This is a genomic window from uncultured Roseibium sp. (genome assembly GCF_963675095.2).
Taxonomy (GTDB): Bacteria; Pseudomonadota; Alphaproteobacteria; order Rhizobiales; family Stappiaceae; genus Roseibium.
This window is the reverse complement of record NZ_CAXXSJ010000015.1, coordinates 57,672-147,665: the sequence shown is the minus strand read 5'-3', so window position 1 is coordinate 147,665 and position 89,994 is coordinate 57,672. Positions and strand designations below refer to the sequence as shown.

Annotated in this window: 92 protein-coding genes and 2 pseudogenes (1 of these 94 cut by a window edge); 50 read left to right on the top strand and 44 right to left on the bottom strand. The window is 59.8% G+C overall.

Annotated elements, in window-relative coordinates:
* The 10 genes and pseudogenes from ABIN98_RS06420 to ABIN98_RS06375 all read left to right on the top strand — a co-directional run.
* Positions 1-304 (top strand): septum formation initiator family protein (locus ABIN98_RS06420; protein WP_346908437.1); only part of this gene is annotated, 304 nt, incomplete at its 5' end.
* A 173-nt stretch (positions 305-477) separates the two neighbouring features.
* On the top strand, positions 478-1,530 hold the full coding sequence (gene pdhA, locus ABIN98_RS06415; protein ID WP_346908436.1) for a pyruvate dehydrogenase (acetyl-transferring) E1 component subunit alpha: 1,053 nt from the start codon (positions 478-480) through the stop codon (positions 1,528-1,530).
* A 13-nt stretch (positions 1,531-1,543) separates the two neighbouring features.
* A pseudogene (locus ABIN98_RS06410) lies at positions 1,544-2,924 on the top strand (pyruvate dehydrogenase complex E1 component subunit beta).
* 18 nt (positions 2,925-2,942) lie between these two features.
* The gene (locus tag ABIN98_RS06405) at positions 2,943-4,280 is read left to right on the top strand and encodes a pyruvate dehydrogenase complex dihydrolipoamide acetyltransferase (RefSeq protein ID WP_346908434.1); all 1,338 of its coding nucleotides are present in this window, start codon (positions 2,943-2,945) and stop codon (positions 4,278-4,280) included.
* Between the two features lie 74 nt (positions 4,281-4,354).
* The gene (gene lpdA, locus ABIN98_RS06400; RefSeq protein WP_346908433.1) at positions 4,355-5,797 is read left to right on the top strand and encodes a dihydrolipoyl dehydrogenase; all 1,443 of its coding nucleotides are present in this window, start codon (positions 4,355-4,357) and stop codon (positions 5,795-5,797) included.
* Positions 5,798-5,914: 117 nt separating this feature from the next.
* A complete protein-coding gene (locus ABIN98_RS06395) occupies positions 5,915-6,163 on the top strand; it encodes a GlsB/YeaQ/YmgE family stress response membrane protein (RefSeq protein ID WP_346908431.1) in 249 nt (82 codons plus the stop codon).
* Positions 6,164-6,199: 36 nt separating this feature from the next.
* A complete protein-coding gene (locus ABIN98_RS06390) occupies positions 6,200-6,439 on the top strand; it encodes a GlsB/YeaQ/YmgE family stress response membrane protein (protein ID WP_346908429.1) in 240 nt (79 codons plus the stop codon).
* A 42-nt stretch (positions 6,440-6,481) separates the two neighbouring features.
* Positions 6,482-6,916, top strand: coding sequence for a thioesterase family protein (locus ABIN98_RS06385; protein WP_346908427.1), 435 nt, complete (start codon positions 6,482-6,484; stop codon positions 6,914-6,916).
* Between the two features lie 54 nt (positions 6,917-6,970).
* A complete protein-coding gene (gene lipA, locus ABIN98_RS06380) occupies positions 6,971-7,945 on the top strand; it encodes a lipoyl synthase (protein ID WP_346908425.1) in 975 nt (324 codons plus the stop codon).
* A gap of 22 nt (positions 7,946-7,967) precedes the next feature.
* Entirely contained in the window at positions 7,968-8,420 is a 453-nt protein-coding gene (locus tag ABIN98_RS06375; RefSeq protein ID WP_346908424.1) for a type II toxin-antitoxin system RatA family toxin, read from the top strand.
* 24 nt (positions 8,421-8,444) lie between these two features.
* On the opposite strand, the gene ABIN98_RS06370 is transcribed toward ABIN98_RS06375, so the two are convergent.
* From ABIN98_RS06370 to ABIN98_RS06350, 5 genes are all read right to left on the bottom strand, one after another.
* On the bottom strand, positions 8,445-8,843 hold the full coding sequence (locus tag ABIN98_RS06370) for a hypothetical protein (RefSeq protein WP_346908422.1): 399 nt from the start codon (positions 8,841-8,843) through the stop codon (positions 8,445-8,447).
* A gap of 153 nt (positions 8,844-8,996) precedes the next feature.
* Positions 8,997-9,479 carry a hypothetical protein gene (locus tag ABIN98_RS06365; RefSeq protein WP_346908421.1) on the bottom strand — a complete coding sequence of 161 codons (483 nt, stop codon included), beginning with the start codon at positions 9,477-9,479 and terminating at the stop codon, positions 8,997-8,999.
* Between the two features lie 216 nt (positions 9,480-9,695).
* The gene (locus tag ABIN98_RS06360) at positions 9,696-10,124 is read right to left on the bottom strand and encodes a hypothetical protein (protein ID WP_346908419.1); all 429 of its coding nucleotides are present in this window, start codon (positions 10,122-10,124) and stop codon (positions 9,696-9,698) included.
* 121 nt (positions 10,125-10,245) lie between these two features.
* Positions 10,246-10,755: a CinA family protein gene (locus tag ABIN98_RS06355; RefSeq protein WP_346908417.1), complete on the bottom strand. Its 510-nt coding sequence runs from the start codon at positions 10,753-10,755 to the stop codon at positions 10,246-10,248.
* Positions 10,752-11,996, bottom strand: a complete 1,245-nt coding sequence (locus ABIN98_RS06350; protein ID WP_346908415.1) for a bifunctional 2-C-methyl-D-erythritol 4-phosphate cytidylyltransferase/2-C-methyl-D-erythritol 2,4-cyclodiphosphate synthase — start codon at positions 11,994-11,996, stop codon at positions 10,752-10,754. Before ABIN98_RS06350 ends, ABIN98_RS06355 begins: the two co-directional genes overlap by 4 nt.
* Before the next feature lie 195 nt (positions 11,997-12,191).
* On the opposite strand from ABIN98_RS06350, the gene dusB reads away from it, so the two are divergent.
* From dusB to hflX, 9 genes are all read left to right on the top strand, one after another.
* Complete coding sequence (dusB, locus tag ABIN98_RS06345; RefSeq protein WP_346908413.1) at positions 12,192-13,178, top strand: tRNA dihydrouridine synthase DusB; 987 nt, start codon at positions 12,192-12,194, stop codon at positions 13,176-13,178.
* Positions 13,175-14,329: a nitrogen regulation protein NR(II) gene (locus ABIN98_RS06340; RefSeq protein WP_346908411.1), complete on the top strand. Its 1,155-nt coding sequence runs from the start codon at positions 13,175-13,177 to the stop codon at positions 14,327-14,329. Before dusB ends, ABIN98_RS06340 begins: the two co-directional genes overlap by 4 nt.
* A 2-nt stretch (positions 14,330-14,331) precedes the next feature.
* Complete coding sequence (ntrC, locus tag ABIN98_RS06335) at positions 14,332-15,771, top strand: nitrogen regulation protein NR(I) (RefSeq protein WP_346908409.1); 1,440 nt, start codon at positions 14,332-14,334, stop codon at positions 15,769-15,771.
* Between the two features lie 164 nt (positions 15,772-15,935).
* Positions 15,936-18,191, top strand: a complete 2,256-nt coding sequence (locus ABIN98_RS06330; protein WP_346908407.1) for a PAS domain-containing sensor histidine kinase — start codon at positions 15,936-15,938, stop codon at positions 18,189-18,191.
* Positions 18,181-19,548 carry a sigma-54 dependent transcriptional regulator gene (locus ABIN98_RS06325; RefSeq protein ID WP_346908405.1) on the top strand — a complete coding sequence of 456 codons (1,368 nt, stop codon included), beginning with the start codon at positions 18,181-18,183 and terminating at the stop codon, positions 19,546-19,548. Before ABIN98_RS06330 ends, ABIN98_RS06325 begins: the two co-directional genes overlap by 11 nt.
* Before the next feature lie 51 nt (positions 19,549-19,599).
* On the top strand, positions 19,600-20,976 hold the full coding sequence (gene trkA, locus ABIN98_RS06320) for a Trk system potassium transporter TrkA (RefSeq protein ID WP_346908404.1): 1,377 nt from the start codon (positions 19,600-19,602) through the stop codon (positions 20,974-20,976).
* A 179-nt stretch (positions 20,977-21,155) separates the two neighbouring features.
* Entirely contained in the window at positions 21,156-22,019 is an 864-nt protein-coding gene (locus tag ABIN98_RS06315; protein WP_346908402.1) for a D-amino-acid transaminase, read from the top strand.
* 205 nt (positions 22,020-22,224) lie between these two features.
* Complete coding sequence (gene hfq, locus ABIN98_RS06310) at positions 22,225-22,485, top strand: RNA chaperone Hfq (protein ID WP_346908448.1); 261 nt, start codon at positions 22,225-22,227, stop codon at positions 22,483-22,485.
* Positions 22,486-23,871, top strand: a complete 1,386-nt coding sequence (hflX, locus tag ABIN98_RS06305; protein ID WP_394701450.1) for a GTPase HflX — start codon at positions 22,486-22,488, stop codon at positions 23,869-23,871.
* Between the two features lie 6 nt (positions 23,872-23,877).
* Here the strand turns inward: hflX and mazG are convergent, their stop codons facing one another.
* The 12 genes from mazG to ABIN98_RS06245 all read right to left on the bottom strand — a co-directional run bounded on the left by mazG (position 23,878) and on the right by ABIN98_RS06245 (position 34,976).
* Entirely contained in the window at positions 23,878-24,699 is an 822-nt protein-coding gene (gene mazG, locus ABIN98_RS06300; protein ID WP_346908398.1) for a nucleoside triphosphate pyrophosphohydrolase, read from the bottom strand.
* Between the two features lie 104 nt (positions 24,700-24,803).
* A complete protein-coding gene (locus ABIN98_RS06295; RefSeq protein ID WP_346908396.1) occupies positions 24,804-25,958 on the bottom strand; it encodes an ABC transporter permease in 1,155 nt (384 codons plus the stop codon).
* Positions 25,955-26,878 carry an ABC transporter permease gene (locus tag ABIN98_RS06290; RefSeq protein WP_394701449.1) on the bottom strand — a complete coding sequence of 308 codons (924 nt, stop codon included), beginning with the start codon at positions 26,876-26,878 and terminating at the stop codon, positions 25,955-25,957. The genes ABIN98_RS06295 and ABIN98_RS06290 overlap by 4 nt, the downstream gene beginning before the upstream one ends.
* Positions 26,871-27,686, bottom strand: coding sequence for an ABC transporter ATP-binding protein (locus ABIN98_RS06285; protein WP_346908394.1), 816 nt, complete (start codon positions 27,684-27,686; stop codon positions 26,871-26,873). Before ABIN98_RS06285 ends, ABIN98_RS06290 begins: the two co-directional genes overlap by 8 nt.
* 121 nt (positions 27,687-27,807) lie before the next feature.
* Positions 27,808-29,265 (bottom strand): dihydropyrimidinase, encoded by a 1,458-nt coding sequence (hydA, locus tag ABIN98_RS06280; protein WP_346908393.1) that lies wholly within the window; start codon positions 29,263-29,265, stop codon positions 27,808-27,810.
* A gap of 158 nt (positions 29,266-29,423) precedes the next feature.
* Positions 29,424-29,711, bottom strand: a complete 288-nt coding sequence (locus ABIN98_RS06275) for a GIY-YIG nuclease family protein (RefSeq protein WP_346908391.1) — start codon at positions 29,709-29,711, stop codon at positions 29,424-29,426.
* 109 nt (positions 29,712-29,820) lie between these two features.
* Entirely contained in the window at positions 29,821-30,129 is a 309-nt protein-coding gene (locus tag ABIN98_RS06270; protein WP_346908389.1) for a hypothetical protein, read from the bottom strand.
* A 25-nt stretch (positions 30,130-30,154) separates the two neighbouring features.
* Positions 30,155-30,517 (bottom strand): contact-dependent growth inhibition system immunity protein, encoded by a 363-nt coding sequence (locus tag ABIN98_RS06265; RefSeq protein ID WP_346908388.1) that lies wholly within the window; start codon positions 30,515-30,517, stop codon positions 30,155-30,157.
* Between the two features lie 32 nt (positions 30,518-30,549).
* The gene (locus ABIN98_RS06260) at positions 30,550-31,806 is read right to left on the bottom strand and encodes a Zn-dependent hydrolase (RefSeq protein WP_346908386.1); all 1,257 of its coding nucleotides are present in this window, start codon (positions 31,804-31,806) and stop codon (positions 30,550-30,552) included.
* Between the two features lie 2 nt (positions 31,807-31,808).
* Entirely contained in the window at positions 31,809-32,102 is a 294-nt protein-coding gene (locus ABIN98_RS06255; protein ID WP_346908384.1) for a cupin domain-containing protein, read from the bottom strand.
* A 12-nt stretch (positions 32,103-32,114) separates the two neighbouring features.
* Positions 32,115-33,611: a CoA-acylating methylmalonate-semialdehyde dehydrogenase gene (locus ABIN98_RS06250; protein WP_346908382.1), complete on the bottom strand. Its 1,497-nt coding sequence runs from the start codon at positions 33,609-33,611 to the stop codon at positions 32,115-32,117.
* A gap of 21 nt (positions 33,612-33,632) precedes the next feature.
* Positions 33,633-34,976, bottom strand: a complete 1,344-nt coding sequence (locus tag ABIN98_RS06245; protein ID WP_346908381.1) for an aspartate aminotransferase family protein — start codon at positions 34,974-34,976, stop codon at positions 33,633-33,635.
* A 422-nt stretch (positions 34,977-35,398) separates the two neighbouring features.
* Between ABIN98_RS06245 and ABIN98_RS06240 the strand changes: the two genes are divergently transcribed.
* From ABIN98_RS06240 to arfB, 3 genes are read left to right on the top strand one after another with little or no spacing between them, the layout of a single operon-like run.
* The gene (locus ABIN98_RS06240; RefSeq protein WP_346908379.1) at positions 35,399-36,046 is read left to right on the top strand and encodes a TetR/AcrR family transcriptional regulator; all 648 of its coding nucleotides are present in this window, start codon (positions 35,399-35,401) and stop codon (positions 36,044-36,046) included.
* Positions 36,043-36,708 (top strand): TetR family transcriptional regulator C-terminal domain-containing protein, encoded by a 666-nt coding sequence (locus tag ABIN98_RS06235; RefSeq protein ID WP_346908377.1) that lies wholly within the window; start codon positions 36,043-36,045, stop codon positions 36,706-36,708. The genes ABIN98_RS06240 and ABIN98_RS06235 overlap by 4 nt, the downstream gene beginning before the upstream one ends.
* Positions 36,705-37,163 carry an alternative ribosome rescue aminoacyl-tRNA hydrolase ArfB gene (gene arfB, locus ABIN98_RS06230; protein ID WP_346908375.1) on the top strand — a complete coding sequence of 153 codons (459 nt, stop codon included), beginning with the start codon at positions 36,705-36,707 and terminating at the stop codon, positions 37,161-37,163. Before ABIN98_RS06235 ends, arfB begins: the two co-directional genes overlap by 4 nt.
* A 36-nt stretch (positions 37,164-37,199) precedes the next feature.
* Here the strand turns inward: arfB and ABIN98_RS06225 are convergent, their stop codons facing one another.
* Positions 37,200-37,541, bottom strand: a complete 342-nt coding sequence (locus ABIN98_RS06225) for a hypothetical protein (protein ID WP_346908373.1) — start codon at positions 37,539-37,541, stop codon at positions 37,200-37,202.
* Positions 37,542-37,859: 318 nt separating this feature from the next.
* Between ABIN98_RS06225 and ABIN98_RS06220 the strand changes: the two genes are divergently transcribed.
* On the top strand, positions 37,860-38,390 hold the full coding sequence (locus ABIN98_RS06220; RefSeq protein ID WP_346908371.1) for a Crp/Fnr family transcriptional regulator: 531 nt from the start codon (positions 37,860-37,862) through the stop codon (positions 38,388-38,390).
* A gap of 30 nt (positions 38,391-38,420) precedes the next feature.
* Here ABIN98_RS06220 and ABIN98_RS06215 read toward each other — a convergent pair whose 3' ends face one another.
* Positions 38,421-39,446: a patatin-like phospholipase family protein gene (locus tag ABIN98_RS06215; protein ID WP_346908369.1), complete on the bottom strand. Its 1,026-nt coding sequence runs from the start codon at positions 39,444-39,446 to the stop codon at positions 38,421-38,423.
* A 208-nt stretch (positions 39,447-39,654) separates the two neighbouring features.
* Positions 39,655-40,044: a helix-turn-helix domain-containing protein gene (locus tag ABIN98_RS06210; RefSeq protein WP_346908367.1), complete on the bottom strand. Its 390-nt coding sequence runs from the start codon at positions 40,042-40,044 to the stop codon at positions 39,655-39,657.
* 63 nt (positions 40,045-40,107) lie between these two features.
* Between ABIN98_RS06210 and ABIN98_RS06205 the strand changes: the two genes are divergently transcribed.
* Complete coding sequence (locus tag ABIN98_RS06205; RefSeq protein ID WP_346908365.1) at positions 40,108-40,701, top strand: NAD(P)H-dependent oxidoreductase; 594 nt, start codon at positions 40,108-40,110, stop codon at positions 40,699-40,701.
* Between the two features lie 4 nt (positions 40,702-40,705).
* Here ABIN98_RS06205 and ABIN98_RS06200 read toward each other — a convergent pair whose 3' ends face one another.
* From ABIN98_RS06200 to ABIN98_RS06190, 3 genes are read right to left on the bottom strand one after another with little or no spacing between them, the layout of a single operon-like run.
* The gene (locus ABIN98_RS06200; protein WP_346908363.1) at positions 40,706-41,305 is read right to left on the bottom strand and encodes a regulatory protein RecX; all 600 of its coding nucleotides are present in this window, start codon (positions 41,303-41,305) and stop codon (positions 40,706-40,708) included.
* Positions 41,306-41,337: 32 nt separating this feature from the next.
* Positions 41,338-42,906, bottom strand: coding sequence for a DHA2 family efflux MFS transporter permease subunit (locus ABIN98_RS06195; protein WP_346908361.1), 1,569 nt, complete (start codon positions 42,904-42,906; stop codon positions 41,338-41,340).
* 12 nt (positions 42,907-42,918) lie between these two features.
* Entirely contained in the window at positions 42,919-44,112 is a 1,194-nt protein-coding gene (locus ABIN98_RS06190; RefSeq protein ID WP_346908359.1) for an HlyD family secretion protein, read from the bottom strand.
* A 236-nt stretch (positions 44,113-44,348) separates the two neighbouring features.
* On the opposite strand from ABIN98_RS06190, the gene ABIN98_RS06185 reads away from it, so the two are divergent.
* Positions 44,349-45,008: a TetR/AcrR family transcriptional regulator gene (locus ABIN98_RS06185; RefSeq protein ID WP_346908357.1), complete on the top strand. Its 660-nt coding sequence runs from the start codon at positions 44,349-44,351 to the stop codon at positions 45,006-45,008.
* Between the two features lie 28 nt (positions 45,009-45,036).
* Here the strand turns inward: ABIN98_RS06185 and ABIN98_RS06180 are convergent, their stop codons facing one another.
* The 20 genes from ABIN98_RS06180 to ABIN98_RS06085 form a co-directional block, all read right to left on the bottom strand.
* On the bottom strand, positions 45,037-45,843 hold the full coding sequence (locus tag ABIN98_RS06180) for an MBL fold metallo-hydrolase (RefSeq protein WP_346908355.1): 807 nt from the start codon (positions 45,841-45,843) through the stop codon (positions 45,037-45,039).
* On the bottom strand, positions 45,840-46,643 hold the full coding sequence (locus ABIN98_RS06175; protein ID WP_346908445.1) for a TatD family hydrolase: 804 nt from the start codon (positions 46,641-46,643) through the stop codon (positions 45,840-45,842). Before ABIN98_RS06175 ends, ABIN98_RS06180 begins: the two co-directional genes overlap by 4 nt.
* 146 nt (positions 46,644-46,789) lie before the next feature.
* Positions 46,790-47,170, bottom strand: a complete 381-nt coding sequence (locus tag ABIN98_RS06170; RefSeq protein WP_346908353.1) for a carboxymuconolactone decarboxylase family protein — start codon at positions 47,168-47,170, stop codon at positions 46,790-46,792.
* Positions 47,171-47,377: 207 nt separating this feature from the next.
* A complete protein-coding gene (locus ABIN98_RS06165; protein WP_346908351.1) occupies positions 47,378-47,842 on the bottom strand; it encodes a DUF3624 family protein in 465 nt (154 codons plus the stop codon).
* A 103-nt stretch (positions 47,843-47,945) separates the two neighbouring features.
* Positions 47,946-50,051, bottom strand: coding sequence for a molybdopterin cofactor-binding domain-containing protein (locus ABIN98_RS06160; RefSeq protein WP_346908349.1), 2,106 nt, complete (start codon positions 50,049-50,051; stop codon positions 47,946-47,948).
* The gene (locus tag ABIN98_RS06155; RefSeq protein WP_394701448.1) at positions 50,048-50,527 is read right to left on the bottom strand and encodes a (2Fe-2S)-binding protein; all 480 of its coding nucleotides are present in this window, start codon (positions 50,525-50,527) and stop codon (positions 50,048-50,050) included. The genes ABIN98_RS06160 and ABIN98_RS06155 overlap by 4 nt, the downstream gene beginning before the upstream one ends.
* A 40-nt stretch (positions 50,528-50,567) precedes the next feature.
* A complete protein-coding gene (locus tag ABIN98_RS06150) occupies positions 50,568-51,458 on the bottom strand; it encodes a 2-oxo acid dehydrogenase subunit E2 (protein WP_346908347.1) in 891 nt (296 codons plus the stop codon).
* A gap of 13 nt (positions 51,459-51,471) precedes the next feature.
* Entirely contained in the window at positions 51,472-52,935 is a 1,464-nt protein-coding gene (locus ABIN98_RS06145; protein ID WP_346908345.1) for an NAD-dependent succinate-semialdehyde dehydrogenase, read from the bottom strand.
* Positions 52,936-52,970: 35 nt separating this feature from the next.
* Positions 52,971-54,008 (bottom strand): biotin/lipoyl-containing protein, encoded by a 1,038-nt coding sequence (locus ABIN98_RS06140; RefSeq protein WP_346908343.1) that lies wholly within the window; start codon positions 54,006-54,008, stop codon positions 52,971-52,973.
* Positions 54,008-54,991, bottom strand: coding sequence for an alpha-ketoacid dehydrogenase subunit beta (locus tag ABIN98_RS06135; RefSeq protein WP_346908341.1), 984 nt, complete (start codon positions 54,989-54,991; stop codon positions 54,008-54,010). The genes ABIN98_RS06140 and ABIN98_RS06135 overlap by 1 nt, the downstream gene beginning before the upstream one ends.
* Positions 54,991-56,010 (bottom strand): thiamine pyrophosphate-dependent dehydrogenase E1 component subunit alpha, encoded by a 1,020-nt coding sequence (locus tag ABIN98_RS06130; protein WP_346908339.1) that lies wholly within the window; start codon positions 56,008-56,010, stop codon positions 54,991-54,993. The genes ABIN98_RS06135 and ABIN98_RS06130 overlap by 1 nt, the downstream gene beginning before the upstream one ends.
* A 67-nt stretch (positions 56,011-56,077) precedes the next feature.
* Entirely contained in the window at positions 56,078-57,376 is a 1,299-nt protein-coding gene (locus ABIN98_RS06125; RefSeq protein WP_346908337.1) for a Xaa-Pro peptidase family protein, read from the bottom strand.
* A gap of 127 nt (positions 57,377-57,503) precedes the next feature.
* The gene (locus tag ABIN98_RS06120; RefSeq protein ID WP_346908336.1) at positions 57,504-57,950 is read right to left on the bottom strand and encodes a DMT family transporter; all 447 of its coding nucleotides are present in this window, start codon (positions 57,948-57,950) and stop codon (positions 57,504-57,506) included.
* Positions 57,951-57,957: 7 nt separating this feature from the next.
* Complete coding sequence (locus tag ABIN98_RS06115; RefSeq protein WP_346908334.1) at positions 57,958-58,740, bottom strand: glutathione S-transferase family protein; 783 nt, start codon at positions 58,738-58,740, stop codon at positions 57,958-57,960.
* 4 nt (positions 58,741-58,744) lie between these two features.
* The gene (locus ABIN98_RS06110) at positions 58,745-59,776 is read right to left on the bottom strand and encodes a branched-chain amino acid ABC transporter permease (protein ID WP_346908332.1); all 1,032 of its coding nucleotides are present in this window, start codon (positions 59,774-59,776) and stop codon (positions 58,745-58,747) included.
* The gene (locus ABIN98_RS06105; RefSeq protein WP_346908331.1) at positions 59,776-60,654 is read right to left on the bottom strand and encodes a branched-chain amino acid ABC transporter permease; all 879 of its coding nucleotides are present in this window, start codon (positions 60,652-60,654) and stop codon (positions 59,776-59,778) included. The genes ABIN98_RS06110 and ABIN98_RS06105 overlap by 1 nt, the downstream gene beginning before the upstream one ends.
* The gene (locus tag ABIN98_RS06100; RefSeq protein ID WP_346908329.1) at positions 60,654-61,382 is read right to left on the bottom strand and encodes an ABC transporter ATP-binding protein; all 729 of its coding nucleotides are present in this window, start codon (positions 61,380-61,382) and stop codon (positions 60,654-60,656) included. The genes ABIN98_RS06105 and ABIN98_RS06100 overlap by 1 nt, the downstream gene beginning before the upstream one ends.
* Positions 61,382-62,125 (bottom strand): ABC transporter ATP-binding protein, encoded by a 744-nt coding sequence (locus ABIN98_RS06095; RefSeq protein ID WP_346908327.1) that lies wholly within the window; start codon positions 62,123-62,125, stop codon positions 61,382-61,384. Before ABIN98_RS06095 ends, ABIN98_RS06100 begins: the two co-directional genes overlap by 1 nt.
* A 66-nt stretch (positions 62,126-62,191) precedes the next feature.
* On the bottom strand, positions 62,192-63,463 hold the full coding sequence (locus ABIN98_RS06090; protein WP_346908325.1) for an amino acid ABC transporter substrate-binding protein: 1,272 nt from the start codon (positions 63,461-63,463) through the stop codon (positions 62,192-62,194).
* Between the two features lie 115 nt (positions 63,464-63,578).
* Positions 63,579-64,544, bottom strand: a complete 966-nt coding sequence (locus ABIN98_RS06085; protein ID WP_346908324.1) for an NAD(P)-dependent oxidoreductase — start codon at positions 64,542-64,544, stop codon at positions 63,579-63,581.
* Between the two features lie 424 nt (positions 64,545-64,968).
* Between ABIN98_RS06085 and ABIN98_RS06080 the strand changes: the two genes are divergently transcribed.
* Both ABIN98_RS06080 and ABIN98_RS06075 read left to right on the top strand, forming a co-directional pair.
* Positions 64,969-66,003, top strand: a complete 1,035-nt coding sequence (locus ABIN98_RS06080; RefSeq protein WP_346908322.1) for a LacI family DNA-binding transcriptional regulator — start codon at positions 64,969-64,971, stop codon at positions 66,001-66,003.
* Between the two features lie 132 nt (positions 66,004-66,135).
* A complete protein-coding gene (locus ABIN98_RS06075; RefSeq protein ID WP_346908321.1) occupies positions 66,136-67,101 on the top strand; it encodes an amidohydrolase family protein in 966 nt (321 codons plus the stop codon).
* Positions 67,102-67,183: 82 nt separating this feature from the next.
* Here the strand turns inward: ABIN98_RS06075 and ABIN98_RS06070 are convergent, their stop codons facing one another.
* Entirely contained in the window at positions 67,184-68,143 is a 960-nt protein-coding gene (locus ABIN98_RS06070) for a sugar ABC transporter substrate-binding protein (protein ID WP_346908319.1), read from the bottom strand.
* A 300-nt stretch (positions 68,144-68,443) separates the two neighbouring features.
* Between ABIN98_RS06070 and ABIN98_RS06065 the strand changes: the two genes are divergently transcribed.
* From ABIN98_RS06065 to ABIN98_RS05955, 23 genes and pseudogenes are all read left to right on the top strand, one after another.
* Positions 68,444-70,750 (top strand): xanthine dehydrogenase family protein molybdopterin-binding subunit, encoded by a 2,307-nt coding sequence (locus ABIN98_RS06065; protein ID WP_346908317.1) that lies wholly within the window; start codon positions 68,444-68,446, stop codon positions 70,748-70,750.
* A 63-nt stretch (positions 70,751-70,813) separates the two neighbouring features.
* Complete coding sequence (locus tag ABIN98_RS06060; protein ID WP_346908315.1) at positions 70,814-71,707, top strand: dioxygenase; 894 nt, start codon at positions 70,814-70,816, stop codon at positions 71,705-71,707.
* A gap of 411 nt (positions 71,708-72,118) precedes the next feature.
* Positions 72,119-72,958: a cyclase family protein gene (locus ABIN98_RS06055; RefSeq protein WP_209011951.1), complete on the top strand. Its 840-nt coding sequence runs from the start codon at positions 72,119-72,121 to the stop codon at positions 72,956-72,958.
* 62 nt (positions 72,959-73,020) lie between these two features.
* A complete protein-coding gene (locus ABIN98_RS06050; RefSeq protein ID WP_346908313.1) occupies positions 73,021-73,365 on the top strand; it encodes a cupin domain-containing protein in 345 nt (114 codons plus the stop codon).
* A gap of 3 nt (positions 73,366-73,368) precedes the next feature.
* Positions 73,369-74,169, top strand: a complete 801-nt coding sequence (locus ABIN98_RS06045) for an SDR family oxidoreductase (RefSeq protein ID WP_346908311.1) — start codon at positions 73,369-73,371, stop codon at positions 74,167-74,169.
* 3 nt (positions 74,170-74,172) lie between these two features.
* Positions 74,173-75,099 carry a 3-hydroxyacyl-CoA dehydrogenase family protein gene (locus ABIN98_RS06040; protein ID WP_346908309.1) on the top strand — a complete coding sequence of 309 codons (927 nt, stop codon included), beginning with the start codon at positions 74,173-74,175 and terminating at the stop codon, positions 75,097-75,099.
* A gap of 41 nt (positions 75,100-75,140) precedes the next feature.
* The gene (locus tag ABIN98_RS06035) at positions 75,141-76,427 is read left to right on the top strand and encodes an ABC transporter substrate-binding protein (protein ID WP_346908307.1); all 1,287 of its coding nucleotides are present in this window, start codon (positions 75,141-75,143) and stop codon (positions 76,425-76,427) included.
* 68 nt (positions 76,428-76,495) lie between these two features.
* Complete coding sequence (locus tag ABIN98_RS06030) at positions 76,496-77,221, top strand: ABC transporter ATP-binding protein (protein WP_346908305.1); 726 nt, start codon at positions 76,496-76,498, stop codon at positions 77,219-77,221.
* Positions 77,214-77,918 (top strand): ABC transporter ATP-binding protein, encoded by a 705-nt coding sequence (locus tag ABIN98_RS06025; protein ID WP_346908303.1) that lies wholly within the window; start codon positions 77,214-77,216, stop codon positions 77,916-77,918. The genes ABIN98_RS06030 and ABIN98_RS06025 overlap by 8 nt, the downstream gene beginning before the upstream one ends.
* A gap of 7 nt (positions 77,919-77,925) precedes the next feature.
* On the top strand, positions 77,926-78,792 hold the full coding sequence (locus tag ABIN98_RS06020; RefSeq protein ID WP_346908301.1) for a branched-chain amino acid ABC transporter permease: 867 nt from the start codon (positions 77,926-77,928) through the stop codon (positions 78,790-78,792).
* Entirely contained in the window at positions 78,789-79,808 is a 1,020-nt protein-coding gene (locus ABIN98_RS06015; RefSeq protein ID WP_346908299.1) for a branched-chain amino acid ABC transporter permease, read from the top strand. The genes ABIN98_RS06020 and ABIN98_RS06015 overlap by 4 nt, the downstream gene beginning before the upstream one ends.
* Before the next feature lie 10 nt (positions 79,809-79,818).
* Complete coding sequence (locus tag ABIN98_RS06010; RefSeq protein ID WP_346908297.1) at positions 79,819-80,754, top strand: 3-keto-5-aminohexanoate cleavage protein; 936 nt, start codon at positions 79,819-79,821, stop codon at positions 80,752-80,754.
* Between the two features lie 88 nt (positions 80,755-80,842).
* A complete protein-coding gene (locus ABIN98_RS06005) occupies positions 80,843-81,619 on the top strand; it encodes an IclR family transcriptional regulator (RefSeq protein WP_346908295.1) in 777 nt (258 codons plus the stop codon).
* A gap of 257 nt (positions 81,620-81,876) precedes the next feature.
* Positions 81,877-82,878, top strand: coding sequence for a TRAP transporter substrate-binding protein (locus tag ABIN98_RS06000; RefSeq protein WP_346908293.1), 1,002 nt, complete (start codon positions 81,877-81,879; stop codon positions 82,876-82,878).
* 69 nt (positions 82,879-82,947) lie between these two features.
* A pseudogene (locus ABIN98_RS05995) lies at positions 82,948-83,184 on the top strand (hypothetical protein); the annotation flags it as partial.
* A 76-nt stretch (positions 83,185-83,260) separates the two neighbouring features.
* The gene (locus ABIN98_RS05990; protein ID WP_346908289.1) at positions 83,261-83,443 is read left to right on the top strand and encodes a hypothetical protein; all 183 of its coding nucleotides are present in this window, start codon (positions 83,261-83,263) and stop codon (positions 83,441-83,443) included.
* 5 nt (positions 83,444-83,448) lie between these two features.
* Positions 83,449-84,750: a TRAP transporter large permease gene (locus tag ABIN98_RS05985; RefSeq protein WP_346908287.1), complete on the top strand. Its 1,302-nt coding sequence runs from the start codon at positions 83,449-83,451 to the stop codon at positions 84,748-84,750.
* Between the two features lie 12 nt (positions 84,751-84,762).
* A complete protein-coding gene (locus tag ABIN98_RS05980; protein WP_346908285.1) occupies positions 84,763-85,716 on the top strand; it encodes a D-2-hydroxyacid dehydrogenase in 954 nt (317 codons plus the stop codon).
* 15 nt (positions 85,717-85,731) lie between these two features.
* Positions 85,732-86,925: a M24 family metallopeptidase gene (locus ABIN98_RS05975; protein WP_346908283.1), complete on the top strand. Its 1,194-nt coding sequence runs from the start codon at positions 85,732-85,734 to the stop codon at positions 86,923-86,925.
* Between the two features lie 12 nt (positions 86,926-86,937).
* The gene (locus ABIN98_RS05970; RefSeq protein WP_346908281.1) at positions 86,938-87,906 is read left to right on the top strand and encodes an amidohydrolase family protein; all 969 of its coding nucleotides are present in this window, start codon (positions 86,938-86,940) and stop codon (positions 87,904-87,906) included.
* A 203-nt stretch (positions 87,907-88,109) separates the two neighbouring features.
* Positions 88,110-88,916: an alpha/beta hydrolase gene (locus tag ABIN98_RS05965; RefSeq protein WP_346908279.1), complete on the top strand. Its 807-nt coding sequence runs from the start codon at positions 88,110-88,112 to the stop codon at positions 88,914-88,916.
* A 17-nt stretch (positions 88,917-88,933) separates the two neighbouring features.
* On the top strand, positions 88,934-89,482 hold the full coding sequence (locus ABIN98_RS05960) for a YbhB/YbcL family Raf kinase inhibitor-like protein (protein ID WP_346908277.1): 549 nt from the start codon (positions 88,934-88,936) through the stop codon (positions 89,480-89,482).
* A 126-nt stretch (positions 89,483-89,608) separates the two neighbouring features.
* A protein-coding gene (locus ABIN98_RS05955) for a glutathione S-transferase family protein (RefSeq protein ID WP_346908275.1) crosses the window boundary here: on the top strand, positions 89,609-89,994 show its start. It continues 421 nt past the right edge of the window; 386 of the gene's 807 nt are visible here — the first part of the coding sequence; the start codon lies at positions 89,609-89,611; its stop codon lies beyond the right edge, outside the window.

Here is an 89,994-nt window from a genome sequence, read left to right as displayed (position 1 = left end):
TCGCCGTTTGATCATTCCGGTCGTGGCCCTGTCGGTCCTGACCTATTTCGGTTTTCATGCTCTCAACGGCGAGTTGGGACTGGTTGGCCGCGCGCGGATCGAACATCAGATCGGCGATCTGGAGAAGCAACTGGAGGTTCTGGTTGCCGAGCGAAGGGTACTTGTCGCAAAGGTCAGCCTGTTGCGTCCGGAAAGTCTGAATCCGGATATGGTTGACGAACGGGCCCGTCTCAATCTTAATCTGGTACATGGTGACGAGCTGGTGATATTGCGGCCCGGGAACAGCTATCAGAAAATGAACTGATATCCTGTTAAACAAAAACAATAAACTAGAATTCAGTTAATCGAAAAATACTACATTAATACAATAAGATAACTGAAACTCTCGCATCCGCTTCACTGTCTTGGAACGCCTGGGGGGACAGGCTATTCTCCGCATGCCTGTCTTAAGGTAAACGTCTCGCCGAGAAGAGGGATATGGCTGTTACGAAAAAGTCATCTGCCGGCACCAGCGCAAAAAGCGCCGGCCGGTCCCGCGGAGCCGCTAAAACGGCCGCTCCTGCGATCGCCGATTTCGACAAGGATCAGGAACTCCACGCCTACCGGGAAATGCTCCTGATCAGGAGGTTCGAGGAAAAAGCCGGGCAATTGTACGGCATGGGCCTCATAGGTGGGTTCTGTCACCTTTATATTGGTCAGGAGGCGGTCGTCGTCGGCCTGCAGATGGCCAAGAAGGACGGCGACCAGATGGTCACCGGCTATCGGGATCACGGTCACATGCTTGCCATGGACCTCGACCCGAAGGGCGTGATGGCCGAGCTTACCGGACGCCGCGGCGGCCTGTCGAAAGGCAAGGGCGGCTCCATGCACATGTTCTCCAAGGAAAAACACTTCTATGGCGGCCACGGCATCGTCGGCGCCCAGGTGTCCCTCGGGACCGGCATCGGCTTTGCCAACAAGTATCGGGAAAACGGCAATGTCGCGATGGCCTTCTTCGGTGACGGCGCATCCAACCAGGGTCAGGTCTACGAGAGCTTCAACATGGCGGAGCTCTGGAAGCTGCCGGTGATCTACGTGATCGAAAACAACAAATACGGCATGGGCACCAGTGTATCCCGCGCGTCCGCCACCACAGACCTGTCCCAGCGTGGCTCGTCGTTCGGCATTCCGGGCGAACAGGTTGACGGCATGGACGTCCGCGCGGTCAAGGCCGCCGGTGAAAAGGCGCTGGAATGGTGCCGGTCCGGCAAGGGCCCCTACATTCTGGAAATGATCACCTACCGCTACCGTGGTCACTCCATGTCCGATCCAGCGAAATACCGCTCCAAGGACGAAGTTCAGAAAATGCGGACCGAGCACGATCCGATCGAACAGGTCCGTGTGCGCCTGGTCGAAAACAAGTGGGCGACGGAAGACGAGCTGAAGGCAATCGATAAGGACGTCCGCGCGGTTGTCGCGGAAGCCGCCGAATTTGCCCAGACCGATCCGGAGCCGGATCCGTCCGAACTCTACACCGACATTCTGCGTTAAGCCGGGGGAAATCATGCCGATCGACATTTTGATGCCGGCTCTTTCGCCGACAATGGAAGAGGGCAAACTCGCCAAGTGGCTCAAGGCCGAAGGCGACACCGTCTCCGCCGGCGACGTGATCGCCGAAATCGAGACCGACAAGGCAACCATGGAAGTGGAAGCCGTTGACGAGGGCACTCTTGGCAAGATCCTGGTTCCGGAAGGAACCGACGCGGTCAAGGTCAACGAGAAAATCGCCATTCTGCTGGGCGAGGGCGAGGACGCCAACGCGCTCGATGCCGCTGCCAGTGCACCTGCAGCCGCTGCGCCGTCTGCTCCGGCAGAAGCGCCGGCCCCGGCAGCTCCCGTGGCTGCAGCTCCGGTGGCGTCCAAGCCTGCCGATGATCCGGAAATTCCGGCCGGAACGGCCATGAAATCCTCCACCGTGCGTGAAGCCCCTGCGCGACGCCATGGCGGAAGAAATGCGCCGCGACCCGGACGTCTTCGTCATGGGCGAGGAAGTCGCCGAATACCAGGGCGCCTACAAGATCACGCAAGGCCTGCTCGATGAGTTCAGCGCCAAACGGGTGATCGACACGCCGATCACCGAACACGGTTTTGCCGGTCTCGGCGTCGGCGCGGCCATGGCAGGCCTGAAGCCCATCGTGGAATTCATGACCTTCAACTTCGCCATGCAGGCGATCGACCAGATCATCAACTCCGCCGCCAAGACGCTTTACATGTCCGGCGGCCAGATGGGCGCGCCGATCGTGTTCCGCGGTCCCAACGGCGCCGCGGCCCGCGTGGGCGCCCAGCACTCCCAGGACTATGCCTCCTGGTATGCCCATGTGCCGGGCCTGAAGGTCATTCAGCCCTATTCGGCAGCAGATGCTAAAGGCTTGCTCAAGGCGGCGATCCGCGATCCGAACCCGGTCATCTTCCTGGAAAACGAGATCCTCTACGGCCATTCCTTCGAGATCCCGGACATGGACGATTTCGTCCTGCCGATCGGCAAGGCCAAGGTCGAGCGGGAAGGGACGGACGTGACCCTGGTTTCCTGGGGGATCGGCATGACCTACACAATGAAGGCCGTCGACGAATTGGCCGCCATGGGCATTTCAGCTGAAGTGATCAACCTGCGCACCATTCGCCCGCTGGACATCGATACGGTGATTGCGTCGGTGCAGAAGACCGGTCGGGTTGTCACCATCGAGGAAGCCTTCCCGATGTGTTCTGTCTCTTCCGAAATCGCCTATCAGGTGCAGGAAAAGGCCTTCGACTATCTCGATGCCCCGGTCCTTCGGGTCACCGGTAAGGACGTTCCGATGCCCTATGCCGCCAACCTGGAAAAGCTGGCGCTGCCGAATGTCCAGGAAGTCATCGACGCGGTCAAAGCCGTCACCTACACGGCCTAAGGCGAGAGGGAGGCAGTTATGCCAATCAACATTACGATGCCGGCGCTCTCTCCGACCATGGAAGAGGGCAATCTGGCCAAGTGGCTGGTCAAAGAAGGCGATCAGGTTTCCGCAGGCGACGTGATCGCAGAGATCGAAACCGACAAGGCGACCATGGAAGTGGAAGCCGTCGATGAAGGCACCGTCGGCAAGATCCTGATCCCCGCCGGAACCGCAGGCGTAAAGGTCAACGCACTGATCGCCGTCCTTCTGGAAGACGGCGAGGATGCCAGCGCCATTGGTTCTGCCGGATCGGCTCCCGCACCTGCGGCAGCCCCGGCCGAAGCAAAACCGGCACCGGCCTCCGAAGCTCCCGCACCCGCTGCCCCAGCGGCTGCGCCGGCTCCTGCAACTCCGAAGACTGCCGACGGCGGAAGGGTGTTCTCTTCCCCGCTGGCCCGCCGGCTTGCGCAGCAGAACGGCCTGGACCTGAAGGCGATCTCCGGAACCGGCCCGCATGGCCGCGTCGTCAAGCGTGACATCGAGGCCGCACTTTCCGCCGGAACCGGGAAGGCGGCACCTGCCGCCTCTGCTGCTCCGGCTGCTGCCGCCGCCGCACCGGCCATGGCAACGGGCCCGTCCACCGATCAGGTACTGAAGCTGTTCGAGGAAGGCTCCTACGAGCTGGTTCCCCACGACGGTATGCGCAAGACCATTGCCCGCCGCCTGGTGGAATCCAAGCAGACGATCCCGCATTTCTATGTCTCGGTCGACTGTGAGCTTGATGCGCTGCTTGCCCTGCGCGGCCAGATCAACGGGTCCGCTCCGAAAGACAAGGACGGCAATCCGCTCTACAAGGTCTCCGTCAACGACATGACCATCAAGGCCCTGGCGCTCGCCCTGCGCGACGTGCCGAATGCCAATGTGTCCTGGACCGACGATGCCATGGTGAAGCACAAGCATGCCGATGTGGGCGTTGCCGTGTCGATCCCCGGCGGATTGATCACGCCGATCATCCGCAGCGCCGAACTGAAGCCGCTGTCGGTCATTTCCAACGAAATGAAAGACTATGGAAAGCGGGCCAAGGATCGCAAGCTGAAGCCGGAAGAGTACCAGGGCGGTACCACCGCGGTCTCCAACATGGGCATGATGGGAGTGAAGGATTTCGCCGCCGTCGTAAACCCGCCGCACGCCACGATCCTGGCGGTCGGGGCCGGAGAAAAGCGGGCGGTCGTCAAGAACGATGAACTCGCGATCGCAACGGTCATGACCGTGACGCTCTCCACCGACCACCGCTGCGTCGATGGCGCGCTTGGTGCGGAACTGCTGGCAGCCTTCAAGGGCTACATCGAAACCCCGATGGGCATGCTCGTCTGAGCACCGATAGAGTGCGGCGCGGTCGGAACTGACCGCCGCGCCGTCTCCCCAGATCAAAATTCAAGGGAAGAACGATGGCCGATACCAATTACGACGTCATCATCATCGGCTCCGGACCCGGCGGCTACGTGGCCGCGATCCGGGCTTCGCAGCTCGGCCTCAAGACAGCAATCGTGGAGCGCGAACATCTGGGCGGCATCTGCCTGAACTGGGGCTGTATCCCGACCAAGGCGCTGCTCCGCTCGGCCGAGATCTACCACTACATGCAGCACGCCAAGGACTACGGTCTGAGCGCGGACAATGTCTCCTTCGACCCGGCGGCCGTGGTTAAGCGCTCACGAGGCGTTTCCGGGCAGCTCAACGGCGGCGTCGGCTTCCTCATGAAGAAGAACAAGGTTGACGTGATCTGGGGTGAGGCCAAGATCACTAAGGCCGGAGAAGTGACCGTCTCCAAAGTCGCCAAGAAGGCCATGGAGCCACAACACCCGGTGCCGAAAGGCGTCAAGGGCGAGGGCATCTACAAGGCCAAGCACGTCATCGTTGCGACCGGTGCCCGTCCGCGGGTCATTCCGGGCATGGAACCGGACGGCAAGGACATCTGGACTTATTTCGAGGCCATGGTGCCGCCGGCGATGCCGAAGTCCCTGATCGTCATGGGCTCCGGCGCCATCGGTATCGAGTTCGCGTCTTTCTACAAGACCATGGGCGCCGATGTGACCGTCATCGAAATAATGCCGACCATCATGCCGGTGGAAGATCCTGAAATCTCCGGCCTTGCCAAAAAGCAGATGGAAAAGCAGGGTCTGAAGTTCCTGACCGATGCCAAGGTCTCCAAGGTGGTCAAAGGCAGTGGCAAGGTAACCGCAACGGTCGAAACCAAGGACGGCAAGACCCAGGAAATTTCCGCCGAGAAGATGATCTCCGCCGTCGGTGTCGTCGGCAACATCGAGAACATCGGCCTTGAAGCGCTCGGCGTAAAGACGGACCGCGGCTGCGTGGTCATCGACGGCTATGGCCGCACCAACGTTCCCGGCATTTACGCCATCGGCGACGTCGCCGGTCCGCCCATGCTGGCGCACAAGGCAGAGCATGAGGGCGTCATCTGCGTGGAAAAGATCGCCGGCAAGGATGTCCATGCCATGGACAAGTCGATGATCCCGGGCTGCACCTACTGCAATCCGCAGGTCGCCTCGGTGGGGCTCACTGAACCCAAGGCCAAGGAAGCCGGTTACAAGGTCAAGGTCGGCCGCTTCCCGTTCATGGGCAACGGCAAGGCGATTGCGCTCGGCGAACCGGAAGGCCTGATCAAGACGATCTTCGACGAAAAGACCGGCCAGCTTCTCGGTGCGCACATGGTCGGCGCGGAAGTGACCGAACTCATTCAGGGCTTCGTGGTCGCCATGAACCTGGAAACCACCGAAGAAGACCTGATGCACACCGTGTTCCCCCATCCGACCCTGTCGGAAATGATGAAGGAAAGCGTGCTCGACGCCTACGGCCGCGTTCTGAACATCTGATCGTGGCACCCCGGCAAATCTGACGGTCGCCTGAGCCCGGTTTCAAAAAAGGGATCTGGCGGTTTGTCATGAACTGCTGCTAGGCTCTCCTCATTTCCCGATTTCAGGAGAAATGTCATGGATGCAAAAAACATTTTGATTTGGTGTGTTATCGGTCTCGTCGCAGGCTGGCTTGCCAGTTTCTTCGTCGGTGGCGGAGGCCTCGTCCGTTATCTCTTGACCGGCCTGATCGGCGCCTTCGTAGGCGGCTTCCTGGTCAAGGCAACGGGCATAAATATCAACCTCGGCAATGCCTGGGTGAACGAAATCGTCGTCGCTGCCATCGGTGCAATCATCGTGGTGGTGATCGCCAGGATCCTGGCCTGATAAGGCAAAGGCCCGATAACATAGGGATAGTCGTCGATGGGTTTTATCCTCTGGATCATCATCGGCGTGGTGGCCGGAGCCATCGCGCACCGGGTCCTCAACAGCCGTGGCGGCTTTATCGGAAGCCTGGTCGTTGGCCTGGTCGGAGCCTTGCTCGGCGGCGAACTCGCCCATATGTTCCGCCTGAACGTAACCGGCGGACCGCTGGACCAACTGGTCGTCGCCACGTTGGGAGCGATCCTGTTCCTGTTTTTGTGGAAGAAGCTCTTCGGCTGATGATCTGTTTTGATAGAGAATGATACGACGCAGGACCACCAGTTGACCAACACGTCAGACCTTGAAGCCTATCCGGCCAGATCCACAGACAAGCTGCGTTACTGCGATACCGACCGGCAGGGCCACGTCAACAATGCCGTCTTTGCCACCTTCATGGAAACCGGCCGGGTGGAAATCCTTTTCGGTAAGGATGGCGGATACGCCGACGAAGGCGCCGCCTTCGTCATCGCCCGGCTGGAATTGGATTTTCTGGGTGAAGTTCGCTGGCCGGGTACGGTGGAAATCGGGACAGCGGTTCTGGAAACCGGCCGCAGTTCGGTCACGTTGGAACAACTGGTCTGCCAAAACGGCCAACCGGTTGCACGATCAAAGACCGTTATCGTGCAAATGAACGAGACGACCCGCAAATCCCAGCCGTTGTCCGACAAAGCCGTCGAACAATTCAAAAACTACAGGAAGCAGGTCGTTTCCGCATAGCAGCTTTGCGGTGAGCCACTTGACCTTTTCCCGTAATAGCGACACTTAAGACCCATGGTTACGATCGTCGACACCCTTTCGAAAACCGCCGACACACGCGATGATCGGCCACGCCACCCGGAAAAGGCCCACAGGCCCGACAACCCGGTGCAGCGCAAGCCGAAATGGATTCGCGTCAAGGCGCCGACGTCACCGGTCTACCGCGAAACCCAGGACCTGGTGCGGAAGAACAATCTCGTCACCGTATGCGAGGAAGCCGGTTGTCCGAATATCGGCGAATGCTGGTCGAAGAAACACGCCAGTTTCATGATCCTGGGCGATACCTGCACGCGCGCCTGTGCCTTCTGTAACGTCCGCACCGGCATGCCCGGACCGGTGGATACGAAGGAACCCGCTGGCATTGCCGACGCGGTCGCCCGCATGGGGCTCGAACACGTGGTGATCACATCCGTCGACCGGGACGATCTCGACGACGGCGGCGCGCGCCATTTCGCCGATGTGATCCAGGCGATCCGCGACGTCTCGCCGAAGACGACCGTTGAAGTTCTGACGCCGGATTTCCTGCGTAAGGACGGCGCGCTCGAGATTGTCGTCGAGGCGAAGCCCGACGTTTTCAACCACAATCTGGAAACGGTACCGTCAAAATACCTGACCGTGCGCCCCGGTGCCCGCTACTTCCATTCGATCCGCCTGCTGCAACGGGTCAAGGAACTCGACCCGTCCATGTTCACCAAGTCCGGCATCATGGTCGGCCTGGGTGAAGTTCGAAACGAAGTCCTTCAGCTCATGGACGATCTGCGCGCGGCCGATGTCGACTTCCTCACCATCGGCCAGTACCTGCAGCCCTCGAAGAAACATCATCCGGTCATGTCCTTCGTCACGCCGGAAGAGTTCAAGGGTTATGAGCGGATCGCCTATGCCAAGGGGTTCCTGAAGGTGTCGGCAAGCCCATTGACCCGTTCCTCCCATCACGCGGGTGAGGATTTCGCCGAATTGCGCGCGGCCAGAGCTGCCAGGCTCGGATACTGACAGGGCGGTCTGAACGGATTTCATGCCGAGCTTTACTTCCACCCACAAGGTCAATCACAGCGCGGCTGACATGTTCAGGCTCGTGTCCGACGTGGAGCGCTATCCCGAATTCGTACCGCTGTGCCAGGCGCTCCATGTCAGGGGTCGCAAGGATCTGGGCGAGGGCAGGGAAGTCCTCATCGCCGACATGACCGTTGCCTACAAGCTGTTCCGGGAGACCTTTACCAGCCGGGTTGAATTGAGACCCGACGAAAACACCATCCTGGTCGAATATCTCGACGGGCCGTTCAAGCATCTGGAAAACCGGTGGACATTCACCGACCGCGGCGACGGCGCCTGCGATGTCGGCTTCTTCATTACCTATGAGTTCAAGAGCCGCACGCTCGGGTCGCTGATGGGGGTGATGTTCGACAAGGCATTCCGGAAATTTTCGAGCGCCTTTGAAGCCCGCGCGGACGAGGTCTACGGCGTTTGAGACGCCTCAGGCCTGACAAACGTTTTATTTGAAATTCTTGAAGGCTTCGCTGATCGTGCGCAGGCGGCTCGATTGCATGTCGACCGGTTCGGCGTTCTCGCGCGCCTTGAGAACCTCCCGCTCTTTCAAGCCGAGATCCTCAAGGCGAACGTAGTGCTCGGGGTCCGCGCAGTAAACATCAGGTCTTTTGTTGACTTCATTGATAATCACAAGATGACGGCCGGCCTCCGCTTCCCGTTCGGTCCAGACGACCGTGCTTCGGGTCACCCAGAAGGTGGTCTCGCAATAGACGGCCTTGTGATAGCCGGTCTCGGGGTGAGTCAGAATTTCCTGGATACCGTTGAAACGGCCGCTGGGGTCAAGGGAACGGATATAATAATCACCTGCCGGCGCCTTCAGCTGCGCATGAGCGCTGACGGACATCAACAATAACAGTAAGAATGCTCCGATCTTGACCATTGTAATCCCGCTTTGAAAGACGGTTTCATTCGCTTCCGGCATGTTGCGGAAGCGGATAGTCATCAAGTGAAGCAGAGAAATATTAACCCTACCTTTGCGGAATATTCGGCAATTTAATCAATTGCTGTGATAGGTGGTCAAGCCGCGCTTTGTATTGTCACCGCGCTTGAGAGACTTGCTGACCGCTTGCCATTTGTTGACACGGGTAAGGTCATCGCCTTCCGTCCGGACAACAATATAGGGATCCATACTGACGCCCAGATCTTCAAGGGTGACATAGTCGGTTGGGCGTTCGCAGATCGGTCGCCAGCCCTTGCCGCGGTTGAATTCCACCCGAACTTCATGGGAATTATCCATTTCGACCTGGGTCCAGGCGACCGTCACCGGGCGAACCCAATAACTGCGTCCGCAATATTTGACCTGTTTCAGGCCATCGGCCGCTCTGAGGAAAATTTTATGGCTGCCGAGAAAGAGGCCATCATCGCCTCGCGAGATCATGTAATAGTCAATCGGGCCAAACGTATTGCCCGCATGAGCGACACCGGCCGTTACAGCAAGTGTAGCTGCAACCAGGATTGATCTCAGCATGGTCTTTCCCACATAACATTGTGGAGTTCAGGGTACAAAGCAGACATGCTTCGCCCATACGCTCTCATCTAGCGGACACAATAGACAGCGAATTGTCTAGATATTGCTCATGCAAAGAGTGGAATTTGATTGCAATTTTAACAATATCGGAAAAAGCGCCGAAAATCGCCATTTCTCTCGAAAAAGTATGTTATAAAATATATGGATGTTTTTCGGCCGGTTATGGTTTTACTTGCGGAACGCGCTGCCGATCGCGCTGAAGCGGGAGGCCAGGTTCTCCGGTTGGGCAATATCATCCGTGACTTCTCCCGGCGCCAAATCGATGCCCAGATCCTTCAGGGTGACCTGTTCTTCCGGCTGTTCGCAAATCGGACGCCAGCCTTTGCTCCGATTGAACTCGACCCGCACTTCCCGATTATTTTCCACTTCAAGCTGGGTCCAGGCAACCGTAAAGGGCCGCACCCAGTATTCCCTATTGCAGTAGGTGACCAGCCGCAAACCATCGGAAGACCGGTTGAAGATCTTGTGGCTTCCGAGGAACTCGCCGTCGGCGTTTCGGGAAATGAGATAGAAATCACCGGGTACAGGAAGCCCTTGAGCACCAGCCGATACAGGCGCATTTGCGAGCAACAGAACGAGGAGCACCAATCGATTCATTACCTGTCCCTACGTATCCGGGAAATTCAAACGTCATGATCCAAATTTTTAAAGACACTAACGAAGTAAGCTTGCTCGAACCCTAACGGGAGGGTTTTTCTCTGGTCTTTTGAAGGGAGTGTTAACGGGCGCTAACCGATTGCGCCGCATTTAACAAAAGTTCGAGCGCTGTTTTAATCGAAAGACCTCGTATGGCGCCGCGCCCTTCGTCCGGAAAGAGGCAATGCTTGTATTCGAGCCTGCCGCCTTCAACCGCAATGCCGAAATAGACCGTGCCCACCGGTTTATCTTCTGAACCGCCCCCCGGTCCGGCGATGCCCGTTACGGAAACCGCGATCTGGGCACGTGAATTGGCAAGCGCTCCCGACGCCATCTGCCGGGCAATCTGTTCGCTGACTGCGCCATACGTTTCCAGATCGGCTTCATTAACCTGAAGCAGGTCTCTTTTCGCGTCGTTCGAATAAGTGACAAATCCCCGGTCGAAAACGGCAGATGATCCGGCAATCTCTGTCAGGATGCCGGCAATCATTCCGCCCGTGCAGGATTCCGCAGTTACGACCATCAGCCCTTTCTCCTGACAGGCAGACAGAACCTTTTCGGCGAGAGGCAGCAGGGCTTCCAGATCCGTCATGAGAAATCCTCTCCGGTGAACGGCAACCGTACCGTTGCGCTGGCCAGCGCGGCAATGCCTTCCTTGCGTCCGGTAAAACCGAGCCGCTCCGAAGTCGTCGCTTTCACGGAAACCCGGGAAACCGGGAGATTGCAGATCCGCGCAATCGACTGGCGCATAGCTTCGCGGTGCGGCCCGATTTTTGGCGCCTCGCAAACCACCGTAACATCCACATGAGCTGTCTTTCCGCCCAATTCGGTCACGCGGCGAACGGCATCCTCAAGAAAACGGTCCGAGGATGCGCCTTTCCAGACCGGGTCAGAGGGCGGGAAGTGGGCTCCGATGTCGCCATCGCCGATCGCACCCAGAATAGCGTCGGTGATGGCGTGTAGGACCACATCGGCGTCTGAGTGCCCCTTAAGGCGCTTGTCATGGGCAATCCGAATGCCGCCCAGGATAACGCCATCTCCATCCTCAAATGCATGAACGTCGTATCCGGTACCCATGCGCACGTCACCGAGTTCGGCAAGGCCTGGATTTTGTATCTTTGTCATGGGAACTCGCTTTATCGCTCGGTCCAGGTCAGATCGAGATGTAATCTTGAAATTGTCCGGGTCACCATCGGCCAGGATAACCTCGAAACCAAGCCATTCGGCTATGGCGGTATCGTCGGTAAAGTCCGAACGCCCCGCCAGGTTTGCCTTTTCGTGCCCCTCGAGGATTGTCCGATAATCGAAACCTTGTGGCGTTTGCGCCGCCCAAAGGCCGGTACGGTCCACCGTTACCAGCTGACCGCTTTTATCATCCAGCCGTTTCAGGGTATCGACGACAGGAACAGCGGGGAGAACGGCACGGTTTCCTTCTGTCAGTTTTTCAAGCACAGCGTCGATAACCGCGTGGGATATGAATGGACGCGCCGCGTCGTGGATAAGTATCAGATCTATATTACGATTTTCCATTGCGACCAAGCCGTTGCGAACTGATTCCTGGCGTGATGCCCCGCCGGAAACCGCTTGTCGCAGCTTCTCGCCTGCCACGGGACCGATTGCCGCGACAGCCCGATCGTACAAGTCGGTGTCATCCGGGTGAATCACCACCAGAACATCGGTAATTGCCGGATGAGACAGGAAGGCTTCCAAAGCATGGCTGACGACCGGCCGTCCACCCAGGTCGCGATATTGCTTGGGCTGACGATATTGATCAGTGGAAAAACGGGTGCCTCGTCCTGCGGCAACGACGATGACGGCCACTCGAGAATTCATGAAAGGCTCCAAACTCCTTAAATTTATTCATTTTCGCGCGTTAACGCTCTGTCAGTTTTTCAACCATGTTGTCGTCGAATAGGCAATTTGCCTCTTGCCGCACTGCGGAAAATGGCTACTATATAGGCACTGAAATATCATGCACAGGATATGAGCACAGTTGCATCTCCCACTCTTTCGCGAGGGCAAGTTTTAATGCGCATCGGTTGTCATAGTCTTGACCGAAGAGCGGTTCTTGCCCCGATGTCCGGCGTTAGCGATTTGCCGTTCCGCAGAATAGCCGCCCGATATGGTGCCGGAATGGTCGTCAGCGAAATGGTGGCAAGCGAATCCTTCGTTAAGGGCGATGCGGAAACCGAAATGCGGGCCGGTGCCCAGGAAGGCGGGCTCCACGTCGTGCAACTTGCCGGCCGCGAAGCCCGCTGGATGGCAGAAGCGGCCAGGATCGTCGCCGATCTTGGAGCCGATGTTATCGACATCAACATGGGATGTCCTGCCAAAAAGGTGACAAGCGGCTATTCCGGTTCGGCTTTGATGCGCGATCTCGATCACGCGATGACGTTGATAGAAGCAACGGTAAACGCAGTCACCATTCCCGTTACGTTGAAAATGCGCCTTGGCTGGAACGAAACCAGCATCAATGCACCGGATTTGGCCCGACGTGCCGAAACAGCCGGCATCCAGCTCGTCACGGTTCATGGCCGCACCCGCTGCCAGTTCTACAAGGGCAGGGCCGATTGGAGTGCGATTGCACGGGTCAAGGACGCGGTTTCGATCCCGGTCATCGCGAATGGCGATTGTCACGGATACGACGATGCCGATGCCATGCTCGCGGCTTCGGGAGCCGACGCCGTGATGATCGGCCGCGGTGCCTATGGACGTCCGTGGCTACCGGGGCATGTGGCGCACTATCTGAATACCGGAGAGCGGCTGGCTGACCCGGCCGGAACGGAACTGACCGATCTGGTGCTGAGCCATTACGAAGACATCCTATCCCATTACGGCCAGATGCCGGGCATACGCATCGCCCGCAAGCACCTCGGCTGGTACCTGGAAGGTGCGGGATTAACGAGTGCCCCAACGAACTTTAGGACGACCCTGATGACCTCAAACGACCCTGCTGAAGTCATCCGCCTCACGGAAACCCTGTTTTCCGCAGCAGATCAACGGAGTGCCGCATGACGCCGCAAGCTATGGCAGAGGGGCGCACAGCAGCCCTGGCAAGCGATGGCCCCACGATCCTGGATGCCTTGCCGCATCCGGTTCTTCTGGTCGCGCCGGACGGCGTGATTGAATCGGCCAATATGGCCGCCGAAATTTTCATGCGCTCCAGCATTGCTTTTCTCAGGCGCCACCCGATCAGCGACTTCGTTCCCTTCGGCAGCCCGCTTCTGACCCTGATCGAGCAGGTGCGCGAACGTGGCGCGCCCGTCAACGAATACAAAGTCGATATTGGATCTCCCCGGATCGGCGCGCCGAAAATCGTCGATATCAACGCAGCTCCCGTATCCGACCGTCCCGGAGCCGTCGTCCTGATGTTCCAGGAACGGACCATGGCCGAAAAGATCGACCGGCAGCTCACGTCTCGGGGTGCGGCCCGCACCGTCACGGGACTGGCCGCCATGCTCGCCCATGAAATCAAGAACCCGCTGTCGGGTATCCGCGGTGCCGCCCAGCTTCTTGAGCAATCCGTTCCGGATGAAGACAGGGCCCTGACGCGGCTGATCACCGATGAAACCGACCGGATCGTGAAACTCGTCGACAGGATGGAGGTCTTTTCGGACGAACGGCCGATAGAGCGGGAGCCGGTCAACATCCATGTGGTTCTCGATCACGTCAAACGGCTCGCCGACAGTGGTTTTGCCCGTAATATCAGGATCATCGAGGAATACGACCCGTCGCTGCCGCCGGTCTATGCCAACAAGGACCAACTGATCCAGATCTTCCTCAACCTGATCAAGAACGCCAGCGAAGCGATCGGTGACGATCCGGATGGCGAAATCCGGATCACGACCGCCTTTCGCCCTGGCGTCCGCTTGTCGGTTCCGGGAACCGAGCAGAAGGTCAGCCTGCCGCTCGAGTTCTGCGTTCAGGACAACGGGCCGGGCGTGCCGGAAGATCTGCTTCCGCACATGTTTGAACCGTTTATCACCACCAAGACCAATGGCTCGGGACTGGGCCTTGCGCTGGTCGCCAAGATCATCGGCGACCACGGCGGCGTGATCGAATGCGACAGCCAGCCGCGCAAGACCGTTTTCCGCATCCTGATGCCTGCCTACACCGACCCGGATACGCCCGTTAGCGGCACGTCCTCCACTGACAGGAACGATTGACCATGCCGACTGGCACCATTCTCGTCGCTGATGATGACGCCGCCATCCGTACCGTGCTCAACCAGGCCCTCTCCAGGGCCGGCTACACAGTCCGCCTGACGTCCAACGCCAATACCCTCTGGCGCTGGGTCAGTTCCGGCGACGGCGATCTCGTCATCACCGATGTCGTCATGCCGGACGAAAATATTTTCGACATTCTGCCGCGCATGAAGAAACTGCGCCCGGAACTTCCGGTCCTTGTCATGAGCGCGCAAAACACGTTCATGACCGCGATCAAGGCGTCGGAGAAGGGGGCTTATGAATATCTGCCCAAGCCCTTCGACCTGAAGGAACTGACCAGCATTGTCAGCCGCGCTCTTGAGGAGCCGAAGGTAAAGAAACCGGTCGAAATCGATGATATCGGCGAAGGCATGCCGCTGGTCGGCCGGTCTCCCGCGATGCAGGAAATCTACCGGGTTCTGGCCCGTCTGATGCAGACCGATTTGACCGTCATGATCAACGGCGAATCCGGGACTGGCAAGGAACTTGTCGCCCGCGCGCTCCACGACTACGGCAAACGGCGCAACGGGCCTTTCGTTGCCATTAACATGGCCGCCATTCCGCGCGACCTGATCGAGGCGGAACTCTTCGGCCACGAGAAGGGTGCTTTTACCGGCGCTCAGGTACGCAGTTCCGGCCGCTTCGAGCAGGCCGACGGCGGCACCCTGTTCCTCGACGAGATCGGCGACATGCCGATGGAGGCCCAGACCCGTTTGCTGCGCGTGCTGCAGCAGGGCGAATACACCACCGTCGGCGGACGGACCCCGATCAAGACCGATGTCAGGATTATCGCGGCCACCAACAAGGACCTGCGCCAGCTCATCAATCAGGGGCTCTTCCGCGAGGATCTTTACTTCCGCCTGAACGTCGTACCGATCCGGCTCCCACCGCTGCGCGAACGTGTGGAAGATATTCCCGATCTTGTCCGGCATTTCTTCCAGCTTGCGGAAAAGGAAGGCCTGCCGCCGAAACAGGTGGACCAGGCTGCGCTTAACCTGCTGCGCCGCTACCGCTGGCCGGGCAACGTCCGCGAACTGGAAAACCTGGTCCGCCGCCTTGCCGCCCTCTATCCCCAGGATGTGATCGGTGAGGCGCTGCTCGAACACGAACTCAGTCAACCGTCTGTTTCCGTCCTGGAAGAAGAGGAGTCCGAGAACATCAATCTCGGGACTTCGGTCGAGCGCTATCTCGGAAACTATTTCGAACAGTACGGAGAATCCCTGCCGCCTCCCGGTCTCTATCATCGCATTCTGCGGGAAGTGGAGTACCCCTTGATCAGCGCCGCCCTGGCAGCCACCCGCGGCAATCAGATCAAGGCTGCGGAACTGCTCGGGGTCAACCGGAATACCTTGCGCAAGAAAATCAGGGATCTGGATATCCAGGTCATGCGCGCATTTCGGTAGGATTTGCCCCCGGCTTTCCGGCCGGATGCCTCGAAATTCCTTGAAGCATTGTCGCAGCCGCGCCATTGTCGCAATTTCGCAACAATGTGTGGTAAGTGTGCCGCAGCTTCATTGTGCGGACCGTGGAATCGTGGACCGCAGCTATCGCCGAATGACGAGGGAACATGACACTGGGAAGCCTCCAGGAAACGGCGGTAATCAAGGTAACTGGCGGCCGGCTTATGCGTCGTGTCGGGTTGGCGATCATGATCGTCGCCCTGGTTTCCATTGCCGTCACCTTCGCCATTCTGATGGGGCTCACTCCCATCGCGCCGACCCAGGAAGTGGTCTGGATCGCCATGCTGGTCAACGGCATTCTGGCGACTTGCCTCGTCCTCGAGATCCTGCTGGAAATATACAAGCTGTGGTCCGCGCGGCGTCGAGGAAAGGCGGCGGCACGGCTCCATGTGCGTATTGTTACGCTGTTCAGCATTATTGCCGCGGTTCCGGCCATCCTGATGGCCATCCTGGCGACCTTTACGCTCGACAAAGGTCTCGACCGCTGGTTTGAGGACCGGACCCGTCGCATCATCGACAATGCCCTGGTTGTGGCGCAGGCCTATCTGCAGGAGCACGTGCAGGTTTTGCGAGCCCATCTGATCGCCATGGGCAATGACGTCGACCGTGCAGAGACCGTCTATGCCAACGAACCGACCCGGTTTGACTCGTTCTTCTCCGCCCAGGCCTCCTTGCGGGGTCTGCAAGCGGCCTACATCCTGAATTCAGACGGGACCGTCATCACAAGGATCGAACTTGACCCAAAGGCAGAGATTTTGCTCCCCCCCAAGAGCATCTTTGCCAAGGCGGCAGCGTCCAATGCGCCCGTCATGATCGCGCCGGGTAAGACCAACCAGGTCGGCGGTGTCATGAAGCTTGCGGCCTATGATGACTTCTATTTGTTCATCACCCGCACCATGGACCCCCGTGTGGTGGACTATCTGCGGCTCGCCGATGACGGTGCGAAATCATACAGAGTTCTGGAGAAGAGCCGGTTTGGCGTCCAGGTTGCCTTTGCCCTTGTGTATCTGGGCGTTGCGCTGATTCTTCTTCTGTCGGCAATCTGGATTGGATTCGGTTTCGCAAATCGTCTTGTGTCACCGATCCGGACGCTCATATCAGCGGCAGATGAAGTTTCGAAAGGCAATCTGGCGGTCAAGGTCGAAACCCACAAATCCGGCGGGGATCTTGCCAACCTCGGATCGACTTTCAACAAGATGACCGGGCAGCTTCTGGGTCAGAGGGACGCCCTGTTGGCCGCCAACGAGCAGATCGACCGCCGGCGCAGATTCAATGAGGCTGTTTTGTCAGGGGTGTCCACCGGGGTTATCGGGATTGACGAGGAGGGCCGGATCATGCTCGTCAACCGCTCGGCCCAGACCCTGCTTGGGGTCGACGAAATCGCGATCCTCAACATGCCTCTTGAAGATGTCATTCCCCAACTCGGGGACGCGATCAACAAGACCATTCAAGAAGACAGTGGCCGGTCTCACGAAAAACAGATCGAGATGGCCCTGGGTGGCCGCCAGAGGACCTTGAACGTACGGATCACGAGCGAACTCTCCACGCGCCGTGAACATGGCTATGTTGTCACCATCGACGACATTACCGATCTGGTCTCGGCGCAACGCAATTCGGCCTGGGCCGATGTGGCCCGCAGGATCGCCCATGAAATCAAGAACCCGCTGACTCCGATTCAATTGTCGGCGGAACGGATCCGCCGCCGCTACGGCAAGAAGGTGGAGGAGGACCGTGGGGTCTTCGATCAATGTATCGACACGATCATCCGGCAAGTCGGCGATATCGGTCAGATGGTCGATGAATTCTCTTCCTTTGCCCGCATGCGGAAACCCAGCAAGTCGGAAGCCGACATCCGGAATTCGGTGCGGGAAGCAGCCTTCATGCAGACCGTTGGCAATCCGGACATCAAGATCACGACGGATCTTCCCGAAGAACCAGTGCGTGCGACTTTCGATGCCCGGCTGATCGGCCAGGCCCTGACCAATGTCATCAAGAATGCCGCGGAGGCGATTGAGGGCAGAACGGGCGATGATCCGCCTGACGGACGCATACATGTGATGTTGGAGGATGCTGGCGAGCAGGTCGTGATCAGCGTCACAGACAATGGCGTCGGTTTGCCTGAAGAAAACCGGCAGAGGCTCCTTGAGCCCTATATGACCACCCGCGAAAAGGGCACGGGGCTCGGCCTTGCGATTGTCCGCAAGATACTGGAAGACCATGGCGGAACAATCGAACTGCTGGACGCCCCGGATAAATCCCTCGGGGAGACCGGAACAATGGTGCGCCTCACCTTGTCGAAAAAGGCTGAGGACATGATTGACAACAACAAGAACGAACAGACAGATACGACCGATGGCGCATGATATTCTCGTAGTTGACGATGAAACCGATATCCGCGAGATGATCGCCGGCATCCTTGACGATGAAGGCTTCGGAACCCGGACGGCCAGCGATTCAGACACGGCGATTGCTGCGATCAAGGAACGCAGGCCTTCGCTCGTGGTTCTGGACATCTGGCTCCAGGGCAGCCGTCTCGATGGACTGGCTCTCCTCGACGTCATCAAGGAGACGGATCCGGATCTTCCAGTCGTTATTATTTCGGGGCACGGCAACATCGAAACGGCCGTTTCCGCCATCAAGCGCGGTGCCTACGACTATATCGAAAAGCCCTTCAAGACCGACCGGCTGATCCATATCACCGAACGCGCGCTGGAAGCCTCCAGCATGAGGCGTGAAATCCGGGAGTTGAAGCAGCGCTCCGGCGATGCATCCGCCATTATCGGAGAATCCAGCGCCGCCAACCAGTTGCGCCAAACGATCCAGAAAATCGCCGCAACCAACAGCCGGATCCTGATCACGGGCCCCTCCGGCGCCGGCAAGGAACTTGCGGCGCGCATGATCCATGATTCCTCACCGCGTTCGAAAAGCCCGTTTGTGGTCCTGAATGCCGCGACAATCACTCCGGAACGCATGGAAGAGGAGCTGTTCGGGATCGAGGACGAAGGCGGCAATCTGCGTAAGGTCGGCGCCCTGGAAGAGGCCCATGGCGGCACGCTTTATCTCGATGAAATCGCCGATATGCCTTCCGAAACGCAAGGAAAGATCCTGCGGGTTCTGGTCGAACAGAGTTTCTCCCGCGTAGGCGGAACGACCAAGGTGCAGGTGGACATCCGTATCCTGTCCTCCACTGCGAAGAACCTGGAAGAACATATTTCCGCCGGGCTGTTCCGGCAGGACCTTTATCACCGTCTCAGCGTCGTGCCCTTGAGGGTGCCGGGCCTGGCCGAACGGCGCGAGGACGTGCCGATCCTCATAAACCATTTCATGGAACAGATCTCGACCGCCTCTGGCATTCCCTTGAGGCCGATCGGGGATGATGCCATGGCCGTCCTGCAGACCCATGACTGGCCCGGCAACGTGCGCCAGCTGCGAAATAATGTGGAACGTCTCCTGATCCTGAGCCGGGGCGAACCGGACAGCGTGATCACGGCGGATCTCCTGCCGGCGGAAATAGGTTCTATGCTGCCGAGCCTGCCGACGACGGGCGGCGGAGAACATCTGATGTCCGTTCCGCTGCGCGAAGCTCGGGAAATCTTCGAGCGCGACTATTTGCAGGCGCAAATCAAGCGTTTCGACGGTAACATCTCGCGCACCGCCGAATTTGTCGGCATGGAACGTTCTGCGCTACACCGTAAGCTCAAAACGCTTGGCCTGTCCTGATACTTCGGATCAGGTGAAAAACTTCGTCGACGGCAAGAGGGCAGTTTTCCTATGAAAGTCGTGATTTGTGGTGCCGGGCAGGTCGGATACGGGATCGCCGAACGCCTTGCGGCCGAGCAGAACGATGTGTCCGTCATCGATTCGTCGCCCAAGCTCATCAAGGCAATCGGTGAACAGCTCGACGTCCGCGGTTTTGTCGGTCATGGCGCGCATCCGGATGTTCTGGCCCAGGCCGGTGCCGGCGAGGCCGACATGATCATCGCCGTCACGCTCTATGACGAAGTGAACATGGTCGCCTGTCAGGTCGCCCATTCCCTCTTCAACGTGCCAACCAAAGTCGCCCGCATCCGGTCCCAGAGCTATCTGCAGGGGCGCTGGCAGAGCCTGTTTTCCCGCGACCAGATGCCCATCGACGTCGTCATTTCTCCTGAAATCGAGGTCGGCGAAATGGTCCTGCGCCGCCTGGCACTTCCGGGCGCGGTCGAAACCGTTCGTTTCGCGGACGATCAGGTTGTCGTTGTTGGCATCATGTGCGAGGAGGACTGCCCGGTCGTCGACACACCTCTGCGCCAGTTGACCGAACTGTTCCCGGACCTGGGCGCAGTCGTTGTCGGCATCTTTAGAAACAATTCCCTGTTCGTGCCGAAGAGTTCGGATTCCCTGCTCGTCGGCGATCTGGCCTATGTGGTTGCCCGGCGCGACCAGGTGCGGCGCACGCTTGGTATTTTCGGTCACGAGGAACCGGAGGCAAACCGCGTCGTCATCGCGGGTGGAGGCAACATCGGCCTTTATGTGGCCCGTGCGCTGGAAACCCGTCAGCGCAATACAAAGATCAAGATGATCGAGGCGTCCCGCGACCGGGCTGTTGCGATCGCGGACGAACTGAAACGGTCGGTGATCCTGAACGGCAGCGCCCTGGACCAGACGATCCTGACCGAAGCCGATGTCGGCGAGGCGGATACCATGGTCGCGCTCACCAATGAGGACGAGGTGAACATTCTCGCCTCCGTCATGGCCAAGAAATTGGGCTGCCGTCGCAATCTGTCTCTGCTCAACAATCCGAGTTATCCGGCCTTTGCCAGCGCCTTGGGCATCGACGCCTTCATCAATCCGCGCGCGGTCACTATTTCCAAAATTCTCCAGCATGTCCGCAGAGGGCGAATCCGTGGCGTCCATTCGCTGCAGAACGGCGTTGCGGAAGTGGTGGAAGCCGAAGCCCTCGACACATCGCCGCTGGTCGGTCGGCCGCTGCGGGAAATCGACTTGCCGTCCGGGATCCGGATCGGCGCTGTCTTCCGGGGCGGCAAGGTGATCACGCCCAATGGCGACCTTCAGATCGAGGCAAAGGACCGTATTGTCATCTTCGCCATGGCCAATCGCGTGCGTCAGGTCGAACAAATGTTCCGGGTGAGCATCGAATTCTTCTGATAAGCGCATGAAGCGGTGACTAATCGCCCGGAATGCCTTGACGCAGGCGCCCATTATTTCAGACACTTAGTTCAGAGTGCGTGCTGTTTCGGAGGCATGAAGCAAAGGTTTTTCCAGGCAATCCGCCTCGGGAACGTTGTTCGCACGCAAACAGTAGGTCCGGCGTATTAGGAGTGATCATGAGCAGGATTGCCTATGTAAATGGCCAGTATGTCCCCCACAAGGATGCCGCCGTTCATGTGGAAGACCGTGGCTATCAGTTTGCCGATGGTGTCTATGAGGTTTGCGAAGTCTGGAAAAACAACATCGTGGACCTGCCGCGCCACCTGGATCGCCTGGGCCGATCCCTGGATGAACTGAGGATCGGTTGGCCCATGGCTCGCAAGGCTCTGGAATTCGTGCTCGCGGAAACGGTGCGGCGGAACAAGGTCCACGACGGAATGGTCTATGTCCAGGTGACCCGCGGCGTATCGCGCCGGGATCATTTCTTTCCGCCTGAAGACGTGGCGCCCTCTATCGTGGTGACCGCACGTTCGACAAGTCCGGCTGCTGCCGACAAACAGGCGGAAGCAGGTATTGCAGTGGTTTCCTATCCGGAAAACCGTTGGCCACGGGTGGACATCAAGACGGTTGCGCTCCTGCCGAATGTTCTCGCCAAACAGAATGCGAAGGAATCCGGTGGCAAGGAAGCCTGGTATGTGGATACCGAAGGCAATGTCACCGAAGGCGGATCGACGAATGCGTGGATCGTCACCAAGGACAACAAATTGGTCACCCGGCCTGCGGAATCGGGCATTCTCAAGGGAATTACCAGGGCCGCTCTGCTGGATCTCGTCGAAAAGGAAGGACTTTCGTTCGAGGAGCGGGCGTTTTCGCTGGAAGAAGCCTATGACGCACGAGAAGCTTTCGTCACCGCGGCCACGACACTTGTCATGCCAGTTGTAAAAATTGACGATAAGGTAATCGGCAACGGACATCCCGGAATGGTTGCAAGCCGATTGCGTCTGCTGTTCCATACTGTTACTGATCTAAAGGCAGTATGAATATTTTCGTTTACCTGATTAAATTACAGGTAGGCAGCTGGAACGATATGGTGTCTTCTCTGAATGAGAAACGGATCAGCTGCTAAAATGTAGTACGGGCAGGCCGTCAGGGGCGGTGGCGTTTGTGTTTAGGGCCCCAATGACGGTGACTTTAAAGGAATAACCGGATGCCCGGCCGCATCCGGGTAAAAACAGGATAAAAAGACTGATGGCTGAGCGCGCACAGAACTTGCAAGACACATTCTTAAATCACGTTCGCAAACAAAAAACCCCTTTGACCATTTTCCTGATCAACGGCGTGAAGCTGCAGGGAGTGGTCACGTGGTTCGACAATTTTTGCGTCCTGTTGCGTCGGGATGGGCACTCGCAACTGGTTTACAAGCATGCGATTTCCACGATCATGCCGAATGGTCCGGTTCAGTTGTTCGAGCCGGGCGAAGACAATGGTGAAAAGGCAGGAAGCTGATTGGAACCCAAGTCTCGCAGTGACGACTTTTCGAAATTAGAAGGCGCAACTGAAACAGGAATTGATCGGCGCCCGCAGCCTTTTCGGGCGCTTATTCTGGAACCGGTGCTTTTTCAGCGCCGGGAGGGCGCGGAAGCCGAATTGCGCGGCAACCGAAGCCCGGAAGCACGGCTGGAAGAAGCCGTCGGGCTGAGTGCGGCCATCAATCTGGACATTGTCTCTGCTGGTGTCGTCAAGATCAGTAATCCGAAGCCGGCGACCCTTTTCGGCGAAGGCAAGGTGTCCGAGCTTGCCGGCATCGTCGAGGCCGAGGACGTCGACCTGGTCGTCGTCGACCATCCCTTGTCTCCTATCCAGCAACGAAATCTTGAACGGCGGCTGAAAACGAAGGTCATCGACCGGACCGGTCTGATCCTTGAAATTTTCGGCGACCGAGCGCGTACCAAGGAAGGCAAGCTTCAGGTCGACCTCGCCCACCTGACCTGGCAGAAAAGCCGGCTGGTTCGCTCCTGGACCCACCTGGAACGCCAGCGCGGCGGTGTCGGCTTCATGGGAGGCCCCGGCGAAACCCAGATCGAGTCCGACCGTCGTCAGATTCAGGATCGTATCACCGCGCTGCAGAAGCAGCTTGAAGGCGTGCGCAGGACCCGTGATCTGCACCGCAAGAAACGCAAAAAGATCCCCCAGCCGACCGTGGCACTCGTCGGCTACACCAACGCCGGCAAATCGACCCTGTTCAACCGGCTGACCAAGGCCGATGTCTTTGCCAAGGACCTTCTGTTCGCGACCCTCGACCCGACCTTACGCAAGATTACGCTCCCGCATGGCCGCGAGGTGATCTTGTCCGATACCGTGGGGTTCATTTCCGATCTGCCGACCCATCTGGTCGCCGCCTTCCGGGCAACGCTGGAAGAGGTACTGGAGGCCGATCTGATCCTCCATGTCCGCGATATTTCCCACCCGGACACTGATGCCCAGGCAGAGGACGTGAAAAAGACGCTGGAAGATCTTGGTGTCAGTCCGCAGACCGGCGCGCCGATCATCGAAGTCTGGAACAAGATCGACTGCCTGGATCCGGCCTATCGCGACAAACTGCTTGCTGAGCAAGGCCGAGAAGGGCCAATCTCGCTCTCCGCTCTGACGGGCGAGGGGATCGATCAGCTTTACAATCGCATTGATGCCTTCATGGCGGAAAAGGACGATACCTTCACCGTTGTTCTTCCGGTATCGGCCGGTGAATTGCTGGCGCAGCTGTACCAGATGGCAGAGGTTCTGGAACGCAAGGACGGCGACGAGACGATCGAGGCGATCGTTCGGGTTTCAGATAAACAACGCGGCCCGTTCCGTGCGAAGTTCAAGCATTATATGGACGGTCAATCCGCCTGACCGGGTTCATTTTCCCTTGGCGGCCTGCCAGACGGCATCCATTTCTTCCAGGGTCATCTTTTCCAGAGTCGTCCGGCGCTCGTCGGCTGCGGCTTCTATGGCTGCGAAGCGGCGGCGGAACTTGCCGTTGGTACGCCTGAGGGCGGCTTCAGGATCGATGTCGAGATGGCGGGCCAGGTTGGCGACGGCAAACAGCACATCGCCCAATTCGTCTTCCATCTCCAGGGTGGTGTCGCCGTCTGAGAGGATTTCCCGTTCCAGTTCCTCGATCTCTTCCTTGATTTTGGCAAGCACCGGGCCCGGAGCGCCCCAATCGAAACCAACCCGGGACGCGCGCCGTTGCAGTTTGTCCGCTTCAACCAGGGCAGGGAAGGCCGCCGGCACATCGTCGAGGAAACCCTTTTCTTCTTCCGGCAAGCCGAGGGCGTCCCGTCGGGCCTTGCGCTCTGCCTTTTCCTCCGCCTTGATCCGCTCCCACATCCCCCTGGCCATGCCGGCCGAGCGTGCATCCTCGTCGCCGAAAACATGAGGATGACGGCGGATCATCTTCTTGGTGATGCCTTCGACCACATCGGCGAAGTCGAACAAATCGTCTTCCTCAGCCATACGTGCGTGATAAACGACCTGCAGCAGCAGATCGCCCAATTCCTCACGCAGGTTGTCCAGATCGTTCCGCCGGATCGCTTCGGCCACCTCATACGCCTCTTCCAGCGTGTAAGGCGCAATCGTGGAAAAATCCTGCTCCAGATCCCAGGGACACCCGGTTCCAGGCGTTCGGAGCGCGGCCATGATGTCGATGAGAACGGAAATATCGCGGCCGGGTTTCATGAATAATCCTCTTGGCAATCGGCTTGGGTAAGACATGAAACGGCACGCATGCCAGGGTCAAGCCTTGGCATGCTGTCGAAAGTCGCGTTTGCCCTTATTTCGTGTCAGCCGCGGACCGACGGATGCCAGAAGGTCACGGCCCGCTCCGCAAGAGCGACGATGCCGTAGAAAATGGAACCGGCGAGCGCCGCGACGGCAATTTCCGCCCAGACCATGTCCACGTTCATCCGGCCGACTTCCGTTGAAATCCGGAAGCCCATGCCGACGATCGGCGTGCCGAAGAATTCTGCCACGATGGCGCCGATCAGGGCGAGCGTCGAATTGATCTTCAGCGCGTTGAAAATGAATGGCATGGCCATCGGCAGGCGCAGCTTGAACAGGGTCTGCCAGTATCCGGCGGCATAGGTCCGCATCAGGTCGCGCTGCATGGCGTCCGACGCGGCCAGACCGGACACCGTGTTCACCAGCATCGGGAAGAAGGTCATGATGATCACCACCGCTGCCTTGGACGGCCAGTCGAAACCGAACCACATCACCATGATCGGTGCGACGCCGACAATCGGCAGCGCGGACACCAGATTGCCGATCGGCAGAAGCCCCCGGCGCAGGAACGGGATCCGGTCGACCAGGATCGCGATCAGGAAACCGGACGCACAGCCTGCGAAATAGCCGAACAGCACGGCCTTCAGGAACGTCTGGCGGAAATCCGCCCACAGAATGGAGCCGGACGTAGTCAGCCGGACCCAGATTTCTGAGGGTGCGGGCAACAGGACCTTCGGGATAGCGAATCCGGTCACGATCGCCTGCCACAGCACCAGGATCGTTATGCCGAACAGGGCCGGAATCGCCAGGTTGATCAGGCGGTTCAGGAAAGGCGTATCGCTTTTCCAGGTCGCCAATCGCTCGACGAAAAGCCAGGCGGAGGCCCAAGTGGCAGCGACAAGCGCCCAGTAGCCCAGTCCTGCTTCTCCTGCGTGATTGGCAATAGTTCCCAACAGAAAATAGGCGGCAATGGCGGTGATCAGACCCAGGACCAGGTCACCGATCTTGTTGCGCATGAAACCGAGTTCGTAGCGAACACCCGCGATGGCCAGTATGGAGAGCGTGATGGCCAGCCGAGGCACTTCCAGAACGCTGATATCCGGCTTGAAGACAGGGCTGAACAGGCCGATGACGACCAGGACGACGATGCCCCAGGCAAGGATCGCCGGCATGTCGAAGCGGCTCTTGCGGGCGGGTTTTGCGGGTGCTGCGGTCATCGCGCCATTCCCATGCGTTTCAGGGTCACTTTTTCAATCATGCCGACAATGCCGACGAGGGCACCGGCGAGCAGGGCGGCCATGATCAGGGCGGACCAGATCTGGACCGTCTGGCCGTAGTAGGACCCGGCGAGCAGACGCGCGCCCAGACCGGCCACGGCCCCGGTCGGCAATTCGCCGACGATGGCACCCACCAGCGAGGCCGCGATGCCGATCTTCATGGAGGTGAAGAGGTAAGGAACCGCGTAGGGAAAGCGCAGCTTCCAGAAGGTCTGGGCCCGAGAGGCGCTATAGGTGTGCATCAGGTCCAGATGGATGATTTCCGGTGACCTGAGCCCCTTCACCATGCCGACGGTGACGGGGAAGAACGACAGGTAGGTGGAAATCATCGCCTTGGGCAACAGACCGGAGATGCCGACCGCATTCAGGACCACGATGATCATCGGAGCGATCGCCAGGATCGGGATCGTCTGTGAGGAAATCACCCAGGGCATCAGGCTCTTGTCGAGCACACGAGAATGCACGATGCCGATCGCAAGCAGAATGCCGAGCACCGTGCCGATAACGAAGCCGAGCATGGTCGACGACAGGGTAATCCCGGTATGAAAGATCAGCGAGCGCTTGGACGTTATCTTCTTCAGGACCGTTGTGTTGTAGATTTCCGCGACCACCTGGTGCGGTGCGGGCAGAACCGGACGTTCCTGCGCAAGCGTATCCGTAATCAATTGGGACAACGGCACATCCGTCTGTCCGGCACGCTCATATATTCCTTCCTGGAACGGTGTGTTCAGAAGGACCGCCGACAGATACCAGATCGCGAAGATCACGGCGACGACGACAATGACAGGCCCGGCCGTACCGCGCATCAGGCCTGCGAAGGGCGACAGGCTGCGGGGAGGGGAACTGACTGTATCAGTCATCGTAGGAATGCCCCGCGCGTAGGCCCTCGCGCACCCGATGGGCGATCTTCAGGAATTCCGGCGTTTCGCGGACGTCGAGAGTGCGGTCGCGCGGCAGGTCGCTTTCGATCACGTCGTAGATTCGGCCCGGGCGGGGGCAGAGGACCACGATCTTGGTCGACAGGAACACGGCTTCGGGGATGGAGTGGGTGACGAAAACCACCGTCTTGTTGGTCTTGGCCCAGAGCTGCAAGAGCTGTTCGTTGAGGTGATCGCGGACGATTTCATCCAGCGCGCCGAAGGGTTCGTCCATCAGGAGCAGGTCCGGCTCGACGGAAAGCGCGCGTGCGATCGAGGCGCGCTGCTGCATGCCGCCGGAAAGCTGCCAGGGGAATTTCTTCTCAAAACCGGCGAGGTTTACCAGCTCCATGTTCCGGGCGATCCGCTGCTGCTGTTCGGACTTGGACAGCCCCATGATTTCCAGCGGCAGGGCGATGTTGCCGGCGATCGTGCGCCACGGATAAAGCGCGGCCGCCTGGAAGACGTAGCCATAGGCCCGCTTCAGGCGCGCTTCATGGGGGGACAAGCCGTTGACCGAGATCGAGCCGGCAGTCGGCTGTTCCAGATCGGCGATCACCCTGAGCAGGGTGGTCTTGCCGCAGCCCGACGGACCGATGAAGGAGACGAAATCGCCTTCCTCGATCTTCAGGTCGATATCGGACAGCGCGTGCACCGGGCCGTCGTTGGTCTGGAAGGTGAGCGACAGCTTTTCGATGTCGATGACCGGTTTTGCGGAAGTGTCCGCTGCTGCCGTGGCCGCCTGGTTCATGTCTGTCCCGGTGTCCCTGAAATCTGGTCTTGTCGTTTTTGGCCGGTTTCCCGGCAATTGTCACGGGTCAACCCGCGCCAAATTCTGAAGGTCTTGGCGCGGGTGACGTTTTTCCAGTGCGTCAAACGCCGGTTGCCGGAATGCCGGTGCGTTCCACCTTGCGCGGTGCAGTCAGTTCCTTCCAGGTGGAAAGCGCCTTGTTGACCGCCTGGAACGGCTCACGCTTGACGAACTCGCCGTGGCCCTGCTGCGGGATCACCTTGCCGTCGTCGACGGCGACCCGGCCACGGGTCAGCGTGAAGCGCGGCAGGCCCTTGACCTGCTTGCCTTCGAAGACGTTGTAGTCGATCGCCGATTCCTGGGAAGCTGCGGAGATGGTCTTCTCCTTTTCCGGATCCCACACGATGATATCCGCATCCGCGCCAACCAGGATCGCACCCTTCTTCGGATAGATGTTCAGGATCTTGGCGATGTTGGTGGAAGTGACGGCAACGAACTCGTTCGGCGTCAACCGGCCGGTGTTCACGCCGTTGGTCCACAGCATCGGCAGACGATCTTCCAGACCGCCGGTGCCGTTCGGGATCTTGGTGAAATCGCCGACGCCGTAGCGCTTCTGCTCCGTGGTGAAGGCGCAGTGGTCGGTGGCGACACAGGAGAGCGATCCGGACTGCAGACCGGCCCAGAGTGAATCCTGGTGCTTCTTGTCCCGGAACGGCGGCGACATCACCCGGCGGGCGGCATGATCCCAATCCGGATGGCGGTATTCGCTGTCGTCCAGGGTCAGGTGCTGGATCAACGGCTCGCCATAGACGCGCTTGCCCTGCTGCCGGGCGCGGCGGATCGCTTCGTGGGCTTCCTCGCAGGAGGTATGGACCACGTAGAGCGGCACACCTGCCATGTCGGCGATCATGATCGCCCGGTTGGTGGCTTCGCCTTCCACCTGCGGCGGGCGGGAATAGGCATGGGCTTCCGGCCCGGTGTTGCCTTCCGCCAGCAGACGTGCGGAGAGATCCGCGACCACGTCGCCGTTTTCCGCATGGACCAACGGCATGGCGCCGAGTTCCGCGCAGCGCTGGAACGAGGCGTACATCTCGTCATCCTGCACCATCAGCGCGCCCTTGTAGGCCATGAAGTGCTTGAAGGTGTTGATGCCGCGCTCGCGGACCACGGTCTCCATTTCGTTGAAGACCTGCTCGCCCCACCATGTGATCGCCATGTGGAAGGAATAGTCGCAATGGGCCATCGACGACTTGTTGTCCCACATCTGCAGTGCCTCCAGCAGCGACTGGTCGGGCGAGGGCAGGGCGAAGTCGACCACCATGGTGGTGCCGCCAGCAAGGGCCGCGCGGGTGCCGCTGTCGAAATTGTCGGAGGAATAGGTGCCCATGAAGGGCATTTCCAGGTGGGTATGCGGATCGATGCCGCCCGGCATCACGTAACAGCCGGTCGCATCCAGCGTCTCGTCACCGGAAAGGTTCGGCCCGATCTCGACGATCCGGCCGCCCTCGATCTTCACATCCGCCGTGTAGGTCAGGTCGGCGGTGACAATCGTTCCGCCCTTGATCACCTTCGTTGCCATTGCTGTTCCCCTTCGTTTGCCTTCTGCAGTCGTTTTCTCCGTGGTCCCGGCTCAAGGCCGGGACGGCGCACAGTTAGTTGGCAGCGCCAGTTCGCCAATTCGCTCCGCCGCCCCGGACCTGATCCGGGGCCAATCTCGACTTGTCGCGGATGCGAGCCTCAAAAAAGTATCTGATCGCTGATGTCCCGCCATTCGGGATTGACCTTGCCAATCAGTTCCTCTTTCCATTTGCGCGGCCAGCGTTTCAGTCGCCTTTCCCGATGGACCGCATCCATCACCTCATCAAACACTTCAAAATAAACGAGTGTCCTGATGTTGTATTTCTCGGTGTGGCTTCCGCGAATACCTGCCTTGTGTTGTTCAACCCTATTACGCAAATCCCGCGCAGAACCGATATAGATTGCTCCATGCGGCCTGTTGGCGAGAATATAGACGTAGTAGGTCATTTCCCTTCCGGCCTGGTCCCGGCTCAAGGCCGGGACGGCTGCGATTCGTCAACGTTTTATCCGGATCGCCGCCCCGGACCTGATCCGGAGCGGCGATCCGTGTTTCACCTCAACCCGCTTCGTCGCTCATCACCCAAATCTTTGCCCGCCGGAGCACCTCTGCTTCCAACTCGGTCAGTGCACCGGCCTCCTGTGCGATTACCGCGTCGATTTCGCCTACAGCCAGGTCCCATTCGCCTGCCCAGATATATTCGTCTGCCATTCCGAGGTTTCGGTTTGGCCTGGTGCCTCGAAGCACCATGACCAAATCGAGAATCATATGAAGCGTCAAAATGTCCGGATCATCATCCTTTCTGGCCAACGGCACCCAACGAGCGTCGTTGCCAAATGAAATGGGTCCAAACAGATCGTCCTTCACTCCGCGACTTCCCTCTATTCCTCACCTACGATCCCATAAATCGATCCCAATCCGGCTTCAGATCGTCTATCGTTCTCTTCAGATCCTCCATGATACCGCACATATCCATCCACAAGTCCGGATGGGCGATCCAGAATTCCTGATCCAGTTCGAGGCAGGCCTTGAGCAAATCGCCTCGATAATGCGTCGCTTGCACAAACGGATTTTCCCCCAGGGTTACAAAAGCCAATGGCAATGCGTATTCGCGGCCGAGATCCTGGGTGATCAGCAGGCGAATCTGGCCCACGTCCAGATCCTTGAGAGGCTTGGCCGTGGCTTCCTCGCACCGCTTGAGCAGGTTCGACGGAGAAGGGTCTTTTGACGGCCGCAGACCAAGCAGGTCATTCACGGACGAGTATTCGAACCTTCTCCGGCTTTTCGTCACTCCACGATCTCCGCCGTCTCGACGACCGCGTGGAACAGCACGTCCGCGCCGGCCTTGGCCCAATCCTTGGTGATCTCTTCCGCCTCGTTGTGGGACAGGCCATCGACACAGGGGCACATGACCATGGCGGTCGGGGCGACCTTGTTGATCCAGCAGGCGTCATGGCCGGCACCGGAAATGATGTTCTGGTGCGAATAGCCGAGCCGTTCTGCCGCGTTGCGAATCGCGGCCACGCAGCCCTCGTCGAAGGTCACCGGATCGAAGCCCCCGACCTTTTCGAACTCGACGCCGAGGCCCATGTCGTCGCAGATCTTCTGCGCGCCTTCCATCAGCCGCTTTTCCATGTCCTGGATGACGGCAAGGTTCGGCGAGCGGAAGTCGACGGTGAAGACCACCTTGCCCGGGATCACGTTGCGCGAATTCGGATAGACGTCGATATGGCCGGCGGCACCCACCGCATGCGGCTTGTGCGACCAGGCGATCTCGTCGACCAGTTCCAGGATCCGCGCCATGCCGAGACCGGCGTTCTTGCGCATGGGCATCGGCGTGGAGCCGGTGTGGGCATCCTTCCCGGTCACAGTCACCTGGATCCAGGAAAGGCCCTGGCCGTGGGTAACGACACCGATGTCCTTGCCTTCGGCTTCCAGGATCGGCCCCTGTTCGATGTGAAGTTCGAACATGGCGTGCATCTTGTCCTTGCGGGCGCCGACTTCCTCGTCACCCACCCAGCCGACGCGCTTCAGTTCATCGCCGAAGGTCTTTCCTTCCGCATCTTCCCGACCATAGGCCCAGTCCTGGGTATGGATGCCGGCAAAGACACCGGAAGCGAGCATAGCCGGCGCGAAGCGGGTGCCTTCCTCGTTGGTCCAGTTGGCGATGACGATCGGGTGCTTGGTCTTGATGCCGAGATCGTTCATGGAACGGGCGACCTCGAGCGCGCCGAGCACACCGAGCACGCCGTCATATTTACCGCCGGTCGGCTGGGTATCCAGGTGCGAACCCATGTAAACGGGCAGGGCGTCCGGATCGGTTCCCGGCCGGGTCATGAACATGTTGCCCATGGTATCGACGCCCATGGTCATGCCGGCATCCTCGCACCATTTCTGGAACAACTTGCGGCCTTCGCTATCGGCATCGGTCAGGGTCTGACGGTTGTTGCCGCCGGCAACGCCAGGGCCGATCTTGGCCATTTCCATCAGGCTGTCCCACAGCCGTTCGGCGTTGATACGCAGGTTTTCACCCGGAGCTGCCATTGTCACGTCTCCTGCTTGAGTTCGATTTCGACGAAGGACATCGGTTTGTCCCCGTTGTTGATGACATTGTGTTCGACGCCGATCGCGCGCTTGTAGGCCATACCCGCAGGCACCATGGACTCCCGGCTGCCGCCCGGCTCTTCCAGAAGCATGGGGCAGTCCGTCACCGCGGTGATGACGTAATCCATCCCGTGCTTGTGCCAGCCGGTTTCCGCGCCGGGAGCGAAATCGAACCGGGTCACCCGGACGCTTTCGTCCTCAAGAAGAAGTTCAGACGTTGCCTGCGGTCGCGTCATGGTCGTTCCTTGTCAATCCATACTCGGGAATGTGTAGACCGCGCCTTCCTTGATGCCGGCGGGCCAGCGGGTGGTCACGGTCTTCAGCCGCGTGTTGAAACGCACGCCTTCCGGACCGTAGATCGAATGATCGCCGAACAGCGACCGCTTCCAGCCGCCGAAGGAGAAATAGGCGACCGGCACGGGGATCGGCACGTTGATGCCCACCATGCCGACCTCGATCCGGTCAGCGAAGGCGCGTGCGGCATCGCCATCACGGGTGAAGATCGCGGTGCCGTTGCCGTATTCGTGGTCGTTGATCAGGGAGAGGGCTTCCTCGTAACCGGAGGCCCGGACCACGGACAGAACCGGACCGAAGATCTCTTCCTTGTAGATCGTCATGTCCTTGGTCACGCGGTCGAACAGGGTGCCGCCGACGAAATAGCCGTTCTCGTAGCCCTGCAGGGAGAAACCACGGCCGTCCACGAGCAACTCGGCGCCTTCCTTTTCACCCTGGTCGATGTAACCCAGCACCTTGCGCATGTGCTGTTCGGTCACGACCGGACCCATTTCGGCATCGCTGTCGGTTGCCGGCCCGATTTTCAGGGCCTGGACCCGCGGGATCAGCTTCTCGACCAGCTTGTTGGCGGTCTTCTCGCCGATCGGCACGGCGACGGAAACCGCCATGCAGCGCTCACCGGCGGAACCGTAGCCGGCGCCCATCAGCGCATCGGCGGCCTGGTCCATGTCCGCATCGGGCATGACGATCATGTGGTTCTTGGCGCCACCAAGTGCCTGCACCCGTTTGCCGTGGGCCGTGCCGGTCGAATAGACGTATTCGGCAATCGGCGTGGATCCGACGAAGGAGACCGCCTTCACGTCCGGATGGGTCAGGAGGACATCGACGGCTTCCTTGTCGCCGTGAACGACGTTCAGGACACCGTCGGGAAAACCCGCTTCCTTGAAGAGTTCGTAGACAACCATCACGGCGGAGGGATCGCGCTCGGACGGCTTCAGGATAAACGTGTTCCCGCAGGCAACCGAGATCGGATACATCCACAGCGGCACCATGGCCGGGAAGTTGAACGGCGTGATGCCGGCGACCACACCAAGCGGCTGGCGGTCGGAATAGCTGTCGATGGACGGTCCGACGTTGCGGGCGAACTCACCCTTGAGCAGGGAAGGGATGCCGCAGGCGTATTCCACCACCTCGATGCCACGCGCCACTTCGCCGAGCGCATCGTCATGGGTTTTGCCATGCTCCTTCGAGATCGCCTTGGCGATCTTGTCCGCATTGGTCGTCAGAAGTTCCTTGAACTTGAACATCATCCGGGCGCGCTTGAGCGGCGGGGTGTCCCGCCACTCGGGGAACGCTGCCTTGGCGACCGCGATTGCATCTGCCACTTCGGCGGCGCTGGATAGACCGAGCTCCGCCGACTGCTCGCCGGTTGCCGGATTGAAGACGGCAGCCACGCGTCCGGAGTTGGAGGCGACCTCCCTGCCGCCGATGGCATTGTTGATGCGTTCCATTTTGTTTTCTTTCTTGTGAGTTCAGTCGATGGCGTGGAGGACAGAGCGCAGGATCGTGAACAACTCGTCGATCTGCTCCTTGGAAATGATCAGCGGCGGAGACAGCGCGATGATGTCACCGGTGGTGCGGATCATCAGCCCGTCCTCATAGGCTTTCAGGAAGGCGGAGAAGGCGCGCTTGGTCGGCTCGCCCGCGATCGGTTCCAGCTCGACCGCGCCGATGAGACCGAGGTTGCGGATATCGATCACATGCGGGCAGTCCTTGAGCGAGTGCAGCGCGTCTTCCCAATATTGGGAGAGTTCCGCCGCCCGGGTCAGCAGGCCTTCCTCTTCATAGGTGTCCAGCGTCGCAAGAGCTGCCGCGCAGGCGATCGGATGCGCCGAATAGGTATAACCGTGGAACAACTCGATCATGTGTTCCGGCCCGGTCATGAATGCCTGATAGATGTCGGAGGTACAAAAGACCGCGCCCATCGGGATCACGCCGGAAGTGATGCCCTTGGCGGTGGTGACCAGATCCGGGGTCACGCCGAAGAAGTCGGTGGCAAACGGAGTGCCCAGCCGGCCGAAGCCGGTGATGACCTCGTCGAAGATCAGCAGGATGCCATGCCGGTCGCAGATGTCGCGCAGGCGCTTCAGATAGCCCTTCGGCGGGATCAGCACGCCGGTGGACCCGGCCACCGGCTCGACGATCACGGCGGCGATGGTCGACGGATCGTGGAGCTGGATGATCCGGATCAGTTCTTCCGCATATTCGGCACCGTTTTCCGGCTCGCCACGGGTGAAGGCATTGCGGGAGATATCATGGGTGTGGGGCAGATGATCGACGCCGGTCAGCATGGTGCCGAAGGTGCGCCGGTTGGCAACGATACCACCGACGGCAATGCCACCGAAACCGACGCCGTGATAACCGCGCTCGCGGCCGATCAGCCGGGTGCGGGTTCCCTGGCCGATGGCGCGCTGATAGGCCAGCGCGATCTTGAGCGCCGTGTCGACGCTTTCGGAACCGGAGTTGGTGAAGAAGACATGGTCGAGCGGGGCAGGCATCAGGGCCGCCAGCCGGGCAGCCAGTTCGAACGCTTTCGGATGGCCCATCTGGAACGCCGGTGCGTAATCCAGTTCGGCCACCTGGTTCTGGACCGCTTCCACGATCTTCGGACGGCCATGGCCGGCGTTGCAGCACCACAGGCCGGCTGTCCCATCCAGCACCTGCCGGCCGTCGCCCGTGGTGTAGTGCATGTCCTTCGCGCCCACGAACATGCGCGGGTTCTTCTTGAACTGCCGGTTTGCCGTAAACGGCATCCAGAAGGCTTCGAGATTATTCGTGCCCGATACCGGGGCTGCGGTGGATGCCGACTTCGACATATGTCCTCCTTGCCGTCCGTTGTCCCCGGACAGCGACGTTGCTGGCGCCATTGGCACCGGGTAAATCACCGGCATGCACCTTGCGACCGTGCCGGATCAAAAAGCACGTTCGCATCAGCCATGCGGGAAATCCACCCGGGCCGTTCCCAATTTTTGTATCTCCGGACAGTTTGTCGTCCCTGTTCCGGGAATACAGTTTTCTCTGGATCGGATAACTCTTGAAATTACCCGATGGACCGGTTTTTCCGGCTTGTTGTGTAATTCCCGCAAATCAGCCAGTCTTGCCGTTCCATCCCCCCGTTGCTACGGAAGAGACGAAAAGCAAACCTGACCAAACGGTCAAATCAACGTTATGAAGACTTGACCAATCGGTCAAGATGAGAATTCAATCGGCATGATGAATTTGTGATCACGTGAAGCCCTTGCAGAAACCGACCAGCCGATCCGCAGCCCGCGCAGAAAACGAACGCCTCATTCTCGAGGCGGCAGAGACCGTATTTGCTGAGCATGGCTTCAAGGGCGCGACCACGGGCCAGATAGCAGACCGGGCAGGGATCCCGAAAGCCAATCTGCATTATTATTTCCCCACGAAGGAATCGCTCTATCGTCAGGTGGTGGAAAACATTTTCCGGATTTGGCTGGATGCGGCCAACACCTTTGACGATTGCGACGATCCGGAAGTAGCCCTGACCAGTTACATCAACGCCAAGATGGATATCTCACGGCGCCATCCGATGGGCTCGAAGGTCTGGGCCAATGAGATCCTGCACAAGGCGCCGGTGATCCAGGACTACCTGGAGACGACGCTGGACGAATGGACCGAAAGCAGGATAGCGGTGATCGAGCGCTGGATCGCGGAGAAAAAGATGGCACCGGTCGATCCACGGACGCTGCTCTACATGATCTGGGCAACGACCCAGCACTATGCGGATTTCAATCACCAGATCGAAACATTGAATGCGGGAAAGCCCTTGAGCGAAGAGCAATTCGAAACGGCGAAGAAAACGGTCGTCGGTATTATTCTTGCCGGTGTCGGAATTCATCCGAACGGCAAAGGGGCAGGGGCATGAACAAGCGACACAAATCCGAAAAGCCGGTTCGCCTCAGCCGCATCCAGGAAATGAACCGCAGCCGCATCATCGACGCAGCCCTGGGCGAATTTTCCCGCTACGGCTATTCCGGCGCCACCATCGACAAGATCTCTGCGGCAGCCGGCATGTCAAAGTCGAACTTACTCTATTATTTCTCTTCAAAAACAGCGGTTTATGAAGCGGTCTTAGAGTACATTCTCGACGTCTGGCTGGCGCCGCTGCGTACCCTCAACCCAGACGGCGACCCGGCAAGCGAACTCGCCGCCTATATCAGGCAAAAGATGAGGATGTCTGCTGAACGCCCTGAAGCATCAAGGCTTTTTGCAAATGAAGTCATACAAGGTGCACCACAGATCGGCGACGTTCTGGAGAAGGACCTGAAAAACCTCGTCACCGAAAAATCCAAGGTGATCGAACAATGGATCGAGGCTGGAAAGATCCGCAGGATTGTCCCCGTCCATCTGATCTTCACCATTTGGGCGACGACCCAGCACTATGCGGATTTCGACAGTCAGATCCGGGCGCTCACCGGAACAGGACTGGAAGATCCGGAGTTTTTCGCGGAAGCGGAAAATGCCGTCTGCAGCCTGATCCTGAATGGGCTCGGGCTTGAATGGCCCAAGCAGCAAAAGACGTCATGAGCGACCACGAGCAGGCCCCAGGCGAGACGCAACGCATCCCGGTTACGGGACGGTTCTATATCCTGCCTGACGACCTGCACGAGGATTTCATCCGCGCCTCCGGGCCGGGCGGCCAGAACGTCAACAAGGTCTCGACCGCGGTTCAGTTGCGCTTTGATCTGGATGGCAATACGACCCTGCCGGAGGAAGTAAAGGCGCGTGCCGCAACGCTGGCCGGAAGCCGGCTGACCCAGGGCGGCGAAATCGTCCTACAGGCAGACCGTTTCCGGACCCGCGAACGCAATCGCGAAGACGCTTTGAACCGGCTGCTGGAACTGCTGCGCAAGGCCTTTGAAAAGCCCAAACCCCGCAAGGCGACGAGGCCGACACTCGCATCCAAGAAACGTCGGCTGGAATCGAAAAAGAAACGCGGCGCGGTCAAGAAGATGCGGGGCAGGGGCGCCGGCCTCGACTGAGCCTACCGGAAAACCGTCCGCCTGCCAGCACCCGTCTCAATGATGCGGCGATTGGCCAGAGGCGATCGCCAGATGATGGGCCTGATGATGCGCCCCGAGCGTCATAACGCCGATAAAGCCGAGGGCATGCAATTTCGGCAGGTCGGCCGGATCGGCAACGGTCACCGTCATGATCGCGCCGTCGGGCATGTCCTCGGCGATATAGGTAAAGCCGGCAACCCCGTTCATGGTTGCCGCATGGGCCGTGACCATGCGCTGGATGGAACCCCGGACTTCGCCCGTGCCGGTGACCGAGAACCGAAAACCGCTGTCGATCGGCTCGGCCGTGACCTTGGCATGGAGCGTGACGTTGTTCATATCGATCAGGTGGGCGCGCAATGCGGGGATATCGACCCTTGGACCAGTCGGTCGCCGGATCCGCAACGAGTAGGGCGACTACCTCCTGGATCGCGGCAAATGCCCCTTGGCCCGGTTCCTTGGGCATTTCCGGCATAGGCATCCCGGTTCCGACATTGTGCTGCATCTGATGATCGTGACCCGTATGGCCGCCGGTCTCCATCTGTGCGGCATGGCTGGCGACCGGAGTAAGATACAGGGATGCGGCTAGGGCGTAGCGGATCATTGAGGCACTCCGGTGTTGTCTGTCTTGTCTTTTGATCTTGCCAGAATAAAGCGGCATCCAACATGATAGCGATCATGTCACTCACCGAAAAAGATCTCTTCGAAGGCCTGGCAAGCCAGAAACGACAGTTCGAGCCGGGGCAGTATCTGTTTCATCGAGGCGATCCGGTACAGCGTCTGTTTCGTGTCGTGGCGGGAGAAGTTCAACTGGTCCGGCCTCAGGAGGCGGGGGATGTGGTTGTCCTGCAAAGGGCGAGAACCGGGGACGTTGTCGCCGAAGCCTCTGTGTTTGCGGGCACCTATCACTGCGACGCGATTGCCCACACAGAAACGACCGTCCTGCTTGTCTCAAGAGACACCTTCCTGACGCACTTTCACCAGAACCCTGAGTTCGCCGAGGCCTGGGCGGCACGGCTGGCGCGGGAAGTCCAGCTTATGCGACTGCAGAACGAGATCCTTTCACTGAAAGCCGTCAGGGAACGGCTCAAGGCCTGGCAGGCCTGGCATGGCGATCTGCCGCCGAAAGGTGAGTGGCTCCACATCGCCCGTCAAATCGGCGTCAGTCCGGAAGCGCTTTACCGCGAAATTGGAAAACTACGCCGCTAACCCGGCTTGCCTGATAGCCGTTCAGGCTTGTCAGGAATAGTCCTCGGCAAGATCGGCGGTCGACCGCTCGCCGATATCATCGTAATGCCGGTCCATCCAATCTTTGGCGGCATTCCGGCCGATTTCCTTCAGTTCGGTCAGGAAGGCCCATTCGGCATTGACCTTCGACGAAGCCTGCAGCGGCTTGAGTTCATCCGCCGTGATACGGTGGAGATTGACTTTCATGTACTCGTCCGGAGACAGCTTGCCGTCCTCGATCAGCCGGCTGACGAAGTCGATCGCGCGCAGCTCCCGCAGGAGCGTCGAGTTGAACGTGATCTCATTCAGGCGGTTCAGGATCTCCCGTGCCGTCTTCGGCGTCTCGCGCCGGTGTACCGGGTTGATCTGGATGAGAACCACGTCCGGCGTCTCCGTGTGGTAGAACAGCGGATAAAGCGGCGGATTACCCATATAGCCGCCGTCCCAATAGGGCTCGCCATCGATCTCCACGGCCTGGAACATGTGCGGCAGGCACGCGGATGCCATGACCGCGTCCAGGGTGACGTCTTTTTCGCGAAACACGCGGATCTTGCCGGTATGCACATTCGTGGCCGCGACGAACAGTTTCAGCGCGGAACAATGGTGGACCCGGTCAAAGTCGACGACCTTGGCAACCACGTCACGAAGCGGATTGATGTTTAGCGGATTGAATTCGTATGGCGAGGCAAAACGGGACAGAATGTCGAAAGCCAGATAGCTCGGAGAGAAATCGAGGCTCCACTGGCCCATGGCAATATCTATCGGGGAGCGCTTGATCGGGCTCAAGAAGGAATGCCGGCTGACCTCACGCCAGAAGGTTTCCAGATAGGCGCGGGCACCATCTTCACCACCGGCTTCCAGGCCCGAAGCCAGCACGACCGCGTTCATGGCGCCGGCAGACGTGCCGGATATGCCATCGATGATGAAACGCTCGTCTTGGAGCATCCAGTCCAGAACGCCCCAGGTAAACGCACCATGGGCGCCGCCACCTTGAAGGGCGAGATTGATCCGTTTGGCGGTTTGCTTCCTGGAAGCCATGAAAGACTGCGTTCCGACAAAAATCCATTGGAACCCGAACGGTATACCGCCGAATATGCGGCGTCCATCGGGAAGCAGGGAACGTCCTCATTTCCATCAATTAAATTCGCATAATATATATTATGGAACTTATACAGATGTGCAGTTTAGCGCAGGTTTCTGCAGGATCCCGCACGTTCTGTCGCGCCGCGCCTTCACACTCACGCCCTCAATCGTCATTACGCGCATCATACTGCTGCTGCGCTGCCTCGACGCAATCGACGTTCTCACCGACCCAGGTCATCAAATGACGGATCGGTTCAAGCAGCGACCGGCCGAGTTCGGTCAACTCGTATTCCACATGTGGCGGCACCGACGGATACACCGTTCGCGACACAAGCCCGTTGCGTTCCAGACCACGCAGCGAAAAAGTCAGCATGCGTTGCGAAATTCCATTGATCTGGCGTTTCAGCTCGCCGAACCGCATTGGACCGTTCGCCAGGATGCTGACGATCAGCAATGTCCATTTATCGCCGATCCGCGCCAGGATCGGCGTAATCCGCTTGCAGCCGCCGGTAACATGGATGTGCCCAAGGTCCAGATGTGTGCCTTCTTGCATTGCAGCATTCCAGTAATTATTAGTTCCTTAGTATCTAATATATACCAAAAGGAACAAAAAACCATGCCGCTACGTCTGCAAGTCATCCTGGCCACCACACGGCCGGGGCGCAAGGGTCCGGAATTCGGGCGCTGGTTTGCTAAATATGCAAGCAATAACAGCAACTTCGAAATTGATGTAGTAGACATTTCCGAATTCAATCTGCCGGTCTTCGATGAACCGCAACACCCGGTCATGCAGAACTATGAGCATGACCATACCAAGCGCTGGAGCGAAACAATCGCCAAAGGCGATGCCTATGTCTTCGTCATGCCCGAATATGATCACACGGCTCCGGCATCGCTCATCAATGCGTTGACCTATCTCTCCAAGGAATGGGCCTATAAGCCGGCAGGATTTGTCTCCTACGGCGGTGTTTCCGGCGGACTGCGCGGCGTTCAGTCGCTCAAGCCGATGCTGAATGCCCTGAAGATGGTTCCGGTTCCTGAAGCCGTGACAATCCCCAACTACGGCGAGTTTCTGGACGACAACGGTTTCAACGCCAATGAGCTCCACGAAAAAGGCGCTGCAGACATGCTTGCCGAACTCGCCAAATGGGCCGGAGCGCTGAAGTCTATTCGTACGCCCACGGAAGCCAAGACCAGCCAGGCAGCATAAAGCCTCAAAAGGCTGCGGATGGCGCCTCCCCGTCGTCCGCAGCATCAATCACCTTGCGCGCAATTTCATACGGATATCCGGCCCGGCAAAGCGCCGCCATATCCTTTTCCCGGCGCTCCTCCCGTTGACCCCGTGTCCGCCAGGGCCCCAGCCGGCGCCGCCGCGCGTAAGTCAGGGCGGCTTCCAATTCTGACGTATCGTCCTGATCAATGACGGTCGCGATCAAATCGCGATCGACACCCTTGGAAGCAAGCGTCGCTTCAATCTGCCGTTTTGAGCGACCGCGCCGGCGCAGACCGACCAGTTTGGTTTCCGCATAGGTCCTGTCATCGACCATTCCCGCGCGCCGGCACTTCGCCACGACCCGATCAACGATCTCCCGAAAGTCTTCCGGAGACCTGCCATTGGCGGTCGCAGCGCGTTTCACTTTGCGGCTCAAGACGTTCCGCAGATTTTCCTGGGAGGATGCGTAGCGGTCCAGATAGTGAATGGCCGCACGCGTCAGGCGTTCTTCCGTTGGCAGCTTGTATTTTCTTTGAGCGCCAGGAACCCGCCGGCCGCTCTGGCCGCCATTATCGTCGACTGGATCGCCCTTCTCTGCCATCCGGGCAGCCTATCGGGGGCACACCGGATTCGCTAGTGACCTCCGCCACCGGCACCCGCCGCCGCCGGCTTTTCAACCAGGACCAGGGCAAAGACAAGACCGACGAAAAGCGTCGTCAGCAACAGGAACACATCCGAAAACGACATGACGATCGCCTCGCGGGTCACGATTCCCGAAAGCGTTTTCAACCCGGCGGTTTCGGCCAGGTTGCCGAGAGCCGAATAGGCTTGGCTCATCATCGTAATGGTTTCATTCACCACCGGCCGGGCCCAGTTGAGGCTTTCCGACAGGCGCGCGTAGTGGAAATCCTGTCGGTTGGTGAGCATCGTGCCGATGATCGCGAGACCGACGGCCCCGCCCAGGTTCCGTGTCAGATTGAACAGGCCCGAGGCATTCTTGATCATCGCCGGCGGCAGCACGCCAAGGGCGATGTTGTTGATCGGCACCATGCAGATCATCAGGGAACAGCCGCGCAGGATCTGCGGCACGAACAGCTCCCAATAGTCCCAGTCATGGGTCAGGCCGGTGACCATCCACGTGCCGATACCGAAACCGGTGAAGCCGATGGCCATCATGATCCGCGGGTCCATCATGCTCATCATGCGCCCGGCGATCGGGGCCGTCAGGAACATGGCCGCTCCGGAAACGAACATGGTCTCGCCGATCTGCAGCGAACTGTAGTCCCGGACCGAACTGAGATAGACCGGGTAAAGATAGGTCAGCCCGTAGAGGCCGATCCCCATCGTGAAGCTGAAGATGCAGCCGATGGTGAAATTCCGGTTGGAAAACGCGCGCAGGTCGACCACGGGTTCGCGCACGGTGAAAGCCCGCCAGAAGAAAATCGCGGCTCCGATGATGGTGGCCAGGCTGAACAGCAGGATCTCTTCGCTCTGGAACCAGTCTTCCCCGGAGCCCTCCTCCAGAACGAATTCCAGCGATCCCAGAAAGACCGCCATGGCAATGAACCCGATCCAGTCGAAATGCTCAAACAGGGACCAGTCCGGCTTGTCGAAATCGATCAGGGTGACCGCGGCGATTGTCACGAAGATGCCGGGGATCACATTGATCAGGAACAGCCAGTGCCAGGAAGCCCATTCGGTCAGGTATCCGCCGAGCGTGGGTCCGATCGTCGGTGCAAGGGTCGCGACAAGACCGATGATGGGCGACACAACGCTGAATTTCTCCCGGGGGAAAATCGTATAGGCCGAGGCGAACACCGTCGGGATCATGCCGCCGCCGATAAATCCCTGCAGCGCCCGCCAGACAATCATTTCCTCAATCGTCGAGGCGGTCGCACACATCATGCTCATAAGGGTAAAACCGGCCGCCGACATGGCGAACATCCAGCGTGTCGACAGCATCCGCGACAGATATCCGGAAAGCGGAATCATGATCACTTCCGCGATCAGATAGGCCGTCTGGACCCATGCGATATCGTCCTGGGACGCACTCAGCCCCGACTGGATTTCAGGCAGGGAGGCCGACACGATCTGGATGTCCAGGATCGCCATGAACATGCCGAAAACCATGCACAGGAAGGTAAACAACCTGCGTCCGGTGATGACCTGTTCCGGATGATCCTGAGCCGCGGTGTTTGCCATGCCGGGGCAGCCTTACTGCCGAAGCGCCACTTGGGCACCGTCGGATGCGGGGGATCCGGTGCGCGTATCCACTTCGACAATCACCGACATGCCGGCGCGCAAGGGATGGGTCCTTGCATCATCCGGATCGACCTCGATCTTCACCGGAACCCGCTGAACGACCTTGGTGAAGTTTCCGGTTGCGTTTTCGGACGGGAGCAGACTGAAGACCGAGCCGGTTGCCGGAGAAATACTCTCCACACGACCGGTCAGAACCTGCCCCGGATACGCATCCACGGACATGTGCACTTCCGCACCGGGATAGATCTTGCCGAGCTGGGTTTCCTTGAAGTTCGCATCCACCCGGGCTTCGCTGATCGGAACGATGGCCGCCACGCGGCTTCCGGCCTGCAGGAAGGAGCCGACCTGTGCGGCACGATTACCCAGAATACCGTCGACCGGAGCCTTCACAATCGTGAAGCCGAGATCCCGCTTGGCCTTTTCCAGAGCCGTCTCTGCGGCCTTTACGGCCTGTACAGCCTCCTGCTTCTGGCTTTTTAGAACCTCGACATTGGCTTTCGCCAGATCGATGGCCGCCAAAGCCTTCTGAACGTTCGCATCCGCACTTTTCTGCGCCGTGCGCGCTGAATCGAGGCTCGCCTGGCTGATGACGTTGTTGACCGTCAACTTGGATCTGCGGTCAAAAGTCAGGTCGGTGTCTTCTTTGGCTGCTTGCGCCGCCAGGAGACCGGCTTTCGCTTCGCTGATGGAAACTTCTCCCGCCTTGATCTGCTCGGCAATCCGGTCGACCGTTGCCATGGCGGACGAGAGACTGTTGCGGGCAGCTTCCACCGCCAGACGGTAGTCGCCGTCATCGATACGGAACAGGATATCCCCCTTCCGCACATAAGCGTTGTCATCCTGTTCGACTTCAGAAACGTAACCCGACACCTTGGACAGAATGACCGTGATATCCGCATTCACATAGGCGTCGTCAGTCGTTTCGATAAAGCGGCCGTGGGTCCACCAGGCATGTCCTTCGTAGGCTCCGCCCGATAGAGCCGCCGCCAGAAGCGCCAACAGGATGATCCGGCGCCTCGCCTTTTTCTTCGGCTTCGCCGGCATGGCCATAGCTGTCTTCGTATCTGCAGGCTCCACGGCGTTGTTGCCCGTGGCAGCTCCAGCAGTCGCAGCCGGCGCCTTGGCGTCTTGTGTCTCTGTGCTCACAGATAAATACCTTTGTCGCTATTTCCGAACGACTGTTCGCCAAGCTCAAAAGTCATTGACTGAACGGTTCGGTCAATCCTATATACGCATTAGAATTGTGCGACGCAATCGGCTCAACGAAAAAATTATTGAGCCTTAAAGGACCAATCGCGTGGCACGACTTCAGCCTTGCTTTATTCCGTCAATGCGAGGCTGTAGACTTGGTAAACGAGTTCCGCACTATCGGAGCCCAATGGATGGATCGCCGAGACGTGACGCAGATTGAAGACACAGAAACCGAGAAGACCACTCCCCGCCCGGACACCGCAAAGTACCGGCAAATCCTGAACGGGGCGCGGGAAGTGTTTCTGTCGCACGGTTATGACGGCGCCTCCATGGACCAGATCGCCAGGACAGCCGGTGTCTCGAAGGGAACGCTCTACGTCTACTTCCCCGGCAAGGAAGCCCTGTTCCGGGAACTGATCCTCAAAGACCGCTTGAAACAGGCGGAAGCGCTTCTCGATTGCGCCGCCGGTGAAGGCAATCTGCGCGACACCCTGACCAAGATCGGACGCGTCTTCATAGAACAGATGTTCAATCCGGAACGGCTTTCGACGATACGAATGGTCATTGGCGCAACGGAAAAATTCCCGGAATTCGGTAACCTGCTCTACGAAGCCGGGCCGAAAAAAGGCATGGAAACCTTCGGCCGCTTTCTTAAGAAATACGTCGCAAAAGGCGAACTGACCTGTCCAGATACCGAACTTGCGGCTGCACAGTTCATGGATCTGTGCAGTTCACGGATCGGCAAAAGAGCCATGTTCCAACCGGGGCATTTGCCGGCACCCGAAGACGTCGATGCCAATGTCGCGTCCGCGGTTCATATGTTCCTCGCCGCCTACGGGACCGGAAAGTAGCCCCTGAACCACCCGGGTCCTGCGCTCCTCAGACCTTCGCCTTGATCCGCATACCGTCGTAGGCCGGAACGATATGGTCCGGCAGCTCCCCACACAATTCGGCATAGTCCATGTCATTGTGCAGGTTGGTAAGAACGGCTTTCTTCGGCTTGAGATAATCGATCCAGGCCAGGGCATCATCCAGAGAGAAATGGCTCGGATGCGGCGTCCGGCGCAGCGAATCCACGATGAAGAAATCCAGATCGGAAAATCCTTCATGCGACTTCTCCAGGATATCGGACACATCCGGGAGATAGGCAATCCCGCCGAATCTCAATCCCAGCGACTTGATCTCCCCGTGTTCTACTTCCAGCGGCAGAAACCGGATCGCTCCGCCTGCCCCTTCGATCACGCATTCCTCGTAAGCCACGAGTTCGTGCCGCTCCAGGATCGGCGGATAGGAAGATCCGTGCGGCGTGTGGAAGCAATAGTCAAAGGCACCGAGCGCCCTTTGATAGGTGTGGGCATCCATGTAGACCGGCATGCGCTGGCGATGCCGGATGGTCAGCGCGCGAAGATCATCGATCCCGTGGAGATGATCCGCATGCGGATGGGTATAAAGGACCGCGTCCAAATGCTGCACATCTGCATCGAGAAGCTGCTGGCGCAGGTCGGGACCGGTATCGATCAGAACGGAAGTCTTGCCGTTCTCACCTAGCTGCTCGATCAGAATGGAACAGCGCTTGCGCCGGTTTTTCGGTTCCGCCGGATCGCATGTGCCCCAATCATTGCCGACCCGCGGCACGCCGCCGGACGATCCGCAACCGAGGATGGTAACCGTCAGCTCCGCACTCATCCGGCGCTCACCTGCAGGTGCGCCGGCTTTGGAACTTTCGAAAACAATCGGAAGAAGTTCTCGGTTGTCTGCGCCGCCATCTCGTCGAAGGAAACGCCTCGCGTTTCGGCAAGAACCGCTGCGGTCATGGCGGTGTAGGCCGGTTCGTTACGTTTCCCGCGCTTGGGCTGCGGCGCCAGATAGGGTGCATCCGTTTCCACCAGAAGCCGGTCAGCCGGGAGCTCTTTGGCGATCTTCCGCAACTCCTCGGAGCGCTTGAAAGTCAGGATGCCGGAAAAAGAGACGTACAGACCAAGCTCGATCCCGGCCAGGGCAAGATCGCGTCCGGAAGAAAAGCAGTGCAGCAGGGCCGGAAAAGCCCCCTTCCCCATCTCCTCGCGCAGGATCGCAGCCATGTCCTCGTCGGCATCGCGCGAATGAATGACGAGCGGCAGGCCGGTCTTGCGGGCCGCGTCGATATGGATGCGAAGCCCTTCGGCCTGTGCGTCCCGCGGCGCTTTGTCGTAGAAATAATCGAGCCCGGCTTCGCCGATCGCAACCACCTTCGGGTGGTCGGTCAGAGCGACGATTTCCTCGACCGGAATGCCACGCTCTTCGCCCGCACTGTGGGGATGGGTTCCGACCGAACAATAGACATTGTCATAGGCCTCCGCGACCGACCGGACCTGATCGAATTTCCGGATCCGGGTACAGATCGTCACCATCAGGTCGACACCCGCCTCATGGGCGCGGGCGATCAACTCGTCCCGTTCACCGTCGAAATCGGGAAAATCAAGATGGCAGTGGCTATCGACAATCATGAATACGGGCTTGTGCATTGTGAGGACGTGGGAACCGTCTGCTTCGGTAGCCGCAAGCGGCTCAAGACGCAAGTAGGTTGCAGCGCAAACGCGTCAAGAGCCGGTACCAAAGGTCGCCCCCGGCGCGGAGCGATCGGCATATCCTCCTAAAGCAAATCATTCTCCTCAAGCACCTTGCGCGCCACCCGGAAACACTCCATGGCCTGCGGAACGCCGCAGTAGATACCGACCACGTGGACGATCGCCCGGATTTCCTCTTTCGATACACCGTTGTTGAGCGCGCCCCGGCAATGGGTTTCCCATTCATGCATCTTGCCGAGCGCGCCGATCATGGCAAGGTTCATCATGGACCGGGTCTTGGCATCGATCGTCTCGTCTCCCCAGCCGAACCCCCAGCACCAGGCAGTCATCGCTTCCTGGAACGGCAGGTTGAAATCACCGGCGTTTTCAAAGGCCTTGTCGACATACTCGGCGCCGAGTGTTGCCTTGCGCTTTGCCAATCCTCTTTCAAAAAGATCCTGATCCATGATCCCTCCCCTATTTCCGTCGGATAACCGCGGGAACAGCCCACTCTCGCCGGTGCCCGCAGATTCAGATTAAACGGATTCGGTCACTGATGCGGGGTATTTCACGGCAAAATAGTCCCAGCCGGAAACCCGCCCGAAGGCGCGTGTCCGGTTAATTATAGAAACAGTTATCGCCTCTATGATCAGCCTACGGCCGCTTCGCGTCCGTCAGTCTTCAACGCATTCATTGCACACTTCACCGGAATTGACCGGCGCCGTGTTCTTGCACTTGAAACCATAACCGCAATCGGCGTTTTTCGTGCATTGCCCGCAGAATGCTGCCGCGGCCGTCGGGAGCAACGTAACCGGTACGGAAGCGAGAACGCCGATCCCCGCGGCTTTGGCCATAAGACCGAGTGTCTTGCGCCTGGTTAAAGGGTCAACCGGAGCCGCTTTCAGCGAACCTGTCGCCCGCAAGGCATAGCCGACCAGATGGACCAGCCAGAGAAGGCTCAACCCGCCCGCAATCAAGGCTGCCGCCAGTGCGAGGGATTGATATCCGCCGGTTGACGCAACCAACGCAAAGCCACCCCAGGCGCATAGGGAAGAAATAAGCGCCTTTTTCATGCAGCGGTCGCAATGACCGAAGTTCCGGATAATAAACGAATGCTTGTAGGGAGACGTCTGATACATGATGCTCTCCTGTCGTTTACAGGGTGGCTGTCGCCGCCATTAACAGAATAGCACATCGCGCCGGCTAAATTGCTTTCTCCGTTGGTTCGGTAAAGGGGTGCTTTCAAAAGAGAGCCTGCATCACCCGCTCCCGGGTCAGCGGCAGGTCCCGAACCGTCACGCCAAGAGCGGAACGAACCGCGTTGCCCAATGCCGCAGCGGTCGGCCCTTGCGAAATCTCACCACAACCGAGCGGGGGTTCATCCGCCTGTTCCAACAGGCGGACAGAAAGGTTCGGAACGTCTGAGAATTTCAGGATCGGATAGTCGAGCCAGCTTTCGGCGGCAACCTGGCTGCCTTCCAGCCGCGCGGCTTCCTTCAGGGTCCAGCTCATGGACTGGATGATCCCGCCTTCGATCTGATTGAGGGCGCCGTCGCGGCTGATGACCTCGCCGATATCGGCCGCCGCATAGACGTCCGTCACCCTGATTTCCTGATCGACCACGACTCGCGCCATGACAGCACAATAGCCAGCCGTATTCTTGTAGCGTGCGAACCCCAGGCCCCAGCCGATTCCCTGTCCGCACGCTTCACTGCGCCAGGCCCCGGAGATATCGTCGACAACCTCGATCACCGTCTTGGCCCGTTCGTCTTCCAGGTGCGCAAGACGGAAGACAACCGGATCCACACCGAGTTCCAGGGCGATCTCGTCCATCAGCGTCTCGATAGCATAAATATTGGCGTAGGCGCCGAGGCCGCGCAGCGACGACGAGCGGTAAGGCAGAGAATGGACGATCCGCTTGGACACTTCCAGGTTCGGGATCGCGTAAAGCGGAACGGCGTTTCGGTCCGCGCCGCCCCCGCGGGCAAGCGGAATATCGGTTGACGGCGCCGGCGGCATGGGATTTTTCAGATAGGATGCGGCCCGCAAATTCGGCGTTCCATTGACGCCGGGCCGATTGGCATGAGGCGCCGAATTCACCTCGATGCGCATGGACGTGATCTTGCCATCTCCGGTCACCGTCGCCGCGCACTGGGTCACCATCCCCGGTCCCATGGGCGCAGACTGGAATTCGTCCCTCCGGCTCCACACCACCTTGACCGGCCGGCCGGGTAAGGCCGCCGCCATCAATGCCGCATCGAGCGCGACATCGTCCGCACCATTGTGTCCATAACATCCGGATCCGGGACGATGGATCACCGTTATCCGGTCTTCGGGCTGCTTGAACACCATGCCGAGCGCTGACCGCAGCTGATAGACACCCTGGCTGTGGCACCAGACCGTGAGTCCTCCATCCTGCCATTCCGCGACCGCAGCCGAAGGTCCGATGGATCCGTGATGCAGATACGGCCGCGATACGGTGGTTTCGAACAGCCGGCCTTTAGCGCCGCTGATCTTCCCGTTTTGCACCACAACCTCGGCAGGCTCCGTGGACGACCCGATCGCTTGTATCGCGTCGTTAGGCGCCTGTGACTGGTCGACCCATCTGGCGCGCGCCCGTGCCCAACGGGCAGCGGCGATCGCCTCCACCTCCGTTTCGGCAATAATTCCGACGAAACTGCCGTCGCGGATCGCAGCCACCACACCCGGGCGGGCCTTCAGGGCTTCCAGATCGAGTTCCTCGAGCACCGCCGTCATGCTCGGCGGATGCAGGGGCTTGCCGTAAAGCATGCCGGGCCGTTCCATATCATGGACGAAAGGAGCACCTGTCAGCCGCTCCATCAAGTCCAAACGAAGGGCATCCGTAGCGCAATGCTGGTTATTCTGGCTCACCGGGGCTGCCAACTCGACCACAGGCTGATCAAGATCAAGATAACCGACCAGGTCACCGATCGTCAGATCCGTTGGAACGCCTTTCTCGAGAACAACTCCGTTGGAAAGAGAGAGATCTCCAACCCCGCACCCCAGCTTGTCAGAGGCCGCTTTCAGGACGAGGCTTCGAAAGGCCGATGCGGCCCATCTGACGGCCTGACCGCCGCCGGAGATCGACATGCTCCCCGCCGTGAACCCTTCATCCGGCGTCAGTCCCGTATGTCCGGCTTCAAGGGTAAGGGTTTCGGGCGCACAACCAAGCTCATCCGCCGCCATCCTGCAGATCGCGGATGCGTTTCCCTGGCCGAGTTCGACCCGCCCGGAAAGCACCGTCATCGCGCCGTCTGGCGAAACCCGGATCCAGTTACTGATCAGTGGCGCACCGCTAAGCGGCATCGGAGGTTTGGGCGTGCTCATTCGCCGGCCTCCGCCATAATTCCGGCCGCCTGTTCAACGGCCTTAAGGATCCTTGTATGGGTCCCGCAACGGCACAGATTGCCGTCGAGCGCGGCGATGATATCCGCCCGATCCGGTTGTTCGTTCCGGTCAAGCAGGGCCTTTGCGGCCATGAGAATTCCCGGCAGGCAATAGCCGCACTGGGCCGCCTGCTGGTCGATCGCCGCATCGATCAGGGGATGCGGCGGATCCGTGTCGAGGCTTTCGACTGTCTCGACCGACTTGCCGGCCACGGCGGAGACCGGCAGGTCACAGGAGGTGACGGCCACGCCATCCAAAATGACGGTGCAAGCGCCACAGGCCGCATCACCGCACCCGAAACGGGTCCCCTTGAGGCCCAGTTCCTCCCGCAAGGCATAGAGAAGCGGAATGTCGGCCCCGGTCCGGACCGTCCTGTCCTCCCCGTTCACGCGAAACGCGACGTCAGTCTCAGCCACCCCTGTTCCTCCCGGCGACTCGAATAATTCTGAAAGGAGCTTAGAGCATCAAACCTCTCGGCTCACTGATCAGTCTTGCATATTGGCTAAGGAACCGGGCCGCCTCGGCCCCGTTGATGACACGGTGGTCATAAGACAGATCGAGCGGCACCATGGGCTTTGGCTGGAAGGCTTCCCCGTACCAGATCGGCTGCATTCTGGCTTTCGTTATGCCGAGAATGGCGACTTCGGGCGGATTGACGATCGGGGTAAAGCCGATGCCGCCGATGCCACCGAGATTGGAAATCGACATGGAGGCTCCGCCAAAAGCGTCCGGCGGCAGCTTGCGCGCCTGGGCCTTTGCGGCGAGTTCGCCAATGTCGCGGCCAATCTCGAACAGCCCTTTGCGATCGGCATCGCGGATCACCGGCACGGTCAGACCATAGGGCGTGTCGACGGCGATGCCGATATGGACATAGTCCTTGAGGATGAGCGTCTTGCCATCGGGACTGAGCGAGGCGTTGAAGGTCTCGAATGCACGCAGGCAGTGCGCGAGCGCCTTCACATGGAAGGCAAGAGCCGTGAGTTTAACCCCGGCCTCTGACGCTTCGTCCTTCAAAGATTTACGGAACGCCTCGACAGTGGAGACATCGGCCTCATCGTGGTGGGTGACCTGGGGGATCAGCGCGTTGGCGGCCGCCAGGTTTTTCGCCGCCACCTGCGCAAACCGGGACATCGGTTCGGCGCGCACCGGGCCGTATTGGGAATGATCGATCTCCCAATAAGAGGCATCCCCAGCCGTCTGCGAGGCCACGGGGACTTTGCCGCCTGCGCCTTCCACATCCTCGCGCGCCAGCGTCTCCCGGCCGAGGGTCCGGCCGAGATCGGCGAGGTCGATGCCCTTGCGGGCGGCGAGCGCCCTGACCGACGGGCTGGCGATAACCGTGTTCACGGGTTGAGGTCCTTCACCAGCTTGCGGAGATATACTGGGTTTCCATGAACTCCAGCATGCCTTCGTGTCCGCCCTCCCGGCCGAGGCCGGACTGCTTGGTGCCGCCGAAGGGGGCGGCCGGATCGGAGACGAGCCCCCGGTTGAGACCGACCATGCCGTAGTCGAGCCGCTCGCAAACCTGCAGGGCCCTTTTCATGTCTTCGCTGAAGACATAGGCGACGAGCCCGTACTCGGTGTCGTTGGCGCGGCGGATGACGTCTTCCTGGTCGTTGAAGGTCTGGATTGCCGCGACCGGCCCGAAGATCTCGTCATGGACGCAATCGGCCGTTTCCGGCACGTTGGTCATCACCGTCGGCGGATAGAAGAAGCCTTTGCCGCCGGGGGTGTTGCCGCCAAGCAGGACCTTGGCGCCCTTTTGAACCGCATCGTCGACGAATGCGGCAACCTTGTCGCGGGTATCCGCATTGACCAGCGGACCGACATCCACATCCGGGTCCAGGCCGTTGCCCATTTTCAGCCCGGCCATCGCCGCGGTGAACTTCTCTGCAAAGACGTCGGCCACCGCCTCATGCACATAGATCCGGTTGGCCGCCGTGCAGGCCTCGCCCAGGTTGCGCATCTTGGCAAGCATGGCGCCCTCGACCGCGATGTCGATGTCGGCGTCCTCGAACACGATCAGCGGCGCGTTGCCGCCAAGCTCCATGGCGGGTTTCAGAACGTTGTCGGCCGCCGAATGCAGCAGCTTGCGCCCGACCCCCGTGGAGCCGGTGAAGGACACCACCCGGACCCGGGGGTCATGCAGCATGTGGTTGACCAGCGCCCCGGTCTTCTTTGACGGCAGCACGTTGACGAGCCCCTTCGGTACGCCTGCCTCTTCCAGAAGCGGCATCAGGGCGAGCATGGTGAGCGGGGTTTCCGAAGCAGGCTTGATGATCACCGGGCAGCCGGCGGCAAGGGCCGGTGCGATCTTGCGCGTGCCCATGGCGGCCGGATAGTTCCACGGCGTCACCAGAACGGCGATACCGGCCGGCTTGTGCTGAACGATGATGCGCGCGCCGGAGGCCGGTGCATGGGTGATCAGCCCGTCGGCACGCACAGCTTCTTCGGCAAACCAGCGGAAGAACTCCGCCGAATAGGCCGCTTCTCCCCGGGCATCCGTGCCCGCCTTGCCGTTTTCCAGCGTGATCAGCCTGGCGAAGTCGTCGAGCCTTGCCGTCATCAGTTCAAAACACTTGCGCAGGATTTCTGACCGCTCCCGCGGTTTGCGTGCGGACCAGTCGGCGAAGGCGACCTCGGCCGCATCAAGGGCGGCCTCCGCATCGGCGATCTCGGCGGAGGCAACCGAGGTCAGCACCTCTTCAGTAGCCGGGTTGAGCACGTCGAAGCGCTCTCCGCCTGCGCCGGTGCGCCATTCACCGCCGATATAGAGATCGGACAAAAACTCTTGCGCATCGATGTTCAAAGCGGGCTTGTTCATGGGTCTTGTCCTTGGTCTTCAAAGAAGCTGTCAAATTACAAAAGTTGTCTCAGTGGTTCTTCCAGCCGGCCGGCGAAGGCGTCGAGGCATGCAATCAAGGCCTCGTCGTCGAGCTGGTCGGGAGAGGCCGCCAGAGAGACGACCAGCCTGACCCCGTCGCGGGCCACGGTCAAGGTCGGCACATGGGCTGCCGCAAGTTCCGCATTGGTGAGACGCGTTGCCGTCAGGTCGTAAACGATCAGATCCGGATCCGCTTCCGTCTCCAGGGCCTGAAGCCGGGTCAAGCCGGCCAAGTCCGGATCGGAATAAGTTCTCGGCTGCTTGCGTGGGGCCATGAGCCGCACGGTGAGGCTGGCGGCTCCACTGACGGCGCGCAGGCTGCCGGCGGCAAACGACGCCAGCACCATGCCCGTCGCCCCCCCCATCTCAACCTTGTTTTCCCCCTTGCTCTCGGCAGCAAGCCAGTTGCAAAAGCCGTCAAAGGCATCTGCTTCTACACTGGCCCGCGCCAAAAACCGGTCGACAGCGGCTGACCCTGCCCCCGCACCCGGCATGGCCGCCAGCACCTCCAGGTCGGCGACCCGGTACGGTTGGGGATGGCCGGCCCTTGCCAGACGGGTCAGGTCGAGCCCGCGTTCCTGTGCGAGCCGTTTCGCCTTGGGCGAGGCCAGCACCTTGCCGTTGACCGGCTGGTCTGCAGGTGCCTTCGGAGTTGCCTGGAGAGCGGGTCCTGCCTTCGGCGCGGGAGCTGCGGCTTGTGCCGGTTCCGGCGTGGCAGGAGCGGCCTCCTGCTTGGGCGTTTCCTGCTTTTGGGGCGCCGCCTTGACGTCGTCGGCACTGTCGGAGATCACCGCGATCACTTCGCCGACGGGAACCTCCGCCCCTTCGTCCGCTCGGATCTCTGTCAAAAAACCGTCCGCCTGGGCCTCGACCTCCATCGCCGCCTTGTCGGTCTCCACCTCCATCAGCACGTCGCCGGCCTTGACCGCATCGCCGGGGCTCTTGCGCCAGGCCAGGATCAGTCCGGTCTCCTGCGCCATGCCAAGGGCGGGCATGATCACGTCATGGGCCATCAGATCTCTCCCCTGCACAGCTGCCGCGCCCGTTCCGCCACCCTCTCCGGTGTCGGCACGGTCAGGTCTTCGAGTGCGGGCGAGAACGGCACCGGCACGTCCATGGCGCCGATGCGTTGTACCGGGGCATCCAGGTGATAGAAGGCCTTGTCGGCAATCCGTGCGGCGATCTCCGCCGTCACGCCGTAGCTCTGGTGGCCCTCGTCGACCACCACCGCCCGGCTGGTCTTCTTCACCGAGCCGATGATGGTATCCTCGTCGAGGGGCACGATCGTGCGCGGGTCGATCACCTCTGCGGAGATGCCTTCTGCTTCGAGCAGATCGGCGGCCTTCCGGCACACCTGCACCATGGACGAGGTCGCCACCAGCGTCACATCGCGACCTTCGCGCAAAATGGCTGCCTGTCCGAAGGGCAGAAGATATTCCTCCTCCGGGACGGGCGCCTTGTCGTTGTACATCAGCTTGTCTTCGAAGATGACCACCGGATTGTCATCCCGGATCGCCGTCTTCAACAGACCCTTGGCCTCATAGGCCGAGGACGGCAGCGCCACCTTCAGCCCCGGAATATGGGCGACCAGCGCATGCAGCGACTGGGAATGCTGAGCCGCCGAGCGCCGGGTGGCGCCCAGGTTGGTGCGAAGCACCAGCGGCACCTTGAGCTTGCCGCCGGACATGTAATGGGTCTTGGCTGCCTGGTTGCACAGCTGGTCCATCACCAAAAACAGAAAGTCGCCGAACATCAGGTCGACGATCGGCCGCGACCCGGTCATGGCCGCCCCGACAGCCATGCCCATGAAGCCCGGCTCGGAAATCGGCGTATCGATGATCCGCTCCGTGCCGAACTCCTCAACAAGGCCGGAGAGCACCTTGAACGGGGTACCTGCTTCGGCGACATCCTCGCCGATCAGGAAGATCTTCGGATCGAGGCGCATTTCTTCCGCGATCGCCTCGTTGACCGCCTGGGACAGCGTTATTTCCCGCATCACGAGGCCTCCACATAGACATGCATGGTGACTTCCGATGCATCCGGGTATTTGGCTGCTAGCGCATAGTCGACCGCAGCCTTCGCGTCCGCCTTCACTTCCGCATCGATTGCGGCCAGGTCATCGGCCGTCACAATCTTCTGCCCCGTCAGCCACTTGCCGAAGTTGACGATCGGATCTCGGGTCTCTTTCCACTCCGCCTCTTCTTCCTTGGAACGGTAGTAGGTCCGGTTGATGTCGCCCACATGGTGGCCGTGATAGCGGTAGGTCATGAGTTCCACGAAGAACGGGCCTTCGCCTTTCCGGCAACGCGCCACCAGCTCCTGGGTCAACTCGTTGACCGCCAGCACATCCTGACCGTCGACGGTGACCGCCTCGATACCGAAGCCCTTCGCCCGATCCGTCAGGGAGCCCGCGGCAATCTCATCGGTCTTGGTATATTCCGAATAGCCGTTGTTCTCGCAGGCATAGATCACCGGAAGCTTCCATAGCGAGGCCATGTTCATCGCCTCGTACAAGAGCCCCTGCGCGGTCGCCCCGTCGCCGAAGAAGCAAACGGCCACCGATCCGGTCTTCAGGTACTTGGCAGACAGGGCCGCCCCGGTGGCAATGCCGGTGGAACCGCCGACAATGGCGTTGGCGCCCAGATTACCGTGGCTCTGGTCGGCGATATGCATCGATCCGCCCTTGCCCCGGCAATAGCCTTCCTCCTTGCCCAGCAACTCGCAAAACATCTCCTTGAACTCCGCGCCTTTGGCAACGCAATGGCCATGACCCCGGTGGGTGGAGGTGATGTAATCGGTGTCCTCCAGCGCCTCGCAGATGCCGACTGCCACCGCTTCCTGGCCGGAATACATGTGGGTCAGGCCAGGCATTTTCGCTGACAGGTAAAGCTGGTTGGCATTGTCCTCGAACGCGCGGATCCGAACCATCTGCCGGTACATGCGCAGGTAATCTTCGGTATTGGACTTGGATTTCGACGAAGCCGGCTTCAGTTTTGTGGCTGTTTTCACTGCCATGGGTTACTCCCGCGAACAGACCCGGCCCCTTAAACCCGGCCGGGTCATCCAGAAATCAAATGAAAACTCAGTAGCGGTTGGCGATCGGAAGTTCTTCGGCCGGGAACAGCGAGATCACCTCACAGCCCGTGTCCGTCACCACGACCTCTTCCTCGATCCGGGCTGCGGAATAGCCATCAGCGGCCGGACAGTAGGTTTCCAGCGCGAACACCATGCCCGTCTTGATCTCCATGGGGTGGTCGAGCGACACGGCCCTGGAGATGATCGGACGCTCGTGCAGCGCCAGACCAAGCCCGTGGCCAAACTGAAGGCCGAAGGCGGCTTCCTCGTTCGGGAAACCGAACTCCTCTGCCTTCGGCCAGACTTCGGCGACCTTGTCGGTCGAAACGCCCGGCTTGATCATGGAAATGGATGCATCGATCCATTCGCGCGCCTTCACATAGGCATCGTGCTGGGCCGGCGTCGCCCGGCCGATGTTGAACGTGCGGTAGTAGCAAGTCCGGTAGCCCTGGTAGGACTGCAGGATATCGAAGAACGCCTGGTCGCCGGGGCGGAAGTAACGGTCGGTGAAGTTGTGCGGATGCGGATTGCAGCGCTCGCCGGAGATCGCGTTGATCGCCTCCACGTCGTCGGACCCCATCTCGTAGAGCATCTTGTTCGACATCGCGACGATGTCGTTCTCTCGAATACCCGGCTTCAGCTCCTCGTAGATCATGTGATAGACGCCGTCGACCATGGAGGCCGCCTGGGTGAGCAACTGGATCTCGTCCCAGTTCTTGATCTCACGCGCCGACAGCATGATCTGCTGGCCATCGATGACGTTGAGTCCTTCTTCCTTCAGCGCAAAGAACATCGCCGTTTCCGCATAATCGACCCCGACAGGCATATCCGCCATCCCGGCATCCCGGATCAGACCGGCAATTTCCTTGGCGTATTTTTGCATCAGGCCGAATTCCGGCGGAATCGTCCCGCGCATGCCCACGACCCCGGCGCGGCAGTGATCCGGCTCCAGCCAGTCGGAATACTTCTTATGGTGGACCGCCGCGGAGCCGAAGTCCCAAACGTAGGGAGAATCGTCGCCGGTCAGCAGGCAGAAGCGGCACATCTTGTCCCGCTCCCACTCGCCGATCTTGGTCGACGACACGTAGCGGATGTTGTTCACGTCGAACAGAAGCAGCGTACCTGCCGGAGACGCCTTCAGCGCCTGCCGGGTCCGGGCCAGCCGGTAGCGCCGCAGCCGGTCATGGTCGACGCGCCGTTCGAAATCGACCGACGTGTGCCCCCATGCAGGCAGGCGTCCCTCCCAGCGCCAATGCTGGTCAAGATCCTGAGGGGTCAAAATGTTCGGGGTCAGGGCGCGGTTCATTATCTTACCTCCTATTTGCGCCACGCGTACTGGCCGATCAGCCTCGGCTCCACGTGTTCGCATCTATGTTTCAAAAAGTGCGCAATCGATTGCGCTTTTAGACGAATTAAACTCCAAACGAGCCTGCTCAGCTCTGACTGACCAGAACAGCACCTCCCAGAACCATCGCCAGCCCCAGAAGCCGCATTGGCGTCATGGCGCGCACCTCAAGGCCGAAGGCACCGAAATGATCCACCAGCATGGAGCCGATCAGCTGACCCGCAACGATGCAGATGAAAAAGATCAACCCACCGGTCACCGGTGCGATCGCGGCACCCGCAGCGACGAATGCCGCACCAATTGTGCCGGAGAGGTAGACCCACCAGGGCACGCTGCCGAGTGTCCGCCGGCTGACCTCCCCATATCCGGCCACGAGCATGAATAAAAAGATGCTGATGAAAGCGACTCCGATCGAAACCGCGGCCGCGCCATAGGCACTGCCGACAGATCTTGCCAGCATCCCATTCATCGGCGGTTGAAAGGAAACCACGATTCCAACGGCCAGAGCAGCCAGCATGTAGGGAACAAGCTGCATCGCCGGATTATGCCTCGACCGTCTTCTGTTCACGCAATTTCGCTAGATGCGGATATTTCTCCGTGAGCAGCGCCCCGTGGTAATAGGTCGTCCGAAAAGGTTCCGTTTCCCGGATCCGATCCAACCAGACACCGATTTCAGGATGATCGTCCCAGACCGATCCGAGGTTGATGTCGTCCATGCGCACGATCACCGGCATGATCGCCAGATCGACCAGGCTGATCTTGTCACCCATGATCCAGGGGCCACTGCTCTCGGCAAGCCAAATGGACATCCGCTCGATACCCCTGCGCAGCCGGCCAAGGGCCTCATCCATGTCCGTCTTGGGAAAGCCGGTTCGGCCCATCTTCATCAGGAACTCCCGGCGCAGCGGCTTGCTGTCGCAAAGCGCCTGGAATTCCTCCTCCGACATGGCCTGAAAATGGGGCAGGAACGCCAGGTTATACGACGGTACCCGGATCGCCGGAGTCGGCACTTCATCGACAAAGCGCATCATCGCCCTGAGCCGGGCCATCCCCTGCGGGTCTTCAGGCCGCATGGGAGCACGGTCCGGAAAGACGTCTTCCAGGTATTCCAGGATCACGGCGCTATCGATCACCGGCGTCCCGTCGTGAACCAGGGCCGGTACCACACCGTTCGGATTGATTGCCAGGTAGTCCGGCTTCAGTTGATCCCCGGAGAAGAGGTCCAGCTTGTGTTCCTCGAACTCCAGCCCTTTGGCATGCAGTGCATAACGCACGCGCTGCGAACAGGTGGATTGAGGAGCGTTGTAAAGGACGAACTCGGTCATACGATCAATCCCAGTTCAAGACCCGTGGCAGCTTTTTCAGGCGTGCCAGGGTTCCGACGATTCCGAGCGGGAAAAACATCAGGCACAGCATCATGATCATGCCGGTCGCGAAGATGTTGATCTCCGAAGCACCGAGTGTGGCGACGAAGAACTCGTTGAAGGCGACCAGCAGGACGGCGCCGATCACCGGCCCGGCGATCGTGCCCTTGCCACCCAGGATGCACATCAGCACCATGTTCACCGAGACCAGAATGATCAGGAAGATATTGGGCCGGATGTAGGTCAGATATTCTCCCCAGACCGCGCCCGCCATGCCGACGAAGAAGGCGGAGATCGCGAAGGCCAGAACCTTGTAGAACCTGGTGTTGATCCCCGCGCTCTCGGACTTGATCTCGTCCTTGGAAATCGCCCTGAGACCGAGACCGAACTTCGAGTGCTTGATCCTGTAACTCGCCCAGACCGAAAAGGCCGCCATGATGATGAAGGCATAGTAGTAGGGCAGCTTCGCCCACTTGACGGGAATATCATTCGCCGCCAGCGACAGTCCGTTCGATCCGCCGACGAAATCCCAGTTGTCGAACAGGATCTTGAAGATCATCACCAGTGCCAGCGACGAGATGATGAAGGACGGTCCACGAACCCGCAGGGTGATCAGGCCGATCACATAGCCCAGAGCCGCTGCGACCAGACCTGCCAGAGGCGCAAGGATGATGGTCGATATCCCGTAACGGGCGAAGATCATGCCCGCGAAATATCCGCCGACGGCGAAAAACACGTTATGGCCAAGAGAGATATAGCCGGCAAAGCCGCCGAGGATATTCCAGCCGGAAGCCATCACCACATAGCTGGCCGTGAACAGCACCAGGTGGATCAGGTAGTTGTAGTTTCCGGTGAACTGCAGGGCCGGCAGCACCAGCAGCACTGCCAGAAAGGCGATCGGGAACCAGACCACCCGCCCCTTGTCCGCCTCTCCGGCGAGACCCGCGTAGTAGGCTTTCCGGGCGGTGATTACATCATTGGTATCAAGACTAGTCACTATGCCAACTCCGGTTTTTCGCCAAACAGCCCTTGCGGCCGGACCAGGAGCACTACGAAGAGCGCTACGAAAAAGGTGAGCGTCGACCAGGTCGCGCCGAAATAGGTGCCAACGAACGCTGCAACGACCGACAGGATGAGAGCGGCCAGCACGGTTCCCAGGATCGAACCCATGCCGCCGAGAACGACCAGAGACATCAGGATCGCGATCCACTCCCAGTGCTTGGATGGATAGAAAGAGAACACGAAGGACACCAGCGATCCCGCGGCACCGGCAAGACCCAGACCTATTGCAAAGCTGGCGAGACCAACGAAATTAACATTGACGCCCAGCAACTCCGCCGCTTCCCGGTTCTGGGTCGTGGCGCGGATGGCATAGCCGAACCGGGAATATTTCAGGAACAGCGCAAGGGCGGAAATGATCGCCAGCGAGACGATACCGGCATAAAGCTGGCCGGTCGGTATGAAGACGTCCCCGATAAAGATGGCGTCCGTCGCGTAATCCGGCGAGGTCACCCGCTGCGTGTTGGTGAAGGCCGCGCCAAGCCCGCCCTCCACAACCATTGCCAACGCAAAGGTCAGGAGAACCGTCATCTCGGAATATTTCGCCGAACGGGCTTCCCGCTCGAACACCAGCTTGTAAAGAATAACCCCGGTCGCCGCGAGGATGACGACCGCAACCGGCAGCATGACAAGCGGATCCATCCCGTAGAGCCGGAAGCCCCAATAGGCCACATAGGACCCACCCATGATCAGGATCGGGTGCGCGAGATTGACGATCCGCATCACCCCGAAAACGAGGCTGAGCCCGGACCCCATCAGGGCATAAACCCCGCCGAGGGCAAGACCGAGAATGATGATTTGAATGATCTCACCCATTACGCTGCCCTTTTTCCACCGAGATAGAGTTCCTGGATACGCGGATCGCAAAGCACATCGTCCGCCGGCCCTTCGAACAGAGTCCGCCCCAGATCGAGGACCACGCCCCAATCGGAATTCTTCAGGCCCGTCAGGGCGTTCTGCTCGACGAGCAGAATGGTGATCCCCTCCCCGGCCATCATCCGCATGATGTCGAACATTTCCGCCACGATCTTCGGTGCCAACCCGAGCGAGGGTTCGTCGAGCATGACGATATCCGGCTTGATAATCAGCGTGCGGGCCATGGCGAGCGTCTGCTGCTGCCCTCCCGACATGGTTCCGGCATGCTGATCACGGCGTTCGCGAAGGATCGGAAACCGTTCCTCGATCTCGTCGATCCTCTTTTCCAGGCCGGACTTGTCTGCGAGCGAAAAGCCGCCCATGCGTAGATTCTCGCGGACGGTCATTTTCGGAAACAGGGCGCGTTCCTGCGGCACGAAACAGATGCCCTTGCGCAAAACCTGGTCGGGGCGCAGTCCCTTCAAACTTTGCCCTTTGAATTTGACGTCACCTTTGCGGATCTTCAGCATGCCGCAAATGGCCTTGAGCAGCGTGGATTTGCCGGCTCCGTTCGGACCGATGATGCAATGGATCTTGCCCGGTTCAACGGTCAGATGGGCACCGTCCAGAATGGCGGGGCCGTCACCGTAACCGGCTGTCAGGCTGGTGACTTCCAGAAGTTGTGACATCAGGCTGCCTCCTCGATCGCTCCGCCCAGATAGGCTTCCAGGACTGCCGGATCTTTCTGGATATCAGCCGGTTCGCCTTCGGCGATCACCTGGCCTTGCGCCATCACGACGATGCGATGGGACAGCCGCATGATCAGGTCCATGTTGTGTTCCACGATCAGGACGGTCAGCCCCTTGTCGTTCAGCTTCCGGATATGGCCGACAATCTCTTCCAGCAAAGTCGGGTTCACACCGCCTGCCGGTTCATCCAGGAGGATGATTTTCGGATCGCTCATCAGGAGTGCGGCGAGATCCATGAGCTTTTTCTGGCCGTAACTGAGATTGGATCCGTCCTCATGGGCGATCCGTGTGATGCCGAGGAATTCGAGAATGCCGCAGGCCTTGTCGATTTCCTCCTTACTCATGGCGGGACGGAACAGATCGCGCCAACCGCGGATCTTGGATTGGCAGATCACATTCTCCAGCACCGTCATATCTGCGAGATTGCGCGATATCTGGAAGGTGCGGGACAATCCGTGAGCGGTAATCTGATGCGGGCGCAGGGTATCGATACGCATACCGTCCAGCCAGACTTCGCCCGCAGACGGCGTCATGGTTCTGCTGATGCAATTGAAAGCCGTGGTCTTGCCCGCACCATTCGGGCCAATCAGCCCGGTAATCGAACCGCGTTCCACTGTGAAACTGCAATTATTGACCGCCGTGATCCCGCCGAAATGCTTGCTCAAGCTCTTCACTTCAAGCATGGGAACTCCCTGTTTTAGGAAAAAACCAGGTCCGGCCGAAACCGGACCTGGCAGGTTGTTCAATGCTTAGAAGCCGTTCTTCGGATAGGTCATCTTGGAGACTTCCGGGAACTCGTTCGTCGGGTAGACAAACTGCAATTCGCCATCGTTCCACTGGGCGACCAGGAAGGGCTTGTTGAGCGGAAGACCCTTGTCGTCCCATGCGAACCGGCCAAGGATCGTGCGCACCGGGGTCTCCGGTGTCCTTTCCGAAAGCCATTTGCCCATGGCCGCGTTGTCGGTGGAACCGGCACCTTCGATTGCCTGTTCAATACCCTGACAGACCGCGAACGGGATCGCGGCATCTTCATCCGGCGCTTCGCCGTATTTCTCGCCGAAGGCCTTCACGAAGTCGGCATTGGTGAATTCCTCACCTGCCAGAACCCCCTTGTATGGAGCTGCCGGATGCCAGGCGGAATGCATCAGAATGCTATCCGAGGCACCTTGCGTGCCTTCATAGAATTCCGCCTGTGTTCCCTGACTGTAATAGACCATCTTGGGCTCGGCCTTGACGGTCTTCAGCGCGCGCGTGAGCTGCACCGCTTCTTCGGCGGAGGCCGTCAGCGCAATGATCAGCTCCGCATTGGAACGCTTGATCGAGTTGGCAAGAGTAAGCCAATCGTTGAAACCTTCCTCGGGCCACTTTTCGGTGTACACGATCTCGATGCCGGCATCTGCCAGATAACCGGGTGCGAGGTCGGCCACTTCACTGCCGTCCGCAGGGTTCATGACCTTCTGACCAAGGAAACCAGCTTCAACCGCGTTGGCGAAAAAGTCATCTGCCGACACCACTGCGGCCGTCTTCGGGCGGTCGCCTTCCGGCACGAGCTCCTCAATCAGGCCTTTTAGGGAACTACCTACGTATTCAGCTGCATTCGGCTGGAAATAGAACAGGTTCTTGTGACCCTGTGTATAGATCCGAAGGGCGCCCCCGGCCGGGATTGGATGCACATAACCGTATTTCGCCAGGATGTTGGCGACCGGGAACGTCAGTTTGGACGAGAACGTCCCGAAGACGGCATCCACCTTGTCCACGTTGATGAAGCGCTCATACTGGTTGATTGCAGTCGCCGGATCGGAACGGTTGTCCGACAGGATCAGCTCGACCTTCTCGCCGTTGATACCACCGCGCTCGTTGAGCATATCCACGCAGAGCTGGTAGCCCTGCTTGTGTTTGGCTCCCGCGATGGAGAACCCGCCGGTCAGCGGCAAGGATGCGCCGATCTTGATTTCCGCGTGCGCGGCAGTGGCCATCACAGCCAAGGCGGCAGTTGTCGTTAGAAGTGTACGAAATTTCATACTTTCCCTCCCTAGGGTTTTGCGGCGCCGCAGGACCATCTGGATCGATCCTGCAGCATCCCCTGCGCCATGCTTGTTGCTTTTTTTGGCGCTATTTATTCCGCAAATTCTGCCTTCATTCAGCAGCTTGCGGCAACTCCAATCCGGTTGGATAGGGCGCGTTTTCGCTCTCCAACTCAAGACCGGCCGCAAGAGCGACCGTTTCAAGCAAGGCGGCGAAATCCTTTTGAAGATAAGCATCCGGATCGTCCTGGAGCGTCGCCGCCCCGAAGTGGGCCTGCAACGCCTCCCGCGTGGCAGCAGTCACCGGCATGGGCACGCCGAGATCGCGGGCGGAACTCAGACCGAGATCCAGATCCTTGCGCAGGAGCCCCGGCGTAAAGGTCGTGGTCCAGTCGAGATTGACGAGTGCATTGGTCTTGTACCGCGTGAAAATCGATCCCATGACCGAGTTGTTCATGAAGTCGAGAAAGGCCGAACGCGGAATTCCCGCCTTTTCCGCCAAGACGGTGATCTCAGCGAGGTTCTGTGTGACGACCCCGAGAAAGACATTGTGGGCAATCTTGCAGAACCGGGCGAGTTCCCCCTCGCCCACATAGGAAACGCCGTTTGCCGCCATGGCCGCGATGACCGGGCGAACCTTCTCAAAGGCACCGCGCGGGCCGGAGGCAACAGCGCTGAGTTTGCCCGCTTTAACGCATTTGCCATTGCCGCTGACCGGCGAGGCAACGAGTTCCGCGCCCCGTTCCGCGAGCCGTGACCGAATGGCAGCCGATTGGTGATCGGCAATCGAAGAACAATCAAGAAAGATTTTCGGGCACTTGTCACCGGAAAGGACCCCGTTCTCACCGAAATAGACCTGCTCGACGTCCTGTCCGGTGGAGACCATCGTTCCGAGAATATCGACTTCCGCCAGATCCCGAGGGCTATCGACAAGCGTCGCGCCCTTCGCGGCAAGCGGTTCGGCCTTCGAGCGGGTCCGGTTCCAGACATAAACGTCGTAGCCGGCATCGACGAGCCTTTCCGCCATGGGATACCCCATGCGCCCCATTCCGACCCATCCAATCTTAGGGCTGCTCATTGACTATCCTCCAACTGTGTAAACGCGCAGCCGAACGGGGACGGATACCCGACGCCGTAAGCCGCTTCTTCTTTTGTGAAATCTGAAAATTGCCTTGCGGCAGGAATGGAGACTGCTTGCATCGGTACCGATGATGCCGCGGCCGCTTCGGTAAACCGAAACGGGACACCCCGGAGCCGATAGCACGATATTGCGAGCCCCCGGCGAACCGGTGCCCGACCTTTCGGCAATCCCAATCATCTTTCCTCCCACATCAAATGCGCAGCGCCTGTTTCTTTGTGCTAATGCAGCGCAATCGATTGCACAGAACGTTAAGCTTGCTAAAACGGCCGGTCAAGCCCTTTTCGCAAACGATTGCGAAATTTAATAAGACCCGCTAGATTTTGAGGAAAGTTGAGCCAAGTCCGCCCTGCCCAAGGAAACGATGACCAAGCCGGTAACATTAAAAGACATCGCACGCGAAACCGGCGTGCACGTATCGACTGTTTCAAGGGCTCTGGATCCGAATGCCCGCACATCCCTCACGACCGAAGTCGTCGAACGGATCAGAACCACTGCGGAACGCCTGGGATACCGCCCGAACCGACTTGCTTCCGGCCTGCGCACCAGACGAACGATGACGGTCGGTCTGATGTTGCCCGATATCGCGAATACCCTGTTTCCGCCCATCGTCCGCGGCGTTGAAAGCATTCTGGAGCCCAAGGGCTATGCCTCCATCATCGTCAATACGGATGGCGATCCGGAGCGTGAAGGAAAGCTCGTCGACGTCCTGCTGCAAAGAGGCGTCGACGGCATCATTCACGCCGCCCCCTATCGCTCCGACCCGAGGATGGTGGCCGTCAGCCGCCAGGGCATGCCGATGGTCACCGTCAACCGGCAGATCGAAAATTCGCAGATTCCTGCCGTTATCAACGACGATCCCGGCGGCATCTCGGAAATGCTCCACTATCTCTACAACGCCGGTCATCGACGGATCGCGCACATCGCCGGGCCGCAGACCCTGTCCACCGGCCGCAGCCGGTTGGAAGCCTTCAAGACGACCGTTCAGGAACTCGGTTTAAAACTGCCGGAAAATGCGATCGCGATTTCGTCCCACTTTGACGAAGACGAAGGCCGCCGTTGTACCCGGGACCTCCTGGAATCCGGCTGGAAATTCACCGCAATCCTCTGCGCGAATGACCGCCTTGCGCTCGGCGCCATCGACGAGATCAACCGCCATGGCCTGTCCTGTCCGGACGATGTGTCGGTCACGGGTTACAATGACATCCCGTTCCTGGATCTCATTCCGCCAGGTTTGACCACGATCCGGATCCAGCAATTCGATGCCGGCCGCATGAGTGCGGAACTGCTCATCAAGATGATGACCGAGCCGGAAGCAACCATCCCCAGAACAACGATCCTGCCGGTCAAGCTGATCGAGCGCGGCAGCGTGAAACGCATCAAGCCACCCCGGTCCTGACGAATGTCAAAAATAACAATAGCGTTCGAAAAGTCATTGAAAAATACGCAATCGTTTGCATTATAACGGATCTCGGAATGCGGTCTGAGGGGCCGTGTCTGTGTAGGCCATAAGCCGGTGGGAGGTCTGTGTATGAGCGCCGAAAAGAACGGCCCGGGAATTGTCGCGCTGGAAGAGCATTTCATGCATCCCACTCTTGCAGACTACCTGGGACCAGCAGCCAATCCGCCATCCAACATCAGAGATCGTCTTTACGACTTTGCCGGCATACGGATCGAGGAGATGGATGCGGCCGGCATCGATATGCAGGTCCTGTCGCACCAGTCGCCCGGAAGCCAGCGGTTGTCCGACGATGTCGCTATCGAAGCCTGCAGGTCAGTCAACGATGCACTCGCCGCCGTGATCCGCGAAGCTCCGGACCGGTTCGCCGGCTTTGCCATGATCCCGACCATGCTGCCACAAGCGGCTGCGGACGAACTAGCCCGCTCGGTGGAGGAACTCGGCCTGAAGGGAGCCATGATCCACGGATTGAGCCGCGGCAGGTTTACCGATGCGGAGGATTTCTGGCCGATCTACGAAAGGGCGGCCGCGCTCGACGTGCCGATCTATCTGCACCCCGCCCTGCCGGACAAGTCGGTTACCGCCAGCTACTACGCCCCATACGATGAAAGCCACCCGGCCCTGGTAAAGGCGGCCTGGGGCTTTGGCGTGGAAACGGGCACTCAAGCGGTTCGCCTGATCCTCAGCGGTGTATTCGATAAATATCCGGATCTGAAGATCATTCTCGGCCATCTCGGCGAGGCGATCCCGTTCCTGTTGCCGAGGATCGATGAAGCGCTGTCCCGGCCGGAAAACGCCTCCTCGTCCTTCGCGGACGTCTTCCGCAACAATTTCCATATTACGACGAGCGGATTCTTTTCTGACGCAGCCCTTCAATGCTGCCTGGAAGCGATGGGAACCGATCACATCCTGTTTGCTGTCGACTGGCCCTATGTCTCCAATACGGACGGCGTAACCTGGCTGCGTAATTGCCCGATCGAGGACGGAGTGAAAAGCGCGATCTTCAGCGGAAACGCAAAAAAGCTTCTCCGCCTCTGAATGCAGATCTTGGAGACCGATAGTCTCAAACAGCAAATATGCGGAGTGGCGATGGGCCACTCCGCACTACCCGAGTGTGGCCTCAATGGACAATTTCTTCCCAGCTCGGGCAATTCCGTTCTTCAAGCGGCACTTTCCAGGGCGCCAGGTTGGTCTTGTCGATCAAGACCGACGGCACGGTAATGTCAGCCGGTACGGTTTCGCCTTTCAGATGTTTCAACCCGGCCCGTGCCGCCGTGCATGCGATCTTGAATGCGCTGAATTCGACCGTGGCGAGCATCGTCCCGTCCTCGATCATGCGGATTGCCCCGTCCAGACCGTTCGCGCCGACGAGTTTGGCGCTTCGTCCGGCCTCGTTGAGAGCATCGAATGCGCCATAGACCATGACGTCATTGGCAGCCCAGATGCCATCGATCTCAGGATGCTCCTTCAACGCGGCAACTGTGACCTCATAGGCCGCCGGCTTCTGATACATTCCGGTGACGACACCCAGGACTTCGATCCCCGGAAATTCTGCAGCGGCATCTTTCATCCCGGCAACGCGGTTTCGACTGGTCGGAGCGGCCGGATTGCCTTCGATCGCCAGCACCTTCCCCTTGCCGTCCATGCCTTCGAACAGCGCCTTGGCGCCGTTGTAGCCGACGGCATGATCGTCAGACCCAACATGGGTCACGAATGTCCCCTGCAGCCGGTTGACGAAAGAGACGACCGGAATACCGGCATCGGTGAATTTCTTCGCATCCTCCACCATCGCCTTGTCGTCGACCGGAACGAAGATGACCAGGTCCGGCTTTTGCTCCAGCGCCTCGACGACCAACGACTTCTGCTGTTCCACATTGTCCGGCTTCTCTGGCACGAAATGCATCGTGCGGGCCCCTTCTTCCTTGGCGACAAGGTCAACGCCCCGGCGTGCTGCGGCATAAGCAGGATTGGTATTGTTCTTGGTAAAGACCGCGATAAGTGGACCGTCGGCAAACGCCGCACCAGGCAATAGGAAGCTCCCCGCCGCGACAATTGCCGCGGTCGCAAGTATCTTTCTCATGTTTTTCTTTCCTCCACTTGTGACCGCGCTACTGCCTTTGCCGGCAGGTTGCCTCTTTTTACGGAGATCACGGTCTACGTGCCGCGACTGGCCAAATGGCGCCATCACGGCTTTTTACGCAAACGACCTTAGGTGGACGGAGATCAAAGGAAAAATATCAAATACCGAAGGCTCCATAAGACAGCCTTATAAGCCGGCTCGACACAGCTGCGGTTCAAAAATCGAAATTCCTCGTGCGAACCGATTGACCTGCGGCCACCGTCGATTACTCTCCCGCGTGTATACATTTGGGAGGGGTGAATGAAATACGGCATCGGTCAATCGGTTACGCGTAAGGAAGATCAGCGTTTTCTGACCGGACAGGGGCTTTATGTCGATGACATCAAGGATGCCTCCAAGCTCCATGCCTATGTGGTACGTTCACCACTCGCCCATGCCGATATCCGCTCCATCGACATCGAAGCCGCCAAGGCCGCGCCAGGTGTCCATGCGGTTCTGACTGGCGCAGATTATGTAGCGGACGGCATCGGCGGGATCTCCTGCCACACGATCTTTCCCGGCGTCCATCAGAACGTAAAAACAGCCCCGTTCCCGGCCCTTGCCAAGGACCGGGTTCTTTATGCCGGAATGGCCGTTGCCGTCGTCATTGCCGACAGCCGGGTCCTTGCCCAGGATGCCGCCGAGTTGGTCGAAGTCGACTACGATGAACTGCCGGTGGTCACCGACACCCCCTCAGCCCTCGCCGACGGCGCACCTGCCATCTGGGAAAACGCTCCGGACAACGTAGCCTTCCATATCGCGCTGGGCGATGAAGCAACGACGAAGGCCGCTATTGCCGCCGCGGCCCATGTCACCCGCCTCACGCTCCACAACAACCGGCTCTCGGCCAATGCCCTCGAGCCGCGCGGAACAACCTGCAGCTACGATGCCCGCGAGGCCCGCGTCACCGTCCAGACATCGACCCAGTCACCGCATTCCGTCCGCGCCGAAATCGCAGGCGTGCTCGGTCTTGCCCAGACCCAGGTCCGTGTCCTTGCAAAGGATGTCGGTGGCGGCTTCGGCATGAAGGGCGCGGTCTATCCGGAAGATGTGCTGGTAGCATGGGCGGCAAAGAAGCTGCACCGCACCGTCTGCTGGCAGGCCGATCGCTCCGAATCCCTGCTGGCCGATTACCACGGCCGCGACCAGATGGTCGAAGCCGAACTGGCCCTGGATGCAAACGGCAAGATTACCGCGTTGCGTGTTTCTAGCGACTACAATGCAGGCGCCTTTCTGGCCACGGGCGGCGGCGTGTCCGCCATGTTCGCGGCGACACTTGCAACCGGCTGCTACCATGTCCCCGTCGCCTATGCCCTGTCCCGCGCGATCTACACCAACACCTCCCCGACCCAGCCCTATCGCGGCGCCGGCCGGCCGGAGGCCTCCTATCTCATCGAACGGCTCATGGACAAGGCGGCCCGGGAAACCGGCCGTAACCGGATCGAGATCCGGAAGCTGAACATGCTGACGCCGGAGCAGATGCCCTATCAGACGCCGCTGCTCTACAAGATCGATACCGGCAACTACGGCGCCGTGGTCGACAAGGCGCTGGAAGTCAGCGACTGGGCTTCCATGGACCAGCGCAAGGCGGCGTCAACCAAAAACGGCAAGCTGCGGGGCGTCGGCATTGCGCTTCACATGGAAAACGCCGGGCTGGTCAATGAATCCATGGAGATCCGCTTCGATCCGGGCGGCAGCGTGACGGTGCTTGCCGGAACCTTCTCCCATGGCCAGGGTCACGAGACAGTCTATGCCCAGATGGTGTCCGACTGGCTCGGCGTGCCGTTTGACAGCATCCGGGTCCTCCAGGGCGATACCGACGCAGTTTCCTTCGGCCGCGGCACCGTTGCCTCCCGGTCCATGATCAACGGTGGCGGCTCGCTCAAGATCGCGGCCGACAAGGTCATCGACAAGGCGCGCGCCATTGCCGGTCATCTCCTGGAAGCAAGCGCCGACGATGTCGTGTTCGAAGCCGGCGAATTGTCGGTTGCCGGAACCGACAAGAAGATGCCGATCCAGAAGGTGGCGGCCATGTCGTTCCTGCCAATCCTGCCGCCGGACCTCGGCATCGGTCTTTCCGGAGAAGGCGACTTCCTGCTGCAGGGCTTCACCTTCCCGAACGGCTGCCAGGTCGCGGAAGTGGAAGTCGATCCGGAAACCGGCGAGATCGACGTGCTGCAGATCGTCTCCGTCGATGACGTCGGCACGGTCATCAACCCCATGCTGCTCGAAGGCCAGATGGTCGGCGGTATCGCACAAGGTCTGGGCCAGGCCCTGATGGAAGACGTGGTCTATGACGAGACGGGCCAGCTCACCAGCGGTAGCTTCATGGACTACGCCATGCCGCGGGCAACCGACATGCCGCCGATCAATTTCTCCACCTTGAGCACACCGACCGACACCAACCCGCTCGGCGTCAAGGGCGCGGGCGAAGCCGGCACGGTTGGGGCAACGCCGGCCATCATCTCGGCGATTCTGGACGCGTTGGCACCGGTCGGCGTGGAGGATATCTCCCTGCCGGCGACACCTCACAAGGTCTGGAGCGCCATCACCGAGGCTTCCTCATAAAGCGCATCCTGATAGGATGTGCCTGATCCGTTGTCGGGAGCAGCGGTCGTCTGGGAGGAAGGCATGACGATAGAACGCCAGGAGCAGGTCACCGAGGCCGTGCTGAAGGTAATGGAGCAGACCAACGATCCGCGCCTGCGCGAAATCATGGTCTCGCTGATCACCCATCTGCACGGCTTCATCCGGGACGTCCGGCTGACCGAGGACGAGTTCCGCAAGGCGACCGCAATCGTCAACGAGATCGGCAAGCTGACCACCGACACCCACAACGAGGCGGTGCTAATGTCCGGCTCTCTCGGCGTTTCAGCTCTCGTCTGCCTGCTCAACAACGGCAACAACGGCGCGACCGAGACGACGCAGAACCTGCTTGGCCCGTTCTGGCGGCTGAATTCCCCTAAAACAGAAAACGATGCCTCCATTGTCCGGTCCGATACGCCGGGCGAGCCGATGATCGTGACCTTCACCGTCACCGATCAGACCGGATCACCGATCGAGGGCGCCGAGGTGGATATCTGGCATTCCTCGCCGGTCGGTCTTTATGAAAACCAGGATCCGGATCAGACGGACATGAACCTGCGCGGCAAGTTCACCACGGACGAGAGGGGCGAGATCCGGTTCCGCTCGATCCGGCCCGCCGGTTATCCGATCCCGACCGATGGCCTCGTCGGACGGCTGCTTACCGCCCAGAACCGCCATCCCTATCGCCCGGCTCATGTCCATGCACTGGCCTTCAAGGAGGGCTTCAAGACGCTGATCACCCAGATCTACGCCGACGACGATCCAAGGCTGGAAAGCGACGTGCAGTTCGGCGTGACAAGGGCGACCACCGGACATTTCGTCCGCCATGACGAGCCGCACCCCGTAATCTCGGAACTGACCGGTCCCTGGTATTCCCTCGATCACACGCTGGTCATGGAGCCTGGCGAAGCAAGGCTGCCCCAACCCCCGATCAAGTGAGGGTTGCCCTGGCGATCCGATCATCGGCTTCAGGGTCGGACCGCAAAGCCTGAAGGCTTAATACCTCTACCGAGGCCTTCGAAGCCGTTTCGCTTCCTGAAAAGGAAGCTTGGCGCTTACGCAGCAAATTGGCGCCAGCCTATTACCCGCTTCAGAAATCGCTTTGTCGGATCATTGTAGAACCTGTCCTGTTGGGCCGGCGCATAACCTCCGCTGTCCATTTTTAGCTCGAAACCCTAACCAGTCGCATTTCGCTAACGCAAATTCCCTACCGCATTTCTTGGGCACACCCACGACAAACAGGTCACATCAAAACCGCAGTGCGGTACGTATTGACTGCATAGCAATACATGTGTATCAAATTTCAAGATAAGGAAGCGCATCCGAACGATGCGATTGGGAGGATAAAAAATGACAATCACGATCCGGGGTATCGATTTTCAGGAAAACACCAATAACGACATGGGGCTGGAGTTCTACAACCTCAGCCATCGTTATGGGTTTCAGTGCCCGAACTGGCCCTATTTCCGGGATGTCCAGATCGAGCGCATGCATTACATGGCAAAGTCGGGCGTGCTGTCCCAGACCATCACCACCACCATGCATGTCACGACCCACATCGACGCGCCGGCCCACGTGGTCCAGGGCACCCCGTTCATCGATGAAGTGCCCCTGCCGCATTTCTTCGGGTCCGGCCTGGTCGTCTCGATCCCGAAAAAGAAATGGGAGCAGATCACTGCTGACGACCTGGAAAAGGCCTGCGGCCACGCCATCCGCAAGAACGATGTGCTGATCATCAACACCGGCTGGCACAAGGTCTACGAAGACGGCGACTATTTCCCCTATTGCCCCGGCCTTGTTCCCTCGGCTGCCGACTGGATGGTCGAAAAGGGCATCAAGGTCGTCGGCCACGACACGCAGGCGAACGACCACCCGCTCGCGACCGCCATCGGCCCGCACCGCAATGGTCCGTTGCTGCCGCATCTGGCCGAAGAATACAAGGAATGGTCCGGCGGCATCGCCTGGGATGAGGCCTTCCCGGAATGGGAGCCTGTCCATAACACGCTCTTCTCCAACGGCATTCTCGGTATTGAGAACGTCGGCGGTGATCTCGATGCCGTGACCGGCAAGCGCTGCACCTTCGCCTTCTTCCCGTGGAACTGGGACCGCGGCGACGGCTGTATCATCCGCCTGGTGGCGATGATCGACAAGGGTCAGAACTACCGCATCGAGGCGGGAGAATCCTTCTAAGCCGGTATTGATGGCCGCTGCTCCGGCGGCGGCCATGCATGCAGCATTTGGGAGGATCACGCATGCACGTAAAACGTTTTCAGGATGCTCAGCCCTATGACGCGCCGAACCACTGGGATGTGGTCGGCCTGCGCCTGCAGGGTTTCGAGGAAGGCGGCCCCACCAATCAATGGGTCGGCCTCAGCCAATTTCTGCCCGGCGGCGGCGCCGGCCCGGACTCCACCCCCTTCGAAAAGATCTATGTCGTCCTCGAAGGCGAGATGACCGTCATCATCGACGGGTCCGAGACGGTATTGGGCAAATACGACAGCTGCACCATTGCACCGGGAGAGGTTCGCAAGATCGAGAACCGCTCCAATCACGCCTGCACCATGCTTGTCGTCATCCCCTACCCGCCGAAGGCCTGACCCATGACCGATACCTGGAAAAACCCTCTGTCCATGTTCGAAGTCGCAGGCAAGGTTGCGCTGATCACCGGCGCCTCCGGAGCCTTCGGCATGGTCGCCGCCAGAACCCTGGCCGGTGCCGGCTGCAAGATCGCGCTCGCGGCCGGAAATTCGGACGCGCTCAAGGCGATTGCAGACGAATGCAAAGACCTTGGCGCGGACGTTCTGGAACTCAATTCACGGCCCGATACCGAAAGCGCCTGCAAGGCGATGGTTGACGAGAGCGTCAACACCTTCGGACGGCTGGACATCCTGGTCGTGGCGTCGGGCATGAACAAGGTCGCCAAGATCGACGAAATGCCAGTTGAAACCTTTACCGGGGTGATGGATGCCAATGTCACTCAGTCCTGGATGCTCGCGCGTGCCGCGACCGCGCAGATGAAGGCCCAGGGCGACGGCGGCAAGATCGTTCTGGTTTCCTCCGCGCGCGGGCTTTTGGGGCATCCGGCAGGCTATACCGCCTACTGCGCCTCGAAAGCCGCCGTGGACGGGATCACCAAGGCGCTGGGTTGCGAACTCGGTCCGACAGGCATCACCGTCAATGCCATCGCTCCGACCGTGTTCCGCTCGCCCTTGACCGCCTGGATGTTCGAGGACACCGACGAGGCGAAGACGGTCCGCAACGGCTTCCTGACCCGTGTTCCGAAAGGACGTCTCGGCGAACCGGAGGATCTCGCTGGCCCCCTGCTGTTCCTGGCCTCGAAGGCATCGGACTTCTACACCGGCCACATCCTCTACGCCGACGGCGGCTACACGGCAGGCTAACCCATGGCGGACCTGAGCAACATCACTGTCCTCGGCGCGGGCCTCATGGGTCACGGTATTGCCCTGACCTTTGCCCGCGCCGGCCACGACGTCCGGGTCTATGACCCGTTCCCCGAAGGCCTAGCCACTTTGCACGACCGTGTCCGGGCAAGTCTCGAAGCCCTTGGCTGTGGCACGGACGAGGCGGAAGCGGCGCTTGAACGCATCACGGCGGTTTCCGACCTCGCAACAAGCGTCGGCGACGCGGAGGTGGTCTTTGAGGCTGCACCGGAAAAACCGGACCTGAAGCGTCAGCTCTTCAGGGACGTCGAACAGGCAGCGCCCAAATCCTGCCTGTTCGCCTCAAACACCTCCGTCATCCCGATCACCACCATCATGCAGGATCTGGAAGACAAGACCCGCGCGGTCGGGACCCACTGGTGGAACCCGCCGCACATGATCCCGCTGGTTGAAGTCATCCGCACCGAATGGACATCAGACGACACGTTTCAAGCCGTCTATGATCTGCTGGCGGCGGTCGGCAAGACGCCGGTGAAGGTGGAAAAGGACGTTCCCGGCTTCATCGGCAACAGGCTTCAGCACGCCTTATGGCGCGAAGCGGTCAACCTGGTGGAAAAGGGTATCTGCTCGGCCGAAGCCGTCGACACGGTGGTCAAATCCAGCTTCGGCCGACGTCTGGCCGTCCTCGGTCCGCTGGAAAATGCGGACCTGGTTGGCACGGACCTGACCCTTGATATTCACGAGAATGTTCTCTTCGATTTGGACGATCGGGGCGAACCGTCCCCCTACCTGCGCAAGCTCGTGGATGAGGGAAAACTGGGAATGAAATCCGGCGAAGGATTTCGCCGCTGGAAGCCGGAAGAAGCGGATGAAATCCGCCGCCGGGTCGCTGTGCATCTGAGGAGGCTTGAGACGATTATCGACGACTAGCGGTCCTTCACGGACCGGCGCATCTTCTGGGAGGAAAAACGATGACGCTGTTCGATAGCAAGAAGCAAATTTCACGCAGAAACCTGCTGGCAGGCGCCGCCGTCGGCCTTGCCGCTCCGGCAATCCTGTACCGGACTCGTGCCTATGCGGCCAATCCGGTCATCAAGGTCGGCCACGTCAGCCCTAAGACCGGCCCGCTGGCCGGGTTCGGCGAGGCGGATGAATATGTGATCGCGCAGATCCAGAAACTGTTCAATGCCGGCCTCGAGAACAACGGCAAGACCTATACGGTCGAAATCATCACCAAGGACTCGCAATCCAACCCGAACCGGGCCGCGGAAGTGGCGGCGGAACTGATCCTCGGCGAAGAGGTGGATATTATCGTCGGAGACTCGACGCCGGATACCACCAACCCGGTCGCCGATCAGGCGGAAGTCAATGAAGTCCCCTGCATCACCACCAACTGCCCGTGGCAGCCCTATTTCTTCGGCCGCAACGGGGATCCGGCCAAGGGCTTCGAATACACCTACCACTTCTTCTGGGGCCTGGAAGACGTGATAGCCGCCTTCCTCGACCTTTGGGGATCGAGCGGCGCCGAAAAGAAGATAGCCGGCTTGTTCCCGAACGATGCCGACGGCAATGCCTGGGGCGATCCGAAACTCGGCCTGCCGCCCGCATTGGCAGACGCCGGTTACACCCTGACTGATCCGGGTCGCTACCAGCCGCTGTCCGACGATTTCACCTCGCAGATCTCCGCCTTCAAGGAAGCCGGCTGCGAAATCGTCACCGGCAACATGATCCCGCCGGATTTCGCCAACTTCTGGTCCCAGGCGGCGCAACAGGGCTTCCACCCCAAGGTCGTCACCATCGGAAAGGCGCTGCTGTTCCCGTCGGTGATTGAATCCCTCGGCGATCGCGGTGATGGCCTGAGCTCGGAAATCTGGTGGACACCGAACCACCCGTTCCCGTCCTCGCTGACCGGCGAAAGCTCCGCGGACCTCGCCAACGGTTACATGAAGGCGACCAACCGCCCCTGGACCCAGCCGATCGGCTTCAAACACGCGCTGTTCGAAGTCACCGCCGACGTCATCCGGCGTTCGGCGGACCTGGACGACCCGCAGTCGATCCTGGAAGCCATCCGCACAACGAACCTGACGACCGTCGTCGGCCCCGTGAACTGGGCCGTCGGACCGGTCAAGAACGTCACCAAGACGCCGCTTGTCGCCGGCCAATGGCAGAAGCAGGGCGACAAGTTCGAACTGGTGGTCACGGCCAACAAGAATGCGCCGGAAATCCCGACCACAGGCGAGTTCAAGCTGCTGTCGTAATAACACCGCTTGCCGGGCGGTCGGATCAAACGACCGCCCGGTCCAATCAGCTGTCCAGGGTTTCCATCTTGTCACTCCTTGAATTGCAAAACGTGACCAAGGCATTCGGCGCCGTCGTTGTGGCCGATGAGCTGAGCTACCGCCTTGCAGAAGGCGAAGCGCTCGGTGTCATCGGACCGAACGGCGCCGGCAAGACGTCCATGTTCAACCTGATCACCGGCACGCTCGCGCCCAACAGTGGATCGCTCCATTTCTGTGGCAAACCGATCACGAACATGTCGGCTGCCGACCGCTGCCGCGCCGGCATCGCCCGCTCGTTCCAGATCCCGCAGCCGTTTTCCGGCATGACCGTGTTCGAGAACCTGATGGTCGCCGCCACCCATGGCGCCCGCGACAGCATTTCAAAAGCAAACCGGCATTGCCTCGAAGTATTGGAAAAAACCGGCCTCATCGACAGAGCCAATGCCCCGGCGGGCAGCCTGACCCTTCTCGGCCGCAAACGTCTCGAACTGGCCCGCGCTCTGTGCGCCCGGCCGAAGCTGCTCCTGCTTGACGAAATCGCCGGCGGATTGACCGAGCACGAATGCCGGGAACTCGTCGACACCATCAACGATGTCCGCAAGGAAGGTGTTTCCATCATCTGGATCGAACACATCGTCCATGCGCTGCTCTCGGTGGTCGACCGGCTAATCGTGATCGATTTCGGCCGGAAAATCGCTGACGGCGACCCTGCCGAGACGATGGCGATGCAGGAAGTTCGAGAGATCTACATGGGGGTCGATGCGGATGGCTGACCCGTTCCTGACCGTTAATGACCTCACCGCTTTCTATGGCGACTTTCAGGCGCTTTTCGGCATTTCGCTTCGCGTGGATACCGGGGAAGTCGTTGCGGTCATCGGTGCCAATGGCGCCGGCAAGTCGACCCTGATGCGGTCGATCACCGGACTTTTATCCAATGACCCGGAAATGGTTTGCTGGAAAGGCCAAAAAATCGGCCACCTGCGCGCAGACCAGATCGCCCATCTCGGCATCGCCATGGTCCCTGAGGGCCGCCAGCTGTTTCCCTCTCTCTCGGTCGAGGAAAACCTGATCATCGGCGGCCAGGCCGGCCGGAAAGGCCCCTGGAACTTGGAGAAGATCTTCAAGCTCTTCCCGATCCTGGAGGAACGGCGCAAGGTCCCCTCCACCGCCCTTTCCGGCGGTCAGCAGCAGATGGTTGCCATCGGCCGCGCCCTGATGTCGAACCCTGACATTCTGCTGTTTGACGAAATCAGCCTCGGACTGGCGCCGATCATCGTCAAACAGATTTACGAGATCCTGCCGTCCATCATCGGCGACGGGACGAGCGCGATCATCGTCGAACAGGACATCGCCAAGGCCCTGTCCGTTTCGGACCGAATCTACTGCCTGCAGGAAGGTCGCATCGCCCTGGAAGGCCAGGCTGCCGCCGTCACCCGCGAAGCCATCAGCGCCGCCTATTTCGGGATCTGAGGGAACCATGGACTGGATAAACTCAATCGTTCAAGGCGTGCTGCTCGGCGGCCTCTACGCGCTTTTCGCCGCCGGCCTTTCGCTGATTTTCGGCGTCATGCGCCTTGTCAACATTGCCCATGGCGATTTCATCGTACTCGCCGCCTATCTGGGACTGACCGTCGCCACCACCGTCGGCCTGCATCCGCTCGCAGCGCTCATTATCGTTGTTCCGGTCATGGGTCTCATCGGCTATGCCCTGCAGCGCGGCGTCCTCAACCATACCCTGGGCGACGATATCCTGCCGCCGCTGCTGGTGACCTTCGGCCTGTCGGTGATCCTGCAGAACGGCTTGCTCGAAATCTACAGTGCCGACCCGCAGAAAATGAATGCCGGCGCGCTGGAGACCGCCAGCATGCACCTTGGCGGCAATCTGAATATCGGCTGGCTGCCGCTGCTGATGTTTGCCGTTTCCATCGCCACCATCGCCGGCCTGCAGTGGCTGTTCTACCGATCCGCACTCGGTCGCGCCTTCCGCGCCACGTCGGACAATCAGGACATCGCCCAGCTCATGGGGCTAAACAAGGCTCATGTCTTCGGCCTTGCGATGGCGCTGTCCCTGGCTGTCGTCGGCATTGCCGGTCTGTTCCTCGGAATCCGCACCAGTTTCGACCCCTCGATCGGCCCCGGGCGGCTCATCTTCGGTTTTGAAGCGGTGATCATCGGCGGCCTCGGCAATCTGTGGGGCACCCTTGCCGGCGGCATCATCCTTGGTGTCAGCCAGAATATCGGCGCACAGATCAATCCGGGCTGGCAGCTGCTGGCCGGTCACCTGGCTTTTCTCGTGGTACTCGCGGTCCGCCCCCGTGGCCTGTTTCCGAGGATCGACGGATGAGTGCTGCCACCTACACAATCTCCCGGTCCACACCCGTCAGCCGGACCGCAGCCATAGCAGGCCTCGCGCTCTGCCTGTTCCTGGCAGCCGCGCCCTGGTGGGCGGGCCGTGCCGACCTTCGTCTCATGAGCGAAATTTTCCTTTATCTGTCGCTTGCAAGCCTCTGGAACCTTCTGGCCGGCTACGCGGGCCTCGTTTCGGTCGGCCAGCAGGCCTTCGTCGGCTTCGGCGGCTACATGCTGTTCGCCTTCACCATGTTCGTCGGCGTTTCGCCTATTCTGGCCATTCCGATCGCCGGCGTTCTGGGGGCAGCCGTCGCCCTACCCGTCGCCATCCTTATCTTCCGGCTTCGCGGCGCCTATTTCGCCATCGGCACCTGGGTCATTGCCGAGGTTTTCCGTCTGGTCTTCGCGCAGGTCAGCGATCTCGGCGGCGGGTCCGGAACAAGCCTGCCGATCGATGTGGTCAAGTCCATTGCGGCCAACCGTTCGGCCCGGGAAGCCACCAGCTACTGGCTGGCCCTAGGAATTGCCGTCCTGGTCATCGCGGTGGCGTTCCTGTTCCTCCGGTCCCGCCAGGGTCTGGCTCTGACCGCAATCCGCGACAACGAACTGGCCGCCAAAAGCCTCGGGATCGATATCTGGAAAACGAAACTCGTCGTCTACATCGTCACGGCCGCGCTGACCTCCGCGACCGGTGCACTGATCTTCTTGGCAAAGTTGCGGATATCACCGGACGCGGCCTTTTCCGTCAACGACTGGACCGCCTTCGTGATCTTCATCGTGGTGATCGGCGGAATCGGCACCCTCGAAGGACCGATCATCGGAACTCTTATCTTTTTCGCCCTGCGCGAAACCCTTGCCGACCTTGGCACGATCTATCTCCTGGTCCTCGGACTTGTCGCAATCGTCGTCATGCTGCGAGCCCCGAAAGGCCTTTGGGGCATGGTGAGAGCCAAGGTCGGCATTGAAATTTTCCCGCTGGCAAGGCGGGTGGTGAAACCCTCAGAAAATTAGGACGGCCGACATGGCAAGCAAGCGTCAGAAGACCATCATCACATGCGCAGTGACCGGCGCGATCCACACCCCGACCATGTCGGACGCCCTGCCCTACACTTTCGACGACATCGCGCAGCAGGCCGTCGAAGCGGCCGAGGCCGGCGCGTCGATCCTCCATCTGCATGCCCGTAACAACGAAACCGGCGCCCCATCCGTCGATCCGGAGGATTTCAAGCCCTTCCTCGGGCGGATCAAGCAGGCAACCGATGCCGTGGTGAACATTTCCACCGGCGGCTCGCTGACCCTGTCCATCCAGGACCGCATCAAACCCGCGGCAACCTTCAGCGCCGAAATGTGCTCCATGAACATGGGATCGATGAACTTCTCGTTTCATCCCCTCGCCAAGCGCTACGACACCTGGAAGTTCGATTGGGAAAAGGACTATGTCGCCAATTCCGACGGGAACATCTTCCGCAACACCTTCAGAGACATCGAGGAGGCGGCGACAACACTGGCGCCGCACGGCATCAAGTTCGAGCACGAATGCTACGATGTCGGTCACCTCTACAATCTCAAGTTCTGCATGGATATCGGCCTCTTCAAGGCACCGATCTTCATCCAGTTCGTCATGGGTATTCTGGGCGGCATCGGCGCCGATATCGACAACCTGCTGTTCATGAAACAGACGGCGGACAAGCTCTTCGGCGACGACTACCGCTGGTCGATCCTGGCTGCAGGTGCGGCCCAGATCCCCATGGCCACGACGGCCAGCCAGATGGGTGGCAACGTCCGCGTCGGGCTGGAGGACAGCCTGTTCATCAGCCGCGGCAAGCTCGCCGAGAGCAATGCCCAGCAGGTGAAAAAGATCCGCCGGATCGTCGAGGAGCTAGGCTGCGAAGTGGCAACACCAAATGAAGCCCGAGAGATCCTCGATCTGAAAGGCGGCGACAAGACCGCCTTCTAGCCTCAAGATGCCCGCCACCAAGAACATTTGGCAAAACAGGCGGGCATGCTAAGGAGATCGGTACAAGAATGATAAAGAAGTGATGACGATGGCTGGTCCAAGAAAAGAGACTGACGATTCCAGATCCGGCGTGCAGGTCATTGCGCGTGCGGTCGCGATCATGCGCAGCCTGAGAAACGAAAACGACGGCCTCAGCCTCGGGCAGATCGCAGAACGTGTCGGACTGCCACGGTCGACGGTCCAACGGATCGTCGGCGCGCTACAGGCCGAACATCTGGTGATCGCAGCCAGCCCCGGTCGCGGTATCCGCCTCGGTCCCGAAATCACGTCTCTTGCGGAATCCGCGCGCATCGACATGGGTGAGATCCTCCGTCCCTATTTGGTGGAACTTGCCAAGGCCACCGGCGAAACCGTCGACCTCGCCGTCCTGCGCGGAAAACGCCTGATTTTCATCGATCAGATTCCGGGAACCCATCGTCTGCGCACGGTATCCTTCGTCGGTGAAAGCTTCCCCCTCTTCGACACCGCCAACGGCAAGGCCTGTCTGGCGCTGATGGACGAGGGCCGGATCATGAAACTCATGGCAAGCGAAGCACCCGAAATTACGGAAGACCCAAAGAAACTGGCCGCCTTCCTCGCCGAAATCGACGACATCCGCAGCAACCGGATTGCTTTCGACCGCGATCAGCATACGGACGGCATTTCCGCGGTCGGCGCGGCCTTCGGCGATCGCCAGGGTGAAATCTACGCGGTGTCGATCCCGACCCCCAGTTCGCGTTTCAATCTGACCGAAACCAAGCTGGTGGGGCAGCTGCTTAAGACGCTCGATCAGCTTGCCCGCCTCGAAGTCATCGGCAGAACCTGATTTATCAATTCGAAATCCGAGCTTCCGACCATTTATTAGCCGGCTTATGACAGGCGTTCTCATCGAACGCGTGAGCGGGTTGGTGCATGTTCGCGTAGCCCGATAAAACCTAGGTAACAGCACGCTTTTTTCCGGCTATTACCGCCAAAACAAATTGACAATCTCAAGAGTTCTACGATACGGTACATCTGTATCGCAAATCAGGTTTCCAATAAAAACAATCGTACCTGATGAACGGCACAGTGGGAGGAAAAAACATGAAACATGCCCTTATCTGCAAGGTAGGCATTGCGCTCGCTGTCGGCGTCGCCTCGTTCGCATCCGCTTCTGCAGAAACCCTGAAAACATCCACATTTCTACCGCCGAAACACGCCTTCAACCGCATGCTGACCCAATGGGGCGAAGAGCTTGCGGAAAAGTCCGGAGGCGAACTCACCATCAATCTGTTCCCGGCCGGTCAGCTTGGACCGGCTCCGCGCCAGTATGACCTGGCGTCCTCGGGTGCCGCCGACATTTCCGTCGTGCTTCATGCCGCCACGCCGGGCCGTTTTCCCGTGACTGGATTGGCTGCCATGCCCCTTTCCTATCCTTCGGAAGGATCTGCCAGCGCAGTCTCGTCCAAACGATTGACCGAACTGGCTCCGGAATATCTGGCAGCCGAGCATCCGGGCACCAAAATTCTCTGGATGGCTGTCACCCCGCCGTTGAAGGTCAATCTCGCGGACAAGAAGCCGGAAACACTCGATGACCTCAAGGGTCTGCGCATCCGCTATGCCGGCAAGGTCTTCCAGCAGATGATCGAAAGCCTGGGCGCTTCCCCAATGCCAGTGCCGCCGGGCGAAGTCTCCGAAGCAATGGCAAAAGGCGTCATCGACGGCGCAACCTTCCCCTTCGAAGCCGTGATGGCCTTCGATCTGGGCCAGGTGGTGAAATACTCCCTGGAACCGGGCATGGCATCGGCAACCTTCGCCGTGGTCATGAACGAGAATTCCTTCAACGCGCTTCCTGAGAAGTTCCAGAAACTCATCATGGAAACGACGGGCCCGGCCCGCGCTGCCGCTTTCGGTGCCATGTGGGATGAAGGCGAAGCCAAGGGCCGTCAGTATGCGGTCGATCACGGCATTGACATCGTCACCCTCGACGACGGCCAGGTGAAAAAACTGACCGAAATCGTGACCCCCATGATCGATGCTTCGATCAGTGCTGTCGAGGAATCCGGCAAGCCCGGACGCGCATTCTACGACGCCTACACAAAGTAGGCTCAGCGCAACGGGAAGCCGGTATTCGGCTTCCCGCTTTTTCTATCGGCAACAGATGATGTGGATGCAATGTCCGGATTGAACCGTATTTCGGATGCGATACTGCGTGCGCTGCTCGCGATAGCCATGACCGCCCTGTTCCTCATGATGCTGGTCATCGTGGCGGACGTGGGCCTGCGCTTTGCCATCAACAAGCCGCTGACCGGCGCCTATGACGGCGTTGAGATCCTGCTTGTCATCAGTGTCTTCTACGGCATGCCGGCCGTAATTGCCGGCCGGCATGAAATCGTGATCGACCTGATCGATCATTTCGCACCTTCCGGCCTCGTAGAATTTCTCCGCCGCTTTTCCAGCCTCCTGTCGGCCCCTTATCCTGGGCTTCATGTTCCTGTCCATGGTCGACCCCGCAAGGCAAGCCTACCTCTACGGCGACATGAAACTGGAGCTGAACCTGCCGGTCTGGATCGTCTGGGTCATCGCGCTTGGCGGCATGGCGGGCGGCGTTGTTGTGTCGATCCTGAACCTGTTCGGCGTATTGTCCGCCCGACAGGCGAACAGGGGGTGATCGAGATGAGCGCATCGGTTGTCGGACTGCTGTTCATCGCGATCATGTTCGTCCTCCTGTTTTTGCGAACCCCGGTCTGGCTTGCCCTGGCCATCTGCGGTATCGCCGGAAACACGGCCCTGTCGAACGTCCAGGTCGCCCAGTTCATGGCCGGATCGACCACATTCGACATGGCGTCCAAATACGGACTTTCGGTCGTCCCCCTGTTCGTTTTGATGGGGGAAATCGCGACCTCTTCGCGGCTCTCGTCGGAGCTTTTCTCCGCGGCCAGGGTGATCATGTCGGGACTGCGCGGCGGGTTGTCGGTCGCAACGATCTGCGCCTCCGGGGCTTTCGGCGCCATATGCGGCTCGTCGGTCGCAACCGCGGCAACCATGACCCGGATCGCCATGCCGGAAATGCGCAAGGCGGGCTATGCTGATGCCTATTCCGCCGGGTCTGTCGCCGCAGGCGGCACGCTGGGTATCCTGATCCCGCCTTCGATCATCCTGATCATCTACGGCGCGATTGCCGAACAGTCGATCCCGAAGCTCTTCGCCGCTTCCATGATCCCCGGTATCGTCCTCCTGGTTCTTTATGCGGCGATCGCCCTGTTTGTTGCCCATCGGGTTTCCGGTCAGGTTCCAGCGGCCGATCAGGTGTCCTTCGGCGAGCGGTTGAAAGCGCTGATTGAACCGTGGCAGTTTTATCTGCTGTTCATCGTCACCATCGGCGGTATCTACAGCGGGATCTTCAGCCCGAACGAAGCCGCCGGCGTCGGGACCTTCGCCGCCATCGTCATCGGTATTATCAGCCGCCGGTTAACCGTCGAGCACCTGATCCGGGCCCTGCGCACCGCGACCATCACCAGCGCGGTGCTATTCATGATCATCATCGGTGCATCCATGTTTGCCAACTTCGTGGTGCAAACCCGGCTGCCGAACCTTTTGATCGATGCGGCCCAGGCAGTCGGGCTCGGCCCGCTGATGATCATGGCCCTGATCATCATCCTCTACATCATCCTTGGCTGTTTCCTGGAAGGGATCGGCATGGTGCTGATCACCGTGCCGGTGTTCCTGCCGGTCATCATGAGCTACGGCTACGACCCGGTCTGGTTCGGCGTGCTGGTGGTCATCGTCGTCGAGCTCGGCCTGATCACACCGCCGGTCGGCATGAACCTGTTCATCATTCAGGCTCAGGCGCCCGAAGTCAGCCTGAAGGCGCTTTATTCCGGCATAGCGCCCTTTCTGATCGCGCCGATCTTCCTCATCCTGCTGCTGTTCCTGCTGCCGGGGCTGGCGCTCTGGCTGCCCGCAGCCCTCTACTGACCGAGGCAATCCATGGCCGATACACAAGTCCTGATTTTCGACCCTGATGCGCAATGGTACAGCGAAACGCTTGCCCAGCAGTGCCCGGGCTACGGTTTCCTGCCCGCCGTCACCGTCGAAGACGCGCTGAAGGTTGCCGCAGATGCGGAAATCCTGTGCGGACTCGCGCCATTCATCCCTGTCGAAATGATCCAGGCCATGCCGAAGCTCAAATGGGTTCAGGCGCTCACCACCGGCGTCGACCATCTGCTCCACATGCCGGAGCTCTCGACGGATGTGGTCATCACCAACACCCGCGGAATGCACGGCCCCCAGATGTCCGAACTCGCGGTCCTGATGATGCTGTCGCTGGCGCGGCAGTTTCCCGCCATGCTCGCCAACCAGGAAACCTCAACGTGGAAACAATGGCCGCAGCCGCTCCTGCAGGGCAAGACGGTCTGCATCGTCGGCCTCGGGGTGATCGCCGAGGCACTGGCGGCGCGCTGCAATCCATTCGGGTTACGGGTTACAGGCGTATCCGACGGACGGTCCGCGGTCGAAGGCTTCGCCCGCATTTTCAAACGCAGCCAGATCAAGGAGGCCGCGGCCGAGGCGGATTTCGTTGTCGTCATCGTGCCCTATGGCCCTGAAACCCATCACATCATCAAAGCCGACGTGCTCAAGGCCATGAAGCAGAGCGCCTATCTGATCAACATTGCCCGCGGCGGCTGTGTCGATCAGGACGCGGTGACCACCGCCCTGAACAGCGGCGAGATCGCAGGCGCCGGGCTCGACGTTTTCAATACGGAACCCTTGCCGGAGACGAGCCCGCTCTGGTCAGCACCCAATCTCATCATCACCCCACATATCGGCGGCATGTCCGACTGCTACGCCCAGCAGGCCCAGCCAATCGTCGCCGATAATCTGAATGCCTACGTGAAGGGCGGAGCCGCCGCCCTCAAGAACGTCATCGAACGTCCCAGCTAGCAGGAGCTTTCCCAAATGACAGGACCGGTCAACCGATCCCAGACCTCGACCGCGGAACTTGAACGCCGCTGGCAGGCGGTGCGCGCCGCGATGCGCGCGGACGGCATCGATGCGCTGGTCATGCAGAACACCAGCGACTGGGTCGGCGGTTATGCCCGATGGTTCACCGATATTCCGGCGACCAACGGCTATCCGCGCACCGTCGTGTTCTACGCCGACAAGCCGATGACCGTGATCGAAATGGGCCCGTTCGACACTTGCCGCGACCTGAAGAGCGAAGATCCGCTCCATCGCGGCGTCGGCAGACTGGTCAACACCCCGTCCTTCGTCTCCATCGGTTACACAAATACCTATGACGCGGATCTGCTCGTGGAGGAGCTGAAGCGGACCGGCCCGAAGAAAATCGGCCTCCTGACCCCGGGCGCCCTGCCCCACGCGATCGTTTCCGCACTCAAGGACCAACTTGGCACCGGGGTCGAAGTCACCGACGCGACCGACCTTGTCGACACGATCAAGGCGATCAAGAGCCCGGAGGAAATCGCCCTTATCCAACAGGTCGCGGACCTGCAGGACAAGGTCTTTGCCGCCGTCTGCGGCTACATCAAACCCGGCCTAAGCGACATCGATCTCGCCAGCTTTGCCCAGGCCGAAGCCCATCGGCTCGGCAGCGACCAAGGCATTTTCCTAGGCACGTCCGCCCCGCTCGGTTCGGCGTCGCGCTTCGCGCCCAGGCAGTTGCAGGGTCGAACCATCCAGAAGGGCGAGCATTTTTCCATGCTGATCGAGGTCAACGGCCCCGGCGGCATGTATGTCGAAATTGCCCGTACGATGGTGCTGGGCAAAGCGACACAGGCATTGAAGGACGCCTTTGCCACCGTCAAGGAATCCCAGGACTACAACCTCTCCCTGCTGAAACCGGGCGTCCCGGCCGCCGAAGTCGCGGCAAAGCACGACGACTGGATGGCGGCACGTGGTCTGCCGGTTGAACGTAGGCTTTATGCCCACGGCCAGGGAGTGGACATGGTCGAGCGCCCGCTGATCCGGCACGACGAAACCATGGTCCTTGCGGAAAACATGTGCCTTGCGGTTCACCCCGGTTACGACGACGGCACCGTCTTCGCGGTGATCTGCGACAACTACATGATCGGCCCGGACGGTCCGGGTGCCTGCCTGCACAAGACCGAAAAGAAAATCTTCGAAATCGACTAGAGGAAACGTTCCGTGACGAACCCTGTTGCCAAGATCGCGCTGGAAGAACATTTCATGGCGCCCGGTTTCATCGACTATTTCAACAAGACGTCGATCAACATCAGTCCGGAACTTTTCGGCAAGGCATTGAACGCCTTGCAGGATTTCGGCGAGATGCGGATTGCCAACATGGACAGCATCGGTGTCGAAAAGGCCGTCCTGTCCCTGTCCGGCCCAGGCGTCCAGGCCGAAACCGATACCGCGACGGCGGTCCGCAAGGCACGCGAATGCAACGATTTCCTGGCCACCGAAATCGCGAAGAACCCGACCCGCTACGGCGGTTTCGCCCATCTGGCGATGCAGGACCCGAAGGCCGCCGCAGACGAACTGGAACGCTCGGTCAGGGACCTCGGGTTTTCCGGCGTGATGATCAACGGCCAGACCAACGGCGCCTATCTCGACGACGACCGCTTTTACGTCTTCTGGGAACGGGCATCCGACCTGGGAGCGCCGGTCTACATCCACCCCTACAATCCGCCGGACGTGCCCTACATGTACCACGGTCACTCGGAACTGTTCGGGCCGGTCTGGTCCTGGACGGTGGAGACCGGCAACCACGCCCTGCGTCTCGTCTTCGGCGGTGTCTTCGACCGGTTCCCCAAGGCCAAACTGATCCTCGGCCACATGGGCGAAACACTGCCCTACCAGCTCTGGCGCTTCGACAGCCGCTGGGAGATCAGCAACCGGGGAACCAAACGGCTCGAGATGAAGCCCTCGGATTATTTCCACCGCAACATCTGGTGCACCACCGCCGGCGTCTGTTCCGACGAGCCGCTGCGCTGCGCCATCGACGCCATGGGCGCCGACCGGGTGATGTTCTCCGTCGACTACCCGTTCGAACGGCCGGAGGAAGCCGGCAAGTGGATCGACACGGCCCCCTTGAGCGATGAGGAGCGCGCGAAAGTCTGTCGTGAAAACGCAAAGGCGCTCCTGCGCCTGTAAGCGTCAACGAGCCGGCGGGCCTTTCTTCCGCCGGGCAAATGGGAGGGAACGCAAGATGAAACGCTATCTCACGCCTCTGGCCGCCGTGGCTATACTGGCAACGACCTACGCCGTATCGGCCCAGGTCGCGGAAACGCCGGACATCGCCAAAAGCCTGCATGATCTCGGCAACCAGCTGACCCGGGAAACCGTCGGCGCGACCATTGAAGATCTATGGTCCCCTCCACGCGCAGATGAAAACCGACGGCGTCGAAAAAGTGGCCGATCAGAAATACGGCCCGGCAGAACGAAACGTGCACGATGTCTACAAGCCGGCGGATGCGAACGGCAGTCAGCCGGTGATGATTTTCGCCCATGGCGGCGGCTTCGTGCGCGGCGACAAGGCCGGTGCCGCCAATATCGGCGCCTATTTCGCAAAGCACAGCGTGGTCGCGATCGTGATCAACTACCGCTTCGCCCCCGACAGCCAATGGCCTTCGGGCCCCGAAGACGTTGCGAACGTCATGACCTGGGTCCGGGACAATGCGGCCATTCACGGCGGCGATCCCGCCAAGGTAGTTCTTGCCGGAAACTCCGCCGGCTCAGCACACGTGGCCGCCTATGCCCTGTACGAAGACTACCAGATCGAAAATGACGGCCTCATTGGTGTCATCCTGATTTCCCCGCCGACGGCCAACCTGACCGATCACGAAATCGACCCGCAGCGCGATGCTCTCTACTACGGCACCGACAAGTCCACGCATGCGGAACGGTCCTACATCAATAAGCTCGATGGCCGAACCGTGCCTGTCATGGTGGCGGTTGCGCAGTACGACATGCCTTTGGTGCAGTCCCAGACCGCACAGCTCATCCAGGCCCTGTTCAAGCGGGACGGACACCTCCCCGTCCTGTCCACCGCAGTCGGCCACAATCACATTTCCATTGTCGAGCACATCGGCACCGGCGACGAAACGCTCGGGCCGGACATGCTGGAATTCATCAAATACCAAAGCCTCGGCATGGAAAATTAGGGGAGGAAAAGATGAAAATGAGTATTCAGAAACTGGTGATCGGGATTGGATTTGCGTTCGGATTTCCGCTGGCCGCGCACGCCGGCGCGGGCTTCGAGATCACATCGACAGCCTTTTCAGACGGCCAGATCATCGACAGCCGCCATGCAGCGAAGGGCGGTCCGCGAAAGTGCGATGGTGAAAACATCCAGCCCGCGATGAACTGGACCAATGCACCGGACGGAACCAAGAGCTTCGCCATCGTGACCATGGATGACGTTGGCCGTCACGGACAGGGCGTCATCCACTGGCTGCATTACAACATTCCGGGTGACGCGACAGGGATCGCCGAAAACACTGTTCCGGAAGGATCGACCGGCGGCAAGAATTCCATCGGCAAGACCGCCTATTTTGGACCGTGTCCGGATGTCGGCGATGTTCCGCACCATTATGAATTCATGCTGCTAGCGCTGGATCTGGAACCCGGCGCCCTGGACGCAGGGATGGATTGGCCGACACTGAAACAGAAAGTCGACGGCCATACCCTGGGCGCGACCAGCATCGTCGGCAGATACGCCCGCCATTGATCCTTCGTTGCGGCCGGGAACGGATGATTTGAACAACTTCGCAAGGCCGCCGCGGCAACTTGATCGCTGCGGCCTTTCACACAGGCTCAGGCCTCCCACTACCCATGAATTCCGAGGATCGGACCCATGCTGACCCTTTATCATGGCACAACGAGCGTATGTTCCCAAAAGGCACGCCTCGGCCTCGCTGAGATCGGGCTCGAATACGAAGGCCATCTGCTCAATCTGATGACCGGGGACCAGTTCGCTCCCGACTATCTGAAACTCAATCCCAACGCGGTCGTTCCGACCCTGGTCGACGACGGGATGGTGGTGATTGAATCGAGCCTGATCCTGGAATACCTGGACGAGACCTATAACGCCGGCAATTTGATGCCCCGGAATCCGGAATTGAAGGCCAAAACCAAACTCTGGTTGCTCCGGTGTCTCGCAATTCATGGCAGCATCAGTTCCCTGAGTTTCGCAACCGTTCTGCGCGCTAGGCAAATGGCCGGCAAGACGCCGGAACAGCT

Coding starts and splice junctions, on each gene's coding strand:
- pdhA (WP_346908436.1), top strand. CDS start 478: ATGGCTGTTACGAAAAAGTCATCTGCCGGCACCAGCGCAAAAAGCGCC.
- ABIN98_RS06405 (WP_346908434.1), top strand. CDS start 2,943: ATGCCAATCAACATTACGATGCCGGCGCTCTCTCCGACCATGGAAGAG.
- lpdA (WP_346908433.1), top strand. CDS start 4,355: ATGGCCGATACCAATTACGACGTCATCATCATCGGCTCCGGACCCGGC.
- ABIN98_RS06395 (WP_346908431.1), top strand. CDS start 5,915: ATGGATGCAAAAAACATTTTGATTTGGTGTGTTATCGGTCTCGTCGCA.
- ABIN98_RS06390 (WP_346908429.1), top strand. CDS start 6,200: ATGGGTTTTATCCTCTGGATCATCATCGGCGTGGTGGCCGGAGCCATC.
- lipA (WP_346908425.1), top strand. CDS start 6,971: ATGGTTACGATCGTCGACACCCTTTCGAAAACCGCCGACACACGCGAT.
- ABIN98_RS06375 (WP_346908424.1), top strand. CDS start 7,968: ATGCCGAGCTTTACTTCCACCCACAAGGTCAATCACAGCGCGGCTGAC.
- ABIN98_RS06370 (WP_346908422.1), bottom strand. CDS start 8,843: ATGTCCGTCAGCGCTCATGCGCAGCTGAAGGCGCCGGCAGGTGATTAT.
- ABIN98_RS06360 (WP_346908419.1), bottom strand. CDS start 10,124: ATGAATCGATTGGTGCTCCTCGTTCTGTTGCTCGCAAATGCGCCTGTA.
- ABIN98_RS06355 (WP_346908417.1), bottom strand. CDS start 10,755: ATGACGGATCTGGAAGCCCTGCTGCCTCTCGCCGAAAAGGTTCTGTCT.
- ABIN98_RS06350 (WP_346908415.1), bottom strand. CDS start 11,996: ATGAATTCTCGAGTGGCCGTCATCGTCGTTGCCGCAGGACGAGGCACC.
- dusB (WP_346908413.1), top strand. CDS start 12,192: ATGCGCATCGGTTGTCATAGTCTTGACCGAAGAGCGGTTCTTGCCCCG.
- ABIN98_RS06340 (WP_346908411.1), top strand. CDS start 13,175: ATGACGCCGCAAGCTATGGCAGAGGGGCGCACAGCAGCCCTGGCAAGC.
- ntrC (WP_346908409.1), top strand. CDS start 14,332: ATGCCGACTGGCACCATTCTCGTCGCTGATGATGACGCCGCCATCCGT.
- ABIN98_RS06330 (WP_346908407.1), top strand. CDS start 15,936: ATGACACTGGGAAGCCTCCAGGAAACGGCGGTAATCAAGGTAACTGGC.
- ABIN98_RS06325 (WP_346908405.1), top strand. CDS start 18,181: ATGGCGCATGATATTCTCGTAGTTGACGATGAAACCGATATCCGCGAG.
- trkA (WP_346908404.1), top strand. CDS start 19,600: ATGAAAGTCGTGATTTGTGGTGCCGGGCAGGTCGGATACGGGATCGCC.
- ABIN98_RS06315 (WP_346908402.1), top strand. CDS start 21,156: ATGAGCAGGATTGCCTATGTAAATGGCCAGTATGTCCCCCACAAGGAT.
- mazG (WP_346908398.1), bottom strand. CDS start 24,699: ATGAAACCCGGCCGCGATATTTCCGTTCTCATCGACATCATGGCCGCG.
- ABIN98_RS06295 (WP_346908396.1), bottom strand. CDS start 25,958: ATGACCGCAGCACCCGCAAAACCCGCCCGCAAGAGCCGCTTCGACATG.
- ABIN98_RS06290 (WP_394701449.1), bottom strand. CDS start 26,878: ATGACTGATACAGTCAGTTCCCCTCCCCGCAGCCTGTCGCCCTTCGCA.
- ABIN98_RS06285 (WP_346908394.1), bottom strand. CDS start 27,686: ATGAACCAGGCGGCCACGGCAGCAGCGGACACTTCCGCAAAACCGGTC.
- hydA (WP_346908393.1), bottom strand. CDS start 29,265: ATGGCAACGAAGGTGATCAAGGGCGGAACGATTGTCACCGCCGACCTG.
- ABIN98_RS06275 (WP_346908391.1), bottom strand. CDS start 29,711: ATGACCTACTACGTCTATATTCTCGCCAACAGGCCGCATGGAGCAATC.
- ABIN98_RS06260 (WP_346908386.1), bottom strand. CDS start 31,806: ATGGCAGCTCCGGGTGAAAACCTGCGTATCAACGCCGAACGGCTGTGG.
- ABIN98_RS06255 (WP_346908384.1), bottom strand. CDS start 32,102: ATGACGCGACCGCAGGCAACGTCTGAACTTCTTCTTGAGGACGAAAGC.
- ABIN98_RS06250 (WP_346908382.1), bottom strand. CDS start 33,611: ATGGAACGCATCAACAATGCCATCGGCGGCAGGGAGGTCGCCTCCAAC.
- ABIN98_RS06245 (WP_346908381.1), bottom strand. CDS start 34,976: ATGTCGAAGTCGGCATCCACCGCAGCCCCGGTATCGGGCACGAATAAT.
- ABIN98_RS06235 (WP_346908377.1), top strand. CDS start 36,043: ATGAACAAGCGACACAAATCCGAAAAGCCGGTTCGCCTCAGCCGCATC.
- arfB (WP_346908375.1), top strand. CDS start 36,705: ATGAGCGACCACGAGCAGGCCCCAGGCGAGACGCAACGCATCCCGGTT.
- ABIN98_RS06220 (WP_346908371.1), top strand. CDS start 37,860: ATGTCACTCACCGAAAAAGATCTCTTCGAAGGCCTGGCAAGCCAGAAA.
- ABIN98_RS06215 (WP_346908369.1), bottom strand. CDS start 39,446: ATGGCTTCCAGGAAGCAAACCGCCAAACGGATCAATCTCGCCCTTCAA.
- ABIN98_RS06210 (WP_346908367.1), bottom strand. CDS start 40,044: ATGCAAGAAGGCACACATCTGGACCTTGGGCACATCCATGTTACCGGC.
- ABIN98_RS06205 (WP_346908365.1), top strand. CDS start 40,108: ATGCCGCTACGTCTGCAAGTCATCCTGGCCACCACACGGCCGGGGCGC.
- ABIN98_RS06200 (WP_346908363.1), bottom strand. CDS start 41,305: ATGGCAGAGAAGGGCGATCCAGTCGACGATAATGGCGGCCAGAGCGGC.
- ABIN98_RS06195 (WP_346908361.1), bottom strand. CDS start 42,906: ATGGCAAACACCGCGGCTCAGGATCATCCGGAACAGGTCATCACCGGA.
- ABIN98_RS06185 (WP_346908357.1), top strand. CDS start 44,349: ATGGATCGCCGAGACGTGACGCAGATTGAAGACACAGAAACCGAGAAG.
- ABIN98_RS06180 (WP_346908355.1), bottom strand. CDS start 45,843: ATGAGTGCGGAGCTGACGGTTACCATCCTCGGTTGCGGATCGTCCGGC.
- ABIN98_RS06175 (WP_346908445.1), bottom strand. CDS start 46,643: ATGATTGTCGATAGCCACTGCCATCTTGATTTTCCCGATTTCGACGGT.
- ABIN98_RS06170 (WP_346908353.1), bottom strand. CDS start 47,170: ATGGATCAGGATCTTTTTGAAAGAGGATTGGCAAAGCGCAAGGCAACA.
- ABIN98_RS06165 (WP_346908351.1), bottom strand. CDS start 47,842: ATGTATCAGACGTCTCCCTACAAGCATTCGTTTATTATCCGGAACTTC.
- ABIN98_RS06160 (WP_346908349.1), bottom strand. CDS start 50,051: ATGAGCACGCCCAAACCTCCGATGCCGCTTAGCGGTGCGCCACTGATC.
- ABIN98_RS06145 (WP_346908345.1), bottom strand. CDS start 52,935: ATGAACAAGCCCGCTTTGAACATCGATGCGCAAGAGTTTTTGTCCGAT.
- ABIN98_RS06140 (WP_346908343.1), bottom strand. CDS start 54,008: ATGGCCCATGACGTGATCATGCCCGCCCTTGGCATGGCGCAGGAGACC.
- ABIN98_RS06135 (WP_346908341.1), bottom strand. CDS start 54,991: ATGCGGGAAATAACGCTGTCCCAGGCGGTCAACGAGGCGATCGCGGAA.
- ABIN98_RS06130 (WP_346908339.1), bottom strand. CDS start 56,010: ATGGCAGTGAAAACAGCCACAAAACTGAAGCCGGCTTCGTCGAAATCC.
- ABIN98_RS06125 (WP_346908337.1), bottom strand. CDS start 57,376: ATGAACCGCGCCCTGACCCCGAACATTTTGACCCCTCAGGATCTTGAC.
- ABIN98_RS06120 (WP_346908336.1), bottom strand. CDS start 57,950: ATGCAGCTTGTTCCCTACATGCTGGCTGCTCTGGCCGTTGGAATCGTG.
- ABIN98_RS06115 (WP_346908334.1), bottom strand. CDS start 58,740: ATGACCGAGTTCGTCCTTTACAACGCTCCTCAATCCACCTGTTCGCAG.
- ABIN98_RS06105 (WP_346908331.1), bottom strand. CDS start 60,654: ATGGGTGAGATCATTCAAATCATCATTCTCGGTCTTGCCCTCGGCGGG.
- ABIN98_RS06100 (WP_346908329.1), bottom strand. CDS start 61,382: ATGTCACAACTTCTGGAAGTCACCAGCCTGACAGCCGGTTACGGTGAC.
- ABIN98_RS06095 (WP_346908327.1), bottom strand. CDS start 62,125: ATGCTTGAAGTGAAGAGCTTGAGCAAGCATTTCGGCGGGATCACGGCG.
- ABIN98_RS06090 (WP_346908325.1), bottom strand. CDS start 63,463: ATGAAATTTCGTACACTTCTAACGACAACTGCCGCCTTGGCTGTGATG.
- ABIN98_RS06085 (WP_346908324.1), bottom strand. CDS start 64,544: ATGAGCAGCCCTAAGATTGGATGGGTCGGAATGGGGCGCATGGGGTAT.
- ABIN98_RS06080 (WP_346908322.1), top strand. CDS start 64,969: ATGACCAAGCCGGTAACATTAAAAGACATCGCACGCGAAACCGGCGTG.
- ABIN98_RS06075 (WP_346908321.1), top strand. CDS start 66,136: ATGAGCGCCGAAAAGAACGGCCCGGGAATTGTCGCGCTGGAAGAGCAT.
- ABIN98_RS06070 (WP_346908319.1), bottom strand. CDS start 68,143: ATGAGAAAGATACTTGCGACCGCGGCAATTGTCGCGGCGGGGAGCTTC.
- ABIN98_RS06065 (WP_346908317.1), top strand. CDS start 68,444: ATGAAATACGGCATCGGTCAATCGGTTACGCGTAAGGAAGATCAGCGT.
- ABIN98_RS06060 (WP_346908315.1), top strand. CDS start 70,814: ATGACGATAGAACGCCAGGAGCAGGTCACCGAGGCCGTGCTGAAGGTA.
- ABIN98_RS06055 (WP_209011951.1), top strand. CDS start 72,119: ATGACAATCACGATCCGGGGTATCGATTTTCAGGAAAACACCAATAAC.
- ABIN98_RS06050 (WP_346908313.1), top strand. CDS start 73,021: ATGCACGTAAAACGTTTTCAGGATGCTCAGCCCTATGACGCGCCGAAC.
- ABIN98_RS06045 (WP_346908311.1), top strand. CDS start 73,369: ATGACCGATACCTGGAAAAACCCTCTGTCCATGTTCGAAGTCGCAGGC.
- ABIN98_RS06040 (WP_346908309.1), top strand. CDS start 74,173: ATGGCGGACCTGAGCAACATCACTGTCCTCGGCGCGGGCCTCATGGGT.
- ABIN98_RS06035 (WP_346908307.1), top strand. CDS start 75,141: ATGACGCTGTTCGATAGCAAGAAGCAAATTTCACGCAGAAACCTGCTG.
- ABIN98_RS06025 (WP_346908303.1), top strand. CDS start 77,214: ATGGCTGACCCGTTCCTGACCGTTAATGACCTCACCGCTTTCTATGGC.
- ABIN98_RS06020 (WP_346908301.1), top strand. CDS start 77,926: ATGGACTGGATAAACTCAATCGTTCAAGGCGTGCTGCTCGGCGGCCTC.
- ABIN98_RS06015 (WP_346908299.1), top strand. CDS start 78,789: ATGAGTGCTGCCACCTACACAATCTCCCGGTCCACACCCGTCAGCCGG.
- ABIN98_RS06010 (WP_346908297.1), top strand. CDS start 79,819: ATGGCAAGCAAGCGTCAGAAGACCATCATCACATGCGCAGTGACCGGC.
- ABIN98_RS06005 (WP_346908295.1), top strand. CDS start 80,843: ATGGCTGGTCCAAGAAAAGAGACTGACGATTCCAGATCCGGCGTGCAG.
- ABIN98_RS06000 (WP_346908293.1), top strand. CDS start 81,877: ATGAAACATGCCCTTATCTGCAAGGTAGGCATTGCGCTCGCTGTCGGC.
- ABIN98_RS05990 (WP_346908289.1), top strand. CDS start 83,261: ATGTTCCTGTCCATGGTCGACCCCGCAAGGCAAGCCTACCTCTACGGC.
- ABIN98_RS05985 (WP_346908287.1), top strand. CDS start 83,449: ATGAGCGCATCGGTTGTCGGACTGCTGTTCATCGCGATCATGTTCGTC.
- ABIN98_RS05980 (WP_346908285.1), top strand. CDS start 84,763: ATGGCCGATACACAAGTCCTGATTTTCGACCCTGATGCGCAATGGTAC.
- ABIN98_RS05975 (WP_346908283.1), top strand. CDS start 85,732: ATGACAGGACCGGTCAACCGATCCCAGACCTCGACCGCGGAACTTGAA.
- ABIN98_RS05960 (WP_346908277.1), top strand. CDS start 88,934: ATGAGTATTCAGAAACTGGTGATCGGGATTGGATTTGCGTTCGGATTT.